General features: G+C 54.9%; 112 protein-coding genes, 3 tRNA genes and 3 rRNA genes (2 of these 118 running past the window's edge). 37 read left to right on the forward strand and 81 right to left on the reverse strand.

Annotated elements, in window-relative coordinates:
- A protein-coding gene (locus NeNHUV3_RS06145) for a COQ9 family protein (RefSeq protein WP_341246064.1) crosses the window boundary here: on the reverse strand, nucleotides 1-616 show its 5' portion. 89 nt of this gene lie to the left of the window's left edge; only the first 616 of its 705 coding nucleotides appear in the window; it begins with the start codon at nucleotides 614-616; its stop codon lies beyond the left edge, outside the window.
- Nucleotides 617-727: 111 nt separating this feature from the next.
- On the opposite strand from NeNHUV3_RS06145, the gene rpsU reads away from it, so the two are divergent.
- A complete protein-coding gene (gene rpsU / locus NeNHUV3_RS06150; protein WP_048598879.1) occupies nucleotides 728-934 on the forward strand; it encodes a 30S ribosomal protein S21 in 207 nt (68 codons plus the stop codon).
- A gap of 135 nt (nucleotides 935-1,069) precedes the next feature.
- Here the strand turns inward: rpsU and NeNHUV3_RS06155 are convergent, their stop codons facing one another.
- A complete protein-coding gene (locus NeNHUV3_RS06155; RefSeq protein WP_334067322.1) occupies nucleotides 1,070-1,531 on the reverse strand; it encodes an Lrp/AsnC family transcriptional regulator in 462 nt (153 codons plus the stop codon).
- A gap of 136 nt (nucleotides 1,532-1,667) precedes the next feature.
- Here NeNHUV3_RS06155 and ald point away from each other — a divergent pair, with 136 nt between their 5' ends.
- Nucleotides 1,668-2,783 carry an alanine dehydrogenase gene (gene ald / locus NeNHUV3_RS06160; RefSeq protein WP_391480397.1) on the forward strand — a complete coding sequence of 372 codons (1,116 nt, stop codon included), beginning with the start codon at nucleotides 1,668-1,670 and terminating at the stop codon, nucleotides 2,781-2,783.
- A gap of 62 nt (nucleotides 2,784-2,845) precedes the next feature.
- On the opposite strand, the gene mscL is transcribed toward ald, so the two are convergent.
- Complete coding sequence (mscL, locus tag NeNHUV3_RS06165) at nucleotides 2,846-3,259, reverse strand: large conductance mechanosensitive channel protein MscL (RefSeq protein WP_048598877.1); 414 nt, start codon at nucleotides 3,257-3,259, stop codon at nucleotides 2,846-2,848.
- A 154-nt stretch (nucleotides 3,260-3,413) separates the two neighbouring features.
- Here mscL and NeNHUV3_RS06170 point away from each other — a divergent pair, with 154 nt between their 5' ends.
- Nucleotides 3,414-4,115 carry a glutathione S-transferase family protein gene (locus NeNHUV3_RS06170; protein ID WP_391480399.1) on the forward strand — a complete coding sequence of 234 codons (702 nt, stop codon included), beginning with the start codon at nucleotides 3,414-3,416 and terminating at the stop codon, nucleotides 4,113-4,115.
- Between the two features lie 76 nt (nucleotides 4,116-4,191).
- Here NeNHUV3_RS06170 and pheT read toward each other — a convergent pair whose 3' ends face one another.
- The 6 genes from pheT to pyk all read right to left on the reverse strand — a co-directional run bounded on the left by pheT (nucleotide 4,192) and on the right by pyk (nucleotide 10,273).
- Nucleotides 4,192-6,585, reverse strand: coding sequence for a phenylalanine--tRNA ligase subunit beta (gene pheT, locus NeNHUV3_RS06175; protein ID WP_391480401.1), 2,394 nt, complete (start codon nucleotides 6,583-6,585; stop codon nucleotides 4,192-4,194).
- A complete protein-coding gene (gene pheS, locus NeNHUV3_RS06180; protein ID WP_391480403.1) occupies nucleotides 6,582-7,655 on the reverse strand; it encodes a phenylalanine--tRNA ligase subunit alpha in 1,074 nt (357 codons plus the stop codon). The genes pheT and pheS overlap by 4 nt, the downstream gene beginning before the upstream one ends.
- A 215-nt stretch (nucleotides 7,656-7,870) precedes the next feature.
- On the reverse strand, nucleotides 7,871-8,233 hold the full coding sequence (rplT, locus tag NeNHUV3_RS06185) for a 50S ribosomal protein L20 (protein ID WP_048598874.1): 363 nt from the start codon (nucleotides 8,231-8,233) through the stop codon (nucleotides 7,871-7,873).
- Between the two features lie 14 nt (nucleotides 8,234-8,247).
- Nucleotides 8,248-8,448, reverse strand: coding sequence for a 50S ribosomal protein L35 (rpmI, locus tag NeNHUV3_RS06190; RefSeq protein ID WP_048598873.1), 201 nt, complete (start codon nucleotides 8,446-8,448; stop codon nucleotides 8,248-8,250).
- Nucleotides 8,449-8,569: 121 nt separating this feature from the next.
- On the reverse strand, nucleotides 8,570-8,794 hold the full coding sequence (locus tag NeNHUV3_RS06195; RefSeq protein WP_391480405.1) for a hypothetical protein: 225 nt from the start codon (nucleotides 8,792-8,794) through the stop codon (nucleotides 8,570-8,572).
- A 30-nt stretch (nucleotides 8,795-8,824) separates the two neighbouring features.
- The gene (pyk, locus tag NeNHUV3_RS06200; protein ID WP_048598871.1) at nucleotides 8,825-10,273 is read right to left on the reverse strand and encodes a pyruvate kinase; all 1,449 of its coding nucleotides are present in this window, start codon (nucleotides 10,271-10,273) and stop codon (nucleotides 8,825-8,827) included.
- A gap of 127 nt (nucleotides 10,274-10,400) precedes the next feature.
- Between pyk and NeNHUV3_RS06205 the strand changes: the two genes are divergently transcribed.
- Together NeNHUV3_RS06205 and NeNHUV3_RS06210 are read left to right on the forward strand one after the other, a co-directional pair.
- On the forward strand, nucleotides 10,401-11,141 hold the full coding sequence (locus NeNHUV3_RS06205) for an N-formylglutamate amidohydrolase (protein WP_391480406.1): 741 nt from the start codon (nucleotides 10,401-10,403) through the stop codon (nucleotides 11,139-11,141).
- A gap of 46 nt (nucleotides 11,142-11,187) precedes the next feature.
- On the forward strand, nucleotides 11,188-11,481 hold the full coding sequence (locus NeNHUV3_RS06210; protein WP_391483186.1) for a DUF1244 domain-containing protein: 294 nt from the start codon (nucleotides 11,188-11,190) through the stop codon (nucleotides 11,479-11,481).
- A gap of 76 nt (nucleotides 11,482-11,557) precedes the next feature.
- Here the strand turns inward: NeNHUV3_RS06210 and NeNHUV3_RS06215 are convergent, their stop codons facing one another.
- From NeNHUV3_RS06215 to dgcN, 3 genes are read right to left on the reverse strand one after another with little or no spacing between them, the layout of a single operon-like run.
- Nucleotides 11,558-12,412, reverse strand: a complete 855-nt coding sequence (locus NeNHUV3_RS06215; protein WP_391480408.1) for a D-amino-acid transaminase — start codon at nucleotides 12,410-12,412, stop codon at nucleotides 11,558-11,560.
- 20 nt (nucleotides 12,413-12,432) lie between these two features.
- On the reverse strand, nucleotides 12,433-13,395 hold the full coding sequence (gene dgcA / locus NeNHUV3_RS06220; RefSeq protein WP_391480409.1) for an N-acetyl-D-Glu racemase DgcA: 963 nt from the start codon (nucleotides 13,393-13,395) through the stop codon (nucleotides 12,433-12,435).
- Nucleotides 13,392-14,393: an N-acetyltransferase DgcN gene (dgcN, locus tag NeNHUV3_RS06225; RefSeq protein ID WP_391480411.1), complete on the reverse strand. Its 1,002-nt coding sequence runs from the start codon at nucleotides 14,391-14,393 to the stop codon at nucleotides 13,392-13,394. Before dgcN ends, dgcA begins: the two co-directional genes overlap by 4 nt.
- Nucleotides 14,394-14,605: 212 nt before the next feature.
- Between dgcN and NeNHUV3_RS06230 the strand changes: the two genes are divergently transcribed.
- Nucleotides 14,606-15,565 carry an L-malyl-CoA/beta-methylmalyl-CoA lyase gene (locus NeNHUV3_RS06230; RefSeq protein ID WP_341246073.1) on the forward strand — a complete coding sequence of 320 codons (960 nt, stop codon included), beginning with the start codon at nucleotides 14,606-14,608 and terminating at the stop codon, nucleotides 15,563-15,565.
- A 140-nt stretch (nucleotides 15,566-15,705) separates the two neighbouring features.
- The gene (locus NeNHUV3_RS06235) at nucleotides 15,706-16,671 is read left to right on the forward strand and encodes an acetyl-CoA carboxylase carboxyltransferase subunit alpha (protein WP_391480412.1); all 966 of its coding nucleotides are present in this window, start codon (nucleotides 15,706-15,708) and stop codon (nucleotides 16,669-16,671) included.
- Nucleotides 16,672-16,735: 64 nt separating this feature from the next.
- On the opposite strand, the gene NeNHUV3_RS06240 is transcribed toward NeNHUV3_RS06235, so the two are convergent.
- From NeNHUV3_RS06240 to NeNHUV3_RS06250, 3 genes are read right to left on the reverse strand one after another with little or no spacing between them, the layout of a single operon-like run.
- On the reverse strand, nucleotides 16,736-17,458 hold the full coding sequence (locus tag NeNHUV3_RS06240) for a lysophospholipid acyltransferase family protein (RefSeq protein ID WP_391480413.1): 723 nt from the start codon (nucleotides 17,456-17,458) through the stop codon (nucleotides 16,736-16,738).
- Complete coding sequence (locus tag NeNHUV3_RS06245) at nucleotides 17,459-18,355, reverse strand: cell division protein FtsX (protein ID WP_391480415.1); 897 nt, start codon at nucleotides 18,353-18,355, stop codon at nucleotides 17,459-17,461. It lies immediately after the preceding gene.
- Nucleotides 18,352-19,023 (reverse strand): cell division ATP-binding protein FtsE, encoded by a 672-nt coding sequence (locus tag NeNHUV3_RS06250; protein ID WP_391483187.1) that lies wholly within the window; start codon nucleotides 19,021-19,023, stop codon nucleotides 18,352-18,354. Before NeNHUV3_RS06250 ends, NeNHUV3_RS06245 begins: the two co-directional genes overlap by 4 nt.
- Nucleotides 19,024-19,084: 61 nt before the next feature.
- On the opposite strand from NeNHUV3_RS06250, the gene NeNHUV3_RS06255 reads away from it, so the two are divergent.
- On the forward strand, nucleotides 19,085-20,086 hold the full coding sequence (locus tag NeNHUV3_RS06255) for a zinc-ribbon domain-containing protein (protein WP_391480417.1): 1,002 nt from the start codon (nucleotides 19,085-19,087) through the stop codon (nucleotides 20,084-20,086).
- A gap of 1 nt (nucleotide 20,087) precedes the next feature.
- Here the strand turns inward: NeNHUV3_RS06255 and NeNHUV3_RS06260 are convergent, their stop codons facing one another.
- Genes NeNHUV3_RS06260 through argH form a run of 5 tightly spaced genes read right to left on the reverse strand, consistent with a single transcriptional unit; the run spans nucleotide 20,088 to nucleotide 25,913 of the window.
- Nucleotides 20,088-22,697 carry a TIGR02302 family protein gene (locus tag NeNHUV3_RS06260; protein ID WP_391480418.1) on the reverse strand — a complete coding sequence of 870 codons (2,610 nt, stop codon included), beginning with the start codon at nucleotides 22,695-22,697 and terminating at the stop codon, nucleotides 20,088-20,090.
- Nucleotides 22,698-22,733: 36 nt separating this feature from the next.
- Nucleotides 22,734-23,999 (reverse strand): diaminopimelate decarboxylase, encoded by a 1,266-nt coding sequence (gene lysA / locus NeNHUV3_RS06265; RefSeq protein ID WP_391480420.1) that lies wholly within the window; start codon nucleotides 23,997-23,999, stop codon nucleotides 22,734-22,736.
- 17 nt (nucleotides 24,000-24,016) lie between these two features.
- Complete coding sequence (locus NeNHUV3_RS06270; RefSeq protein ID WP_391483190.1) at nucleotides 24,017-24,352, reverse strand: DUF2834 domain-containing protein; 336 nt, start codon at nucleotides 24,350-24,352, stop codon at nucleotides 24,017-24,019.
- Nucleotides 24,353-24,354: 2 nt separating this feature from the next.
- Nucleotides 24,355-24,504 carry a hypothetical protein gene (locus NeNHUV3_RS06275; protein ID WP_391480421.1) on the reverse strand — a complete coding sequence of 50 codons (150 nt, stop codon included), beginning with the start codon at nucleotides 24,502-24,504 and terminating at the stop codon, nucleotides 24,355-24,357.
- A gap of 20 nt (nucleotides 24,505-24,524) precedes the next feature.
- Entirely contained in the window at nucleotides 24,525-25,913 is a 1,389-nt protein-coding gene (gene argH / locus NeNHUV3_RS06280; protein ID WP_391480423.1) for an argininosuccinate lyase, read from the reverse strand.
- A gap of 32 nt (nucleotides 25,914-25,945) precedes the next feature.
- Here argH and NeNHUV3_RS06285 point away from each other — a divergent pair, with 32 nt between their 5' ends.
- The gene (locus NeNHUV3_RS06285) at nucleotides 25,946-26,491 is read left to right on the forward strand and encodes a TlpA family protein disulfide reductase (protein WP_391480424.1); all 546 of its coding nucleotides are present in this window, start codon (nucleotides 25,946-25,948) and stop codon (nucleotides 26,489-26,491) included.
- Here NeNHUV3_RS06285 and NeNHUV3_RS06290 read toward each other — a convergent pair.
- The gene (locus NeNHUV3_RS06290; protein WP_391480426.1) at nucleotides 26,469-27,059 is read right to left on the reverse strand and encodes a DNA-3-methyladenine glycosylase I; all 591 of its coding nucleotides are present in this window, start codon (nucleotides 27,057-27,059) and stop codon (nucleotides 26,469-26,471) included. The two genes, NeNHUV3_RS06285 and NeNHUV3_RS06290, sit on opposite strands and share 23 nt — an antisense overlap.
- Before the next feature lie 259 nt (nucleotides 27,060-27,318).
- Here NeNHUV3_RS06290 and NeNHUV3_RS06295 point away from each other — a divergent pair, with 259 nt between their 5' ends.
- Together NeNHUV3_RS06295 and phbB are read left to right on the forward strand one after the other, a co-directional pair.
- Complete coding sequence (locus NeNHUV3_RS06295; protein ID WP_391480427.1) at nucleotides 27,319-28,494, forward strand: acetyl-CoA C-acetyltransferase; 1,176 nt, start codon at nucleotides 27,319-27,321, stop codon at nucleotides 28,492-28,494.
- Between the two features lie 95 nt (nucleotides 28,495-28,589).
- Nucleotides 28,590-29,315 carry an acetoacetyl-CoA reductase gene (gene phbB, locus NeNHUV3_RS06300; protein ID WP_048598854.1) on the forward strand — a complete coding sequence of 242 codons (726 nt, stop codon included), beginning with the start codon at nucleotides 28,590-28,592 and terminating at the stop codon, nucleotides 29,313-29,315.
- A 97-nt stretch (nucleotides 29,316-29,412) separates the two neighbouring features.
- On the opposite strand, the gene NeNHUV3_RS06305 is transcribed toward phbB, so the two are convergent.
- Entirely contained in the window at nucleotides 29,413-29,562 is a 150-nt protein-coding gene (locus tag NeNHUV3_RS06305; RefSeq protein WP_158441650.1) for a hypothetical protein, read from the reverse strand.
- 111 nt (nucleotides 29,563-29,673) lie between these two features.
- Between NeNHUV3_RS06305 and NeNHUV3_RS06310 the strand changes: the two genes are divergently transcribed.
- A complete protein-coding gene (locus NeNHUV3_RS06310; RefSeq protein ID WP_391480429.1) occupies nucleotides 29,674-30,615 on the forward strand; it encodes a transcriptional regulator GcvA in 942 nt (313 codons plus the stop codon).
- Between the two features lie 42 nt (nucleotides 30,616-30,657).
- Here NeNHUV3_RS06310 and NeNHUV3_RS06315 read toward each other — a convergent pair whose 3' ends face one another.
- The 3 genes from NeNHUV3_RS06315 to NeNHUV3_RS06325 form a co-directional block, all read right to left on the reverse strand.
- The gene (locus NeNHUV3_RS06315) at nucleotides 30,658-30,825 is read right to left on the reverse strand and encodes a DUF465 domain-containing protein (RefSeq protein ID WP_074842094.1); all 168 of its coding nucleotides are present in this window, start codon (nucleotides 30,823-30,825) and stop codon (nucleotides 30,658-30,660) included.
- A gap of 123 nt (nucleotides 30,826-30,948) precedes the next feature.
- Complete coding sequence (locus NeNHUV3_RS06320) at nucleotides 30,949-31,677, reverse strand: tRNA1(Val) (adenine(37)-N6)-methyltransferase (RefSeq protein ID WP_391480430.1); 729 nt, start codon at nucleotides 31,675-31,677, stop codon at nucleotides 30,949-30,951.
- Nucleotides 31,674-31,889 (reverse strand): DUF2007 domain-containing protein, encoded by a 216-nt coding sequence (locus NeNHUV3_RS06325; protein WP_048598851.1) that lies wholly within the window; start codon nucleotides 31,887-31,889, stop codon nucleotides 31,674-31,676. The genes NeNHUV3_RS06320 and NeNHUV3_RS06325 overlap by 4 nt, the downstream gene beginning before the upstream one ends.
- A gap of 51 nt (nucleotides 31,890-31,940) precedes the next feature.
- Here NeNHUV3_RS06325 and NeNHUV3_RS06330 point away from each other — a divergent pair, with 51 nt between their 5' ends.
- Entirely contained in the window at nucleotides 31,941-32,942 is a 1,002-nt protein-coding gene (locus tag NeNHUV3_RS06330; protein ID WP_391480432.1) for a polyprenyl synthetase family protein, read from the forward strand.
- 3 nt (nucleotides 32,943-32,945) lie between these two features.
- Here NeNHUV3_RS06330 and NeNHUV3_RS06335 read toward each other — a convergent pair whose 3' ends face one another.
- The 3 genes from NeNHUV3_RS06335 to NeNHUV3_RS06345 form a co-directional block, all read right to left on the reverse strand.
- On the reverse strand, nucleotides 32,946-33,755 hold the full coding sequence (locus NeNHUV3_RS06335) for a 4-(cytidine 5'-diphospho)-2-C-methyl-D-erythritol kinase (RefSeq protein WP_391480433.1): 810 nt from the start codon (nucleotides 33,753-33,755) through the stop codon (nucleotides 32,946-32,948).
- A 38-nt stretch (nucleotides 33,756-33,793) separates the two neighbouring features.
- A complete protein-coding gene (locus NeNHUV3_RS06340; RefSeq protein WP_391480435.1) occupies nucleotides 33,794-35,488 on the reverse strand; it encodes a tetratricopeptide repeat protein in 1,695 nt (564 codons plus the stop codon).
- 126 nt (nucleotides 35,489-35,614) lie between these two features.
- Nucleotides 35,615-37,267, reverse strand: a complete 1,653-nt coding sequence (locus NeNHUV3_RS06345; RefSeq protein ID WP_391480436.1) for an electron transfer flavoprotein-ubiquinone oxidoreductase — start codon at nucleotides 37,265-37,267, stop codon at nucleotides 35,615-35,617.
- 207 nt (nucleotides 37,268-37,474) lie between these two features.
- On the opposite strand from NeNHUV3_RS06345, the gene greA reads away from it, so the two are divergent.
- Nucleotides 37,475-37,945 carry a transcription elongation factor GreA gene (gene greA, locus NeNHUV3_RS06350; RefSeq protein ID WP_048598847.1) on the forward strand — a complete coding sequence of 157 codons (471 nt, stop codon included), beginning with the start codon at nucleotides 37,475-37,477 and terminating at the stop codon, nucleotides 37,943-37,945.
- A gap of 6 nt (nucleotides 37,946-37,951) precedes the next feature.
- Entirely contained in the window at nucleotides 37,952-38,974 is a 1,023-nt protein-coding gene (locus NeNHUV3_RS06355) for a hypothetical protein (protein ID WP_391480438.1), read from the forward strand.
- A gap of 2 nt (nucleotides 38,975-38,976) precedes the next feature.
- On the opposite strand, the gene glp is transcribed toward NeNHUV3_RS06355, so the two are convergent.
- From glp to NeNHUV3_RS06375, 4 genes are read right to left on the reverse strand one after another with little or no spacing between them, the layout of a single operon-like run.
- On the reverse strand, nucleotides 38,977-41,139 hold the full coding sequence (gene glp, locus NeNHUV3_RS06360) for a gephyrin-like molybdotransferase Glp (RefSeq protein ID WP_391480439.1): 2,163 nt from the start codon (nucleotides 41,137-41,139) through the stop codon (nucleotides 38,977-38,979).
- Nucleotides 41,136-41,630: a molybdopterin-guanine dinucleotide biosynthesis protein B gene (mobB, locus tag NeNHUV3_RS06365; RefSeq protein ID WP_391480441.1), complete on the reverse strand. Its 495-nt coding sequence runs from the start codon at nucleotides 41,628-41,630 to the stop codon at nucleotides 41,136-41,138. The genes glp and mobB overlap by 4 nt, the downstream gene beginning before the upstream one ends.
- Entirely contained in the window at nucleotides 41,627-42,217 is a 591-nt protein-coding gene (gene mobA, locus NeNHUV3_RS06370) for a molybdenum cofactor guanylyltransferase MobA (RefSeq protein WP_391480443.1), read from the reverse strand. Before mobA ends, mobB begins: the two co-directional genes overlap by 4 nt.
- Nucleotides 42,214-43,107, reverse strand: a complete 894-nt coding sequence (locus NeNHUV3_RS06375; RefSeq protein WP_391480444.1) for a formate dehydrogenase accessory sulfurtransferase FdhD — start codon at nucleotides 43,105-43,107, stop codon at nucleotides 42,214-42,216. The genes mobA and NeNHUV3_RS06375 overlap by 4 nt, the downstream gene beginning before the upstream one ends.
- Before the next feature lie 49 nt (nucleotides 43,108-43,156).
- On the opposite strand from NeNHUV3_RS06375, the gene NeNHUV3_RS06380 reads away from it, so the two are divergent.
- Together NeNHUV3_RS06380 and NeNHUV3_RS06385 are read left to right on the forward strand one after the other, a co-directional pair.
- The gene (locus NeNHUV3_RS06380; protein ID WP_391480446.1) at nucleotides 43,157-43,870 is read left to right on the forward strand and encodes an AzlC family ABC transporter permease; all 714 of its coding nucleotides are present in this window, start codon (nucleotides 43,157-43,159) and stop codon (nucleotides 43,868-43,870) included.
- A complete protein-coding gene (locus NeNHUV3_RS06385) occupies nucleotides 43,867-44,205 on the forward strand; it encodes an AzlD domain-containing protein (RefSeq protein WP_341246099.1) in 339 nt (112 codons plus the stop codon). The genes NeNHUV3_RS06380 and NeNHUV3_RS06385 overlap by 4 nt, the downstream gene beginning before the upstream one ends.
- 12 nt (nucleotides 44,206-44,217) lie before the next feature.
- Here NeNHUV3_RS06385 and NeNHUV3_RS06390 read toward each other — a convergent pair whose 3' ends face one another.
- The 4 genes from NeNHUV3_RS06390 to NeNHUV3_RS06405 all read right to left on the reverse strand — a co-directional run bounded on the left by NeNHUV3_RS06390 (nucleotide 44,218) and on the right by NeNHUV3_RS06405 (nucleotide 46,036).
- A complete protein-coding gene (locus tag NeNHUV3_RS06390; RefSeq protein ID WP_391480448.1) occupies nucleotides 44,218-44,841 on the reverse strand; it encodes a hypothetical protein in 624 nt (207 codons plus the stop codon).
- A 4-nt stretch (nucleotides 44,842-44,845) separates the two neighbouring features.
- The gene (locus NeNHUV3_RS06395; RefSeq protein ID WP_048598839.1) at nucleotides 44,846-44,986 is read right to left on the reverse strand and encodes an aa3-type cytochrome c oxidase subunit IV; all 141 of its coding nucleotides are present in this window, start codon (nucleotides 44,984-44,986) and stop codon (nucleotides 44,846-44,848) included.
- A gap of 102 nt (nucleotides 44,987-45,088) precedes the next feature.
- Nucleotides 45,089-45,538: a DUF6173 family protein gene (locus tag NeNHUV3_RS06400; RefSeq protein WP_341246101.1), complete on the reverse strand. Its 450-nt coding sequence runs from the start codon at nucleotides 45,536-45,538 to the stop codon at nucleotides 45,089-45,091.
- A 39-nt stretch (nucleotides 45,539-45,577) separates the two neighbouring features.
- Nucleotides 45,578-46,036, reverse strand: coding sequence for an Lrp/AsnC family transcriptional regulator (locus NeNHUV3_RS06405; protein ID WP_391480449.1), 459 nt, complete (start codon nucleotides 46,034-46,036; stop codon nucleotides 45,578-45,580).
- 114 nt (nucleotides 46,037-46,150) lie between these two features.
- On the opposite strand from NeNHUV3_RS06405, the gene NeNHUV3_RS06410 reads away from it, so the two are divergent.
- Entirely contained in the window at nucleotides 46,151-46,360 is a 210-nt protein-coding gene (locus NeNHUV3_RS06410) for a DUF6356 family protein (RefSeq protein ID WP_048598836.1), read from the forward strand.
- Here the strand turns inward: NeNHUV3_RS06410 and NeNHUV3_RS06415 are convergent.
- Complete coding sequence (locus tag NeNHUV3_RS06415; protein WP_391480451.1) at nucleotides 46,357-47,397, reverse strand: MBL fold metallo-hydrolase; 1,041 nt, start codon at nucleotides 47,395-47,397, stop codon at nucleotides 46,357-46,359. The two genes, NeNHUV3_RS06410 and NeNHUV3_RS06415, sit on opposite strands and share 4 nt — an antisense overlap.
- A gap of 9 nt (nucleotides 47,398-47,406) precedes the next feature.
- Entirely contained in the window at nucleotides 47,407-49,134 is a 1,728-nt protein-coding gene (locus tag NeNHUV3_RS06420; RefSeq protein ID WP_391480452.1) for an acyl-CoA dehydrogenase, read from the reverse strand.
- A gap of 117 nt (nucleotides 49,135-49,251) precedes the next feature.
- Here NeNHUV3_RS06420 and NeNHUV3_RS06425 point away from each other — a divergent pair, with 117 nt between their 5' ends.
- Complete coding sequence (locus NeNHUV3_RS06425; RefSeq protein ID WP_391480453.1) at nucleotides 49,252-50,175, forward strand: L-threonylcarbamoyladenylate synthase; 924 nt, start codon at nucleotides 49,252-49,254, stop codon at nucleotides 50,173-50,175.
- A 6-nt stretch (nucleotides 50,176-50,181) separates the two neighbouring features.
- On the opposite strand, the gene NeNHUV3_RS06430 is transcribed toward NeNHUV3_RS06425, so the two are convergent.
- Entirely contained in the window at nucleotides 50,182-50,760 is a 579-nt protein-coding gene (locus tag NeNHUV3_RS06430; RefSeq protein WP_391480455.1) for a YqgE/AlgH family protein, read from the reverse strand.
- 145 nt (nucleotides 50,761-50,905) lie between these two features.
- On the opposite strand from NeNHUV3_RS06430, the gene NeNHUV3_RS06435 reads away from it, so the two are divergent.
- Entirely contained in the window at nucleotides 50,906-51,682 is a 777-nt protein-coding gene (locus tag NeNHUV3_RS06435; RefSeq protein ID WP_391480456.1) for a protein-disulfide reductase DsbD domain-containing protein, read from the forward strand.
- Here the strand turns inward: NeNHUV3_RS06435 and NeNHUV3_RS06440 are convergent.
- The 4 genes from NeNHUV3_RS06440 to NeNHUV3_RS06455 all read right to left on the reverse strand — a co-directional run bounded on the left by NeNHUV3_RS06440 (nucleotide 51,679) and on the right by NeNHUV3_RS06455 (nucleotide 57,948).
- Nucleotides 51,679-55,077, reverse strand: coding sequence for an efflux RND transporter permease subunit (locus tag NeNHUV3_RS06440; protein ID WP_391480458.1), 3,399 nt, complete (start codon nucleotides 55,075-55,077; stop codon nucleotides 51,679-51,681). The genes NeNHUV3_RS06435 and NeNHUV3_RS06440 overlap by 4 nt on opposite strands.
- Nucleotides 55,077-56,528: an efflux RND transporter periplasmic adaptor subunit gene (locus NeNHUV3_RS06445; RefSeq protein WP_391480460.1), complete on the reverse strand. Its 1,452-nt coding sequence runs from the start codon at nucleotides 56,526-56,528 to the stop codon at nucleotides 55,077-55,079. Before NeNHUV3_RS06445 ends, NeNHUV3_RS06440 begins: the two co-directional genes overlap by 1 nt.
- A gap of 104 nt (nucleotides 56,529-56,632) precedes the next feature.
- On the reverse strand, nucleotides 56,633-57,184 hold the full coding sequence (moaB, locus tag NeNHUV3_RS06450) for a molybdenum cofactor biosynthesis protein B (protein WP_391480461.1): 552 nt from the start codon (nucleotides 57,182-57,184) through the stop codon (nucleotides 56,633-56,635).
- Nucleotides 57,181-57,948, reverse strand: a complete 768-nt coding sequence (locus NeNHUV3_RS06455) for a uracil-DNA glycosylase family protein (RefSeq protein ID WP_391480462.1) — start codon at nucleotides 57,946-57,948, stop codon at nucleotides 57,181-57,183. The genes moaB and NeNHUV3_RS06455 overlap by 4 nt, the downstream gene beginning before the upstream one ends.
- A 101-nt stretch (nucleotides 57,949-58,049) precedes the next feature.
- Between NeNHUV3_RS06455 and NeNHUV3_RS06460 the strand changes: the two genes are divergently transcribed.
- Genes NeNHUV3_RS06460 through plsY form a run of 4 tightly spaced genes read left to right on the forward strand, consistent with a single transcriptional unit; the run spans nucleotide 58,050 to nucleotide 61,409 of the window.
- Nucleotides 58,050-59,000, forward strand: a complete 951-nt coding sequence (locus NeNHUV3_RS06460) for an aspartate carbamoyltransferase catalytic subunit (RefSeq protein ID WP_048598827.1) — start codon at nucleotides 58,050-58,052, stop codon at nucleotides 58,998-59,000.
- Nucleotides 58,997-59,548 (forward strand): hypothetical protein, encoded by a 552-nt coding sequence (locus NeNHUV3_RS06465; RefSeq protein WP_391480464.1) that lies wholly within the window; start codon nucleotides 58,997-58,999, stop codon nucleotides 59,546-59,548. The genes NeNHUV3_RS06460 and NeNHUV3_RS06465 overlap by 4 nt, the downstream gene beginning before the upstream one ends.
- An 8-nt stretch (nucleotides 59,549-59,556) precedes the next feature.
- Entirely contained in the window at nucleotides 59,557-60,822 is a 1,266-nt protein-coding gene (gene pyrC / locus NeNHUV3_RS06470) for a dihydroorotase (RefSeq protein WP_391480465.1), read from the forward strand.
- A complete protein-coding gene (plsY, locus tag NeNHUV3_RS06475) occupies nucleotides 60,819-61,409 on the forward strand; it encodes a glycerol-3-phosphate 1-O-acyltransferase PlsY (RefSeq protein WP_391480466.1) in 591 nt (196 codons plus the stop codon). The genes pyrC and plsY overlap by 4 nt, the downstream gene beginning before the upstream one ends.
- On the opposite strand, the gene NeNHUV3_RS06480 is transcribed toward plsY, so the two are convergent.
- The 3 genes from NeNHUV3_RS06480 to NeNHUV3_RS06490 form a co-directional block, all read right to left on the reverse strand.
- Nucleotides 61,410-62,780, reverse strand: a complete 1,371-nt coding sequence (locus NeNHUV3_RS06480) for a glutamate--cysteine ligase (RefSeq protein ID WP_391480468.1) — start codon at nucleotides 62,778-62,780, stop codon at nucleotides 61,410-61,412. It abuts the gene before it with no gap.
- Nucleotides 62,781-62,852: 72 nt separating this feature from the next.
- Nucleotides 62,853-63,374, reverse strand: a complete 522-nt coding sequence (locus NeNHUV3_RS06485; protein WP_391480469.1) for a hypothetical protein — start codon at nucleotides 63,372-63,374, stop codon at nucleotides 62,853-62,855.
- Nucleotides 63,371-64,093 carry a 16S rRNA (uracil(1498)-N(3))-methyltransferase gene (locus tag NeNHUV3_RS06490; protein WP_391480471.1) on the reverse strand — a complete coding sequence of 241 codons (723 nt, stop codon included), beginning with the start codon at nucleotides 64,091-64,093 and terminating at the stop codon, nucleotides 63,371-63,373. Before NeNHUV3_RS06490 ends, NeNHUV3_RS06485 begins: the two co-directional genes overlap by 4 nt.
- A gap of 12 nt (nucleotides 64,094-64,105) precedes the next feature.
- On the opposite strand from NeNHUV3_RS06490, the gene ubiA reads away from it, so the two are divergent.
- From ubiA to NeNHUV3_RS06505, 3 genes are all read left to right on the forward strand, one after another.
- Nucleotides 64,106-65,059: a 4-hydroxybenzoate octaprenyltransferase gene (gene ubiA / locus NeNHUV3_RS06495; RefSeq protein WP_391480473.1), complete on the forward strand. Its 954-nt coding sequence runs from the start codon at nucleotides 64,106-64,108 to the stop codon at nucleotides 65,057-65,059.
- 61 nt (nucleotides 65,060-65,120) lie between these two features.
- The gene (locus NeNHUV3_RS06500) at nucleotides 65,121-66,995 is read left to right on the forward strand and encodes an OmpA family protein (RefSeq protein WP_391480474.1); all 1,875 of its coding nucleotides are present in this window, start codon (nucleotides 65,121-65,123) and stop codon (nucleotides 66,993-66,995) included.
- Nucleotides 66,995-67,324, forward strand: a complete 330-nt coding sequence (locus NeNHUV3_RS06505; RefSeq protein WP_048598819.1) for a hypothetical protein — start codon at nucleotides 66,995-66,997, stop codon at nucleotides 67,322-67,324. The genes NeNHUV3_RS06500 and NeNHUV3_RS06505 overlap by 1 nt, the downstream gene beginning before the upstream one ends.
- Nucleotides 67,325-67,328: 4 nt before the next feature.
- Here the strand turns inward: NeNHUV3_RS06505 and NeNHUV3_RS06510 are convergent, their stop codons facing one another.
- Genes NeNHUV3_RS06510 through pgsA form a run of 3 tightly spaced genes read right to left on the reverse strand, consistent with a single transcriptional unit; the run spans nucleotide 67,329 to nucleotide 68,676 of the window.
- Nucleotides 67,329-67,763, reverse strand: a complete 435-nt coding sequence (locus NeNHUV3_RS06510) for a molybdenum cofactor biosynthesis protein MoaE (RefSeq protein WP_391480476.1) — start codon at nucleotides 67,761-67,763, stop codon at nucleotides 67,329-67,331.
- Between the two features lie 5 nt (nucleotides 67,764-67,768).
- Nucleotides 67,769-68,014: a molybdopterin converting factor subunit 1 gene (moaD, locus tag NeNHUV3_RS06515; RefSeq protein ID WP_048598817.1), complete on the reverse strand. Its 246-nt coding sequence runs from the start codon at nucleotides 68,012-68,014 to the stop codon at nucleotides 67,769-67,771.
- Complete coding sequence (pgsA, locus tag NeNHUV3_RS06520; RefSeq protein WP_391480478.1) at nucleotides 68,011-68,676, reverse strand: CDP-diacylglycerol--glycerol-3-phosphate 3-phosphatidyltransferase; 666 nt, start codon at nucleotides 68,674-68,676, stop codon at nucleotides 68,011-68,013. The genes moaD and pgsA overlap by 4 nt, the downstream gene beginning before the upstream one ends.
- Nucleotides 68,677-69,159: 483 nt before the next feature.
- Here pgsA and NeNHUV3_RS06525 point away from each other — a divergent pair, with 483 nt between their 5' ends.
- Nucleotides 69,160-69,453: a hypothetical protein gene (locus NeNHUV3_RS06525; protein ID WP_391480479.1), complete on the forward strand. Its 294-nt coding sequence runs from the start codon at nucleotides 69,160-69,162 to the stop codon at nucleotides 69,451-69,453.
- Nucleotides 69,454-69,606: 153 nt separating this feature from the next.
- On the opposite strand, the gene NeNHUV3_RS06530 is transcribed toward NeNHUV3_RS06525, so the two are convergent.
- The gene (locus NeNHUV3_RS06530; protein ID WP_391483192.1) at nucleotides 69,607-70,845 is read right to left on the reverse strand and encodes a urate hydroxylase PuuD; all 1,239 of its coding nucleotides are present in this window, start codon (nucleotides 70,843-70,845) and stop codon (nucleotides 69,607-69,609) included.
- 100 nt (nucleotides 70,846-70,945) lie between these two features.
- On the opposite strand from NeNHUV3_RS06530, the gene NeNHUV3_RS06535 reads away from it, so the two are divergent.
- On the forward strand, nucleotides 70,946-71,878 hold the full coding sequence (locus NeNHUV3_RS06535) for a LysR family transcriptional regulator (RefSeq protein ID WP_391480481.1): 933 nt from the start codon (nucleotides 70,946-70,948) through the stop codon (nucleotides 71,876-71,878).
- Here the strand turns inward: NeNHUV3_RS06535 and uraH are convergent.
- A complete protein-coding gene (gene uraH, locus NeNHUV3_RS06540) occupies nucleotides 71,863-72,216 on the reverse strand; it encodes a hydroxyisourate hydrolase (RefSeq protein WP_391480483.1) in 354 nt (117 codons plus the stop codon). The two genes, NeNHUV3_RS06535 and uraH, sit on opposite strands and share 16 nt — an antisense overlap.
- A 146-nt stretch (nucleotides 72,217-72,362) precedes the next feature.
- On the opposite strand from uraH, the gene puuE reads away from it, so the two are divergent.
- From puuE to NeNHUV3_RS06555, 3 genes are read left to right on the forward strand one after another with little or no spacing between them, the layout of a single operon-like run.
- Nucleotides 72,363-73,775, forward strand: a complete 1,413-nt coding sequence (puuE, locus tag NeNHUV3_RS06545) for an allantoinase PuuE (protein ID WP_391480484.1) — start codon at nucleotides 72,363-72,365, stop codon at nucleotides 73,773-73,775.
- Nucleotides 73,772-74,296 carry an ureidoglycolate lyase gene (locus NeNHUV3_RS06550; protein ID WP_391480486.1) on the forward strand — a complete coding sequence of 175 codons (525 nt, stop codon included), beginning with the start codon at nucleotides 73,772-73,774 and terminating at the stop codon, nucleotides 74,294-74,296. The genes puuE and NeNHUV3_RS06550 overlap by 4 nt, the downstream gene beginning before the upstream one ends.
- A gap of 15 nt (nucleotides 74,297-74,311) precedes the next feature.
- Complete coding sequence (locus NeNHUV3_RS06555; protein WP_341247548.1) at nucleotides 74,312-75,736, forward strand: nucleobase:cation symporter-2 family protein; 1,425 nt, start codon at nucleotides 74,312-74,314, stop codon at nucleotides 75,734-75,736.
- Nucleotides 75,737-75,836: 100 nt separating this feature from the next.
- Here the strand turns inward: NeNHUV3_RS06555 and NeNHUV3_RS06560 are convergent, their stop codons facing one another.
- From NeNHUV3_RS06560 to clpB, 11 genes are all read right to left on the reverse strand, one after another.
- Nucleotides 75,837-76,670, reverse strand: a complete 834-nt coding sequence (locus tag NeNHUV3_RS06560) for a bifunctional allantoicase/(S)-ureidoglycine aminohydrolase (RefSeq protein WP_391480488.1) — start codon at nucleotides 76,668-76,670, stop codon at nucleotides 75,837-75,839.
- 637 nt (nucleotides 76,671-77,307) lie between these two features.
- A tRNA-Met gene (locus NeNHUV3_RS06565) sits at nucleotides 77,308-77,384 on the reverse strand.
- 334 nt (nucleotides 77,385-77,718) lie between these two features.
- A 5S ribosomal RNA gene (gene rrf, locus NeNHUV3_RS06570) occupies nucleotides 77,719-77,833 on the reverse strand.
- A gap of 103 nt (nucleotides 77,834-77,936) precedes the next feature.
- Nucleotides 77,937-80,769: ribosomal RNA gene (locus NeNHUV3_RS06575) — 23S ribosomal RNA — on the reverse strand.
- Between the two features lie 353 nt (nucleotides 80,770-81,122).
- A tRNA-Ala gene (locus NeNHUV3_RS06580) sits at nucleotides 81,123-81,198 on the reverse strand.
- Between the two features lie 49 nt (nucleotides 81,199-81,247).
- A tRNA-Ile gene (locus tag NeNHUV3_RS06585) sits at nucleotides 81,248-81,324 on the reverse strand.
- Nucleotides 81,325-81,464: 140 nt separating this feature from the next.
- Nucleotides 81,465-82,926: ribosomal RNA gene (locus NeNHUV3_RS06590) — 16S ribosomal RNA — on the reverse strand.
- The 16S, 23S and 5S rRNA genes sit together here with 3 tRNA genes alongside, the layout of an rRNA operon.
- 637 nt (nucleotides 82,927-83,563) lie before the next feature.
- On the reverse strand, nucleotides 83,564-84,175 hold the full coding sequence (gene msrQ, locus NeNHUV3_RS06595) for a protein-methionine-sulfoxide reductase heme-binding subunit MsrQ (protein WP_391480490.1): 612 nt from the start codon (nucleotides 84,173-84,175) through the stop codon (nucleotides 83,564-83,566).
- A 6-nt stretch (nucleotides 84,176-84,181) separates the two neighbouring features.
- The gene (msrP, locus tag NeNHUV3_RS06600; RefSeq protein ID WP_391480491.1) at nucleotides 84,182-85,090 is read right to left on the reverse strand and encodes a protein-methionine-sulfoxide reductase catalytic subunit MsrP; all 909 of its coding nucleotides are present in this window, start codon (nucleotides 85,088-85,090) and stop codon (nucleotides 84,182-84,184) included.
- A 189-nt stretch (nucleotides 85,091-85,279) separates the two neighbouring features.
- Nucleotides 85,280-86,794 carry an FMN-binding glutamate synthase family protein gene (locus NeNHUV3_RS06605; protein ID WP_233488174.1) on the reverse strand — a complete coding sequence of 505 codons (1,515 nt, stop codon included), beginning with the start codon at nucleotides 86,792-86,794 and terminating at the stop codon, nucleotides 85,280-85,282.
- A gap of 426 nt (nucleotides 86,795-87,220) precedes the next feature.
- The gene (gene clpB, locus NeNHUV3_RS06610) at nucleotides 87,221-89,836 is read right to left on the reverse strand and encodes an ATP-dependent chaperone ClpB (RefSeq protein WP_391480493.1); all 2,616 of its coding nucleotides are present in this window, start codon (nucleotides 89,834-89,836) and stop codon (nucleotides 87,221-87,223) included.
- A 254-nt stretch (nucleotides 89,837-90,090) separates the two neighbouring features.
- Here clpB and pyrF point away from each other — a divergent pair, with 254 nt between their 5' ends.
- Nucleotides 90,091-90,786 carry an orotidine-5'-phosphate decarboxylase gene (gene pyrF / locus NeNHUV3_RS06615; protein WP_341247062.1) on the forward strand — a complete coding sequence of 232 codons (696 nt, stop codon included), beginning with the start codon at nucleotides 90,091-90,093 and terminating at the stop codon, nucleotides 90,784-90,786.
- Nucleotides 90,787-90,824: 38 nt separating this feature from the next.
- On the opposite strand, the gene NeNHUV3_RS06620 is transcribed toward pyrF, so the two are convergent.
- A complete protein-coding gene (locus NeNHUV3_RS06620; RefSeq protein ID WP_391480495.1) occupies nucleotides 90,825-91,643 on the reverse strand; it encodes a DUF6473 family protein in 819 nt (272 codons plus the stop codon).
- Nucleotides 91,644-91,800: 157 nt separating this feature from the next.
- Here NeNHUV3_RS06620 and NeNHUV3_RS06625 point away from each other — a divergent pair, with 157 nt between their 5' ends.
- Entirely contained in the window at nucleotides 91,801-92,676 is an 876-nt protein-coding gene (locus tag NeNHUV3_RS06625; protein ID WP_391480496.1) for a 3-hydroxybutyryl-CoA dehydrogenase, read from the forward strand.
- Here the strand turns inward: NeNHUV3_RS06625 and NeNHUV3_RS06630 are convergent, their stop codons facing one another.
- From NeNHUV3_RS06630 to NeNHUV3_RS06660, 7 genes are read right to left on the reverse strand one after another with little or no spacing between them, the layout of a single operon-like run.
- A complete protein-coding gene (locus NeNHUV3_RS06630; protein ID WP_341247065.1) occupies nucleotides 92,677-93,552 on the reverse strand; it encodes a lysophospholipid acyltransferase family protein in 876 nt (291 codons plus the stop codon). It lies immediately after the preceding gene.
- A gap of 33 nt (nucleotides 93,553-93,585) precedes the next feature.
- A complete protein-coding gene (locus NeNHUV3_RS06635) occupies nucleotides 93,586-93,864 on the reverse strand; it encodes an HPr family phosphocarrier protein (RefSeq protein WP_391480499.1) in 279 nt (92 codons plus the stop codon).
- Complete coding sequence (locus NeNHUV3_RS06640) at nucleotides 93,861-94,265, reverse strand: PTS sugar transporter subunit IIA (RefSeq protein WP_048598354.1); 405 nt, start codon at nucleotides 94,263-94,265, stop codon at nucleotides 93,861-93,863. Before NeNHUV3_RS06640 ends, NeNHUV3_RS06635 begins: the two co-directional genes overlap by 4 nt.
- Nucleotides 94,262-95,188: an RNase adapter RapZ gene (rapZ, locus tag NeNHUV3_RS06645; protein ID WP_391483194.1), complete on the reverse strand. Its 927-nt coding sequence runs from the start codon at nucleotides 95,186-95,188 to the stop codon at nucleotides 94,262-94,264. The genes NeNHUV3_RS06640 and rapZ overlap by 4 nt, the downstream gene beginning before the upstream one ends.
- Nucleotides 95,181-95,618, reverse strand: coding sequence for an HPr kinase/phosphorylase (locus NeNHUV3_RS06650; protein WP_391480501.1), 438 nt, complete (start codon nucleotides 95,616-95,618; stop codon nucleotides 95,181-95,183). The genes rapZ and NeNHUV3_RS06650 overlap by 8 nt, the downstream gene beginning before the upstream one ends.
- A gap of 48 nt (nucleotides 95,619-95,666) precedes the next feature.
- Nucleotides 95,667-97,382 carry a sensor N-terminal transmembrane domain-containing protein gene (locus NeNHUV3_RS06655; protein ID WP_391480502.1) on the reverse strand — a complete coding sequence of 572 codons (1,716 nt, stop codon included), beginning with the start codon at nucleotides 97,380-97,382 and terminating at the stop codon, nucleotides 95,667-95,669.
- Nucleotides 97,383-97,392: 10 nt separating this feature from the next.
- Nucleotides 97,393-98,094, reverse strand: a complete 702-nt coding sequence (locus NeNHUV3_RS06660) for a response regulator transcription factor (protein ID WP_391480504.1) — start codon at nucleotides 98,092-98,094, stop codon at nucleotides 97,393-97,395.
- A 288-nt stretch (nucleotides 98,095-98,382) separates the two neighbouring features.
- Here NeNHUV3_RS06660 and NeNHUV3_RS06665 point away from each other — a divergent pair, with 288 nt between their 5' ends.
- A complete protein-coding gene (locus NeNHUV3_RS06665; RefSeq protein ID WP_391480505.1) occupies nucleotides 98,383-99,981 on the forward strand; it encodes a phosphoenolpyruvate carboxykinase in 1,599 nt (532 codons plus the stop codon).
- Nucleotides 99,982-100,033: 52 nt separating this feature from the next.
- Here NeNHUV3_RS06665 and NeNHUV3_RS06670 read toward each other — a convergent pair whose 3' ends face one another.
- Nucleotides 100,034-100,801 (reverse strand): sulfite exporter TauE/SafE family protein, encoded by a 768-nt coding sequence (locus tag NeNHUV3_RS06670; protein WP_391480506.1) that lies wholly within the window; start codon nucleotides 100,799-100,801, stop codon nucleotides 100,034-100,036.
- Nucleotides 100,802-100,983: 182 nt separating this feature from the next.
- Between NeNHUV3_RS06670 and NeNHUV3_RS06675 the strand changes: the two genes are divergently transcribed.
- A complete protein-coding gene (locus NeNHUV3_RS06675) occupies nucleotides 100,984-102,672 on the forward strand; it encodes an acyl-CoA dehydrogenase family protein (protein WP_391480507.1) in 1,689 nt (562 codons plus the stop codon).
- 129 nt (nucleotides 102,673-102,801) lie between these two features.
- Entirely contained in the window at nucleotides 102,802-103,203 is a 402-nt protein-coding gene (locus NeNHUV3_RS06680) for an META domain-containing protein (RefSeq protein WP_391480508.1), read from the forward strand.
- Here the strand turns inward: NeNHUV3_RS06680 and recO are convergent.
- The 10 genes from recO to rpoZ all read right to left on the reverse strand — a co-directional run.
- Nucleotides 103,200-103,943: a DNA repair protein RecO gene (gene recO / locus NeNHUV3_RS06685; protein WP_391483196.1), complete on the reverse strand. Its 744-nt coding sequence runs from the start codon at nucleotides 103,941-103,943 to the stop codon at nucleotides 103,200-103,202. The two genes, NeNHUV3_RS06680 and recO, sit on opposite strands and share 4 nt — an antisense overlap.
- Complete coding sequence (locus NeNHUV3_RS06690; protein WP_048598362.1) at nucleotides 103,943-104,281, reverse strand: DUF1491 family protein; 339 nt, start codon at nucleotides 104,279-104,281, stop codon at nucleotides 103,943-103,945. Before NeNHUV3_RS06690 ends, recO begins: the two co-directional genes overlap by 1 nt.
- Complete coding sequence (gene era, locus NeNHUV3_RS06695) at nucleotides 104,278-105,186, reverse strand: GTPase Era (RefSeq protein WP_391480510.1); 909 nt, start codon at nucleotides 105,184-105,186, stop codon at nucleotides 104,278-104,280. Before era ends, NeNHUV3_RS06690 begins: the two co-directional genes overlap by 4 nt.
- Nucleotides 105,183-105,863: a ribonuclease III gene (rnc, locus tag NeNHUV3_RS06700; RefSeq protein WP_048598364.1), complete on the reverse strand. Its 681-nt coding sequence runs from the start codon at nucleotides 105,861-105,863 to the stop codon at nucleotides 105,183-105,185. The genes era and rnc overlap by 4 nt, the downstream gene beginning before the upstream one ends.
- Nucleotides 105,860-106,642 carry a signal peptidase I gene (gene lepB, locus NeNHUV3_RS06705; RefSeq protein WP_391480512.1) on the reverse strand — a complete coding sequence of 261 codons (783 nt, stop codon included), beginning with the start codon at nucleotides 106,640-106,642 and terminating at the stop codon, nucleotides 105,860-105,862. Before lepB ends, rnc begins: the two co-directional genes overlap by 4 nt.
- Before the next feature lie 73 nt (nucleotides 106,643-106,715).
- Complete coding sequence (gene acpS / locus NeNHUV3_RS06710) at nucleotides 106,716-107,126, reverse strand: holo-ACP synthase (protein ID WP_341247077.1); 411 nt, start codon at nucleotides 107,124-107,126, stop codon at nucleotides 106,716-106,718.
- A 40-nt stretch (nucleotides 107,127-107,166) separates the two neighbouring features.
- Nucleotides 107,167-107,913 (reverse strand): pyridoxine 5'-phosphate synthase, encoded by a 747-nt coding sequence (locus tag NeNHUV3_RS06715; protein WP_341247078.1) that lies wholly within the window; start codon nucleotides 107,911-107,913, stop codon nucleotides 107,167-107,169.
- A 78-nt stretch (nucleotides 107,914-107,991) separates the two neighbouring features.
- The gene (locus NeNHUV3_RS06720; protein ID WP_048598368.1) at nucleotides 107,992-108,663 is read right to left on the reverse strand and encodes a DUF2062 domain-containing protein; all 672 of its coding nucleotides are present in this window, start codon (nucleotides 108,661-108,663) and stop codon (nucleotides 107,992-107,994) included.
- 104 nt (nucleotides 108,664-108,767) lie between these two features.
- A complete protein-coding gene (locus tag NeNHUV3_RS06725; protein ID WP_391480514.1) occupies nucleotides 108,768-110,930 on the reverse strand; it encodes a RelA/SpoT family protein in 2,163 nt (720 codons plus the stop codon).
- A 15-nt stretch (nucleotides 110,931-110,945) separates the two neighbouring features.
- On the reverse strand, nucleotides 110,946-111,009 hold the end of the coding sequence (gene rpoZ / locus NeNHUV3_RS06730) for a DNA-directed RNA polymerase subunit omega (protein WP_048598370.1). 293 nt of this gene lie beyond the right edge of the window; 64 of the gene's 357 nt are visible here — the last part of the coding sequence; its start codon lies beyond the right edge, outside the window — the gene reads right to left on this strand; it ends in the stop codon at nucleotides 110,946-110,948.

A 111,009-nucleotide genomic window follows, 5' to 3' on the forward strand; every position in this document is an offset into this window, starting at 1 on the left:
GTCCCGCCATAAGCTTGGACAGAGCAGGGTTTGAGTTCACCTGCGCTTTGACTTTTTCGAACTGCATCACGTTTTCAATGCGACGATCGATGAAATCCCACGTGGCCTGCGTGTCGGTGCTGTCATCACCCAGCCAATACAAAACCGTCGAGGCATAAACACCGGACAAGGTCGCCCGCTTTGTATACCAATTTACGTCCTCAGAGGTATCACCCAACACAGTCCAAATCGCATCTGCAGTACCCCAAATCAACTTGGCACCATCAGCGGCCAGATGTGGCAATGCAAAAAGGGTCGTGCCCCGCTGTACCGCCTCTTTATCCATAATCAATTCAAAGCGGGTGCGCAGCGCAAACGCGACTTTCTGGCGGAACTTCATCTCAGTCAGATCTGCTGCTTTGACGGCTGCGATCATCGCCTCGTCACCGCGTTTGTGAAACGCAATCGCCAGATCAATCGCACCGCGTGGACACACAGATTTGGCCAAACCAATGTCCATGCCCGAATCGCGCACAGCCGCTTTGAAAGTGGCATCGGACCACCCATCAAAAGCAACATGCATCAATGCAGCTTCAAGAAGTTCTTGCTTTGCAATGTCATAAGGGGCGGCAGGCATCAGGCTTCTCCTTCTCAATAGGGGTATACTAGACACATAGGGCGCCGGTTGCTATACGGCCACTTCCTGCAATTCCATGCAACTTCAAACTAGAAAGGTGGTGAAAACCACATGCAGGTTAGTGTTCGCGACAACAATGTTGAACAAGCCCTCCGAGCTTTGAAAAAGAAGCTCCAGCGTGAAGGTGTTTTTCGTGAAATGAAGCTAAAGCAACATTTCGAAAAACCTTCCGTGAAAAAAGCGCGCGAGAATGATGAAGCTATCCGTCGTGCCCGTAAATTGGCGCGTAAGAAAGCACAGCGCGAAGGTATGCTCTAAGAGCTGCTCAACACGCAACGCAAAAGAATTAAGCCCTCGCAAAGCAGTTTGCGGGGGTTTTATTTTAGGTGATTTCCATAGCGTGCGTGCGATGACACAGCCCAAAAGGACCACGGCCCTCATTCCGCAAACAAATTAAACGGGAAGCGCAGTTGTTTTGAAGACTGTGCGTAGCGCAAAACTTGATTGCATGGTTTGCACACCCGGCAAACGCGCAAGGTAGCGACGGTGAATGGCTGCAAAATCATCCGTATCAGACGCCACGACCTTAAGCAGGTAATCCGCACTACCGGCCATCAAATGACACTCAAGAACATTGGGAATACGCGCCACAGCCTTTTCGAAGGCGTCAAGCACCTCATCTGCTTGGGTCGACAGAGTAATCTCGACGAAAACAGTCGTCGGCAAACCGATTTTTCGGGGATCAACCATCGCTACATAATTGCGAATAAAGCCGTCATTCTCTAAGCGTTGCACACGCCTATGGCACGCAGATGCTGACAGGTTCACCGCATCAGACAATTCAGCATTGGACATGCGCCCAGACTTCTGTAGCACCTTAAGAATACGGCAATCGGTGTCATCAAGTGGCGTCAATTCGAATATCCTCCGCAGTAATTTGAGATAAGTAGAATATTCTTGCTTTAAGCGCTATATAAACCAGTCAATTAAGTGAGAAAATGCGCGTATTCTAGGCGAACGTCCCTTCAGATCGTTAACAGGAGGGAACATCATGAAACTAGGGTGTCCAAAAGAAATTAAGCCACAAGAGTTCCGCGTTGGGATGACCCCCAATGCCGCCGCCGAAGCGGTCTTGCGCGGTCATAGCGTTGTCATCGAAAAAGGCGCAGGCCTTGGCGCTGGCTTTGCCGACAGCGATTACGAAACAGCGGGTGCTACCATGCTGGACACCGCCGCAGAGGTTTTTGCCACTGCCGACATGATCGTCAAAGTGAAAGAGCCCCAAGCCGCAGAGCGCAAAATGCTGCGTGAAGGACAGTTGCTGTTCACCTACTTGCACCTTGCGCCCGACCCCGAGCAGACCAAAGATTTGCTGGCGTCCGGCGCGACCTGCATCGCGTACGAAACGGTAACAGATGACCGTGGCGGCCTCCCTTTGCTGGCCCCAATGTCCGAAGTCGCAGGCCGCTTGGCCCCGCAAGTAGGTGCATGGACACTGCAAAAAGCAAACGGCGGGCGCGGTGTGCTTATGGGCGGCGTACCTGGCGTTGGCCCTGCAAAAGTAGTTGTCATTGGCGGCGGTGTCGTTGGCACACATGCGGCAAAAATTGCCGCTGGAATGGGCGCAGATGTGACCGTTCTGGACCGTTCTCTACCTCGTTTGCGTTATTTGGATGACGTCTTTGGCGGCAGCTTCAAAAACGGCTATGCCAGTGCGGGCAACACGGCAGAATTAGTACAACAAGCGGACATGGTCATTGGTGCAGTCCTAATTCCCGGTGCGGCTGCTCCCAAACTGGTCAGCCGTGCGCAGCTTTCTGAGATGAAGCCAGGGGCGGCCCTTGTGGATGTGGCCATTGACCAAGGTGGATGTTTTGAAACGTCCAAAGCCACCACACACCAAGACCCGATCTATGATGTGGATGGGATCATGCACTATTGCGTTGCGAACATGCCGGGCGCTGTTGCGCGCACGTCGACCATTGCCCTTGGTAACGCGACAATGCCCTTCATGTTGGCCCTTGCGGACAAGGGGTGGAAGCAGGCCTGCATTGATGATCCGCACCTTGCAAACGGGCTAAATGTACATGACGGCAAGCTAACCTATTTTGCTGTGGGCAAGGCCCTTGGCATTGATGTCACGTCAACATCTGTCATCCTGAAGTAAGCGAAAGGCCCGCCAATAAGCCGGCGGGCCCTCCCCACGCTACATGATAGCGCGTAATCAACTCACTTTTTCAACGCGTCACGAATTTCCATCAGCAGCTCTTCTTGGGTCGGCCCTTTGGGCGCAGGAGGAGCTGCTGGTGCTTCTTTCTTTTTCATCGAGTTTACAGATTTAACCAGCATGAACACGACAAAAGCGATGATTAGAAAATTGATGATCGCCATGATGAAACGACCATAAGCGAAGACCGCCGCACCTGCCTCTTCCGCCTCAGCCATGGACGCGTACTCGCCTTCACCGAGCAACGCGTACATGCCGCTGAAATCAACGCCGCCCATAAACAAGCTGATAATTGGATTGATCAAATCTGACACAAGACTGCCAACAATGGCCGTAAAGGCCGCACCAATGATGATGCCAACAGCCATATCCATGACGTTGCCCTTGGCGATGAAGTCTTTGAATTCTTTTAACATATTTTGGTTCCCTCGTTACTTATACACACGCCGCAATCACTACTTGGCGCGCCTACGCACAGTGTTAACGCGTGATGAACACAATACTATTCCTTTTTTCCGCAGAGTTAGCGCCTATGTTCAAAATAGGTTAATGCGATGAAAGGATCACGCCATGACGTTTCCAGATGATTTCAAGATTAATGAGAAATGGCCCGCCAAAGACCCAAGTGTGTTGCAGCTTTATTCGTTTCCAACACCAAACGGCGTTAAAGTGTCGATCGCGCTGGAAGAAATGGGCATCCCATACGAGGCGCACACAGTGACTTTGGCCGATGCAGATGTGCGCAGTCCCGAGTTTTTGTCTTTAAATCCTAACAACAAAATTCCAGCCATTATCGACCCAACCGCCCCTGATGGCCCGATTGGAATGTTCGAAAGCGGCGCAATCTTAGTGTATCTTGCGGATAAGACGGGACAGTTTATCGGAACGAACGCCGCTGAGCGCGCAGAAGTGATGACGTGGCTTATGTGGCAAATGGGTGGCCTTGGCCCGATGTTTGGGCAGATGGGTTTTTTCCACAAATTCGCGGGCTCTGAGATTGAAGACCCACGCCCCAAGCAACGCTATCTAGATGAAAGTAAGCGTTTGTTAACTGTCTTGGACGGGCACCTTGAGGGACGCGATTGGGTAGCTGGTGATTACTCAATTGCCGATATGGCGATTGCGCCTTGGCTTCGGGCACTTGATTTTTACGGCACCAAAGAACTGCTAGGTTTTGATGGCTTCAAGAATGTTTCAGCATATCTAGATCGGTTTCTAGCCCGTGACTCGGTTCAGCGCGGCCTTATCGTTCCGCCACGCGAACCTGCGTAAACGCGAGCTCTTACAAACAAAAAAGGCCGCTCTGAAATCATTCAGGGCGGCCTTTCAATGTCTTGGGAAAGCAGTTTTAACCGCGCAGCTCACCACCTGTTGCTTTGTTAACTTTTTCGATAATCTTGGCGCCCACGGCTTCAATATCTTTTTCAGTTAACGTGGCATCGCTCGGCTGTAAGCGGACAGTGATCGCAAGGCTTTTGCGCCCATCACCAAGGCTGCCGCCGATAAACTCGTCAAAGACGCGCACATCGGAAATCAGTGCTTTGTCAGCACCCGCTGCCGCGTTTACCAAGGTCAACGCCTCAACATCCGCATCCACGACAAACGCGAAATCGCGTTCAACAGCCTGCAAATCTGTCGCCTTCAAAGCAGGACGCGTGGCAGATGATTTACGCGGAAGCGGGATTTCAGCGGGGAAAATCGTGAAGGCCATCGCCGGACCCTTAATGCCCATCGCCGCTAGAATTTTGGGGTGTAGCTCACCAAAAACGCCAAGCACTTTCTTTGGACCAAGACAGATTTGGCCATGCCGCCCAGGGTGCCACCAATCAGAGCCACCGCGCATGATTTGCACTTTGGCCGGAGCCCCCATAGAGGCCAGAACCGCCTCAATATCCGCTTTTACGTCATAAACATCGACAGGGCGCATTTCACCGTGGACATCCTTTGGACCTGTTCGCCCAATAAGAATACCGGCCACCTGATCGTGCTGCTCGCCCGGCTCACCGCCATGCCACGCAGGTCCCGCCTCAAAAAGGCTTACGTCCATAAACCCACGTGCTTGGTTGCGCGCTGCAGCCTGCAGAAGACCAGGTAGCAAGTTAGGACGCATGTGGCTCATTTCAGAACTGATCGGGTTAGCAAGCATTGTCGCATCCGTACCACCACCAAAAAGCTCAGCCGCCTTTTGGTCGATGAAGCTATAGGTAACGGCCTCGTTGTACCCCAAAGCGGCGGTCGTGCGGCGCGCTGTAGTCAGACGCTTTTGCATAGGTGTCAGTACAGGCTTTGCAATGCCAGCCATACGCGGAAGTGGCTTGCCGACAAGCTTTGTCAGCGACGCAATCCGCGCAACTTCCTCAACCAGATCCGCCTCACCCTGAACGTCAGGACGCCATGACGGCACATTGGCTTGATCGCCGTCCAACACAAATCCCAGATCAGTTAGGGTTTGACGCTGTGTCTGCGCTGGAATTTCCATCCCAACAAGAGACACCACACGATCAGTGTCCAGCTTATAGGCACGCGCCGTGTCAGGCACAGCACCCGCGGTTACAACTTCGCTCGCCTCACCGCCTGCATGATCAACGATCATGCGTACAGCGTGCTCAAGACCTTCGGGGGTAAAGGCAGGATCAATGCCGCGCTCGAACCGGTAGCGCGCATCAGAATTGATTTTAAGCGCACGGCCCGCGTAGGCGATTTGTACGGGGTTCCAGTAAGCGCTTTCGACAAAGACGTTAACGGTTTCATCCGTACAGCCTGTCTCAAGCCCGCCCATGATACCGGCGATGCTTTGCACACCGTTGTCATCGGAAATTGCCATTTGACCAGCAGAAAGCGTGTAGCTCTTATCATCAAGGGCAACGATTTCTTCACCGCCTATAGCGCGGTGAACCCGCAAATTTCCCGCGACTTTATCAGCATCAAAAACGTGCAGCGGGCGGTTCAGATCGTACGTAAACCAGTTTGTCACATCGACCAAGAAACTGATCGGGCGCAGGCCAATCGCACGCAGCTGATCTTGTAGCCATTGCGGGGAAGGACCGTTTTTGACGCCTTTAATCAAGCGACCACAAAACACGGGGCACCCATCTAGCGTATCATCATCGATACTCACACCAATCGCGCTTGCACCATTTTCTGGAACGGCAGTGACATCGCGGGCCTTCAACGTGCCAAGACCGCGCGCCGCCAAATCACGCGCAATACCGCGTACGCCCAATGCGTCCGGACGGTTTGGTGTGATCGCAATTTCGATGACCGGATCCACTTTGGCTGGATCATGCTCAGCAAGATAATCCGCAAAACTCTGGCCAATTTCACCGGATGGCAATTCAATGATACCATCGTGCTCGTCTGACAGTTCCATCTCACGCTCGGACGCCATCATACCGAAGCTTTCGATGCCACGGATTTTGCCAACGCCGATAGTGGTATCAATGCCAGGCACGTAGACGCCGGGTTTAGCCACGACTACGGTAATGCCTTCGCGCGCATTTGGCGCACCACAAATGATCTGCTTTTCACCCTCATCGGTTTGCACCTGACACACACGCAGTTTGTCTGCATCCGGGTGCTTCACCGCAGAGTTAACGTAGCCAATGGTAAAGGGGCGTAGCTTTTCGATCGGGTTCTCAATACCCTCAACCTCAAGACCAAGATCGGTCAGCGCATCTGCAATCTCATCAACAGACGCGTCAGTTTGAAGGTGCGATTTCAGCCATGACAGAGTGAACTTCATCGTGTCAGCCCTCCTGCAAGATTTGGTTGATCGAGCGATGCAAATCCGTAGTGACGCAACCAGCGCAGATCACTGTCAAAGAACGCACGCAGATCTGGAATGCCGTATTTCAGCATCGCGATGCGGTCGATACCAACACCAAACGCAAAGCCTTGGTACACATCCGGATCGATGCCGCCCGCAGCGATTACCTTGGGGTGCACCATGCCTGAACCAAGGATTTCGAGCCAATCATCACCCTCACCCACTTTAAGCGTGCCACCCTCCCATGAGCAGCGAATGTCCACTTCTGCGGATGGCTCTGTGAACGGGAAGTGGGACGCGCGGAACCGAAGCTCAACGTCGTCGACCTCAAAGAATGCCTTCACGAACTCTTCAAGCACCCACTTTAGGTTGGCCATTGAGATGTTCTTATCAAGCGCCAAACCTTCGACTTGGTGGAACATGGGCGTATGGGTTTGGTCATAATCAGCGCGGTAAACACGACCCGGGCAAATTACGCGGATCGGCGCGCCATTGGCCTCCATGCTACGAATTTGCACAGGGCTGGTATGAGTACGCAACACATGCGGCAGGCGATCATCGCCCTCGGCACGGTGGGTATAAAAAGTGTCCATCTCGGCGCGCGCAGGGTGGTGGCCCGGGATATTGAGCGCATCAAAGTTGTACCAATCGCTCTCGATCTGGGGGCCTTCTGCAACGGAAAAGCCCATGTCGGCAAAGATGGCTGTGACTTCTTCCCAGACCTGACTGATCGGGTGCAACGTACCCGCAGGACGTCCACGCGACGGCAATGTCACGTCCAGCCACTCGGTACGCAAACGTTCATTCAGAACCGCGTCTTCAAGTGCTTCTTTTTTGGCAGCCAGCGCAGAATTGATTTCGTTTTTCAGTGCGTTCAGCATCGGACCAGCTTCTTGCCGCTGCTCCGGTGTCATTTTACCCAATTCACGCATCTGAAGGCTGATTTCGCCTTTTTTGCCAACGGCTTGCACACGCAGATCTTCGAGAACCGCAGCATCCTGCGCCTCCGCGATCAGGCTAAGGTATTTGGTACGTAGATCGGTCAAGAGATACTCCGTTTGCAATGCGTTGCGTCGTTTTCAATTCGTTAGCGGCGTAAGAGTTTCGTTTCAACCGCGTAGAGCAGATTAAGCCACCATGTCGCTTTTGCGCCTGTGAAGATAAAGGGGCGCAATCACGTCAGCCGTCCGCTTTAGAATGAGAAAAGCCGCACGCCCAAAAGGCGCACGGCTTTAAAATGCTCAATCCCAAAGGGAGTGATTTATGCGAGCGCCGCCTTCGCTTTTTCAACGATGGCTGTAAACGCTTGTGGTTCATTCACGGCCAGATCGGCCAGAACTTTACGATCCACTTCGATACCCGCAAGGGACAGACCGTTGATGAACTTGCTGTATGTCAGCGCTTCATCGTTCAAACGAACTGCAGCGTTAATCCGTTGGATCCAAAGCGCGCGGAATTGGCGCTTACGGTTCTTACGGTCGCGTGTTGCATATTGGTTAGCTTTGTCGACTGCTTGACGCGCTACCTTGAAGGTATTCTTGCGACGGCCATAGTAGCCTTTCGCTGCATCAGTGACTTTTTTGTGACGGGCGTGGGTTGTGGTCCCACCTTTAACGCGTGCCATTGATCAGGACCTCCTTAGCGCGAATAGGGCATCATCGACTTGATGATTTTCTCATCAGGTGCCGAGAGCGTTGTGGTCCCGCGAGCATCGCGGAGGAATTTGTTTGTACGTTTGATCATACCGTGGCGTTTGCCGGCCTGACCTGCTTTGACACGGCCTTTAGCCGTGACCTTGAACCGCTTTTTGCAGCTCGACTTGGTCTTCATCTTAGGCATTTTCATCTCCTAATCGTAGAGTTTTCAAAACGACTCAGGCATGCCAATGAGCCCGCTGTCGTCGGTGGAACCGCTGCATTAGGCTGCGGCGGCAAAAAGTGCAAGACAAAAGTCCTGCAAACTAGGGAAGAAGCTGACCAATCACCGCGATCACCACAGACGGAATTTCCGCCACTTCGTAGCCACCTGGCTTTGTGGTAACTGCATAGGCCAACAGACCGCCCGAAATCAGAACAAGAAGAGCAGAAAGGCGCGGGCTGCGCCCTTCTGCATAAGCGGAAAATATCGACGGAACTGCCAGAACCGCAAACACCAGTCCCAGCACAAAATAAAAGTCGGCTTGCACACCCTACCCCTTAAATAAATACACTTGGTATCATTCAGGGTCAGTGCGGAAAATCAACCTTTCTTCACATGGGGCGACGCGCAGGATGTTGGTTGTACCTGCTTGGTTGAAAGGCACGCCTGCGGTGACAACGATCTGGTCCGTTTCAGTTGCCATACCCAGTTTGCGCGCCGCGCGCGCAGCAGCAACCACCGCCATTTTGAAACGCTCAACATCCGGCGTCATTGTGCAGTTCGTCCCCCATGAAAGCGACAAACGCCGCGCTGTTTCACGCTGCGATGTCAATGCGATGATCGGCACGCGCGGGCGTTCACGGGCGGTCAAAAGCGCTGTGGTGCCGGATTGCGTAAAACAACAGATCGCCTTCACATCGGTCGTCTCTGCAATTTCACGGGCCGCCGCAACAATACCATCAGCCACAGTAGTGCGTTTAGCAGAGCGTGTGTTCTCAATAATGTCTGTGTAAGTCGGATCATTTTCGACCTCGACGGCCACGTTATTCATGGTGGTCACCGCTTCGATCGGGAAGTTACCCGCCGCAGATTCCGCTGACAGCATGATCGCATCAGTACCTTCATAAATTGCCGTTGCGACATCACTAACCTCGGCGCGCGTGGGCATCGGGCTTTCGATCATCGACTCAAGCATCTGAGTTGCAACAATAACCGGCTTGGCCGCTGCACGACATTTCCGCACCAACTGTTTTTGAATTGGCGGTACGTTTTGGACAGGCAGTTCAACACCCAAATCACCACGGGCCACCATGATGCCGTCACTGACGCGCAGAATTTCATCAAACGCCTGCACTGCCGCAGGTTTTTCAATCTTCGACAACACAGCTGCACGACCGTTGGCCAGCGCGCGCGCCTCGTACACATCCTCGGGGCGCTGAACGAAAGACAGCGCAAGCCAATCCACACCAAGCTGGCAAACAAACTCAAGATCAGCGCGGTCTTTTTCCGACAACGCCTTCAGCGGCAACACCACATCGGGTACGTTCACGCCTTTGCGGTTCGAAATCACGCCGCCCGCAAGCACGGTGCAGTCAGCAAAGTCTTTGCCACACGCATCAACGCGAAGCTTAATTTTACCGTCATTGACCAGCAAATGCGCACCAGCTTGCAGCGCTTCAAAAATCTCTGGGTGCGGCAGGCGGACGCGTTTTGCGTCACCCTCAGCCTCGTCAAGATCAAGACGGAACTGAGCGCCCTCGACAAGGTCTTCGCCTTCTGGATTAGCAAACGTTCCGACACGCAACTTTGGCCCCTGAAGATCAGCCAGAATCGCAATCGGGCTATCGAGGTCTTTTTCAACCTGACGAATGATCTCGTGGCGTGCGCGGATTTCATCATGATCGCCGTGGCTCATGTTCAAGCGGAACACATCTGCGCCCGCCTCGTGCAGCTTGCGGATCATTTCATAGTCATTCGATGCAGGCCCAAGGGTCGCTACAATTTTTACGTTTCGCATACGTCGCATATCGTTATCCTTCGTTCGGCGCGCGGTGGCCGTCTTGACCTGTTACCGCTATCAGTTGAGGTCTATATGACCCAATTCCCAAACTATCACAACTGCCGTATGAGGGTTGCCAAGGAGTTTCACACGCATGTCACAATCAACCCCCTACAGCCCCGTTCATTCCGAAGGTGCAACGCGCCCAGGACGCTGGCTTGTTACCTGCGATCACGCAACCAATCAAATCCCACCGTTCATTGAGGGCGGTACGTTAGGCTTGGCGCCCGCAGATATGGAACGCCACATCGCATATGATATCGGCGCACTTGGGGTCAGCCGCGCACTTGGGGAATATCTTGATAGCCCAGTGATATGGTCCGACTTTTCGCGGCTGGTAATTGATCCAAATCGTGGCGCAGATGATCCAACGTTGGTGATGAAACTTTATGACGGCACATTGATCCCAGCAAACCGCGATGCCAATACAGCCGAGCGGATGGAGCTGTGCTATACCCCCTACCACGCCAAATATGCAGAACTAGCAGCGCGGCGCGAGGATACGGTGATCTGCGCCATTCACAGTTTCACACCGCAACTTAACGGCAGGCCAAAACGCCCGTGGGAGGTTGGTGTACTCTATGCAAGCGACACGCGCCTGTCCGCACCCACGCTCACCCATTTGCGAAACGCTGGCCTGTGTGTTGGCGATAACGAGCCATACGCAGGACATTTACGCGGTGATGCAATTGATACTCATGCACTTCAGCACGGTCGCCCTAACGTGCTGATCGAAATTCGCAATGACTTGATTGAAACCGATGCACAGCAAAAAGAATGGGCGAAACGCTTAGCCCCAATTCTTGAAGCCGCTCTTTCAGATGCCCAAGTCTGAAACAAACCCTAGCTACGAAGCCCCCCTTCCGAAAAGGATCTCAATGATGGACGCACAGACACAAATCGAACTTGAAGCAGCCGCGTTTCGCCGCCTTCAGAAACACCTGATGGAAGATCACAAAGACGTTCAAAACATCGATATGATGAATTTGGCCGGTTTTTGCCGCAACTGCCTGAGCCGCTGGTACCAAGAAGCTGCTGCAGAGAAAGGCATTGAGCTCAGCAAGGACGAGGCGCGTGCAAGCTTCTACGGCATGCCCTTCTCGGAGTGGAAAGAAAAATACCAAACAGACGCTAGCGATGCCGCCAAAGAGGCATTCAAAGACAGCCACGGCTGAGCGCGACAATCAATTTGTAACTAAAAAAAGGCAGGCCACGCTGGGCCTGCCTTTTTCCAATATATTTAGAGGCGCATTAGATTGCGGCTTTGATGCTTTCTTCGAGGTAAATCTCACGAAGGCGCTTGGTCAATGGACCTGGCTGACCCGACCCGATTGGTGTGTCATCAATTTGCACCACGGGCATTACGAAAGTGGTCGCAGACGTAATGAACGCTTCGTCCGCAGCCTTGGCTTCTTCCATCGTAAATGAACGTTCCTCGACGGTGATTTGTGCAACGCGCGCGAACTCAAGCACCGCTTTGCGTGTAATCCCATGAAGAATTTCATTTCCCAAATGACGCGTAATCAGAACGTTGTCTTTGATAATATACGCGTTGTTTGATGTGCCTTCGGTTACGAAACCATCTTGGACCATCCATGCATCATCAGCACCCTGCGCTTTTGCAGCCATTTTACCCATTGAAGGATAAAGAAGCTGAACAGTCTTGATGTCACGACGGCCCCAGCGTTGATCCTCGATTGAGATCACTTTCATGCCTTTGTCAGCAACAGGGCTTTGCGCCAAGCCGGGCTTGTTTTGCGTGAACAAAACAATGGTTGGCTCTGCGTCTTTTGGATAGGCAAAATCGCGATCGGCCGCACCGCGTGTAATCTGAAGGTATACCAGACCATCTGTGATCTCGTTGCGCTCAACCAATTGGCGGTGAATTTCCAGCAGCTCGTCTTTGGTGACCGGATGCGCCATCTCAAGCTCGTTCAGTGACCGCTCAAGACGCACAGCGTGGCCGTCAAAATCAAGCAGCTTGCCGCCAATGACAGAAGTGACCTCATAGACCCCATCAGCAAACAAGAAGCCGCGATCAAAGATCGAAACAGTAGCTTCGTTTTCCGGCAGATATTGGCCGTTCACATATACAGTGCGTGTCATATCAGTCTCTCTCTTTTTCCTTAGCCCCAGAGGGGTGCTGCAGGAGCGTGCACGCCCGCCGCATCGAATAACAATGGTGTATCGCGGTCTTCCGCCAACAAAAGCGGCCCGTCAAGGTCTGTGAACTCTGCACCTTGGGCAACAATTGTCGCAGGAGCCATCGCAAGTGACGATCCAACCATGCAGCCAACCATCACTTGAAAGCCTGCCTCACGCGCTGCGGCGTTCAGGGCTAGCGCCTCGGTTAAACCACCGGTTTTATCCAGCTTGATGTTCACCATATCGTATTTGCCAACCAACTTTGGCAAGCTGGCACGGTCATGGCAGGCCTCATCCGCACACACCGGCAACGGGCGGTCAATCTCGCCCAACATGTCATCGGCACCTGCGGGAAGTGGCTGTTCAACCATCTTTACGCCCAGACGGATCAAATGCGGCGCAAGCTCTGAATACACCTCGGCAGACCAGCCCTCGTTAGCATCAATGATGATCGGCGTATCAGGCGCACCGGCGCGCACCGCTTCAAGACGCGGCATGTCATCAGGTGTCCCAAGTTTGATCTTCAAAAGCGGGCGCGTGGCATTTTTGGCAGCCTGTGCACGCATATTTTCCGGTGTATCAAGCGACAGCGTATAGGCCGTAATCTCGGGCTTAGGCGCGGCGACGCCGATCAAGTCCCAAACCCGCACGCCTTTTGTCTTTGCCTCAAGGTCCCATAACGCACAATCAACCGCGTTCCGCGCAGCACCGGCAGGTAGCGCTGACTGCAGCGCAGCACGGTCAATGTCTGCGGGAAGGCTGTTGATCTGATCAGTCACCGACTGCAGCGTTTCATCATAACGGGCATAGGGCACACATTCGCCCCAACCGGTAACACCATTGCGCGTCACCTTGACCGTAAGCACTTCGGCCGCGGTCCTTGAACCGCGGCTAATGGTAAAGACCTGCGCTAACTTGAACGTATCAGCGTGGACTTCGATCATAGCGCTTCCAGCGCATCGACCAGCTTTTCAGCACCAAAACGGTAAGGATCAGTGGCTGGCAAACCCATGCGGTTTTCAATGTCAGCAAGATAAGCTTTGGCTTCGTCTTCGCCCATGTGCTGGGTGTTCACAGACACGCCGATGACCTGACACGCAGGGTTGGCAACGCGGGCCAGTGGCAACGCCATGTCGCGTAGCTCCTCAAGGGTGGGCTGCTGATACTCGGGCAAGCCGCGCATGTGATCGCGTGTTGGTTCATGGGCCAACACAATCGCATCAGGCTGACCACCGTGGATCAAGGCCATCGTCACGCCAGAATAAGAAACGTGGAACAAGCTGCCCTGCCCTTCAATGTGATCCCAGTGATCTGCATCATTGTCAGGTGTCAGGTACTCAACAGAGCCGGCCATGAAATCAGCAACCACAGCATCAAGCGGCACGCCACCACCTGTAATCAGAATACCCGTCTGACCTGTGGGGCGGAACGTCGACTTCATGCCACGCTTGCGCATTTCCGCATCCATGCACAGACCAGTGTACATCTTGCCCACAGAGCAATCTGTGCCAACAGCCAGACAACGCTTACCTGTGCGCTTTTTGCCATTAGCAATCGGGTAAGCAACAGACGGGATACGTACGTCAAACAACGTGCGGCCATTCACGCGGGCGGCGGCCATCAACTCGTCTTCGTCACGCAGCAAATTATGCAAGCCAGACGCGATATCATAGCCAAGCTGCAGCGCTTTCACGAGGATCTCTTTCCACGCGTCAGAAATCACACCGCCACGGTTGGCCACACCAATCACGAGCGTTTTCGCACCAGCAGCCAAACCTTCTTCAAGTGTCATGTCAGGCAGGCCAACATCCGCACCGCAGCCTTCCATACGGAACTGACCAACCGAGTTTTCAGGGCGCCAATCAGCAATGCCGCGCGCCACTTTTGCTGCAAGTTGATCAGGGGCATCGCCGAGGAACAGAAGGTAAGGTGTCTGAATCATTTTAGAATCTCCATTTTCTTCACATATCCACGGTTTGGCGCAATATATTCTCCCTAAATCGACGAATTTCCGCATTAATGCGCAAGAATATTCGAAGAATTCCCAAAAATGTGAAAATGCTGCACATGCAAAACAGTCCTTGCGGGCCCGCAGGCAACAATGTATCGAATTGAGATAAGTATACGCAACTTCATTACGCACGAGGCCGACATATGTCTTTCACCCTGCAACCCAGCCCTGCCGCCCGCCCGAACCGCTGCCAATTGTTTGGACCCGGCTCAAACACCAAGCTGTTTGAAAAAATGGCGGCTTCTGCAGCAGACGTGATCAACCTTGATCTTGAGGACTCAGTCGCCCCAACGGACAAAGATGTTGCCCGCAAAAACGTTATCGAAGCGATCAATGACGTGGACTGGAACACAAAGACACTGAGCGTTCGAATTAACTCACTCGATACCCCGTATTGGTACCGCGATGTAGTTGATCTGCTTGAGCAAGCCGGCGACCGCCTTGATCAAATCATGATCCCAAAAGTTGGCTGCGCCGCTGATATCTACGCAGTTGATGCGCTTGTCACAGCAGTGGAGGCCGCTAAAGGCCGCAGTAAGCGGATCGCATTGGAAGTCATCATCGAAAGTGCGGCAGGCATTGCACATGTCGAAGAAATCGCTGCCGCCTCACCCCGTCTCGAAGCGATGAGCCTTGGCGCGGCTGATTTTGCGGCAAGCATGGGCATGCAAACAACTGGCATCGGCGGCACCCAAGAAAACTATTACATGTTGCGCGGCGAAACACAGCATTGGTCAGACCCTTGGCACTGGGCGCAGGCAGCAATTGTTGCGGCATGCCGCACGCACGGCGTTCTGCCCGTGGACGGCCCCTTTGGCGATTTCAGCGATGACGCGGGCTATGTTGCACAGGCCAAACGCAGCGCAACTTTGGGTATGGTTGGCAAATGGGCCATCCACCCCAAGCAAATCGCATTGGCCAATCAAGTATTCACCCCCTCAGACGAGGCAGTCGCAGAAGCACGCGAAATTCTGGCAGCGATGGAACAAGCCAAAGCCAACGGTGAAGGTGCCACAGTCTATAAAGGTCGGCTGGTCGATATCGCCTCGATCAAACAGGCCGAAGTCATCGTAAAGCAATCCGAAATGATCAGCGGCGCTTAAGCGCGCCTACGACATTGAGAAAACCTAAACGGCGGGCCGCGATGGCCCCCGTTTCTATTGTGCTGTTTTCTGATCCGCAGTTGCATCATGCGCGCCTTGACGCCATATAACCAAGCAATAGGCAGATAAAGCGGTAGACCATGACACATTACCTCGATTTTGAAAAACCCCTCGCCGAGATTGAGGGAAAAGCTGAAGAGCTTCGCGCGATGGCACGCGGCAATGAGGAAATGGATATCTCTAAAGAGGCCGCTGCGCTGGATAAAAAAGCAGCAGATATGCTGGTCGATCTTTACAAAAACAACCTGACGCCGTGGCGCAAATGCCAGATCGCGCGTCACCCAGAGCGGCCCCATTGCAAAGATTACATTGAGGCGCTGTTTACAGAATATACTCCGCTTGCTGGTGACCGTGCGTTTGGCGAAGACGATGCAGTTATGGGCGGCCTTGCACGTTTCAACGACGAGCCAGTTGTCGTGATCGGCCACGAAAAGGGCTATGATACCAAAACGCGGCTCGAGCGTAATTTCGGCATGGCGCGCCCTGAAGGCTACCGCAAAGCGGTTCGGTTGATGGATATGGCGGATCGATTTGGCCTGCCTGTTATCACGCTTGTGGACACCCCCGGCGCCTACCCTGGCAAAGGCGCTGAAGAACGCGGGCAAAGCGAGGCAATCGCGCGTTCAACTCAAAAATGCCTTCAGCTACGCGTGCCGCTGGTATCAGTTGTCATCGGTGAGGGTGGCTCGGGCGGAGCGGTTGCATTTGCCACGGCCAACCGCCTGATCATGCTGGAGCACTCCGTTTATTCGGTCATTTCACCCGAGGGCTGCGCATCGATCCTTTGGAAAGACGCGGAAAAAATGCGCGAAGCGGCAGAAGCACTGCGTTTGACCGCGCAAGATCTGACAAAGCTCGGAATTTGCGACAGCATCATCAAAGAAGCACTTGGCGGCGCCCACCGCAATATTGATGATACGATCGCCGATGTTGGCAAAGGCATCAGCGAGATGCTGGCAACACTTGGCAAGATGAGCCCTGATGAGCTGCTCAAAGAGCGCCGTCAAAAGTTCTTGGACTTGGGCAGCAAGGGCCTTGCGGCTTAACTGAGCAACCTATCATAGGCCGCATCTAGCGCCGCGCGGCTTTTACCGTGGAACGTGATTTAAATTACTGAGGCCGCTTGAAGCCGGCCTCATCCAAAAGCGCGTCTGATGCGCCTTCAATGTCTGACTGCAAACGCTTGCGGAAATCATCAAGCGTCAGGCCTGCAGGTATGACAGGCAAAAACTCAACAACCGCCGTACCTGGTTTGCGCATAATGCCCGTGCGCGGCCAGAACACACCAACATTGGTCGCTACAGGAACACAAGGCTGTTGCAATTGGTCATAGATCACGGCCGTGCCCACTTTATAGGGCTTCTCAACACCCGGTGCGACGCGCGTTCCTTGGGGGTAAATAATCAGCTGACCGGGGTGCTTCACACCTGCCTGTACGTCGGTCTTCATCTTCTCAATTGCTTGCATTTTCTTGCCACGATCAACAGCAATGCAATCCAGCCGCCACGCATAAAGCCCGATAACCGGCGTATAAAGAATTTCCTTTTTCATGATGAAACGCGCAGACGGACAAGCTGTAAAGATCATCATAATGTCGAGAAATGACTGGTGCTTGGCGGCGACAATCACCTCGCCAGAAGGGGGTGTGCCGCGCACTTCGACTTTCAGGCCCACCATCGGACGGGCAAGAAAGAACACGATCCGTGAGAAAGACTTGCACGCAGATAGCGCACCACGTCGATCAAAAATCGCCCACGGCATCCAAAGCAAACCAACGATCGGCATGAGAAAATAAATAAGGCCAACAAAAACAAGCGAGCGCAAATACTGCATTTAGCGAAGTCCTGACAAAGTACGAAGAGCCGCCGCGCGTGTTGCAGCAAATGCCACAATAGCCCCAAGCGGCGGAATAAGAACGGGCGACAGCCAACCAAAACCTTCAAAACCGAGACCGGTCAAAAAGCCGCCTTCGGCCCCGTTCGGAAGCAAGATAATCGCCACGATACCAGCGGCTGTGCCTGCCGCAGCGCCGATCAAACCGCGCAGCGTAAAGCGACGCACAAACGCCCCGGCAATGAATGTATCGCGGGCACCGACAAGCCGCAGCACACGAATTACCTGAGCGTTTGCGGCCAAAGCCGCATTAGCTGCCAGCGTAATCATCGCAGCAGTCGTGATCCCAATAAGCCCAAGCGCAATCCACCCCAGCATCCGCAAAGCCCGTGCAGCATCAACTAACGGCGCACGCCAACGGCTATGATCATCAAGCACGGCCCCAGGTGCATCGGCCGCTAAACGCAAGCGCAGACCCGCGGCATCAAGACCTTGTGGACCCTGAACAACATCAACCAAACGGGGCAGTGGTAACTCTTCAAGAGGCACATCAGGCCCAAACCACGGCGCGAGAAGTGCGCGCTGCTCATCAGGCTCAAGTGCGCGCGCCGAGGCCACACCTGCGGTTTGGTCCAGCACTTTCAATACGGCCAACGTTTGCGCCTCAACCTGATCGGCGGGCGCGGATATCCGGATGGTAACGCTGCTGTTCAGCTCAGCTTCCCAACGGTCCGCCAAGCGCCCTGTTGAAACAGATAAAACCAAAGCAAACACAGCCAAAAACGCCATTGCACCCGCGGCAAAAACCGTAAGACGTGCCGTAAACCCAGTGGGCGGCACAACCGTGTCCGAGGCTTTGTTGGGCGCAATAATAAGGCGCAATGTATCGGCTATCATAGCTCAGCCCCCGCAGATTGAAGGCGTTTGTTAGATATCCGCAAAATGCGCGTTGAGACTTGCGGTTTCGCGGCACGGATAAGCGCAATATCGTGGGTCGCCACCATGACCGTTTTGCCCATTTTGTTTAGCTCAACCAACAACTGCAAAACCCGTTGGGACATATCCCAATCAATATTGCCCGTAGGCTCATCAGCCAAAATCACGTCAGGTGACAAAAGAACTGCCCGCGCGAGTGCTGCGCGTTGTCTCTCCCCGCCTGATAGTTCGGGTGGAAACGCGTGCATCCGATCACTCAGGCCAACCCATGCAAGTAGATCATGCAGGTCAGAGCCTACAGGTTTCCCCTGCACCATCAACGGAAGGGCCACATTATCTGCGATGCTCAGATGATCCAAAAATTGACAGTCTTGATGGACCACACCTATGCGCGTGCGCACATCTGCAACCGCATTGCGGTCCATGACCCGTGGGTCTTGACCAAAAAGTGTTACTGCGCCACCCGTTGCTTGCAACTCCGCGTACATCAGCTTTAGCAACGTTGACTTACCAGCACCTGAAGGCCCCGTCAGAAAGTGAAAAGAGCCGGGCGCAACCTGCAAAGTCATGCCCTGCAACAACGGCTCACCACCGCGGTAGGAGTAGCTTGTATCGCGTAATTCAATCACTGCCTGTTCATCCTTCACGCGTATCCGTCGCATTGCACGCCTTCATGCAGCAACATTTGCAATGTTTCAATCACAGCGCCTGTGTTTTGATTGTCTGATTGATATTGTTGCTTATTTATGGACAATTAGCGATGAAGGACAGGCGATACGTCTGTTAAATGGTAAGGTAAGCAAGATGCGGCTGATTTGTCCGAACTGTGATGCGACATATGAGGTTCCCGACAACGTGATCCCTGATGAGGGCCGCGACGTGCAGTGCTCAAGCTGCAATGTGACGTGGTTTCAGGCGCCCGCCAAAACCGCCACAAACGGAACACTTGATGACACTCTGACCGCATCAATGGCCGAGACTGTTCTGGATGACATCGCCACCGAAAGCGCAAAAGACCCAACGCCGTGGGTCCGCGGCCAACAAGGAGACGGCGGCCCACGCAGCACCATGACCCCAGAGGTTGAGAATATTCTGCGCCAAGAAGCCGAGTTTGACAAAAAGCAACGGGCCGCACCCACGTCCCCACTTGAGACGCAAACAGAACTTGGGCTTGAGGACAGCGCAGCACAGATCACAACCCGCGAGAGGCAAGAAAGCAGCGCCGTAGATCGTCTGTCACGATTGCGCGGAATTGAGGCCGAGGAAATTGCGGCGGTAACAAATGCGCCCAAAGCGCCCTCGTCGGCACCGCGCCGTGAATTGCTGCCAGATATTGAAGAAATCAACTCAACGCTCAGCACGAACCAAGCGGCATCTGCGCAAGACACGACCCTTCAAGAGCGCGCAGATCGCAAGCAGTTCCGGACCGGCTTTTTCGGCATGCTCAGCATCACGGCGGCAGCACTTGCTCTTTATGTCTATGCGCCCCAAGCCAAAGACGCCCTGCCGCAAGTTGCGCAGCCTATAGATGGCTATGTCAACTTTGTGGATACGGCTCGCGGCAAGCTGGATGAGGGCCTAAGTGCGTTTTCCCAAACCGCCAACTCTTGGATGGAAAAGGCGACTGTTTCAGTGAACGGGGCGGCTGCTCGGGACACACCCACCTTACCTGCCGAGCCTGACGCAGGTTGACTCAAAACCGTTCAAGCAGACGCTTAAGGTACTCAAGCTCAAGTTCAGGTCGCTCTGCATCGCCCGAACGACGCCGGATTTCATCCAACAAATCCTGTGCGCGGCGGTTCGCATTATCGCCCTGCAAAAGGCCTTCGCCGTCACTTATTGCACGACCTTGTCCACGATCACGGCCCAATGGATCGCGGGATGCGCCCCCATTTTGACCTGAGGGCGTTCCCTGCCCCTCTTGCGGAGCGCCATCATTGGCTTGGGCCATAGCATCACCCAAATCACGCAACCCGTCGCGCAACGCCTGAATCGCGCGAGATTGCTGATGAATCGCCTCAGCCAGATCACCCTCGCCCAAAGCCTCATCCGCTTTCTCCATTGCGCCTTCGGCCCGCCCTAAAGCCTCGCGTGCATCACCACCAGCTTGGGTGCCCGCACCAGGTAGGTTGCGCCGCTGTGCGTCTAACTCTTGGCGAAGCGCTTGCTGGCGGTTTTGGAGTGACCCTTCAAGATCGCCCGAACCTTCGGCACCACCTTGCCCACCTGATTGCCCACCAGACTGTTCTCCCGGCTGCTGGCCCTGTTGCTGACCCGACTGGTTGCCCTGTTGACCGCCTTCACCCTGCTGGCCGTCTTGACCTTGTTGCTGGCCTTGCTGCCCCTGTTGCTCGCTTTGCTCAAACTGCTCTTGGAGTTGGCGGAAGGCTTCATCGCTTAGGTCTTGTTGATCCCGAAGTGTTTCGGCCAAGTCTTCCATGGCTTGCTGACCTTCGCCTTGGGTACCACCTTCGCCACTGCCTTGGGCGACGCGCATGTTCTCAAGCATCTGGTTCAGCTGCGCCATGCGCTCTTGCGCCTCGGCCATGCGCCCTTCCTCCATCAATTGCTGGATTTCATCCATCATCTGCTGAAGCTGATCTGGCGTGATTTCTTGACTATTGCCCGCTTGCTGTTGATCGCCCGCATCGCCATTGCGCTGTTGTTCCTGCGCAAGTTGGCGCAGGTAATCTTGTGACGCGTCGCGCAATTCCTGCATCAATTCAGCAATCTCTTCTTGAGAGGCACCGTTGCGCATCGCCTCGTTCAGCCGTTCTTGAGCGCGGGCCAAGCGTTGGCGCGCATCTTCAAGATCACCGTCTTCTAACTTAATTGCCAGTTCCCAAAGGGCTTGCGCAATTTCACCACGTTTATCGTCACTCATTTGCGGGCCTAAATTGGCCAAATCACGGATGATGAAACTCAGACTAAGGTACGTCCCCTCTCCGCGAAATATATCATCAGGTAGCCATGAAATGGCACGCAGCAGGCGCTCTACACGGGTGGTATTTTCGCGGGTCCACAGCAAATCGCGTCGCTGCTCTATGATCGCACTTGCAAGCGGATCAAAAAAGCGGCGGCCGGGCAACATCATCTTGATGGGGGCAGATTGACCGGTTTGACCAAGACTGTCTTCGACCTGCATTTGCAGCACAACTGGCAGGTTGGCAAACACATGTTCCGAGAAGTTCTCGGTCAAGGTTTCTTCAAATTGCGTGCGATCCCCCGTTATTGTCATTGGCAATTGTAGCGTGATCTGGGGATGGTTTTCGGGCTCTGCAGACAAGCCATGGGCACGGTCAACATTCAAAAGATCAAGCGAGATAACCCCACTTCCCCCGACTACGCCGTAATCATCTTGTGCCAAGAACTGCTGAAGCAAAGTCCCATCCGCCTCGGAACGTACCGGCGCAGACGCAATAATTGATGGGGCCTGATCCGGCTCCATAATCACAGACCATTGCTGCCGTGCGCCATCGGCCTTGGTTGCGTTTTGATCCGCCGTACCAATCGCCAAAGCACCGCTTTGCTCAACGACAAAGCGCTGCTCAGCAGCGTTAGGGTCAGCTTGCGGGCTTGTAACACTCTGCATCACACCTAATGAACCAAGTTCACCGTAAAGGCGCACCGTCACTTCGCTGCCTTCGGGCACGCGCAGCGGACCAGCGGGAACATCAGGCAAATAAATCGTAGGCCGCCCCGTATACACAGGCGGCGTTACCCAACCTTCCCAGCTGGGGCCCATCGCTAACTGATCAGTGGCTTCGATTATTTTGGTCACGCTGCTTAGCTGCCCAAACGAGCCGAACAATACCCCAACCGACAACACCAAAAGGGCAACGAACCGCAAACCAAACGGGTCAAGCCGCGAGACCCTAAGGTCCGGCTCAACGGCTTTGGCAGTCGCTGCTTGAGCGCGCATTCTGTTCTGGTGAATTTCCCAGACTGCCTGCGATGCAGGATCGCTTGTGCCAATGGCCTGTGCATCCAGAAATGAGCTTATCGGACGGCCTGATAGGGTTTTGTCTAAGCGCGTTTGCGCCTCGCCCCATTTCGGGCGCTCAAACTGACGTGCACCGCGTAAGATTGCGGCGAGAATACACAGAAAGAACCCAACACCAAAAACGGTGATGGTTGTTTCGGACAACGCCCCATGAACACCCAGAAGAGCCGCACCAATAGCCACAAAAACAACCGACCAAACCGGCCAAAAAGCACGGGTGATACGTTCAGCCCATAGCCCGAGCCACGTGAGCCGCAGTGCTTTTCGCGTCGCTTTTGGCAGAGCCAAATTGGCAGTCATCGCTCACCTCTCACTCACGTGAGCGCACGATAGCCCTCACAGCCACTCAGGAATGGTATCGCGATTTATCATTTCGTCAAAGGTGGGCCGCTGGCGGATAACTGCAAATTGATCACCCTGCACAAGAACTTCGGGGATCAAGGGACGTGAATTATATTCAGACGACATCACAGCGCCATATGCACCCGCGCTGCGGAACGCGATCAATTCGTCCGGTGCGACAGCAGCCATAGAGCGACCCTTAGCAAAAGTGTCACCACTTTCACAAATCGGCCCAACAATATCATAGGTGGCGCTTTGCGCACCCGCAGGGCGCTCATTAACAGGAATGATATCGTGGTATGCGCCGTACATCGCAGGGCGCACCAGATCATTCATCGCACCATCAATGATCAGGAACTGACGGTCAGCCCCTTCTTTGAGGTAGATTACTTTTGACACCATGATGCCTGCATTGCCCGAGATAAGGCGGCCTGGCTCGATCTCAATCTCAACGTCCAGATCGCCCAGAACGCGCTTTACCATCGAACCGTAATCCGTTGGCAAAGGCGGCGCTTCGTTCGAGCGCTCGTACGGAATGCCAAGACCGCCACCCAGATCAAGGCGGATGATTTCATGACCTTCCGCGCGCAACTGAATGGTCAGGTCTTTAACTTTCTCATAGGCCAATTCAAACGGCTCAAGCTGGGTCAGTTGGCTGCCGATGTGCACATCAATGCCCACAACCTTCAGACCGGGAAGTGATGCAGCTAGGGCGTAGACCTCAGACGCACGGTCAATCGGGATGCCAAATTTATCACCCTTTTTGCCTGTGCTGATTTTCTCGTGGGTTTTCGCATCCACATCAGGGTTCACGCGCACAGTAATCGGCGCGACCATGCCCAATGATGTGGCTACCTCGGACAGGCGGCGCATCTCTGGCTCGCTCTCCACATTGAACTGACGCACACCGCCAGTCAGCGCGAGGCGCATTTCATCAGCGGTTTTACCAACGCCCGAAAACACGATTTTATCACCAGACACGCCTGCAGCCTTGGCACGCAAATATTCTCCACCGGACACAACGTCCATGCCCGCACCCGCATCGCCCAACAATTTGAGAACAGCTTGGTTGCTGTTGGATTTCATCGCAAAACAAACAAGATGCTCCATGCCGTCCAGCGCCTCGTCAAAGAGACGGAAGTGCCGCAGAAGCGTCGCTGATGAATAGACATAAAACGGTGTGCCAACAGCAGCTGCGATTTCAGCGACGGGAACGTCTTCGGCATAGAGCGCGCCGTCACGATAAAGAAAGTGATCCATGGGTGATCCCTGTGGTCTTAGGTTGATGCGTGCGCGGGGCTGCGCGACAAGGCGATAAAAAAGTAAAGCGGTAGGCCACAACTGACGCCAATGCAAAAGGTTGCCGGGATCACCACCAGATAAACGAGGCTATCCGCAAAGGCGCGGTAGATCACCCACACGGACAGCGCAATGGCCGCGATGGTGAGGTCCCAAACAAGGCCGCTTGTGGCGTCATTGACGTACCAAGCATCGATCATCGGGCCCAGCGCCCACCCTTCAGACTGAAACCAGCTGACGAAATAATACATAGGGTGGATGGCGCCCCAAATGGCGAGCGCAAGAAAGATGAGACGGAGCACATTGCGCATCATGATCAAAGCCCAACGCTTACAGTAACAGGGCCAGAGCGCACGCCAACATTGCCACCAACGCTGACACCACCCGAACCAACAGACACGCCTACGCCACCTGTCGGGCGCACAGGCTGACCGTCAGCACCGCATCCGGCCAAAGTTGCTACCATTAAACACATACCGATTACTCTCATCCCAAATGTTCCTTCCAACGGGCAACTTGCTCGCGTACGCGAACGGGCGCTGTACCGCCAAATGATGTGCGTGAGGCAACTGAATTATGAACGCCCAATACGTCAAACACACTTACAGTAATGCCCTCATGCACCGTTTTCATCTGCTCAAGACTGAGGTCAGGCAAATCACAACCACCCTTCTCGGCCATGGCGACCAGCGCACCTGTCACATGGTGCGCCTCGCGGAAGGGTAGCCCAAGTTCACGCACAAGCCAGTCTGCCAAATCCGTGGCCGTGCTGAACCCTGTGGCAGCCGCCTTTTCAAGTTCAGCGACATTTGCAGTCATATCACTGACCATGCCTTCCATCGCAGCAATCGCCAGCATCAAATTATCGGCCGCATCAAAGACCTGTTCTTTGTCTTCTTGCATGTCTTTTGAATAGGCCAGCGGCAGGCCCTTCATCACAGTCATCAAAGCGACATTGGCGCCAAAAATCCGACCAATTTTTGCACGGATCAACTCGGCCGCATCGGGGTTTTTCTTTTGCGGCATGATCGACGAGCCTGTTGAAAAGCCGTCGGACAGGGTGACAAAGCGGAATTGCGCAGACGACCAGATAACAAGCTCTTCGGCGAAGCGGCTTAGGTGCATCGCACAAATTGACGCGGAGCTTAGAAACTCAAGCGCGAAATCACGATCGGATACCGCATCAAGCGAGTTGGACGCAGGCCGGTCAAAACCAAGCTCAGTCGCAGTCATGTCGCGGTCAATCGCAAAACCAGTGCCCGCCAACGCAGCGGCCCCCAAAGGCGATGTGTTCATCCGCTTGCGCGCATCCGCAAAGCGCGCCCGATCACGGTCCAGCATTTCGACATAAGCCAGCATGTGATGACCCCAAGTGACGGGCTGTGCCACTTGCAAATGCGTAAAGCCTGGCATCACCCACTCTGCGCCGGCCTCTGCCTGACCAACGAACGCTTTCATCAGTGCCGCCAATGCCGCGTCAACTGCGTCAAACTGGTCCCGCACCCAAAGCTTGAACCCCGTGGCCACCTGATCGTTGCGTGAACGCCCCGTATGCAGACGTCCTGCTGGCTCGCCAATGATCTCCTTCAGGCGCGCTTCGACATTCATGTGAATGTCTTCAAGTTGCTTTGAGAACGGAAAATCGCCTGCTTCGATTTCTGACAATACTGTGAGCAGCCCTTCCCGCATCGCGGTCGCATCGCTATCAGTGACAATGCCCATCGCACCCAACATCGCCGCATGGGCACGCGAGCCTGCAATGTCTTGTGCCGCCATCCGCTGGTCAAAATCGATGGACGCGTTAATTGCTTCCATGATGTCTGAATTACCGGCGGCAAAACGGCCACCCCACATTTGGTTCGATGTCTTTGTCATAACGGCCCTTTAACAGGAAGAAGTCTGCGAAAATGAAATATCTTGTGTCGCTTTATATGGCCTTCGCTCTTATCGCAACAAATGCTGCGGCCAATCCCGCGCTGGAAAATTTGCTGATGGGCAGCATGAAAAAGCTGAACTTCCATGCCGCCGCAAAAGATATGCCAGAGGCAGAGTTTCAAACCTTCGATGGCGCGCCAGCGACGCTTGCGGCCTATGCGGGCAAACATGTCGTGTTGAACTTCTGGGCAACCTGGTGCGCACCATGCCGCAAAGAGATGCCGATGCTTCAAGAATTACAGGCAGAGTTTGGTGGCGAGGACTTTGCGGTGGTGACCATTGCAACGGGGCGCAACAACCCTGCGGCCATGCGTAAATTCTTTGACGATATCGGTGTGGAAAATCTGCCGCTCTACCGCGACCCTAAGCAAATCCTGTCGCGTCAAATTGGCGTACTCGGCTTACCGGCAACTTTGATACTTGATCCACAGGGGCGCGAAATTGCACGTATGGTTGGTGATGCGGAATGGAACAGTCCGTCAGCTAAGGCGATGATCAGCGCGCTTTTGACCCAATAAGGCGGCACGGTTCAAACCTGTGGCAACCAAGCGAGTGGTCGTTGACCAGCCCACAAGCCTGCATCCATGCATAAACGATTGTGGGGCCGCAAAACTTGAAACCGCGCTTTTTCAGGTCTTTTGAGAGTGCTACCGAGATTACTGTTTGGGCGGGCCGGTCCTCGGGGCGCATGATATGCCCCTGAATGGGTGTGCCCCCAACAAATGACCAGCAATAGGAACTAAAGCTTTGCTCACTTTCTAGGCGAATAAAGGCATTCGCATTGCTGATCGCCGCTGTGATTTTACCGCGGTGGCGAACGATGCCAGGGTTTGCCAGCAGACGCTCAACATCCGCCTCAGCCCACGTAGCGATGCGGTGGGGGTCAAACCCTTCAAACGCCTCAATGAACGCCTCGCGCTTTTTCAAAATGGTGATCCACGACAGACCCGCCTGAAAGCCATCGAGGATTAGTTTCTCCCAAAGTGCGCGACTATCGTACTCCGGCACCCCCCATTCTGTGTCATGGTAGTGGCGATAAATCTCAGGCCCATCGAGCCAGTCGCACCGCGTTAATCCATCACCCAAAACATCTCTCCCATCTTGATTTCCGCCAGACACACATCAAAGTTGACCCTAAGTCACCCAACAGTGACGCCAATCCGAAACTTCTGCGTATTTTTGCGGGCAATCTACTGCTTATGCTAGCGTAAACATTAAATACTTCCGTGACTCATCAGACCATTCCCACTACGCAAGAGGCATTATCGGGGCCCTTTTGCGCGTAAACACATGCGCAAATTGCAGTTTGCGAGGGCCAGCCAACTAAGAATGGGACCTCAGGGATATGACCAACATCGTTATTGCATCCGCCGCACGCACAGCCGTCGGTAGCTTTATGGGCAGCTTTGCCAACACACCAGCACATGATTTGGGCGCAGCCGTTTTGAGCGAAGTCGTCGCACGTGCAGGCATCGATGCGGCTGAAGTCTCCGAGACAATCTTGGGCCAAGTTCTTACAGCTGCCCAAGGTCAAAACCCCGCGCGCCAAGCGCACATCAACGCGGGCCTCGCCAAAGAGTCCGCTGCATGGAGCATCAACCAAGTTTGTGGCTCTGGTTTGCGCGCAGTTGCATTGGCTGCACAACACATCCAGTTGGGTGATGCCTCAATCGTGGCCGCAGGCGGACAAGAAAACATGACCCTCAGCCCCCATGCCGCAACATTGCGCGCAGGCCAAAAGATGGGCGACATGCAGTACATCGACACGATGATCCGCGATGGGCTTTGGGATGCGTTCAATGGCTATCACATGGGCCAAACAGCTGAAAACGTTGCGGATCAATGGGGCATCACCCGTGAGATGCAAGACGAGTTTGCCGTTGCCTCGCAAAACAAGGCAGAGGCTGCACAATTGGCTGGCAAGTTCCAAGACGAGATCGTGCCATTCATCGTGAAAACACGCAAAGGCGAGATTACCGTCGACGCGGACGAATACATTCGCCACGGCGCGACAATGGATGCCATGGCAAAGCTACGCCCCGCATTTACACGCGAAGGGTCAGTCACCGCAGCAAACGCATCAGGCCTTAACGACGGTGCCGCAGCAACGCTTTTGATGTCCGCAGATGACGCCGAAAAGCGCGGCATTGAGCCGCTTGCACGGATTGTTTCCTACGCCACGGCAGGTCTGGACCCGTCGATCATGGGCGTTGGGCCAATTTACGCAAGCCGCAAGGCGCTTGATAAAGCGGGCTGGTCAGCAAGCGATCTTGATCTGGTTGAAGCCAACGAAGCGTTCGCCGCTCAGGCATGCGCAGTGAACAAAGACATGGGCTGGGATCCGGCCATCGTGAATGTAAACGGCGGCGCAATCGCCATTGGCCACCCGATCGGTGCATCAGGTTGCCGCGTCTTGAACACGCTGCTCTTTGAGATGAAGCGTCGCGGCGCGAAAAAAGGCCTCGCAACGCTGTGTATTGGCGGCGGTATGGGCGTTGCTATGTGCGTAGAACGTCCGTAACTCACCAAAAATATCAATCCTGTGCGCAATATAGTTGCGCGCAGGATTTTTAATTTGTAACTAGATTACCGAATAACCCTGACTGGAGAATCAACATGACACGCGTAGCCCTCGTCACAGGCGGAACCCGCGGCATTGGTGCCGCAATCGCTAAGGCATTGGCCGCAGAAGGCCACAAAGTTGCTGCTACATATGCAGGCAACGATGAAAAAGCCGCTGCCTTTACAGCCGAGACAGGCATCAAAACATACAAGTGGAATGTTGCCGACTATGCCGCGTGTACCGCTGGCATCGCCCAAATTGCCGAAGACCTCGGCCCTGTTGATATCTTGGTCAACAACGCTGGCATTACCCGCGACGCGCCATTTCATAAGATGACGCCCGAACAATGGCACGAATGCATCGACACAAACCTGAACGGCGTGTTCAACATGACCCACAACGTATGGGGCAGCATGCGCGAACGTAAATTTGGTCGCATCGTAACAATTTCATCGATCAATGGCCAAAAAGGTCAGTTCGCCCAAGCCAACTATGCCGCTACAAAAGCAGGCGACATCGGCTTTACGAAAGCCTTGGCCCAAGAAGGTGCCCGCGCAGGCATTACGGTAAACGTGGTGGCTCCGGGTTATATCAACACGGAAATGATGGCGACTATCCCAGAAAAAGTGATGAACGAAGTCATCCTGCCGCAAATCCCTGTTGGCCGCTTGGGTGAGCCAGAAGAGATGGCGCGGGCCGTTGTGTTCCTTGCCTCTGATGACGCTGGCTTTGTAACCGGCTCAACGATCTCCGCAAACGGCGGGCAATATATGAGCTAAGCTTCGCGCTTGCTTAAGCTTAATTGAAAAGGACCGCCCCATGAGGAGCGGCCCTTTTTTTCGACAAACTGCATCACGCATTCGGATGCGCGGCCACTTACGTAGCTGAGGCTTGCGTAGTGCGCAGTGCAGGTTCGTTGAAACGGTTCAGCATCCATGCCCAAAATTGACGAAACGCAATCGCACGTTCTTCATGGGCAATTTGCATTGCGTTGCGTGTAATTTCGCTTGTTGTACTCTCAAACATATTAAACTCCATTGATGAGATGTGTCTCTCCCTGCTGTTGTATATGCACCTCCTGCACGCACTCTACAAACGAGACTTCCCATACCGTCAGTTAAGCTGTATTAAACTGAAATGTCTGATCGCCTTCCTCCGCTCACCGCCCTGCGCGCCTTCGAAGCCGCCGCACGCCATATGTCATTCGCCAAAGCGGCGGATGAGTTAAACGTAACGCCTGCAGCACTGTCCTATCAGATCAAATCCCTTGAAGCGGATTTGGGCACACCAGTGTTCATTCGGCTTAATCGTGCGGTTGAGCTGACAGAAGCGGGTCGCGCCTTAACCCCCGGCGTACGTGACGGCTTTGCAGCAATCACATCAGCGTGGCGCAACACACGCCGCTTAAGCGACAACACGACCCTCACAGTCACTGCGGGCCCTGCGTTCACCTCTAAATGGCTGGCCCCAAGACTGTTCGACTTTGCCCAGGCACACCCCACGATTGAGTTGCGATTTTCGGCATCCCTACGATTGGTCGACTTTGACAGAGACGAAGTCGATGTAGCCATTCGGTTTGGATTAGGCGGCTACAGCGGCGTCTATTCTGAACCACTTGTAAGCGAATGGGTCACGCCGATGATGACCCCTGAAATGGCGGTAAATTTCGGCACCAAAGAAACAATAACTAATGCGCAGCTCATCCATGATGACAGCATGGACGCATTTAAAATTACATGTGATTGGGCCAAATGGGCGCGGGCCGCGAAGGTCGATATTGACCCGGATCACGGCGCAAGGTTCAGCCAAGCTGATCATGCATTGGACGCCGCAATTGCTGGCGCGGGCGTTGTGTTGGGTCGTGTATCGCTTGCTGCGCGCGCGCTCGCGTCAGGACGGCTTGTGGCACCTTTTGATCTTGGGCTGATTACGCCCGCACAATTTCGGTTTGTATGCCCACAAGGCAACGAGACCCGCCCCAAGGTGAAGGCGTTTCATGACTGGCTGCTGGACGAGATCAATACCTCAAAGTCCTTCGCGGAAGGCCGAACACTTCTTTATGCAGCAGATGTTGAATAACTGACGCGCCACCCAAACTGGTCTGCGCGCCAGCGTGATGCTTCAAGCAGAAGCGAGGCGCGAAATCTCTTCTTTGAGTTTCAGCTTCTCTTTCTTCATCGCCGCAATTTGCAAATCATCAACGGCAGGCATGCGCTGCAGGCGCGCGACCGTCTCCGATAAATTCTCATGCTTTTGTTTCAGTTGCTGGATATGCGTGCTTAATGCCATAGGCGCGTCCTTTTCTACTGATGTGTGATTTTAGTGGAGCACACGCAGCCCGCTTGTGTCACGCCGCAGCTGCAAAAGGATTCAAGTAATCAGCTGAATTTAGCCGAATTTCTTCACACGTGGTTAATTGCGGATGAATAATTGCGCGCCATGCCGCAAAATCTCACGTACCTCGGGTGTGTAAGTCTCTTCGTCCGCTTCGTGCCGCTCACCCTTATGCAGAATCAACGGCGCCAATAAAGAAAATGGCGCGCGCGAGGCTTTCTTTGCTTGTACAATCACAAGTCGCGCAGGCTGCCCTACCCGCGATGCGATCGGCAATACCGTCACCCGACCAAGCCGATCATCCAGTGAACTCAACACATCTTGCAGTCGTGAAATATCTTGGATGACAGTCAGCGTACCATTTGGCCGAAGCCGCTTTGTAGCAACATCCAGCCAAACAGAAAGCGGAGTTTGCTCACCACGTGCTGCCTCGCGCGCCGCATCATCCGATTTATTTCCCCGCCCGCGATCAAAATACGGCGGGTTACAGAATACATGGTGAAAGCTGCGCTCACGTATCTCCTGCGGAAGCGCCGCAAGATCAGCATGGACTACATCAAGACCGTTGCGCCCTGCTAATTCCGCCGCACGACTGTCCCGCTCCACACCCGTGACTGCCGCACCTGTTCGCGCGGCAAGGCACAAGCTAGCCACGCCAACGCCGCATCCCAACTCCAGCGCGGTCTCTTCAGGTTTTGCGGGTACACTAGCCGCCAATAACACCGCGTCCACACCTGCACGATACCCTTGCGCAGGTTGATAGGCCTTCACTTTACCGCCCAGAAAATCATCGCGTGTTTCGCTCATTCGCTAACCGTCAGCCCATTATCACGCAACGCAGCAGCTGCCATGAAATGGTCTGCCTGGCGGACCATCAACCGGCGCGGCAAAATGCCAATGCTGCCTTCAAGAATGCTGATATTTACGTCCATTTCAAAGCAGTCTATACCCTCGCCGGATAGCAAAGCTTTGGCGAAGGCAATGGCCGTCGGATCGTTGCTGCGCATAAGTTCTTTCATCCCCCGATCTAAGGCCAGTTGCCACGGGTTGTCGAGCAAGGAGACCTTTTCATGGGTTTGGATAACGCCGCAACAAAACCACACGAGCGCCTCGCCGCCGCACTTGATGCTGATATGACTGCAGTCAATGCATTGATCCGCGAACGCATGGCGTCAGAGCACGCCCCCCGCATTCCCGAAGTCAGCGCGCATCTGGTCGATGCTGGCGGCAAGCGCCTGCGTCCCATGTTGACGTTGGCCAGTGCGAAAATGTGCGGTTATGACGGGCCATTCCACATCCATTTGGCGGCAACGGTTGAATTTATTCACACGGCTACTTTGCTGCATGACGACGTTGTAGACGAAAGCGGCCAACGGCGGGGACGCCCCACGGCCAACTTGCTTTGGGACAATAAATCAAGCGTTTTAGTCGGCGATTACCTCTTTGCTCGCTCGTTCCAATTGATGGTTGAGACCGGTAATTTGCGCGTGCTGGACATCCTATCAAACGCGTCAGCGACCATCGCGGAAGGCGAAGTGCTGCAACTAACCGCAGCATCTGATTTGGGAACCGATGAGGAAATTTACCTCAAGGTTGTGCGCGGCAAAACGGCGGCCCTTTTCTCAGCAGCAATGGAAGTCGGCGGTGTCATCGCAGACCAAAGCGATGATGTGATACAGGCGCTTTTCGCGTATGGTGATGCGTTGGGTATTTCATTCCAGATTGTCGACGACCTGCTGGATTACCGCGGGAACACCCAAGCCACTGGCAAAAACGTTGGGGACGATTTCCGCGAGCGCAAACTAACGCTGCCCGTCATCAAAGCCGTTGCCAAAGCCGATACAACCGAGCGTGATTTTTGGCACCGCACCATCGCAAAAGGCGACCAGCGCGATGGTGATTTACAAGAAGCTCTCCGCCTGATGGATAGCCACGGCACACTTGATGCGACCAGCGCCGACGCAGTTGCTTGGGCAGATAAAGCCAAAGCATCACTAAGCGTGATTGAACAGAGTGAGTTGAAGGATATGCTTCTTGATCTTGCTGATTATGTGGTCGCGCGCGTCAGATAAGCCTCAGCTTAATGTGCAGGGCCTGATCCACCAATCTGTATGCATCGCACCCAGTTCATAGGCCGCAAAATGTGCAGCCTTCATGGTTGGATAAATTGCAAAGCACGTCGCACCCGACCCAGACATGCGCGCTAATAAACACTGCCGGGTCGACTGCAAATCAGACAACGCACGCTCGATTACTGGCTGGATTGAAATAGCCGCATCTTGCATATCATTGCGCATCGTTGCGAGCCAATTCGCCGCATCCGCAACGCCCTCGAACGTAGGGATTATCGGCATTTCAGCGTTGGTGCGCTTTGTCATAGCACTGAAAACTGCTGGTGTCGGCATGCTAACACGGGGGTTCACCAAAAGAGCAGGCAGTGGCGGCAGTGCAACTTTTTCCACCCGCTCGCCCACGCCGCGCATCCGCGCAGCAGTTGCAAGCATACAAACAGGCACGTCAGCACCAAGCGACATTTGCTGTTCAACCGTACTTCCACCGATCGCGCGCAAAACTGCGGCTGCATCAGACGAGCCACCACCAATGCCGGCTTCAGCAGGCAGACGTTTGACCAACCTCAAAGACGCCTCGGCCCCCATCACATCAAGTGCACGCCACATCAAATTTGTTGACCCCGTCGGCACACCGGCGGCCAAATCCCCCTCAACGCTCAAATGTGTGGGGCCATCCGATACATAAACGTCATCGCCGAAATCGGCGAAGGCCACCAAGCTATCAAGAAGATGATAGCCATCCTCTCGCTGCCCCGTGACATGCAGGGTCAAGTTCACTTTGGCAGGCGCCAGTTGGCGTGTCTCGGATGTCATGAGATCTTCTTTTGTTTATAAATATCCAAAGCCGGGGATCAGCCACCAGACTGTACTGGCGGCAGTGCGGGGGCGCCTTCTTCTTCGAGCACCACATCAAGTCCCACTTCCAGCTTGCGCCTAATCCGCGGCAAATCATCTTCCGCTGGATCGAAAGACAATGCACGTGACCACTGAAAACGTGCCTCAGTCCGTCGACCAACAGCCCACAGCACATCCCCCAGGTGGTCGTTCACCACAGGGTCAGTCGCAGCAAGTGAGGCAGCAACTTCCATCGGGGCCACGGCCTCGTCATAACGTCCGAGCCGGTACAAAACCCACCCAAGACTATCAAGGATAAAGCCGCTGTCAGGACGCGCAGCTGCGGCCTTCTCGATCATCTCTAATGCTTCGTCGAGCTTAATTTTTTTCTCAACGAGTGAATAACCAAGATAGTTCAGCACGTTCGGCTGATCGGGGTTGAGGGACAAGGCTTTGCGAAAATCAGCCTCTGCCTGTGGCCACAAATCGCGCCGCTCAAACGTGATCCCGCGCGCATAGTACAAAAACCATGCGTTTGGATCGCCCTGCTCCAAAAGCTTGATCGCGGTGGTATAGGCCGTGGTTGCTTTCTCAAACCGTTCAAGACGGCGCAACATATCTCCAAGGGTTGAGTGGACCACCTGCAGATCACCGTGACTGTCTTGTAACGCAGTCAATGCCTCAACTGCTTCATCTTTGCGGTCGCTTTCAAAAAGCGCCTCTGCACGACCGATCTCTGCGGCATGAAAGGAGGTGCTGTCCGGCGTGATCTGACCATAAGCATCCGCCGCCAAAACATGATTGCCCAACTCATCCAACAGACCCGCGATCAGCAAATTCGCTTCATCGAAATCAGCCCTTACATACGCCGCTGCACGTGCGTAAAGAAGCGCAAAATCTGGGCCAGCCTCGTCGCGGAGAACCGACGCTACAGTCCAGAAAACTTCAGCCAATCCCTGTTGCGCAGTCAAAACTGTGGTCAGAGGTACGGCCTTGCGCCCCTCAAGACCACTGCGCAGTTCTTGTAATTCAGGGTCTAGTGCCCCTTGAAAGTTATCATCAATGAGCGCGGCTGCATCCATGTTGCGACCCAGTTGGCTCAAGAATTCAGCGCGCACCATGATCGACCGCCGCGTATACCCAAGGGCGCCAACTTTATCGTCAGTCAATAGGCCCAGCGCGCCCTCAAAATCACCGAATGTGCCCTTGGCCAAAGCGTGGTGCAAATTCGCAAAGCCGCTCATACCGTTCATTGAGGCCATATCCTCAAAGTAATCGGTGGCAGCGCTTACATCGCCTAGGCCCAAGGTTGCCCAAGCCAAGACCAAGCCGTCAACAAGCGGGCTTATACGCCGACCTGCTCCGAACCCTTCTACGATTTCCGTGAATTGCTCATCTCTGGCCAACCCTGCAACGGCAATCAATCCCGCAATTTGGCTTTGGTTCATATCAAGATCAGAACCACGCAAAAGTGCGACAGCACCTGCTACGTCACCGGCATTTGCACGGCCCGCCAAGGCCGCCTCAAGTAAGGCTGGGTTGGTCGCGTCACTGCGTTGTGCTTGGGAATAATACTGGCCAACCGTTGCATAATCACCGTTAAACTGCGCATGACGCCCCGCAAGATAGGACCCCGCAATGCCTTGCGCGTTACCAACGGCGGGCAGAAGCAAGGTGGCACTCAAAACGATGGGGCGAATGTATCGGCGCATGGGGTCTCCTGTGTGTCAGGACAGCTTGCCCGAGTTGCGCCCCACCCACAAGCGAAGCGCACAAAAAAGGGCGCCCCGCAGAGCGCCCTGATCAATGAACTTTTCGTCAACTGGACCCAACAAGGATCACATGTTGGGATAATTCGGCCCATCGCCGCCTTGGGGCGTGGTCCAGTTGATATTCTGACTGGGGTCTTTGATATCGCAAGTTTTACAATGAACGCAGTTTTGAAAGTTAATCACAAACCGCGTATCCGCACCCGCTTCCTCAACAAACTCATAAACCCCAGCGGGGCAATACCGCGCTGACGGGCCTGCGTATTTTGGCAGGTTCACGGCCACAGGTATGCTCGGGTCTTTCAGCTTGAGGTGCGCAGGTTGGCTTTCCTCGTGGTTGGTCATTGCAAAGCTTACATTTGTAAGCCGGTCGAACGACAACACACCATCTGGTTTGGGATACTCGATTGACTTGTGATCTTTCGCCTCGCCCGTAGCAGCAGCGTCACTTTTGCCGTGCTTCATCGTGCCCAACAAAGAGACCCCAAAGAGGTTGTTGGTCCACATATCAAACCCACCAAGGGTCAGCGAAGCAGTCAGGCCGTATTTTGACCAAAGCGGCTTCACGTTGCGCACCTTCTTAAGGTCTTTTGCAATTGGGCCGCTGTGCACACGTTCGGCGTAGCCAGCAAGAACATCACCCGCGCGGTCAGCCTTGATTGCCTCAACCGCAGCTTCAGCCGCAGCAATCCCTGAAAGCATTGCGTTATGATTGCCCTTGATCCGTGGAACGTTGACCATACCCGCAGAACATCCAAGCAGCGCACCACCAGGAAACGCCAGTTCTGGCATCGCCTGATACCCGCCTTCAGTAATTGCACGCGCACCATACGCAACACGTTTGCCGCCCTTGAGTAGCTCCGCAACCATCGGATGGTGCTTAAAGCGCTGGAATTCCATGTAAGGGAACAAGTGCGGATTTTCGTAGTTCAGGTGCACAACGAAGCCGACATAAACTTGGTTATTGTCGAGGTGGTAGATGAAAGACCCGCCACCCGCATTGCCATTCAGCGGCCACCCCATTGTGTGAGTGACGCTGCCTTCTTTGTGCTTTTCGGGATCAATTTCCCAAATCTCTTTCATGCCCAGGCCGTATTTTTGCGGCCCTGAGTCTTTATCCAACTCATATTTGGCAATCACTTCCTTGGACAGCGATCCACGCACGCCCTCGGACAGGAAAACATATTTTCCGTGCAACTCCATTCCCGGCTCATAAGCATCACCGGGGGTGCCATCGGCATTCAAACCGAACTCACCAGCAACAACACCTTTGACTTCACCGTTGTCCCCGTAAACCAGTTCAGAACATGCCATGCCTGGGAAAATCTCAACGCCCAGCTCCTCGGCCTGCTCGGCCATCCAACGGCAGACATTACCCATTGAGACGATGTAATTACCGTGGTTATTCATCAGCGGCGGCATCGCAAAATTGGGCAGGCGCACCTGGCCAGCTTCGCCAAGCATATAGAAATTGTCGTCCTTCACAGGCACGTTAAGCGGCGCGCCCTTTTCTTTCCAGTCAGGGATCAGCGCGTTCAGGCCTGCAGGATCAAGTACCGCGCCAGACAGAATATGCGCGCCAACTTCTGAACCCTTTTCGAGCACAACAACATTCATGTCCGCATCAAGTTGCTTGAGCTTTATGGCGGCAGACAAGCCCGCTGGACCTGCGCCAACGATGACCACGTCATATTCCATTGCTTCACGTTCAATCTGGGACATTTTTCCGGCTCCAATAAATGTTGCAAAAATATATGGCGACAGGAATTAAAGGGGTCAATTGAAAAAAGGCGCTGGTTTTTCATTACGCTGCGCCTTGGCTGCAATTAGTCGCTCAATCCTGTGCCTGCTCCTTGCATTTCCCTTTGCTTTTGCGTTTTGTAGCGCAATAAATCGAGCAACAAAACCACGGCCTTAGAAAGACAGAAAATGGATAAAATTCCTCTCACAAAAGCTGGCGCAGATCGACTGGATGCGGAGTTAAAGGGACTGAAATCTAAGGATCGCCCCGAGATCATCGCAGCGATCGCAGAAGCGCGTGAATTGGGCGATCTTAAAGAGAACGCCGAGTACCACTCTGCCCGTGAAAAACAGAGCTTCATCGAAGGCCGCATCGCAGAGCTGGAGGCTATCCTCAGCCGTGCAGATATCATCGACACCTCAAAGATGTCGGGCACCGTCAAGTTCGGCGCGCATGTTGAGTTGGTTGATGAAGACACCGATGAGGAAAAAACCTATCAGGTTGTGGGTGAGCCAGAAGCCGACATTGAGCGCGGCCTTCTAAACATTGCCTCGCCGTTGGCGCGCGCGTTAATCGGCAAAGAAGAGGGCGACAGCATCGAGGTCCGCACCCCCGGTGGCACGCGGTCTTACGAAATTCTGTCCGTTAAATTTTCGTAACTCGTGATGGCCACAAGCTCACCGCATTCACAGCCTCAATCCAAGTCAAAGCCGAAAAATGACTTGCTTGCCCCGCCCGAACGTAGCGCGATTTCCTCGACCGAGATCATTGCAGCAGCGCTGACGCTTGTGTGGTTAATCGGATCAACAGTATTCTTTTTGATGCTGCCGACAGAAGGATCATTCAACAGCCTTCAGTTCGTTATGGTCCTACTCGCGGTGTTTATGCCCGTGGCGTTGATCTGGGTCGCTGCAACGGCAGCGCGCTCGATACGTGTGATGCGCGAAGAAAGCAGCAGGTTGCATTCGGCCATCGACGGGATGCGCAAAACATACCTTGAGCAACAGAAAGCCGTCACTGAAACGACGCGCCCAGACGTTGAGAAAAAGCTCGAAGAAATAGCAGCCACAGCGCGCGAAACATCTTCGGCGCTGGCAACATTCACTTCAAGCCGTTCCGACGCCCCGCGCATCAGCATCGACACAATCAAAGCAACCACCAGCGCGGACGGGCAAACTGCCCTCCCCCTCGGCACACCGATGGAGGCGCTGCAGCCCGCACTTGAAAACGAAGATTTCATCCGCGCACTCAATTTCCCCGAAACCGCAGAAGACACTGTTGGTTTCGCCGCTCTTCGCAAGGCCCTAAAAGATCACCGCGCCAGCCAACTGATCACTGCCGCACAAGACATGCTGACCCTGCTGAGCCAAGAGGGCATCTACATGGACGACCTGCGCCATGATCGCGCCAAACCAGAGCTGTGGCGGCGCTTTGCGCAAGGTGAGCGCGGCCCCGCGATTGCAGCCCTTGGCGGTGTGCGCGACAGATCATCCCTCGCCCTAACTGCAGGGCGTATGAAAGAAGACGTCATCTTTCGGGACGCAGCGCACCACTTTTTGCGTCGATTTGACAAAGTCATGATGGAATTTGAACCACACGCATCCGATGCGGAATTGGCAAAACTGTCCACAACACGCACCGCATTGGCATTCATGCTTTTGGGTCGTGTGGCTGGAATGTTCAGCTAAACCTACAGACCAAGACCTGAAAACGGAATATAGCGGACGGGTGTCCCAGGGGTGATCTCTTGCGCCTCGTCTGGCAACTCCACCAGTCCTTCGGCCCACGACAGCCCACCAATCCGGCCAGACCCTTCTGAGGCAAAAACCTCAGCAACACCGTTACGCAGACGGGCCCGCAGAAACTCGCGGCGGCCCTCTTTTTTACGTTTTGAAAAACCCGCGGGCACGGTCACTGCTTGCGGTGCTGCGAAATCTCCACCAGCCAAACACATCATCGCGGGACGTGCAAAAATAGCCGTGCAGACAAAGGCCGCAACGGGATTTCCAGGCAGGCCGAACACCGGCACACCGCCCCACATCGCCAATGCCAGCGGTCGTCCCGGTTTGACCGCAATCCGCCACCACGCAAGAGAGCCCGAACTTTGCAACAACTTTGAAACGTGGTCTTCATCACCCGCGGATGCGCCACCTGATGTCAGGATCACATCCGCAGACTTAGCCGCTTCATCAAGTGCTGCCTTCAATGCATCCGGATCGTCGGGGATGATCCCCATATCAACAGGCTCAAACCCCCAAGCCGCGATCATTGACAAAAGCATGGGGCGATTTGCATCAAAAATTTGACCCGCTTTGGCCTTGCTACCCGCCTTTACCAACTCATCACCAGTTGAAATGACTGCAACACGAAGCGGTGCGCGAACGTCGATATCACTGATCCCACCAGCCGTCAGAAACGCTGCATCCGCAGGGGTGATTTTACGCGCGCCGCGCAGCATTACATCACCCTTCATAACATCTTCACCAGCCTTGCGTGTGTTGGCACCTTTACGCAGGCCTCCGTGGAAAGCAATGCGAATGGACTGCCCCTGCTCATCCGCCTCAACAGTGCAATCCTCTTCAAGCACAACCGTATCAACACCGACCGGGACAACCGCGCCCGTCAAAATACGGATTGCATGACCTTTTGGAACAGCACCCGAAAACGGCGCGCCAGCGGCGGCGCGACCCATAACTACCGGTAATTCGTTGGGCCCGTCCAAGATCGCATCTGCCGAAAACCCATACCCATCGACCGCACAATTTGCGTGCGGTGGGTTTGCGCGCTGTGCGAAAACATCACTCGCAAGGTAGCTCCCCACCGCGTCTTTCACCGCAATGGTTTCTGTAGCTGTTACGGCGCGAACCCGCTTTTTTAACTGATCCAACGCCTCATCCACAGGAGTCCAACTGACGCCTTGCGGCATCGCAAAACAGTCGTTCCCAAGAGGCGGAGGCGTCAAGCAGCCGCTATCTTTTTTTTGCTTTCGCACACCCAATATCCACCCTTCCTCCGAGGCAATCTGCACAGCTTTCGCATCCGTCGTCTGATCAAAACCTGCGCCAAAAAGCGCGTCCAAATCAGCGTTCTCAAACGCTTCGCAAACCGCGCGGACCTGACGCGCGTCGAGCACATCAAATATCGTTCCATCATCGCCCATGCGATGCCTTGCATCAAACAATGACGGATAAATTTCGGCCAGTACAATATTTGTTGCGGGCTCGGCAAAACCTGTCTCAAACGGCCAAACTGTAATGCCGCCGCCGTAGCGCGCCCGCAGCTTGGCCAACATCGGCAACCCCACAAGAGACTGCCCACCAACAGAGCCCGGAGTATAGAGCTTCCACATGGGTTGCGCGCTTGAGGTCAGCGCCTCGACCGTGCGGCGCTCAGGGAACTTCCGGGGATCCCGCTCGGACCCGCGTTGGCGCAACGCATCGGTTTCAGCACCCCTCGGGCACCCCCAAAAAGGTCCGATACTATCCAAAGCGCGGTTGATCTGATCCGCCACCTCAAAGCGATTATTTTTGTTGTCTGGCCCATCTTTGATGCGTTCGGCCAACCAATCCCAAACGCCAAGCGCAGAGGATTGCCCCGTCAGAGCCTGTGCAAACCCCCGTGGGTAGCCGAAACCAAAATCGAACCCGACGAGAACCCGCGAGCCGGCATCTTGCGCCCTATCAAGCATCGCGCAAATAGCATTCATCGCCGACAGCCGCGTTCGAAAATACTGCACGTCTACTGGCTGTCCACGCACCTTTGAACCAACATAAATGGCGTTCGCAACGGGCTTGGCCGAAGAGGGTGTCGAGGAAGATGACCAATCGACCGCGATGATCTGATCGAAACTCAAAGCCCCGCCTTTGCGCAGATGAAATCCGCAATCGCGACGGTATCATCCAAATCAAATTGCGGTTTTGGCGTATCAAGCACCGTGTCCGTCGCATAGGCCAATACCGATGCGTCCTCGATCATGGATTGGGATGTTTGCTGCCGGTAAGCGCACACTTTGGGGTGCGTATCCCGTTTGAAGCCTTCGACCAAAACCAAGTCAACGGGCGCCAGCTGTGCCAGCAATTTCTCAAGCGGTGGCTCGGGCTCTCCGCGCAATTCAGTCATCAAAGCCCATCTGTTTGCACTGGCCAAAAGCACTTGTTGTGCGCCTGCATCGCGGTGGCGGTAGCTGTCTTTGCCCTGCTGGTCGATGTCGAAATTATGATGCGCATGCTTCAACGTGCTAACTGAAAAACCGCGCGCGGTAATTTCAGCCACAAGCCGCTCCATCAGGCCCGTCTTTCCTGCGTTTTTCCAGCCAATGACACCAAAAACCTTTTGCTCCGTCATAAGTACCGCTCCGCCTGCGCCAAATCTTCAGGCGTATTGATATTAAAGAACGGATCAAACGAACCAACTTCAAAGGAAGCAGTTGCCGCATGATGCTGATCGGTCCACGTGACGACTTTGCGCAGGCCCCCATGCAAGGCCGCGCGCAGATCGTCGCGCAAGGCGATTGGCCAAATCCCAAACGTGGGGTGACGGCCATCCGTTGCTGCCAAAGCCAGCGGATGGGTCATCTCATCAGCGGCCATCATCAAACGGGGCGTCAAATCACATGGGAAAAACGGCGTGTCCGCAGCAACGCTTACCACCGTTTCCGCCCCCTGCTCAGCCGCCCAATCAAGACCTGCAAGAATACCCGCAAGAGGACCTACAAACCCACCGATACTGTCCGCAACCACGTCATGACCAATTTGGCCAAACCGCGCAGGATCACCATTGGCGTTAAGGCACAGCCCCGCCACTTGCGGTTCAAGACGCTCAATCACCCGCTCAAGCAACGTTGTGCCGCCAAGCTGCAAAAGCGCCTTGTCCCCGCCGCCCATCCGGCGTGCTTGGCCGCCCGCCAGAATAACACCGAAGGGTTGCTTCATTGCTTCGCCCCCTTACGGCCAGATTTCGATGGCTCATCGCGGACTGAGGCAAGATCAGCATCGCGTACCAAACGGTCATTCCCAGCCAAACAGACAAACCGCTGCCCACGCATCCGGCCAATCAACGTCAAACCTACTTGCTGGGCAATCTCCACGCCCCATGCCGTAAACCCAGAACGCGACACCAAGGCCGGAATACCCATCATCGCTGTTTTGATAACCATCTCAGATGTAAGGCGGCCTGTGGTGTACAAAATCTTGTCCGACGGGCTGACGCCCTCTGACAACATCCAGCCAGCTACTTTATCAACTGCGTTATGGCGACCAACGTCCTCCATATAAACGAGGGGGCGATCTTGCTGGCAGAGAACCGTGCCGTGAATAGCACCCGAGGTCAGATAAAGGCTGGGTGTCGTGTTAATCCGATGCGCTAATGCATAAAGCCATGACGTTTTCACAGGCACTTGGGGCAACGTCACGCCCTCAAGGCCCTCCATCATATCCCCAAAAACTGTCCCAACAGCACAGCCACTGGTGCGGGTCTTTTTCTTGAGTTTATCCTCAAACACCGTCTGACTGGCCGTGCGCACGATCACAGTTTCAAGCTCTTCATCGTAGTCGACGCCAGTGACGTCAGAAGCATCATCAAGCATCCCTTGGTTGCGCAAAAACCCAAGCGCGAGGTACTGAGGGAAGTCACCAATTGTCATCGCCGTGACAATTTCCTGACTGTTCAAAAAGATGGTCAAAGGACGTTCTTCGACCACGGGCGTCTCGATCTGAGCGCCGGTATGATCCACTCCCGCAACCGAACGCGTCAGGCGCAAACCACCGCGCGCACCCAGTGGATCTGGCGCGATAATGTAATCTGCCTCATCAGCCATTTGCATCCCCCTGACACTCGTCTAAGTCATGTCTCAAATAACCTAGAGAGTCACAATGTCATCTACCACCGCGAAATCGACATATCTGCAGGGCTTCCGCGACGGCCTGCCGTTTCTTTTGGTCATCGCACCATTTGGACTGTTGTTTGGGGTCGTGGGCACTGAAGCCGGATTAAACATTGCAGAAGTCATGGGCTTTGGCGTTTTGGTCATCGCGGGGGCCGCACAATTCACAGCAGTGCAGCTTATGGTCGAGGACGCACCTACGCTTATTGTGCTGGCAACATCGCTTGCTGTGAACCTGCGCATGGCCATGTATTCCGCTGCAATGGTGCCTCATCTGGGCAAAGCCCGCCTTTGGCAACGTGCGCTTGTGAGCTACTCGATGGTGGACCAAACATACGCACTTGCGGATCAAAAATTCCAAGACGAAACCGCTTGGACCCTCCCCCAAAAGCTACGCTATTTTGCAGGCACCGTCACACCCATTTGCTCAACGTGGTATGCGATGACCTACGTTGGGGCAAAACTGGGAAGCTCTATTCCGCCGGAATATGCGCTCGACTTTGCGATCCCAATTACGTTTCTCGCACTTATCGCACCGGCTTTGCGCACACTGCCACACGTTATTGCAGCGGCAACTTCTGTTGTGGTGGCCCTGTTGTGCATGAATGTGCCCTATAGCCTTGGAATTATCATCGCAGGCATCGCGGCTATGATCGCGGGCGCGCAGGCCGAGTTGGTGCTGAAAAAGGAGCGCACGTCATGATTTCGGATGATGTAAACGTTTGGCTAATTATCGGTGTTTTAGCGCTTGGGACCTTCATTAGCCGCTTTTCATTTTTGGGCCTGATCGGTGACCGTGAATTGCCAGAATGGATTTTGCGACACCTTCGCTACACAGCCGTTGCTGTTTTGCCCGCACTAATTGCACCGGTTGTGCTGTTTCCGCCCGCGACAAACGGTGAAGTGGACCCCGCACGCCTGTCAGCCGCGATTGTCACGTTGGCCGTTGGTGTTTGGACACGCAACGTCCTTTGGGCAATCATTTTGGGTGCAGCGACACTTTACGGGATGCTCTACCTCACAGGTGGTTTTGGCTAAAGTGCCAGCGCGTTAGTCCAGATCAACATCAATATACTGCGAAAGCGCCACGGCTTTATTGCCGTCATCCGTCTCATAATATTCTTGTTCCGCTACACCGGGCAGTGCGCCAAACCGCTCGCGCGCTTTGTTGGGAAAGTATGTCGTTCCGATGCTTTCAAAGCCGTCAAGCTGGCTCAAGATGCTCGTGATGCTGCGGGTGCACCCCGCCGCAGGGACAGCGCCGTTGTTGATCACCAACTGAAGGGCTTGCTCGGCCACACCTGCGGGCACTTCGATCGTTTGCTCAACCACACGGTGGGTAATGCGGGCATGGGCACCAATATAAAATCGCTTATAAAGTGGTGTAATACCGTAAAGAACATCACCACGCTCGGGGATTGATCTGGCCTCAAAACTTCCAGCGGGGTCGAACAAAACACGCTGCGATCCGTTGACCAGCAGGGCACTGTGGGCGCCGGAATTGGTCCCGTTACTTACAACAGTAATCAAAGAAAGGGCGGGAGGGCCGTCGTGACGATAAACGCTCTCGCGGATTTCACTATCTGTCGCGGTTGGCAGGTCCTGAGGGGGTGTCAGGCACCCCGCCAGCAGCATCGCCGCTGTGAAAAGTGCAGCAATGCTCCGCGTTTTCATCTGCTTAACCGCCGATAATGGCGAGCAAGATCAACGTCGCAATGATGATCACCACGCTCCACGTTGTGAATTTTACGAAGCCCGCAAAAGTTTTCTCTTGGACTTCGATGTCCATTTTACCGTGCTCGTGCTTGTCATCAGCCATGTCTAATTTCCCGTTTAGCTAAGTATTCTTGAGGCGCGCATAAAGCATATTTGCACGCATTTCTAGTGATTTCACTGCCCCTGCGACACTGCTCACACCGGCTTAGGCAACAGGCTTTTCAAGCTGTTCGGCAAGACGGAAGCCAATCCGGTTAGGCTCAGGCGCGTCGACCTCTTTGGGAATTGCGCGCAACATCACATTAAGCTGGGTGACGTGCTGTACCAACTGCGTCTTGGCGCCTGCTGCGTCCGTGCCGTAGAACGTAACAATATCAGGGTCAAAATATCCCATGCCTTCAATCCGCAGTACGCCTGCCTCGCCACCCGCGAAACCCATGGCTGCCTCATGCTCGGCGTCAAGCGTTTCTTCAAACTTCTTAAGGTACAAAACCACCCGTTCATAAGCCCATTGAGCGGGGCTTTTCTTACTGACCGCTTGGGTCATTGCGGATGGCAGTTCCTCATCTTGGGTGCCTGCCGCGCTTGCGGCGCGCATCTTTGGCAACACATCATCTTCCAATGCGTCCGCGCTTGTTTTGATCACGTTATCCATCGTTACTTCCTCCGCCAATTACACGCCCACACCGCACCATCATAACGGCAGCGCAGTGGTATCCTTGATGTCTTCCATAACAAAGCTTGCAGAGATATCGGAAACCGCAACCTGCGCGATAAACTTTTTGTAAAACCGATCATACGCCGCAACATCCGCGACACGCACGCGCAGGACATAATCAAGATCACCGGTCATTCGGTGCGCACCAACAATTTCAGGAAACAAGCTGACAGCACGGTTGAACAAACGCATCCATTCCGCATCGTGATTATTCGTCCGCACCATTACAAAAACCAAAAGCGGGCAGCCTGCCTGTTCTGGATCAAGCAACGTCACACGCTTGCGTATCAACCCCGTCGCCTCCATCGCCTTTATTCGCCGCCAGCACGCATTACGGGACAGGTTTGCATGTTCGGCCAACTGATCAAGACTAACGGTAGCGTCATCCTGCAAAGCAGATAGCAAAGCGTTATCAATAGAATCTAAATCAGCCATAAGTGGGATTTTATCCCAACTCTATCCGCTTTGACAGTATATTTTGGGACACAGCCTCACAACCGCGCAGCCATAGTAAAGGCACAACCACCCCAACGCCTGTCGGAGCCTAATATGACCCGTGTCCTCACTGCCCTTTTCTCTGATCATCCTGCCTCAGTGAACGAGACCTATTTTGAGCATATGCGCTTCGCAGCGACTTTTGCATTTTGGCTGATGGCGGCCGCTTTTTGCGCTGCAGTGCACGCAATCATTCCTGCCCTATTTGAAAAGACCGCTGGCAACATTATCCGCCGCCTAAATGACAAAATCACCAATCGCTAAGCGGTGTCTGTCACCCGCTGAAACAGCCACTGACCATCCTTAGACATCGTCCGCGTTGCCCGCCCGTGATGCCAAAGATGTAAGCAGTGCGAGAGGGCCTCAACAAGCGCCAACCCGTATTCGCTGCCTACAATCTGCCGTTTAAACAATGGCATAAAGCACTGCGCCGCAGTTTGCGGCTCTGACAAATGGGCCTCTAGGCGGCGCAGTGCGCCGTGGTGATTTTCAATCAACTGCCGCATCCGCACGGGCAAGCCTGTAAATGGCAACTTGTGACCCCCTAAAACAAAATGATCGTCACGCGCCAATGCGCCCAAACGCTCGCACGCCTCAAGCCAATCAGCAACAGGGTCAGCTTCCGGCTCGGTCGCGTAGACACCAATGTTTGAGCTGATTGAAGCAATGATCTGATCGCCAGAAATTACCAAATTGTCGTCACGGCTCCAGAATGTTGCATGCTCGGGGGAATGCCCGTTGCCGATGTGAATATCCCAACTGCGCCCGCCCATAATGATAGAGCCACCCTGTTGAATGCGCGTGTAGCCAAGGGGCATCGGCGCGACACAATCAGCATAGTTGAAGGGCCGCTCATTGCGGCGTTGTTCAAGAATATCAGACGCCATCCCAGCACGGTGCCAAAAATCAACAGTTTGCTCAGTCGGCCTGTCCTGTGCATCCAGTTGCAACATGCGCGAAAAAAGCCATGTTGTCCGGGTACAAATAAGTTCTGCACCAAATTCTGACTGAAACCAGCCCGTCAGACCCACATGATCGGGATGGTGATGGGTGACGATAACACGTTTAACCGGCTTGCCGGCCAAAGGGCCATCCATCAACGCGCGCCAAATACTCCGGCTCCGCTTAGACGCAAACCCCGTATCGATGATCGTCCAACCGTCGCCATCATCAAGGGCGTAAACATTCACATGATCAAGCGCCATGGGTAGCGGCAAACGCATCCACAGCACACCTTCAGCGACTTCGATTGCTTCACCCTCGGCGGGCGCTTGCGCGAATGGATAGGCCAGTTTTGTCATGGCACAGGTCTAGGCGAGCAGGTCCTCGGTGGAAAGCGCATAAAGATCATCGGCGCCCTCGCGCGCATGGGAAAGAAGGCCTGCGTGCTCTGGCAACAACCGCTTGATGTAGAACCTCGCAAGTCGTGCGCGGCCACTATCAGGTCCCGCAGCAAGAGCCGCCTTAAGGTGATAATGCCCCCCAAGAACCCGTGCAAACCCGCGCAAATAAGGCACGGCACCGGCAAAGCGGTGGTTGCTATCTGATTGTGAAACCATCCATTCGGTTGTCTCGCGCAAAGTCTCAGACGCCTCCCAAAGCGGGCAAGCAAGGCTTTCATGCGTACCGCGGCAGCCTTCCGCTTGGGTTTGCGCTTCCTCGATCAGCGCAAAAGCGGCATCTCCGCCGTCGGCCAGTTTTCTGGCCACAAGGTCCATCGCCTGAATGCCGTTTGTGCCCTCGTAAATCGCGGTGACGCGCGCATCGCGGCTGTATTGAGCGGCACCTGTTTCCTCAATGAAGCCCATTCCGCCGTGCACCTGAATGCCCTCAGCCGCCACGGCCATGCCAACGTCGGTCCCGAATGCTTTGGCGATTGGCGTCAGAAAAGCGGCCCGTGCATGCCAAAAGGCATCGCTGGTGGCCGTTCCCATATCAATCGCCGCAGCGCAGGACAGAGCGATCGCGCGCGCCGCAAATAGATCAGCTTTCATCGCAACCAACATCCGACGCACATCTGCATGATCAACGATAGCGCCAGTAGCGACAGCATCATTTGATACGTTCGTGCGTCCTTGCTTGCGATCCCGCGCATAGCTTAACGCGTGTTGAAGCGCCCCTTCTGCAACTCCTGTGCCTTGAATTGCCACACCGACGCGGGCGTTGTTCATCATGGTGAACATTGCCGCCATGCCCGCATGCTCCGCCCCGACAAGCCAACCAGTCGCACCATCATACTGCATCACCGCAGTGGGCGACGCGTGCAAACCCATTTTATGCTCAAGGCTAACCACATGCAGCGCGTTGGCTTGGCCTGCATCGCCATTATCATCGGGTAAATACTTCGGGACCATGAAAAGGCTAATGCCCTTGGTGCCAGCAGGTGCATTTGGCAAGCGCGCCAAAACAAGATGGCAAATATTTTCCGCCATGTCGTGATCACCGTAGCTGATGTAAATCTTTTGCCCCGTAATCTCGAACGTTCCATCCCCGCGCGGCACCGCTCTGGTGGTCAGCGCGCCAACATCACTGCCTGCTTGTGGCTCGGTCAGGTTCATCGTGCCGGACCATTCACCACTGATCAGCTTGGGCAAATATGTCTGCTTAATCTTGTCATCCGCGTGGGCTTCAAGCGCCTCAATCTGGCCTTGGGTCATCAACGGATTCAATTGAAGCGACAGGCACGCGCTCGCCATCATCTCGTTCACCGCTGAGGTCAGCGTTAGCGGCAGGCCCATCCCGCCGCCATCAGGGTGCGCCGAAATTCCCATCCAACCGCCATTCGCCAAGGCGCGATACGCCTCTTTGAAGCCATCGGGCATAACAACAACGCCGTCTTTCAACACCGCATGCTGAATATCGCCTACCCGCTGCAGCGGGGCCAAAACTTCTTCGCAGACTTTGCCAGCCTCAGACAAAAGCGCGCCGGTGATGTCGCTACTCACGTCCTCAAAACGGGCCGTTGCACAGATGTCTGAAAACCCAACAACGTGGTCGAACAAAAATTTATACTCAGCAAGAGGCGCGACGTATGGCATGAAAACTCCGGTAATTTACGCAGGCTTGGCAATCCAACCCCATAAGCGTAAGTCAGTTTGCACGGCCACAGCATCGCGCGGCCACCGACCTCAATCAATGGGAACGCGGCGTCATAGATGGAAACGAAACTGCTCAAGACCGCCCAAGACGCAGGCACACTTTTGGCCCAAGGCGGGTTGGTGGGGTTTGCAACCGAGACCGTCTATGGGCTTGGCGCCGATGCAACGAACGCAACTGCCGTCGCGCGCATTTATCAAGCAAAAGGACGGCCTAGCTTCAATCCGCTGATCATCCATGTGCCAAGTCTTGCCGATGCCGAACCCTACGTGGAAATGAACGATATCGCACGACGCCTTGCCGCCGCATTTTGGCCTGGCCCCTTAACACTTGTGCTGCCCCTGAAGCCCAATTCAGGCATTTGCGATCTGGTCACCGCAGGTCTCTCAACCGTGGCAATCCGCGTGCCTGATCACGAACAAGCCCGCGACGTTTTGCGCGCAGCAGGCACCCCGGTCGCAGCGCCCTCCGCAAATCCGTCAGGTCGCATCAGTGCCACAACAGCCCAGCACGTTATGCACGGCTTAGGCGGCAAAATTGATGCCGTGCTAGAAGGGGACCCTTGTAGCGTGGGCTTGGAATCCACAATCATTGCTGTGGCACCCACACCAACTGTTTTGCGGTTTGGCGGATTGGCCTTGCGTGACATCGAAGCAATCACTGGCCCACTTTCCCACGACACAACACCCGCCGCCATCGCCGCCCCCGGCCAGCTCAGCAGCCATTACGCGCCGCGCCACGCGCTGCGCATGGATGCCGCCAGAGCCGAGGCCGGCGAAGTGCTGTTGGGTTTCGGAGAAGTGCAATGTGATCTTAACCTATCGCCACGCGCAGACCTGCGAGAAGCGGCGGCCAATTTGTTCACCCATCTGCACAGTCTCGATCGCCTTGACCAGCCGATCGCCGTATCACCTATTCCAGATCACGGACTTGGCCGCGCTATCAACGACCGCTTGCGACGGGCCGCTGCACCGCGCGATTAAGGTGAACTAGGCCTGTCCGCCAACCACCGACAAAAGCCGCGGATCAATCCCCAACATATCAAGCGCGACCGATCTTTTGTCATCGCTTGGCGTATCGAAAACAAGCGCGCTATCTGCCTCAACCGTAAGCCATCCGTTCATCGATATCTCAGCTTCCAGTTGGCCAGGGCTCCACCCCGCGTAGCCCATCGCCATAACCATGCTGCGCGGCCCAACGCCTAAGGCAATATCCTCCAGAATATCCCGCGTTGCAGTCATTCCAACGCTATCTGATACCTGCAAGGTGCTGTCGTTGCCTGCATAATCACCACTGTGCAACACAAAGCCGCGCCCCTGTTCAACCGGCCCACCGTAATACATGGGTACGCTCTCAACAGGCTTAAGCGGCTCAATTTCAAGATGCTCTAGCAGCCCTTTGAATGTCACCTTCTTGGTCGGCTTATTCAGGATCAGCCCCATCGCCCCTTCAGACGTATGATCGCAAATATAGACCACGCTGCCGGCAAATCTTGGATCATCCATGCCGGGCATTGCGATCAATACGTGACCTACCAAGGTGGTTTGAGGAAAATTTGAGTCGCTCATGTCATTACCATGAGACACCAAAGAACCATCGGCAAGCGCGCATCACTGACATATCCTTGTCGTGAACGTGATTTCCAAAACGCGGCAAGCTGCGTATGTAGTGGATGCTATGACGAAGGCCCTAACAAAATACGCAGCCACATTCGTGGCTACCCTTTTTGGGTGCACAGCCGCGATGGCCTCAGATGCTGCAAGCGATGCGGCCTCTATTGACGTGCTCGGAGGGTGGCGTGAGGCTGACGGCACGCATATGGCGGCGCTGCGGATCACCCTGGCGGATGGATGGCACACATATTGGCGCAGTCCGGGCGACGCAGGTGTACCGCCTGCGTTTCATTGGGCCGGCACGCGCAACGTTGATACTGTGAAATTTCACTGGCCCGTCCCTGATGTGCATGTTCAAAACGGGATGCGCACTTTGGGCTACACTGATCAAGTGGTTATCCCGATTACTGTAAGTCCGAAAAACGATGGCAGCATGCGGATCAAGGGCAAGGCAGAAATCGGTGTGTGCAAAGACATCTGTATCCCCACAACACTGCGGTTTGATGGGCGGCTACCAGAGGTTGGCGCGCTTGATGGGCAGATCGCCGCCGCACTTGTTGAGCAACCCCTAAGCGCGCGTGAGGCGGGCGCCAAACGGCCCGTCTGTACCATCACGCCCGCAGACGACGGCGTTGTTTTGACGGCATCTGTTACATTGCCCAAACAAGGCCCCGGCGAAATAAGTGTGCTTGAGGTGGCCAACCCAAATGTGTGGGTATCGGAGGCCGAAACTATTCGGACTGGCAGCACAATTTCGGCGACTGCAACGCTGCTTGAGGCGAACGGCAAACCCTTCAGCATAGACCGAAGCGGCGTCATTATGACTGTTTTAGCCGGTGGTCAGGCTGTGGAAATCAAAGGCTGCACGGGCGGTTAAGCGCCGCTGATCTTTTTGCTTGGGCGCATAGTGAACATGATCGCCGTTGCCACAAATACCAGCACACCAGCACCCAAAACGATTCCCGCAAACCAACCGAGCGCGGCCAATGCGCTTGCCGCACTACCCCACGCTAAATTTCCAGTCGCCATGACCGAACCAAGTGTTGCCGCAAAGCCCAACGCAACCATCAGACCAAGCGTCAAAACTGGTAGCACAACACCGCGCGCACGCGCCCCAAAACGCCCCCGCGCACTGACGGCGCGTCTTGCTGCTTCTGACAAACGGCGCACGTCCATTTGCATCGCGATTAATGACGGCACGATCAACAGAACAAGTGCCATCCCAACGCCTAGACCGTAGACGAGTGTGATCACGGTTGGCTTCAAGAACTGTGCTTGGCTTGAAGTTTCGTAAAGCAGCGGCATCAGGCCCAACACGGTTGTCAACGTGGTCAACAATACGGGCCGTAAGCGGTCGCACACCCCGTCAATGATGGCGGGTCCAAGGCCGCGATCTTTGGCATAGTCATCGATGGTTGTGACAAGAACGATTGAATCGTTGATCACAATCCCGATCATCCCGATCAACCCAACAACTGTGAACATCGACAACGGAACCCCCCACTGCCAATGGCCATAGATTGTTCCGATCAAGCCAAACGGAATGATGGCCATAACAACAACGGGCCGCGTCCAGCTGCCAAAGACCCACGCCAGAGCCAAAAAGATGCCAAGCAGTGACAGCATCAACCCTAGGCGCGCATCGTTCAAAAACGTGTCTTCGTCCTCAGAGGCACCGGAAAACTCGTAAGACACGCGCAGGTCCGCTTCAATTTTGGGAAGGATTACTTCGCGAATAGTATCAAGAATTTCATTGGCGCGGGCAGCATCATCTTGGTTCAGCTCACCGGTAACCGACACCAATGCCACACCGTTTTCACGGTTTACGGTGCGGAAACCTGTGCGTCGTTCGACCTCAACGATATCAGCAAGCGGTACGTATTGCCCCTTAGCCGAGCGAACCAACATCTGGCTCAGAAAGTCTTGGGTCAAAGCTGCTTCGGGCAACTCCACACGGATCGTCGCACTGCGCGCACCAACCGGATAGGTAGCCGCCTCAATGCCGTTTAGACGAGCGCGCAGATCACGGCCAAGCCCGTCGATGGTAAAGCCCAAAGCCTGCCCTTTTGCCGTCAACTCAAGGATCAGCTCTTCTTTGTCGTAGGGCAGATCATCTTCCACAGCGCTTACTTCAGGGAACTGAACAAGCTGTTCTTTGAGGGCGTCGCTTGCGTCTTTCAGTGTCTGCGCATCAGCGCCATAAAACTGAACGTCAATCGCATCGCCACCACCCGGGCCGCTGCCCCAACTGCGAAAACTAATCGCCTCAAGCTGTGGGTGGCGCGCAACGCGGTCCTGCAAATCAGACACAAAATCGCGGCTTGAATAGCCAACCCGCAGATCGGCATCGATAAGCTCAATACTCACGCCACCTAATTGATCTTTCTCTTTTGTCTCAGAACCCGAAATGGCCCGCCCGGCATTTCCGCCAATTTCGCCCAAAACGTAATCAACAGGGTTTGCCCCGATACGGGCTTCAACTTCGGCACCCAACTCATCAATCGCCTGTTGCATCAACCGCATTTGCGCCAGCGTATCGGCCCGCACAGCGCTATCCACCATCGCGAAATTACCCGTGACCGATCCACGTTCAGGCGCGTTGAAGAAACGCCACTGCACATCGCCCTTGATGAACAATACAGAGGACAACGCCAGCATCACAAGTGCGCCTGCAAAAACTGGGTAACGTGCTTTGATCACACCCGCAATGAACGGGCGGAACAGGGTCTCGCGTAACCAATCAAACCCACGGTTCACAGTCCGGCTTGGCAAATCGTACCAACGCAATTTGTCCCCATGCGCCAACGCGCTCGCCATGTGGTGCGGCAAAATCAAGAAGCACTCAACCAAAGAAGCGATCAAAACAGCAATCACTGTAAAGGGAATATCGCTGATCAAATCACCAAATCGGCCGCCAATCGCCACAAGGCCAAAGAATGCGATGACAGTCGTCACAGTGGCGCTGAACACAGGAGACGCCATCCGGCGCGCTGCATTTTCGGCCGCAACGATCGGGGTTTCACCAAGTCGTCGCGCTCTGAAATCAGCGTGCTCACCCACAACGATCGCATCATCAACGACGATCCCAAGCGTAATGATAAGCGCGAAAAGGCTGATCATATTAATCGTCAAACCAGCCGCATACATGATGGCAATCGCCGAAAGCATGGCCACTGGAATGCCGGCAGCAACCCAAAACGCAGTACGGGCGTTCAGGAACAAAAATAGCAACAACACCACAAGGCCCAAGCCCGTCAGGCCATTTTCAATCAGGATATTAAGGCGGCCACTGATGGCCTCGGCGCGGGTGCGGATCAACTCAACGCTAACCCCCGCAGGTAGATTGAGCGACATCTCATCGGCCACGCTTTGGACCTGTTCTTGGATGTTAATCGCATCCCCTTGATCCGAGCGATCCACACGAATGGAAAGCGCAGGTGCATCGCTCACGAAGTAGGCACGCTCGCGGTCAATGCCCTCAACACGAACCTGCGCTACATCACCGATCGTTAGTGCAGTGCCCCCCACGTCGGAACGCAAAACAATCGCCGCAATCGCGCGCGCATCACGTTTAGCGACACCCGTTCGCACACGCGCCGTAGCGCCCACATCACCTGCAGGGTCAGCCGTGACCTCAGCATCAATGGCTTGGGCGATGTCGGCCATGGTCACGTCGAAACGGATCAAATCCGTTTGGTTCACCTCAACAACCGTGTTGGGAGCCGCAACACCGCGAATGGTGGCGCGCGTCACCCCTTTAGCAAAAAGGCGGTTCACGAATTCATCAGCCAACAGCCCAAGCTGCTCAACACCAATTGGTCCAGTGATTACAACATCCGTAACGCGGTCGCGCCACGTACCGCGCCGCACACGCGGATCATCAGCGTCTTCGGGCAACGTGCTAATCGCATCAACAACACCCTGCACATCATCCGCTGCACGCGACATGTCCCAGCCGGGCTCAAAATCCAATGTGACGGACGCACTACCTTCGCGAGAGATCGCGCGTGAACTTTGCACCCCCTCAACGCCCAACAACGCAGGCTCAACCACCTGCACGATTGCCGCATCGACGTCTTCGGCGCCGGCACCTTGCCAGCCGACCGAAACCGTAACGTTGTCGACAACAACATCAGGGAAAAACTGCGCACGCATTTTGGGCAGCGATGCCGCCCCCAACACAAGCATAACGACCAACAACAAATTAGCCGCTGTTTTATGCCGCGTAAAATAAGACAGGATCCCGCCTGTGGATGCACCAATATCGCGCATCAGCTGCCCATCCGTGCTTCAATACGCTCAACCACGCGGGCAGGAACCACGTCCTGATTGAGTTGGGCCAAAACTCTGTCTTTTGCGGCCTTGGGCATGCGTGTATTGGCATTGATAAATGCAATAAGCTTGGCGCGCCGTTCCGGCGTCAGCGCAACAGTTTGCGGCTCTTCCACAACCGCATCGGCGCGCAGCGGGCGGACTTTGATACCCGCACCCAGAACCGGAGAGCGCGCAGTAACGACCTCGCGGCCTTCCATATTACGTGCGCGGACCAATACGAAATCGCCCTGACGGCGAAGCACCTGAGCCTGCACTACTTCCAAGCGCTCATCCTCACCCAGCACAAGCAACTCACCATTGGCATTCACCGCCGCAGCGGGCAGGCTGACAACCCAGTTCAACGCGGGCTCTGCGATACTAACGCTGACGAAATCACCCGGGCGCATCCCCCTTGGGTCATTGAGGCGGGCAAATACCAATCGGCCCGTTTGCCCCTCACCAACGCTTGCACCTTCGCGGGCAATCACGCCGCTGCTTTTCATATCAGTGCCCAAAACATCAAGCGTGACGGTGACCGGCGCTTGTGTCAAAGCGCCAGCATCATCCAAAAGCCGTGCATATTGGGTCGTGGACAGCCGAAAGGCCACCTCCAGTTGTGCAGGATCAACAAGCTGCGCAAGCGCTGCCCCCTGTGCGGCACGCGTACCTTCCACCACAGCCACGTCCGCCAAGGTGCCATCAAATTTTGCGCGGATCTGCGTGTCTGCCAGACGACGCTCTGCCTCCATGCGCGAAATATCCAGTCGCTCAATTTGCGCATCGGCACGGTCCACACGTGCCTGCGCCTGCTGCACTGCTTGTCTGCGGGTCAAAATAGCTTGATCAGCCGCAGCTACAGCTAATTCAGCGGCCTCAACAGCAGCATCTGTGCCGACACCACGATCCTTTAGGTCCTGCTGCCGTACCAGCGCGCGGCTGCGCAAATCGCGCTGTGCAGTCAGGCCAGCCAGATCATCTTTTGCCAAGACCAAAGCCGCTGTTGCCTCGCGTTGTTCGGCAAGCGCATCAGACACGTCCGCTTTAACACGCGCCAACGCAGTTTGCGCTTCAAACGGGTCGATGCGTACCAACAACTCACCCTCAGAAACACGACCGCCTTCCGTAAAGTTAGGTGAAACTTCAATAACGGGACCTGCGACGGCGGCGCGCAAATCAAGGGTGCGGCGGCTTTCGATCTGACCAAACACAGTCATTTCTGGCACAACTGTAGTCGGCTCAAAGGGAACAACATTTACTGTAAATGTCCGCTCGCGTGCTGGTCTGGCAAACGGTGTTTGTGCCGCTTTTTCGCGCACAGCGCTCACCACCGAGTAGCCAGCAAAGCTTATCAAGCCCGCCGTCAACGCCAACATCACCACGCCCATGAGGCTACGCATCAAGAATCGCATCGCATTATCCTAATTGTCTACGAGTTGACTTAGGCCCTTTTGGCGCTTTACCAAATCTTTAACGAACCAGAGCCGCGTTTCCGTCGGTCATCTGCACAAAAACTTCACTTCCGGCGTTTGTGTTCATCAAGGCGCGGCATGATTTCTACAAAATTACACGGCCGGTGGCGGTAATCGAGTTGTTTGACCAAAATCTCGTCCCACGCGTCTTTGCACGCGCCGGTGCTGCCCGGAAGTGCGAACAAATACGTCCCGTTCGCAACGCCGCCGGTCGCCCGGGATTGCACCGCGCTGGTGCCGATCTTTGCGATGCTCACGTGGGTGAAAACTGTGCCGAACGCATCGATCTCTTTTTCATAGACGTCCCTGTGTGCCTCAACGGTGACATCCCGCCCAGTCAAGCCCGTGCCCCCCGTTGATATTATCACGTCAACGGCCTCATCATCACACCAAGCGCGCAGGATATTCGCGATCTCCGTCCGATCATCTTTCACGATGCTACGTGCGGCCAATTGGTGACCTGCCGCTTCAAGACGCGCGACAAGCGTATCGCCGGAGCGGTCATCGTCAGACGTGCGCGTATCACTGACCGTGAGCACGGCAATGCGCACCGCTATGAATTCGCGCGTTTCATCAATTCGGCTGGCTGAACTCATGGGCCATTTCCCTTCAGGCGTGCGCGCACATCAAGCAGGTCAGCCCACGCCTCGCGCTTTACGGCGGGATTGCGAAGCAAATATGCTGGATGGAACATCGGCATCACCGGCAATCCTGCTGCCTCGGCCCATGTGCCGCGCAGACGGGTCACGCCTTTGCGATCAAGCAGGGCCTGACAACTGATGTTGCCCATCGCGATCAAAGCTTTTGGAGCCGCCAGCGCGATATGACGCATAAGGAAGGGCTGCATCATCGCAATCTCAAGTGACTTTGGATCACGGTTAGACGGAGGCCGCCACGGGATAACGTTTGTGATGTAGACGTCTTTTGTGCGCGAAACGTCAATCGCGCCCAACATCCGGTCAAGCATGGCACCAGCAGCACCAATGAAAGGCTTGCCTGCAATGTCCTCTTCGCGGCCCGGTGCTTCGCCCACAACCATCAACGGTGCGCCCACAATGCCGTCACTGAACACCAAATTCTGCGCGCCTTTTTTCAAATCACAATGCTCAAAGCCCGCCATTGCGGCTTTCAACTCATCCAGATTAGACGCGGCCTGTGCGGCTTTTTGCGCCTCGGCGGCGACGTCTAATTTCGGGGTAATGACAGGTGCTGCGGGCTCAACCACTTTCGCAGCTACTTTGGGCGCTTCGGCAGGCACGTCATAGCGGTTGATCGGCGCGTCGCTGATGCATTCATCAGCACCCAACTCCACCTGCCACTCCAGCGCGGCAAGGCCGCTGTGCCAATCCAATGATTCCATGCGGCTAAACTTATGCGCAGCCCCTGAGATGGTAAACACCTTGCCGCGCTTTGGATGGGCTCATATAAGGCTCTGAACATCATGTTGAGGGGACTTAAGACATGGGATGGCGCGCCAAACATCTGCTTGGAATCGAACAACTCGCCCCTGATGAGATTACGACCCTTCTTGATCTGGCGGACCAATATGTTGCGCTGAACCGCCAGCCTCACAAGCATTCCGATGTGTTGGCGGGTCTGACGCAGATCAACATGTTCTTTGAGAATTCGACACGGACACAAGCCAGCTTTGAGTTGGCAGGCAAACGTCTCGGCGCGGATGTGATGAACATGGCGATGCAGGCCAGCTCGATCAAAAAGGGTGAAACCCTGATTGATACGGCGATGACCCTGAACGCAATGCATCCCGATTTGCTAGTGGTGCGCCACCCTCATTCGGGCGCGGTTGATCTGTTGTCGCAAAAAGTAAATTGCGCAGTTCTAAACGCGGGCGATGGACGCCATGAACACCCCACGCAGGCGCTTTTGGATGCCTTGACCATTCGGCGGCGCAAGGGGCGGCTTCATCGTCTCAACATCGCGATTTGTGGCGATATCGCTCACAGCCGCGTTGCGCGCTCAAACATTATGTTGTTGGGCAAGATGGAAAACCGCATTCGCCTGATTGCACCGCCCACGTTGATGCCCGCAGAGATTGACCACTTCGGCGTCGAGGTGTTCGACAACATGGAAGAAGGCCTTAAAGACGTTGATGTTGTGATGATGCTGCGCCTTCAGCGCGAGCGGATGGACGGTGGTTTTATCCCGTCGGAACGTGAGTATTATCACCGCTATGGTCTGGATCAGGCAAAACTAGACAACGCGGCAAGCGACGCAATTGTCATGCACCCGGGCCCAATGAACCGAGGTGTTGAGATCGACGGTGAACTTGCCGATGACATCAACCGTTCGGTCATCCAGGAGCAAGTCGAAATGGGCGTCGCTGTGCGGATGGCCGCGATGGAATTACTTGTCCAAGCCAGCCGCGAAACAGCCCAAGGGGTTGCAACATGAGCTGGCTAAAACACGTTGACGCCGACGAAGCCGGCATCGTGCGGCTTTATGAGGTCGCTCTCCCTGCGCCTGAAGCGAAAGCCCTAACGGCATATGACGTGCAGCAGGCCCTTAACGCACCTGAACTAGATACAGACTTTGTCGAAATCTTTAGCGTCAATGACCTCGAAGACATCGGCCTGCGCGGCTACATGGAAACCGGCCTTGGCATCGCATCGCGTGATATCGACCCCTACGCGGAACGGATTGTGGATGTAGACGGCTATGTCGTCGTGGTGCTGTCCAAGGCATTCGCAGGGCAGATGACATCACTCGCCCACAAACACCCGCTGCGACCAATTGGTGCCTTCAAAGAAGCAGGCGCGCAAACGCCCACCATCACCTTAGAAAGCGATGCGGCCGTCACCCCGCCAGAGGTGGAGGACACCAGCCTCGAGGGTAAGCCGAAAAAGAAGAAAAGTGACGCGGCGATGAGCGGCATGATCGCCACCTATGCGTTACTGACGATGTTCGCCCTTGTTGGCCTTATGATCTGGATCGCAGGATAAAAGACGAAATGACCACGACCTATATCAACGCCCGCCTGATCAACCCCACAACGCGCACCGATGCTCTCGGCAGTCTCACGGTAGCCAACGGACAGATCACAGCGATCGATGGGCCACAGGTTGGGACTATTGTCGATCTGAACGGGGCGTGCCTTGCACCAGGTATCGTAGATATTGGCGTGAAAATTTGTGAGCCAGGAGAGCGCCACAAAGAGAGTTATGCTTCTGCGGGGGCTGCGGCAGCCGCAGGTGGGGTCACCACAATTGTAACGCGCCCAGACACAGACCCCGCCATTGATACACCCGAAGTGTTAGAGTTCATCGCAAAGCGCGCAGAAAAAGACAGCCCTGTCAAAGTGCACCCGATGGCAGCCCTAACAAAGGGACGCGCGGGCAGCGAAATGGTTGAGATCGGTTTTCTGCAAGACGCAGGTGCAGTAGCGTTCACAGATTGTGATCACGTCATCACCAACACCAAAGTCTATCAACGCGCATTGACCTACGCGCGATCACTTGGGGCACTAGTAATAGGCCACGTGCAAGAGCCAACCCTCAGCAAAAGCGCCTGTGCGACAAGCGGCAAATTCGCCTCGTTGCGGGGGCTGCCAGCCGTGTCACCTATGGCCGAGCGTATGGGCCTTGATCGTGATATCGCGCTGGTCGAAATGACCGGTGCGAAATACCACGCCGATCAGATTACCACAGCCCGTGCGATCCCACCGCTAAAACGCGCCAAGGCGAATGGTCTGGATGTGACGGCAGGTGTCAGCATCCATCACTTAACGCTGAACGAACTGGACGTGGCCAACTACCGCACGTTCTTTAAGATCAAGCCTCCTCTGCGTTGCGAAGATGACCGCATTGCGATGATTGAGGCGCTTGCGGATGGAACTATCGACATCATCCATTCCATGCACACCCCCCAAGATGAGGAAAGCAAGCGCCTGCCATTTGAGGAAGCCGCAAGCGGTGCAGTTGCTCTTGAGACCCTGTTTCCTGCAGCGCTTAGAGTCGTTAATTCTGGGATGATCGATCTACCGACGCTCTGGGCTGCCCTATCGCTAAACCCCGCAAACCGGTTAAGCCTTGCGCAAGGCCGCCTTGAGGTTGGTGCCCCTGCCGATCTGGTGGTGTTTGATCCCAGCGCACCGTTTATTATGGATCGCTTCAAACTGAAATCGAAATCCAAGAACACGCCGTTCGACGGACAACGCATGGAAGGTCGGATCATCGCAACACTTGTTGACGGTGAGCTGGTCCACGGCACCCTATGACAATTATCACCCTCATTTTTGCCGCACTTGCAGGCTATCTCTTTGGCGCAATTCCGTTTGGCATTGTGATGGCCAAAGTGTTCGGGCTGGGTGATTTACGGGCAATCGGGTCCGGCAACATTGGTGCGACGAATGTTTTGCGCACCGGAAACAAACTTGCTGCCTTTCTGACCCTGATCCTTGATGCAGGCAAAGCGGGCATTGCTGTCTTACTTGCCGGTGCTCTTTTCGGAGAACTCGCAGGGCTGGTGGCGGGGCTGGCCGCATTTGTCGGTCATTGCTATCCAGTATGGCTGGGCTTCAAAGGCGGTAAAGGCGTCGCCACTTTCTTTGGCCTAATTTTCGCCGCTTGCTGGCCTGTTGGAGTGGCCGCTGGCGCTACTTGGCTCGTCGTTGCCGCACTCAGCAGATATTCGTCTCTGTCTGCACTGATCGCCAGCGTGCTTGCGCCGGTCTATGCGGCAGCACTTGGTGGGACACTCATGGTGCCCTTCCTGATCATCTTGGCTCTACTTATCGTTTGGCGGCACACCGAAAACATTCAACGCCTGTTGAAAGGCACCGAAGGTAAAATCGGTAGCAAGTAATCAGTAGCTGTATTCGCCGTAGATGCGAGACAGATCACCACCCCAGTCACCGTTATAGTGCGCAAGCAATTCATCCGCTGGCGTCATGCCTGTTTCCAGCGTCTCATGCAGTGCGTTCAGGAAATGCGTCTCGTCAGGGACCATGCCACCTGCGCCCGCTTTGCCGCGCGCCTTCAGGCCAGCTTCGGCAATGGCAACCAGCTCACGCGCCAGATCAGCCATAACGATACCGTCAACCTTAGCCTGCAACCCGTCTACCGATGCGGCGACCCGAAGCGCTTCACGTTGTTCAGCGCTCCAACCTTTGCAAAGATCCCACGCCGCATCCAGCGCGTTTTGATCGTAACAAATACCAACCCAAAACGCAGGAAGCGCGCAAAGTCTGCGCCATGGGCCACCATCCGCTCCGCGCATTTCCAAGAACTGCTTGATCCGCGCCTCTGGGAAAATTGTTGTGAGGTGGTCGGCCCAGTCAGACAGCGTCGGCTTTTCACCAGGGAGCGCAGGCAGCTGCCCCTTAAGAAAATCACGGAACGACATTCCCAAGGCGTCCACGTACTTTCCGTCGCGGTAGACAAAATACATCGGCACATCGAGCGCATATTGCACCCAAGCCTCAAACCCGAACCCTTGCTCAAACACAAACGGAAGCGTGCCTGTGCGCGCATCATCCAGATTGCGCCAAATACGGCTTCGCCAAGATTTATGACCGTTTGGCTTACCCTCAAAGAACGGTGAATTTGCGAAAAGAGCCGTGGCAACAGGTTGAAGGGCCAAGGCGACGCGCAGCTTTTGCACCATGTCCGCCTCTGAACCAAAGTCGAGGTTTACCTGAACAGTGCAGGTCCGGTACATCATTTGTTTGCCGTGCGTCCCAACGCGGTCCATGTAATCCGTCATCAGCTTATAGCGGCCTTTGGGCATGACGGGCATTTGCGCGCCGCTCCATTCAGGGGCTGCACCGAGGCCAATAAATTTTACGCCAATTTCATCTGCAATCGCGCGCACTTCCGCGAGGTGCGTGTTCACTTCATCACAAGTTTGGTGAATATTTTCCAGCGGCGCACCAGACAACTCAAGCTGGCCACCCGGTTCAAGGCTGACGTTTGCACCGTCTTTTTCAAGGCCAATGATGTTGCCCGCCTCAACAACCGGAGACCACCCAAAGCGTCCTTGAAGCCCTTCTAGGACTACCTTGATCGACCGCTCACCCTCATAGGGCAAAGGCAGATGGCTGTCCTGGCAATATCCAAATTTCTCGTGCTCGGTCCCAATGCGCCAAGCATCCTTCGGCTTGCAGCCTTTCTCCAAAAGCGCCGCAAGATCATCGTGGTGTTCGATTGGGCCGCCGCCGCTTTGTGGAATAGACATACGCGAAGTCTCCGCTGGAGTGGATCAATGTATAGTGTGCGTGGCCTCGCCAGACGCGCTTGTCAATGGGCGTTACTGCACAGCCGTGTGCGCACGAGCATCTTTGGACTGCCAGATCAAAACCATCGGCACATCCTCGGCTATAGCGCGGCGCGCCGCATCAAGATCAACCCCGTCGAGGGACGCAAGCGCATCATATAAAGTCTCTGCTTTCGCGGCACTGTTGGGCACGGTCAATGACGGCGCGGCGCGCGCATCGAATTGCCAATACAAAACGCCGCGGTGCTTGTGGATCATAACGCGGATCAACTCATTGATAGAAACGACGCCGCCCCCATCGGGTCCAAAATATGCGATCTGCCTTTCGGTGACCTCGACAACGCCTGCGCCACCACGCCCAAACGGAAAACGCGCACGCTGCACGCCCTGCACAGCCACCGCAGCACCAACAATCATCAGAAGGCCGCCCGCCCAAGGCGTTAAACCGAAAGAAGTCACCGCTACGTAAAGCCCAAACAACACAAGACCTAAGCCCACGAGCACTTCACGCCATTTCACCAGAACAGCTACAACCTCGGGGCGGATAAAATTCATGTCCAATCCCCTTTGCTTTGCTGCCACAGCGTCAGCGCCGCAACAGCAGCCGTATCTGCGCGCAACACCCGAGGCCCAAGCGATAAAGTCTGCACGAAAGGTAGCCCAAGCAAGCGGGTTCGTTCTTGGGGTGAAAAGCCCCCCTCCGGCCCGATCAAGATAGCAGCGGGTGCAGAAGCAAGACTTGATAGGCCAGCCGTTGCGCGCCCTACCAGTGTTTCATCACAAAAGATCAGCTGTCGCGCCGGATCCCATGCGTCCAGAACCGCGCTTAACTTTTGCAAAGGGGCTACGGTGGGCACATACGTTCCGCCGCATTGCTCGGCCGCTTCAACAGCATGCGCTTGCAACCGGTCTTGGCGAATCCGCTCTGCGTTGGTGAACTGGGTTTGAACGGGCAGAATTTGTGCGGCGCCCATCTCGGCTGCTTTTTCGACGATGAAATCCGTGCGCGCCTTTTTGATCGGGGCAAACATCAGCCAAAGGTCAGGCGGCACGCTTTGTTCTTGGGTCTGCGCCACGCAGGTCAAAACGCCACCACGCTTGGCGGCTTGCGTGATTTCTGCATCCCATTCACCGTTCACACCGTCAAAAACAGAAATCACCTGCCCCACGGCCAATCGCATCACACCAAATAAATAGTGCGCTTGTGATTGTTCCAAAGGAACCGTTTGATCCTGCCCCAACGGGTGATCTACATATAAACGAACTTTCGCCATGGAGCGTACACTATGACCGACACCCCCCAAGGCCAAGTGGCAGATGCCGTAAAAGATAATTGGGTCGACAGATTTGCACCGCGCGCGACACGCCCGTTTTTGCGGCTGGCCCGTGCGGACCGCCCGATCGGAACGTGGCTGTTGCTGTTGCCGTGCTGGTGGGGGTTGGCCTTGGCGATATTGTCTACGGGTAGCGCGTCACTGGCTGACCTGTGGATTGCGGCGGGATGCAGTGCGGGTGCGTGGTTGATGCGCGGCGCAGGTTGCACATGGAATGACATCACAGACCGTCATATCGACGCCTCCGTTGCGCGCACACGGTCACGGCCACTTCCGTCAGGACAGGTGACAGTGAAGGCCGCGCTGATCTGGCTGGTCGTCCAGTGCCTTGTTGCTTTTGCCATTTTGCTCAGTTTCAACACCGCAGCGATTATATTAGGCATAGCGGCCCTGCTGCCCGTGGCGATCTACCCCTTCGCCAAACGGTTCACTTGGTGGCCGCAGGTATTCTTGGGACTTGCCTTCAACTGGGGCGCCCTGCTGGCTTGGACGGCACACACAGGCAGCTTGGGCTGGCCCGCGGTTCTACTTTATGTCGGCGGGATTTTTTGGACGCTGTTCTACGACACAATCTATGCCCACCAAGACGCCGAAGACGACGCGTTGATCGGCGTGAAGTCAACCGCACGATTGTTCGGAGACAATAGCCCCAAATGGCTACGTGCCTTTTTGGTGTTAACCGTCGTCATTATTGGCGCAGCCTCCATGATGGTCACCGTACCATCCGGTAACGTTTTGGCCGTAGTTGTGGCGTTGGGCGGCGCATGGGCGCTTGGCTGGCATCTGGCCTGGCAACTTACGCGCTTTATACCAGATGACAGTGACCGCTTGATCATGCTGTTTCGCTCAAACCGGAACGCAGGCTTGCTCCCTGTGCTGTTTTTTGCCGTTGCTGCTTTGCTCTGATTGCGCCTGCTGACGGGGCATCGTAAAGGTTGGCATTCTCTAATACGGAACATGACGCACAATGGCTGTGAACGCCCTGATTTCTACGATTGGCGCCCTTACTTTGGGTGCTGCAGGGGCAGTCCTTGCCTCGAATGCTGTGGTCCGATTGGTGGAAGACCGCTCTGCGCTTGCGGTTGATCAAGTGTTTTTGGAAGAAAGCGTACCTTGGGCCAGTATCGAAACAGATGGGCTCAGCGTGATCTTATCAGGCGAAGCCCCCGATGAGGCCGCACGTTTCAGAGCGCTTTCAGTTGCCAGCACAGCAGTGGATGCATCGCGGCTGATTGATAATTTTGTGATTGCGCAAGTTGATCAGACCCGCGCGCCAGATTTTTCTATTGAACTACTCAAGAATGACGGTGGCCTATCGTTGATCGGGTTGATCCCCGCTGAAGTTGACCGTGATGATTTAGTCCGTGACATTGCGCGCACCGCACGCGGCGCAGAAGTCTCAGACCTGCTAGAGGTTGCTGACTATCCCGTGCCCAACGGCTGGGAAGACGCCACGCGCTTTGGCTTGGCGGCGATGCAGAACCTTGATCGCTCAAAGGTGTCGATCACCGCAGAGCGTGTCACGATTATCGCTGCAACCGACAGCCAAGAAGAAAAAGCCCGCGTTGAGGAAATTCTGGAGGGGGAGTTGCCCGCAGGGCTTGAACTGAACCTCAGCATAACCGCACCGCGCCCCGTCATTTCGCCTTATACCCTGCGTTTCATTATTGACGCGCAAGGCACCGCGCAATTTGACGCCTGCGCTGCAGGAACCGAACAAGTGCGCGGACAATTGGTTGGTGCAGCCCGTAGTGCAGGGCTAACTGGTGATGTAGATTGCGTCTTGGGCCTTGGCATGCCGAGCCCGCGTTGGGGCCGTGCTGGTGCATCGGCAATCGCGGCAGTGTCCGAGATGGGCGGCGGCGGCATCACGATCTCCGACACAGACGTCACGCTCGAAAGCCCTGCCGGTTTTGATGAAGAAAAGTTCAACTCAATTGCATCTGATCTAGAAAACGAGCTGCCCGAAGTGTTCGCGCTTCAAGCCATCTACGTGCCGGACCCCACCGCAAACGACGCCGCTGAGCAGCTAGAATTTCTGGCAACACTGTCGCCTGAAGGCCAAGTGCAACTGCGCGGAGCGGTTAGCAGCGAGTTCCTGAAATCATCTGTGGAAAGCCTCGCGCTTGCAAAGTTTGGTGCCGACCGCGTTTACAACGCAACCAAGGTTGAAGCAGGTCTGCCCGATGGCTGGCCCTTGCGCGTTCTTACCGCAGTTGAAGCCTTGTCAGAGGTGAACAACGGCGCCGTGATTGTTCAGGGGGACGTTATCCAAGTACGCGGCAACACTGGTGATACGCGCAGCCGGTCCATCATCAGCCGCATTCTGGCCGATAAGCTTGATGGCGAAGGCACTTTCAAGATCGACGTGGACTATAAAGAAGAACTGGACCCGATCGCGTCTATCCCCACCCCCGAAGAATGCGTCGCGCAAATTGATACGATCCTTGCGCAAACCAAAATTACGTTCGAGCCTGGTTCCAGCACAGTTGATGACGCGGGCCGCACCACGATTGATCGAATTGCCGATGTGCTAAAGGCCTGTGTGAATGTTTCGGTTGAAATTGCAGGGCACACCGATAGCCAAGGTAGTGAAGAGTTGAATGCGCGCATCTCGCAAAGCCGCGCCGATGCTGTGCGCACCTCTCTTGTGACCCGCCGCATTCCGCCGGAAAGATTGACAGCGGTTGGCTATGGCGAAGCAACACCGATTGCTGATAATGGCACCGAAGAAGGCCGTGAAGCAAACCGCCGCATTGAATTCACCCTTTCAGCAAACACCACCGATGAGGCCGAAGCGACTGAAGCTGAGCCCGCAACCGACGAAACAGGACAAGAGTAATGAACAGAACTGAGTTTATCGTGGCAATTGCAGCCATCCTGTTTGTTGCATTCATTCTGGGATGGTTCGCCCATTGGTTGATCAGCCGTTTCACCCGCGTGTCACAATCTGACGTAGGCGAGCTGGATAAGCTTGCGCAGTCTTTGCATGAAGCCGAAGAAACCCGCGACCAAGCAATTGCATATTTGCAGCAGCGCGAAGCCGAAATGAGCAACCAGATGGCCCAAACCGAAGCTGAACTGCGGGCCGCGATGGATGGTTTGCGCGATGCACGGCACGAGGCTGAAGAATTGCGCGCCTATATCGAACGCGCCAACAAAGCCAAGTAGCGCCCTACCAGCGTTTCAGCGCCTCTTCGTCTTTTACGGTACTCTCTACCCAATTCTCACCAGCGGCCGTTGTTTCTTTTTTCCAAAACGGCGCGCGAGACTTCAGATAATCCATCAAAAACGTAGCAGCTTCAAAGGCTGCATCCCTATGACGACTGGCCGTGGCCACCATCATAATCGGCTCATCAGGCTGCAGCAATCCAAAGCGGTGGATCACAAGGACATTGCTTAATTGCCAGCGCGCCTTCGCCTCAGCTGCAATTTCGCGCAACGCTCTTTCGGTCATCGCCGGATAATGCTCGATCAGCATTTGCTCAAGCCCGCCCGCCACATCGCGGACCAAACCCGTGAATGTGACAACAGCGCCTGCGCCATTCGGATCAAAACCATTCAGCTCAGCACCCGCATCAAAACGTTCCTGCTGCACACGAATGTCCATCGCCCTTAGCCGCCCGTCATGGGGGGGAAGAAAGCAACCTCGCGCACATCTTTCAGCGACGCGTCAAAATCAGACAACTCTTGATCAACCGCAACACGCAGAGCACTGATATCTGCGAACGCCGCCTCATAACGGGCTTCACGTGCGCGCAACTCATCAACCAACTCAGCTACTGTTGCAGCATCCGTCGTGATCTGCTCGTGAGGCAGCCCAATACGTTCACGAACCCATGCGAAATAAACAACATTCATTGTGGATCTCTCAGAAATGGTAGCGATTTACGGAAATAATCCCAGCCTGTGATCAACGTCAACAACGCCGCAACCCAAAGAAGGACCAAACCTACGGACCAGCTCAGGTGCCAGCCCATTTCTTTCCAGCGCAGCCCAACAACATCTTCAATGTTCCCCGCCAAAATACCGTCAACCATCTCAGACGTCATGCCCACAGTCTGTTCAATGAAGTAATGTTCAAACGCACCCTTCGAAAACAGAACAGCAATAGCCAGCATCTGCGCGGTCGTTTTCCATTTCGCGAGCTTGGTAACCGCCAGGGTTTTGGCGTCATCGCCCAAGAACTCACGCAGGCCACTTACGAACACTTCACGGAATATGATGACGCTTGCAGGTAAGAGCAGCCACGGGTCCATCCCAGAAAAGCCAACAATAATGAGAAGCGCAATCACCACCATCGCTTTGTCGGCAATCGGATCAAGCATCGCACCAAAGCGGCTCGTTTGGTTCCACAGCCGCGCGAGGTAGCCATCAAAAAAATCTGTCAGCGCGGCAAGGCCAAACAAAACCAGCGCAAACCAATCCGCCCAAGGCCGATTGAAATACAAGAACATTATAACGACGCCAAAGGCCGCAAAAAGGCGCAAGACGGTCAGGATATTTGGCAAAGTCCATTTCATATCTTTGATCTAGCCTAGGATTCTCCGCGCCGCCACAGGTTCTTTTGCGACATATCAAACAATTCCCGTCTGAATTATTACAAACCCATCCATCGCGCTGAAACATATCGCAGCGGTGTAACATTTCTTGTGAGCGCCGTTTTCATAGGCATAACGCCCGCAGGGTCTGCGCACACAAGAGGCGATCACGGTAGCGTGATGTTCGTTTCCGCACAGATCACCTGCTCGTGACAGGCCTATCATAACCCCAAAACAACCCTCATATACAACTCATCCGAGACAGGCACTGACGCCTCACTCGACACTCACAGGGCAATATAGCCCAAACAAACCAACGCCTTAGACAAGGCACCGAAAGGAATTATTAGGAAACTCGCAACTGTATTCACAGCTATCGCAATCGCCGCTTCCGCAACTGCAGCAGCTGCTGACCAACTCGCCAAATCCGCAGGCGTCAGCGCCGGTGTTTACGCAGACACAACATTGGTTAACATCATTAACGCCCGCCAAAACCAAGACGTGGCACAGCTGAACTTCTTCTTGGGCCAAACTCTCGATAGCGCCCGTGTCTCAAGCCGCGGCACATCGATTGATTTCGCATCGCTGATCGAAAATGCAGAGCAGGACAACGACACAGCACAAGTCGCATCGCTGAAATCACTCGAAAACGGTGACAACGCGCAGGGCGGCGTGGACTACGCGTTCTTGATCGAAAATGCAGAGCAAGACAACGACACAGCGCGCGTCGCATCACTGAAGTCACTCGCTAACTTCTAAGCCCCGCGCAACCTCTAGGATACCTCCCGGTCCCCAAGAAGGGCGTCTCGCGAAAGCGGGGCGCTCTTTTTTGGTGAGGGGGGGGTAACCCGAAGCCGACAACAATAGGCAAGGCCTTCTCAAACTCCCGCCACTTGGCAGGGGAACAGTCAGTTACTGTGCGATGGCACGCGCTTCACGGACCCACGCAATGATCGTCTCACGCGCTTCTTCGTCCATTTGAACGGCGTTGGGTGGTGGCATGGCGTGGCTCACGCCCGCTTGCAGATAAATCTGGCTGGCGTGGCGGGCTACATCGCCGGGCGTTTCGAGGTGCACACCCTTCGGTGCCCAGCGCATGTTACCCCAGACAGGCTCACGCGCGTGGCACATCGAACAGTGCCCCAACACCGTGTCATACGCATCGTCAAAACCAGCGGCTGACACGAAGCGTTGCTCATAAGGGGTCAAGGGGCGTGCTTCGGCGTCTTCCCACGTCTCGCTTGGGCGCACCGACGACAGCCATGCAATGACAAACATCAACAAAACTGTAACGCCCCACGTCCAGTGTGGCCCCGACCCAGTCCGGTGCATCGTGTTGAAATAATGACGGATCGTGACGCCGGTCAGAAAGATAAGGCTCGCGATAATCCAAGCGTATTCTGTCCCAAACGCCAGCGGATAGTGATTGGAAAGCATTAGAAAAACGACCGGCAAGGTCAGGTAGTTGTTATGCATCGAGCGCAGCTTGGCGATCTGACCGTATTTGGCGTCAGGAGTGCGCCCTGCCTTCAAATCAGCGACAACAATGCGCTGGTTCGGCATGATGATGAAAAACACGTTGGCTGTCATGATTGTCGCCGTGAACGCACCAAGGTGCAAAAGTGCCGCGCGACCAGTGAAAATTTGATTGTAGCCCCATGACATCACAACAAGCAGGGCAAACAACAACAGCATCAAAATCGTCGGGTGGTTCTTTAGCCCACGCTTGCACATCTGATCATACACCAACCAGCCAATGGTAAGCGACGCTCCTGAAATCAAAATACCCTGCACCAACGTCAGATCTGCTTTGGTCGGATCAAGCAGATACAGTTCTCCGCCAACCCAGTAAACAATCATCAACAGGGCAGCACCCGACAGCCACGTGGTGTAGCTTTGCCATTTATGCCAAGTCAGATGCTCGGGCAGCCGATCCGGTGCGACTAGGTATTTAGTGGTGTGATAAAAACCACCGCCATGCACTTCCCACTCTTCGCCATACGCGCCTTCAGGCATTCCGGGTGCTGGCTTCAACATAAGATCAAGCGCGATAAAGTAGAACGATGCGCCAATCCACGCCATGGCGGTCACCACGTGCAACCAGCGAACTGAAAACGCCACCCAGTCCCACATCACAGCTAGATCATACATCATCAGTCCCTCACGTTCTTTGTCTCAAAGAAAACTATGCGATTGGCCATTGTTCTGGTATTGCTTCAAAAAGTCAAAGAGCATCAAAAAAAGCCGAACAATGTCATATCTTGAAAACGTCCGCACCTTTGTTCGTGTTTATGAGTTGGGCAGCATGTCTGCAGCCGGCCGTGATTTACGTATTTCACCTGCGGTTACATCCTCACGCATCTCACAGCTTGAGGAACATCTTAGCGTGAGGCTTTTTCAACGCACAACCCGCAGCCTTGCCCCCACGGAACAGGGAAAGGCCTTTTATGACGGGGCATGCAAAGTGCTCGAGTCCGTTGAGGCCGCTGAAGCAAATGTGGTCAACATTACCGATAACCCGAAAGGCTCGCTCTTTATCGCAGCACCCTTGGGCGTTGGCCGCCGCCTTATTGCCCCCCAAGTGCCCGAGTTTTTGGAGCAATACCCACAAGTCAGCATTCGGTTGCGCCTTACAGATAGAAAGGTGGACCTGACAACCGAAGGCCTTGATCTGGCGTTCTTTCTTGGCCAGCCCGAGGATAGCAATTTGCGCATTCGTAAAATCGCGGATGTGTCACGGGTTCTATGTGCCTCGCCCGAATATATTGAAGCTAAAGGAATGCCCGAAGACGGAGAGGCATTAATTACCGATCAACACGAATGCCTTAACCTGCGGTTCCCCGGCGCGACAGAGTTTCAATGGCCCCTCGTCACCCCCGAAGGAACGAAAAAGTTTCGTGTCAAAGGCCGATATGAGTGTGATGATGGTGATGTTCTTACGGACTGGGCGCTTGCAGGGCATGGCATCGTGATCAAACCGGCGTTTGAAGTGGCAGAGCACATCAACAACGGCGCTTTGGTTCCCGTCGCAACACAAACGCCACCTGAAGATATTCAGATGGCGTGCTTATTTACGCACAGACGACGGCAAGATCCCAAAACCCGACTGTTCATGGAATTCATGATCGAGCGGATTGGGCGCGCTGTCCGGAACAGCTCAATTCAGGCTCAGCTACCGCGGTAGGTTGAATACCCGAATGGTGAAAGCAGAAGTGGCACATGATAGTGAGCCGCCTCTGACATACCAAATCGCAAAGGTACTACATCCAAAAAGCGCGGCTCTTCTAGCGCGATGCCGATTGCATCCAAATAATCGCCTGCGTGAAAGACAAGCTCGTATGTGCCAAGCGCAAACTCAGACGCGGGCAAAATCTGCTCGTCTGTCCGGCCATCACTGTTGGTGAACACAGACTTCAGAATAACCCGCTCCTCACCATCGATACGGTAGAGATCAATTTTAAGCTCGCTTGCAGGACAGCCCCGTGCAGTGTCCAGAACATGCGTTGTCAGATAACCAGCCATTGTCGTCTCCTTAGGTGAAAGCTGCATATAGCCACGCACACTGATGTGCAGCAAAGTGCATATGTTTGATGGTCTTTCGCGTTTTTCTTGAAAATTCGCGGTATTGTTTTGCATTAATACAATACTAACGACGAAGGGAGACGTCCGTGAATAGATATCCACGTGACCTTACCGGCTACGGAGCAACGCCTCCAAACGCCAATTGGCCAAATGCAGCAAAGATCGCTGTGCAAATTGTCCTCAACTACGAAGAGGGCGGTGAGAACAATATCCTTCACGGTGACGCCGCATCCGAGGCATTCTTGTCAGAGATCACAGGCGCACAACCTTGGCCAGGCCAGCGCCATTGGAACATGGAATCGCTTTATGAATACGGCGCCCGCGCAGGGTTCTGGCGTGTGCACCGCTTGCTGCGCGATCTACCGATTACGGTCTACGGTGTTGCCAGCGCGCTTGCCCGTGCCCCCGAGCAAGTTGCCGCCATGAAAGCGTCGGGCTGGGAAATTGCCAGTCACGGGCTGAAGTGGGTTGAACATAAGGACATGCCCGAGGCAGAGGAACGCGCCCAAATTGCCGAGGCCATTCGTCTGCACACCGAAGTGACCGGCACGCCACCGCGCGGCTGGTATACTGGACGTTGCTCGAACAACACCGTCCGCCTTGCCGCACAAACAGGCCAGTTCGATTACGTGGCCGACAGCTACGCGGATGATTTGCCCTATTGGACCCACGTCGAGGATCGCGACCAATTAATCGTGCCCTACACGATGGATTGCAATGATATGCGCTTTGGCATTCAGGCAGGTTTCACAAATGGGGATCAATTCGAGAGCTACCTCAAGGATACCTTTGATATCCTTTATGAGGAGGGACGTGCGGGCGCACCAAAGATGATGTCAATCGGGCTGCACTGCCGTTTAATCGGTCGTCCTGGCCGGTTGGCCGCCCTGCGCCGTGTCATAGAACACATGCAGTCTCATGAGGGCGTGTGGTTCGCGACCCGTCTGCAAATTGCGGAACACTGGGCCATGCAGCATCCACCGCACGCCAAACCTGCGCCATCCCAGATGGACCGCGCCACCTTTGTCGAAAATTTCGGTGGTATCTTTGAACACAGCCCATGGATTGCAGAAGCTGCGTTTGATCTGGAACTCGGCCCTACCCATGATACGGCACTTGGCGTTCATAGCGCCTTGGCGCGCGTATTTCGAAGCGCGTCAGAAGATCAACGCTTGGCCGTGTTAAATGCGCACCCTGATTTGGCCGGAAAGCTCGCGGCCGCAGGCAAATTGACCGCTGAAAGCACCTCCGAGCAAGCGGGCGCAGGGCTAGATCTGCTCACAGACGAAGAACGCAGTACATTTCAGGCGTTGAACGCTGAATACGTCGCGCGCCATGGTTTTCCGTTCATCATCGCAGTGCGCGACAACACCAAGGCCACAATCATGGCCGCCTTCAAGCGCCGTATTAGTAATGACCGCGATGCAGAGTTTGCCGAGGCTTGTAAGCAAGTTGAGCGTATCGCTGAATTGCGCCTGATCGAAAAGTTCAGCGCATGAGCCGTTCTCTCAAAATTCAGCCCATCACACGGGCGGCTTTTGCACCGTTTGGCGAAGTTATCGACACATCTGGCGCACCAGATAAGATCATCAACCAAGGGCTGTGTGGCCGCTACCACGACCGCGCAACGCTGGACTGCAGTTCGGGTCGCGTTGGGGTAAGCCTGTTCAAGGCCGAGGCGCGTACCCTGCCCTTGGCCCTTCACATGGTTGAACGTCATCCAGATGGCTCACAGCTTTTCATTCCAATGTCCGAGCACGGTTTTCTGGTCATCGTCGCACCAGATCAGAACGGCACACCGGCTGAGCCGCTGGCGTTCATCACAACCCCAGGACAAGCAATAAATTTTCACCGCGGGACATGGCACGGCGTGCTGACGCCCCTGAGTGAACCCGGTTTGTTTGCCGTCGTCGACAGGATCGGCACCGGCGCAAACCTTGAAGAACACTGGTTCGATACCCCGTACACGGTCGAGCTGGAAAAAAAGACTACTGGAGCGGGGCCAGCAACGGCAACATAGGGAAGGAAAACCACAATGGCCGAGAACTCAATCGGGACGCCGGAACAGCTCCGCGATCCCAACTTCACACCGGCGCTTCACCGCGCCATTCCACTGGGGATACAGCACGTATTGGCGATGTTCGTCTCAAACGTGACCCCGGCTATTATTATTGCAGGTGCAGCGGGTTTCGGTTTTGGTTCAGACGCAGGGGCGCAAGGTTTCCCTGACATGACCTATCTGATCCAGATGTCGATGCTGTTTGCAGGCATTGCGACTTTGTTCCAAACAATCGGCATGGGCCCTGTTGGGGCGCGCTTGCCAATCGTTCAGGGGACAAGCTTTGCCTTCATTCCGATCATGATCCCACTGGTGGCTGGTAAGGGCGTCGATGCGCTACCTATCCTGTTCGGTGGCGTTTTGGTGGGTGGTCTTTTCCACGCACTACTGGGAACTGTAATCGGTAAAATTCGTTTTGCCCTGCCCCCACTGGTCACTGGCCTTGTTGTTACGATGATCGGCTTGGCGTTGGTCAAAGTCGGCATCCAGTATGCGGCGGGCGGCGTGCCTGCCATCAACAGCCCTGAGTACGGCTCACTGCTGAACTGGTCTGTCGCATTGGTTGTTGTCTTTGTCACACTCGGTTTGAAGTTCTTCGCAAAAGGCATGCTTTCCGTATCAGCAGTCTTTATCGGCATCATTGCAGGCTATCTGGTCGCGCTGTTCTTCACCGATATGGTTTCATTTGAAAGCATCGCAACAAGCATGAGCCGCGCAGCAGCGTTCCAAGTGCCGTCACCGTTTGCATATGGCTTCGAGTTTAGCCTTGCTGCAGTCATCGGCTTTTGTCTGATGGCATTCGTTTCTGCCGTAGAAACCGTGGGCGACGTATCAGGGATCACCAAAGGTGGGGCTGGCCGCGAAGCAACCGAAAAAGAAATCCAAGGCGCAACATATGCTGATGGTTTCGGCACTGCGTTGTCTGGTATTTTTGGTGGCTTGCCAAACACATCATTCAGCCAAAACGTTGGGCTAATCGCGATGACTGGCGTCATGAGCCGTCACGTTGTGACCATCGGGGCGATCTTCTTGATCATCTGCGGTCTGGTTCCAAAAGTAGGCGCATTGATCCGTACTATCCCAATCGAAGTGCTGGGTGGTGGTGTCATCGTCATGTTCGGCATGGTGGTTGCGGCGGGTATCTCAATGCTGTCCGACGTCAAATGGAACCGTCGCAACATGGTTATCTTCGCAATTGCGTTGTCTGTCGGCCTCGGCCTTCAGTTGGACCCGAAAGCAGTACAATATCTGCCAGACACACTGCGCATCTTGATGACATCCGGTCTGCTTCCTGCGGCTCTGATCGCAATCGTACTGAACCTTGTGTTGCCTGAAGAGCTAACAGACGAGGCTACCGAGGAAGTATCCGGCGGCATGTCCGGTCACGGTAAAGGTCGCTAAACACCATTGACCATACTGTAAAAAACCAAAGGCCCGATCGTTATGATCGGGCCTTTTTCGTGTAACATTGTAAAAACACATGAGGCACAACAGGCCTCTGTTATTTTGCGCCAGACAACCGCAGGTTCATATGGCGGTTCACATCTTTATAGAGCAAATAGCGAAACTTGCCCGGTCCACCTGCATAACAAGCCTGCGGGCAAAAAGCGCGCAGCCACATGTAATCGCCAGCTTCAACTTCAACCCAATCATTGTTCAAACGGTAAACAGCTTTGCCTTCCAGCACGTAAAGCCCGTGCTCCATAACGTGCGTTTCAAGAAACGGGATCACAGCACCAGGCTCGAACGTGACGATCGTGACATGCATATCGTGGCGCAAATCTGTAGGGTCAACGAAACGCGTGGTGGCCCACTTTCCGTCTGTTTCAGGCATAACCGTTGGTGCGATTTCATTCTCATTGGCAATAATAACCTCGGGATGATCAAGCCCCGGTACAGCCTCGTACGCCTTGCGCACCCAGTGAAAACGCAACATCTCATCACTTGTGTTATGAAGCGTCCAAGGTGTGCCCGCGGGCAGGTAGGCGTAGCCACCCTCAACCAGAGTGTGCTCCGCGCCATTGACGTTCAGCGTGGCTTTGCCCTCGACCACAAACAGAACGCCCTGTGCACCCTCATCCGTTTCGGGCTGATCCGATCCACCACCAGGTGAGACTTCCATGATGTACTGCGAAAACGTTTCAGCAAATCCACTCAACGGCCTAGAGATGACCCACAGCCGCGTTCTGTCCCAGAACGGCAGAAAACTTGTCACAATATCGCGCATCGTTCCTTTCGGAATAACCGCGTAGGCATCAGTGAAGATCGCACGGTCTGTCAAAAGTTGCTCTTGCGGCGGATGCCCCCCTGTTGGGGCATAATAGTTAGCAGACATTTGGCCTCCAGCTCGTTGATTTCAAATTATTATCTAAGCAGTCTGGGGGATCACACCACACGGGAACGCCAAAACAGACTTGCTCAAAACATTTGATAGTGAGCCGAGACAGGCCAGTTCAAGAGACGCATTCGCGCCTCCCAACCAGCCCGTCAGATCGAGGTGAAAAACGCCTTAATTATCAGGCACAGCTTTAGGTGTTAGCAACTGACATCGTTTCCATGTCAAGTTTAACCAAAAATATTTCAATTCCTATTCGGCAACGCACAGTAAAAAATAATTCGCTCTTACAAAGCATGAACACGAGGCGAATACCAAATGTTGATAGACGAGGCTATCGCTAATCAGATTAAAAATAATCTACAGCTGCGCTCGGAATGACGTAAGGCCCTTGGGGCTGACGTGTTACATGGGCGTGATGCAAGCCGTATTCGGTTCGATACGCGGGGAGCCGATCCCTAACGACCACTTTGTTGCTCGAGGCCCTTTCGTTCCCCGCGCGCGCCTACGTCTTGCAGTATCGACCTTATTCTTGGAGGCGCTTTCTGGGGGCTTTTGCCGCTTGTGGTGGGTGGCAAGTCCGCCAAAGGCCTGACGGTTGAGGGTCAGGCCTTTAATAGCATTGTCGGATTAGCGTTGGTTGCGGGAGTAGGATTTGAACCTACGACCTTCAGGTTATGAGCCTGACGAGCTACCGGGCTGCTCCATCCCGCGCCAACTTGGTTTGTTTAGTTTGGGGTTGTGTTGTCTGCAAGGGCGGATTTGGGGTTTGGTTGATTTTGTTTATGGGAGGGAGGTGAGGTCTGCTGCGTTGTGGTCCATGGCGTCAATTGGGACGGGCAGATTTCAGGGGGGTGCGATCATGATGCGGCTCTCAGGATAGCCGGTTTCAGAGGGGGGCTATCTGTAGCTGCGGCCCAGCAGACCCCACGCCCAGCACCGCGCATTAAGATTTCAGGTGGTATAAGACACAAAAAAGCCGCCACGAGCTGAACTCGTAGCGGCCTAATGTATGATAATCGAATATAGAGTATTGGTTCTTTGTTAGGTTTGGCGATGACCTACTCTCCCACGCCTTAAGACGCAGTACCATCGGCGCAACAGTGCTTAACTGCCAGGTTCGGGATGGGGCTGGGTGTTTCACTTGCGCTATGATCACCAAACCAAAGAAAGAACCATTACAAACATTTTTAATCCAGATTTTCGTAACTTGTGTAGTTGTGTATGCTTTTGATTGTGTCCGTAGAAGACTGTCTTCTACTGGATCAAATCAAGCCTATCGAGCAATTAGTACCGGTCAACTGAGTGCGTTACCGCACTTACATCTCCGGCCTATCGACGTGGTGGTCTTCCACGGCTCTCAGGGATACCTTGTTTTGAGGGGGGCTTCCCGCTTAGATGCCTTCAGCGGTTATCCTGTCCGATCATAGCTACCCAGCACTGCTCCTGGCGGAACAACTGGTACACCAGTGGATCGTTCACCCCGGTCCTCTCGTACTAGGGGCAACTCCTCTCAAGTATCCTACACCCACGGCAGATAGGGACCGAACTGTCTCACGACGTTCTAAACCCAGCTCACGTACCTCTTTAAACGGCGAACAGCCGTACCCTTGGGACCTGCTCCAGCCCCAGGATGAGATGAGCCGACATCGAGGTGCCAAACGGTGCCGTCGATATGGACTCTTGGGCACCATCAGCCTGTTATCCCCGGCGTACCTTTTATCCGTTGAGCGATGGCCCTTCCACTCGGGACCACCGGATCACTATGGCCGTCTTTCGACTCTGCTCGACTTGTCAGTCTCGCAGTCAGGCTGGCTTCTGCCATTGCACTCAACGAGCGATTTCCGACCGCTCTGAGCCAACCTTCGCGCGCCTCCGTTACGCTTTAGGAGGCGACCGCCCCAGTCAAACTACCCGCCACACAGGGTCCCGGATCCGGATAACGGACCGCGGTTAGACATCAAGCAGAACAAGGGTGGTATCTCAAGGATGGCTCCACGCAGACTGGCGTCTGCGCTTCAAAGCCTACCACCTATCCTGCACATGTTGTGCCTGATGCCAATGTGAAGCTGTAGTAAAGGTGCACGGGGTCTTTCCGTCTAACCGCGGGAAGCCTGCATCTTGACAGGCAATTCAATTTCGCTGAGTCGATGTTGGAGACAGCGGGGAAGTCGTTACGCCATTCGTGCAGGTCGGAACTTACCCGACAAGGAATTTCGCTACCTTAGGACCGTTATAGTTACGGCCGCCGTTTACCTGGGCTTCAATTCAAGGCTCTCACCTCTCCTTTTAACCTTCAGGCACCGGGCAGGCGTCAGACCCTATACGTCGTCTTGCGACTTCGCAGAGCCCTGTGTTTTTAGTAAACAGTCGCCACCCCCTGGTTTGTGCCCCCAGTCAATACTTGCGTAGAAACTGGGCCTCCTTCTCGCGAACTTACGGAGGTATTTTGCCGAGTTCCTTCAACATCGTTCTCTCAAGCGCCTTGGTATTCTCTACCAGTCCACCTGTGTTGGTTTAGGGTACGATCTAATGATGGAGCTATTTCCAGGAACCTCTAAGCGGCCCTTCCAATCCGATAAGGAAGAACAACCCTCGAGATCCGTCACTACCATCTGGCTCAGGAATATTAACCTGATTCCCATCGACTACGCCTTTCGGCCTCGCCTTAGGGGTCGGCTTACCCTGCTCAGATTAACTTTAAGCAGGAACCCTTGGACTTTCGGCGACAGTGTCTCTCACACTGTTTGTCGCTACTCATGTCATCATTCTCACTAGTGATCTCTCCACCGGATCCCTCACAGGCCGGCTTCATCGAAAGTTTCACTCCTCCAACACTCCCAAAGGAAGATAAGGAGGAAAGAAACTATATCACACTACGCTCTGCTACCATGCACTATGTGCATCCTAAGCTTCGGCTCATGGCTTGAGCCCCGTTACATCTTCGCCGCAGGACAACTTAATTAGACCAGTGAGCTGTTACGCTATCTTTAAAGGATGGCTGCTTCTAAGCCAACCTCCTGGTTGTTTTGGTCGTCCCACCTGCTTTCCCACTTAGCCATGAATTAGGGGCCTTAGCTGTAGGTCAGGGTTGTTTCCCTCTCCACTACGGACGTTAGCATCCGCAGTGTGTCTGCCGACTAGTACTCCTCGGTATTCGGAGTTTGGTTAGGATCAGTAAGCCTGTGGGGCCCCATTACCCATCCAGTGCTCTACCCCCGAGGGTATTCGGTCGACGCTCTACCTAAATAGATTTCGCAGAGAACCAGCTATCTCCGAGTTTGATTGGCCTTTCACCCCTAGGCACAATTCATCCCGACCTTTTTCAACAGGTGTGGGTTCGGCCCTCCAATAAGTGTTACCTTATCTTCAGCCTGATCATGCCTAGATCACTCGGTTTCGGGTCTGATCCCACGAACTCATTCGCCCTATTAAGACTCGCTTTCGCTGCGCCTACACCTAACGGCTTAAGCTTGCTCGTGAGACCAAGTCGATGACCCATTATACAAAAGGTACGCCGTCAGCCCTCAAGGAGCCTCCGACTGATTGTAGGCGTTCGGTTTCAGGTACTGTTTCACTCCCCTCGTCGGGGTGCTTTTCACCTTTCCCTCACGGTACTGGTTCACTATCGGTCAGTAAGGAGTACTTAGCCTTCGAAGGTGGTCCTCCGATGTTCAGACAGAATTTCACGTGTTCCGCCCTACTTAATACGTCCAATCATGCTTCCTATACGGGGCTATCACCCGCTATGGCCGTGCTTCCCAACACGTTCTAGTCACAATCTCAGCTCGGCTGGTCCCCGTTCGCTCGCCGCTACTAGGGGAGTATCTATTGATTTCCTTTCCTCCGGGTACTTAGATGTTTCAGTTCCCCGGGTTTGCTCTTAAAACCCTATGTATTCAGGTAATAAGTACTTGGTTTACCATGCTATTGAGCACCCCGAAGGGTAACAATAACATAATATCAAGTGGGTTCCCCCATTCGGACATCCATGGATCAAAGCTTATTCTCAGCTCCTCATGGCTTAACGCAGAGTATCACGTCCTTCATCGCCTCTTACTGCCAAGGCATTCACCAAACGCCCTTTTCGCGCTTGATTTGATCCAGAAGAAGAAAGACTTGTATGGATCTTTCTACTGTGTGCTCGAAGCACATCTGAACCAAAAGCATACATTTTCCCGCCTATCCTACTGGTTCATAGGATAGACAATTGAGCGATCAATAAGATCACTCAGGTTAGTGTACTTGACTTGGATTAGTTATTTGAACCTTTAGGACCGAAGTCCATGATCTGACCTACTTGCCAGATCAGTTCAAAAACTGATGTTTGTAATCTCTATATACGATATCAAATCGTCCGATTGGACGCTTAAACACTCACATAAGTCAGTGCTTAACGGTCAAATCATGACGCTGTTATAAAATCTGGTATCAACAACCCCCGAAGGGCAATGGTGGAGCGTATCGGGATCGAACCGATGACCCCCTGCTTGCAAAGCAGGTGCTCTCCCAGCTGAGCTAACGCCCCGTAATTGCTCGCGCAAAACGGCAACTTCTCACGCAATCGCAAGAATATATGGTGGGTCGAGGAGGACTTGAACCTCCGACCTCACGCTTATCAGGCGTGCGCTCTAACCACCTGAGCTACCGACCCAAACGGGCGGTAGCCCGTGTTATTGTTTGAAGAGATATGAGGACGGCTCGGTCCAAAATATGTTCCGAAGAACTATGCCACTAAGTGGCTGCTAAGTGTTTCACGAGTGATGCAAGCATCGCTTCTAGAAACATCCTTAGAAAGGAGGTGATCCAGCCGCAGGTTCCCCTACGGCTACCTTGTTACGACTTCACCCCAGTCGCTGATCCTACCGTGGTCCGCTGCCTCCAAAAGGTTAGCGCACGGCCGTCGGGTAGAACCAACTCCCATGGTGTGACGGGCGGTGTGTACAAGGCCCGGGAACGTATTCACCGCGGCATGCTGTTCCGCGATTACTAGCGATTCCGACTTCATGGGGTCGAGTTGCAGACCCCAATCCGAACTGAGACAAGTTTTGGGGATTAACCCACTGTACTTGCCATTGTAGCACGTGTGTAGCCCAACCCGTAAGGGCCATGAAGACTTGACGTCATCCACACCTTCCTCCCGCTTATCACGGGCAGTTCCCATAGAGTGCCCAGCCGAACTGCTGGCAACTAGGGGTGTGGGTTGCGCTCGTTGCCGGACTTAACCGAACATCTCACGACACGAGCTGACGACAGCCATGCAGCACCTGTCACTGCGTCCCCGAAGGGAACCACGGATCTCTCCGTGTAGCACAGGATGTCAAGGGTTGGTAAGGTTCTGCGCGTTGCTTCGAATTAAACCACATGCTCCACCGCTTGTGCGGGCCCCCGTCAATTCCTTTGAGTTTTAATCTTGCGACCGTACTCCCCAGGCGGAATGCTTACTCCGTTAGGTGTGTCACCGAATAGTATACTACCCGACGACTGGCATTCATCGTTTACGGTGTGGACTACCAGGGTATCTAATCCTGTTTGCTCCCCACACTTTCGTACCTCAGCGTCAGTATCGAGCCAGTGAGCCGCCTTCGCCACTGGTGTTCCTCCAAATATCTACGAATTTCACCTCTACACTTGGAATTCCACTCACCTCTCTCGAACTCTAGACTAGCAGTATTAAAGGCAGTTCCAGGGTTGAGCCCTGGGATTTCACCTCTAACTTACTAATCCGCCTACGTACGCTTTACGCCCAGTAATTCCGAACAACGCTAACCCCCTCCGTATTACCGCGGCTGCTGGCACGGAGTTAGCCGGGGTTTCTTTACCAGATACTGTCATTATCATCTCTGGCGAAAGTGCTTTACGACCCTAAGGCCTTCGTCACACACGCGGCATCGCTAGATCAGGGTTTCCCCCATTGTCTAAGATTCCCCACTGCTGCCTCCCGTAGGAGTCTGGGCCGTGTCTCAGTCCCAGTGTTGCTGATCATCCTCTCAAACCAGCTATAGATCGTAGACTTGGTAGGCCGTTACCCCACCAACTATCTAATCTAACGCGGGCCAATCCTTTACCGATAAATCTTTCCCCCGTAGGGCGTATACGGTATTACTCTTCGTTTCCAAAGGCTATTCCGTAGTAAAGGGTATGTTCCCACGCGTTACTAACCCGTCCGCCGCTCCCACCGAAGTGAGCGCTCGACTTGCATGTGTTAGGCGTGCCGCCAGCGTTCGTTCTGAGCCAGGATCAAACTCTCAAGTTGAAACGCATTACTGCGTATCCTTGACGTCGAACCTCTGCACATCGTCCCATTGTTCAAATGGGACAGTCATCTGTTTCATGTGCTTAAGTTACAAAAGTAACAAAAGACCACATCAAACAGTGAAGCTGACACTAAATCATCGGCCGAAGCCTATTAGCGCGATATACAGACGTTGATCCATCGAATGAACCAAACCGCCCACATATCTCTTCAAATACCAGCAATTTCAAACAACGTGAGGAACAAAAGAGACCAGATGCGCCCTAAATCATACGGCGCGCCCCGCCTCAAATACCTCTAATTTCTTCTCCAACCTCAGAACTAAGTCAGCCTCTCAGCGTCTCCCTAGCCCCTCTGGCGACCCGCGCTGCATCTCTGCGCCGCCGGTGAAGTGGGGTTTAGGTCTAACAAACAAAACACGCAACCCCCTTTTTGAAAGCATATACGTTTTTTGTGCATTTTTCTGTTTTTTCGTCTGTTTACAGATGCTTGCTTAAGAATGTTGCTAGTTTACCTAGGGGTTTGGGTAATCAAATTACCCTCCCGTTAGCGCCAATACTTTGGACGACTGAGTTATCCACAGACCTAAGCCGGTCAAACGCGAATAATCGGTCCCAAAAGCCGTGAATCGCGTGAATCAGGCGGCCACTGATTTGCGATTCTGCCGTTTAGGAATCAATCGCAGCCCCAAAAGCAACAAAATCACCGCCATATAGGCCAGTGGTTCGATCTGAATCCCTTTTACGAGCCAAATAAAATGCGCCCCGCCCAGAATCGCGGCCCCATAGGTCAATTTATGAAGCGTCCGCCAGTTTGGCCCCAACCGCCGCACAGCCCAATTGTTAGATGTAAGCGCAAGTGGCAGCATCAACACGAACGCTGCCATACCAACAGTAATATACGTGCGCTTTAGAATATCCGCCCAGATCTGACTCAGGATCTGAACATCAAGCACCAGCCATACCAGCAGGTGCGCCAATACATATGCAAACGTCACAAGACCAATGGCGCGACGAAACTTGATAAGGTTGATACCTGTGAAACGGCGCAGCGGTGTAATCGCCAATCCGATGATGACCAACTGCAACGCTATCTCACCGTATTCATGTTCAAGCGCCTTAATCGGTTCGGCACCCAAACCGCCCGTCAGACCAAGATAGAAGAAGTACGGCATTGGCAGCAGGTACACAGTATACACACACCACACAGGCAGCTTGCGCGCCCAGCCATTCAGACGGTCAACAATCATGCTAGGCTAGAAGTCCTTACGAAGGTCCATGCCCGCATAAAGCGACGCAACTTCTTCTTCGTAGCCATTGAACATCAAAGTAGGCTCACGCTTTTGAAACAGACCGCCGCCAATGACACGGTGCGATGCTTGCGACCAACGCGGGTGATCTACGTCCGGGTTCACGTTACTGTAAAAGCCGTACTCCCGTGCGTTGATCGTGTTCCAGCTTGTGGGCGGCTCACGGTCCGTCAGGGTGATCTTCACGATCGACTTGATAGATTTGAACCCGTACTTCCACGGCACCACCAAACGGATCGGCGCACCATTCTGGTTGGGCATTGGCTTGCCATAGATACCCGTCGCCATCAATGTCAGCGGATGCATCGCCTCATCAAGGCGCAACCCTTCGACATACGGCCATGGAATAGACGGCAGGCGCTGACCGGGCATTTCCTCGGGCCGGTACAATGTTTCAAAAGCTACGTACTTGGCATCTGACTGCACGCCTGCCTTTTGCAGAATATCGCGCAGCTCAACACCGTTCCACGGCACAACCATCGCCCATGTTTCAACACAGCGGAAACGGTAGATACGTTCCTCTATATCCAGACCATCCAGCAACTCGGCCACAGAATATGTACCGGGGTTATCGACCAGCCCATCAATCGTGATTTCCCACGGGTCGGTGGTCAGGCTACCTGCGTTGGCGGCGGGGTCGCCCTTGCCGGTGCCGAATTCGTAAAAGTTGTTGTAGCTGGTGATGTCTTCAAAGCTGTTGGGCACCAACGCGTCCTGTGCAGCGAAGGCGGACCCTGCGATACTGCCCGCCACACCGGCGGCGGCCATGCCAGCCATTATCTGACGCCGGTTCCAGAACGCCGCTTCCGGTGTCACATCAGCCGCCGTTAACTTGTTCTTCCAACCATAGGCCATGAGCCGCGTCCTTCATCTGTTTGAGCCACGCGCATCATGCGCCCGCCAACTCTTTATACTTACGAGGCGCGCCACACTGCGCAAAGCCCCCCTCACGCATTGGTGAGACCCTGTCACAAAGCCGCCCGCGTCATGTGCGCTTTCTATATAGAATAGAGCACCGCGCCTTCGCGCCCAGGGATCTTGTGCCTAGGGATGCGGCGCGGTTTGCCCTTCATCGCGGGCGGGGTAAATCGTGCTTAGCCGCTTGCTGCTGCCATCTGGTTGTACGATCCGCACATGTGACCGCCGCATTAGGCGTGGCTCGGCCACACCAACAGAATGGGCAATGGTTTCCACTTCATGAACGATGGACCGCGCATAGGCCGCGACTTTCTCGAACTTTTGCTCAACCACTAGCCCCTTTTGAAAACGCGGATCATGGGTGGTGATGCCAGTGGGACATGTGTTCTTGTTGCACTTCAGCGACTGGATGCAGCCAAGGCTAAACATGAAGCCGCGCGCAGACGTCACAAAGTCCGCCCCTGCCGCCAAAGCCCACGCCACATCACCGGGGTTCACCAACTTGCCGCTGGCCACCAAGCGGATGCGTTCCTTAAGGCCCATGCGATCACGTAGCGCACTAATTAGGGGCAACGCCTCACGAATTGGCATCCCCACCAAATCCATCAACGGCATCGGAGAGGCTCCCGTGCCCCCCTCGCCCCCATCAAGGGTGATGAAATCCGGTGCGCTATCCATCCCGCGCTCAAGAATAGCCACAAAGAATTCCTCAAGCGCGTCGGGCGAGCCGACCACAGTCTTAATCCCGACGGGCTTGCCGGTCACCGCGCGCACATGGGCAATCATGTCCAGCAAATCGTACCAGTCATCTACTTCTTCATGGCGGTTCGGGCTGATGCTGTCTTGATGCGGTTCAATCCCGCGAATGTGGGCAATCTCGTCGTTCACTTTGGCAGCGGGAAGTATCCCGCCCTTACCGGGTTTTGCCCCTTGGGCCAGCTTGATCTCGAACATCCGTACAGTCTGATGAGCAGCGACTGCGCGTAGCCGATCATCGCTTAGCTTGCCGTCCTTGGTGCGCACGCCGTATTTGGCCGTGCCAATCTGAAACACAATATCCGCACCACCCGCCAGATGTTCAGGGGCCAGCGCCCCTTCGCCAGTGTTCATCCAGATGCCCGCCTTAGCCGCCCCTTTTGACAGCGCCAAAACCGCCGGCTTGGAAATGGCGCCGTAGCTCATGCCAGATAGATTAAAGATGGAGCGCGCCACAAAAGGCGTTGCCGCTCCTTGGCCAATGATCATCGGTTCCGAGCTGGCGAATTGGTCATCAACGGGCGGGAACGCAGCGTTCACAAAGATGGGCGTGCCGACTTCTGAAATGTTGCGGGTTGAGCCAAAAGCGACCGTGTTACTTTTGCCCTCAGAGGAATGCTTGATCCAGTCGCGCTGCGCACGGTTAAAGGGCAGCTCCTCGCGGTCCATCGCAAAGAAATACTGCCGGAAGAACTCACCCAATGTGCTGAAAAGCGCACGAAACCGCCCGATCACCGGATAGTTGCGCCGCACCGCATCCTCGGTCTGCCAACGATCGCGCACGAACAACACAAGGGCCAGCGCAACAACAAAGCCAATCACCGTCACAAACAACAGCGCCAAGAATTGCAGCGCGTACCCCGCCGCCCCCATAAAGCTGAACATCTCCGCACCCCTTTAAGCAAATCACCTTGCGCCCACTAAACCGCAAAGCCCGCCCAAAAGGAAACCGCATAACGCGGGCGTGAGCGGGCCTTGGCGTTGCGTCCCGCTCATCAGGCCCGTCCGCTGCGGTAAGATCGCGTTAGCCGGTTTGCGCGACACTCCCCAAGCGCGCAATTTGAGAATGCATTTGGTTCAAAGCCCCAGTCGAAATCTGTTCGACACCGCGAAAAGGGCGCCGAACCGATCCACCGCACCGGATTTCGGGGGCTTGGCACGCCCTTCTTGCACCCTCATCTTTGGCGGCCGCCAATTTCTTTCACTCGTTGTTGATACGCTCACATCCAAACAAAAACCGTCCCAGCGTTTCGGCTGAGGCGGCTCTTTGTGCTGTTGCGCTGTCAAACCCACGCGGCCCTGAACAGCGGGTTAATGAACCACCGCATCCTCGGGCGCTTCGCGGGTAGAGGCACTGATCCGGTCGCCCACCAAAAGGCCACTCGGCCCCGCGCTAATGTGAACGGTGCTGCCGTCTACGACATCCCCAGACAACAGCATCTCAGCCAGTTGGTCTTGCAACGCACGCTGGATCACACGCTTCAAAGGCCGCGCGCCAAACACGGGGTCATACCCCTCGTCGGCAAGCCATTGTTTGGCCGCCGCGTCCAACTCAAGATTAATCTTACGCGTCGCCAAGCGTTTCAGCAGCCGCGCCATCTGAATATCGACGATCCCGTCCATGTCTTCGCGGGCCAGACGGTCAAAGATCACAGTCTCATCCAAACGGTTCAAAAACTCAGGGCGGAAATGGCCGCGCACCGCCGCCATCACATCACGTTTGGCCGTAGATGCGTCAGCGCCTTCCGGCAATTCGCTTAGCACCTGAGAACCAAGGTTGCTGGTCAGAATAATCAGCGTTTGCTTGAAATCGACTGTGCGCCCCTGTCCGTCGGTCAACTGACCATCGTCAAGAACCTGCAACAACACGTTGAACACGTCAGGATGCGCTTTCTCAACCTCGTCAAACAGCACGACCTGATAGGGTTTGCGCCGCACGGCCTCGGTCAACACACCGCCTTCGTCATAGCCAACGTACCCAGGAGGCGCGCCAATCAAACGGGCAACCGCGTGCTTTTCCATGAACTCAGACATGTCGATGCGGACCATGGCGCTGTCATCGTCAAACAAGAACTCCGCAACTGCTTTGGTTAATTCGGTCTTCCCCACGCCGGTTGGCCCCAAAAAGAGGAACGAACCAAGGGGGCGGTTTTCATCATTTAGCCCCGCGCGCGCACGGCGCACCGCATTGGACAAAGCCTTAACCGCCGCGTGCTGACCGATGACCCTATTGCCCAGCGCAGCTTCCATCCGAAGCAGTTTTTCGCGGTCACCCTCAAGCATTTTTGAGGTGGGGATACCAGTCCAACGCTCAACCACTTGGGCGATCTGTTCGGGGCGCACGGCCTCTTCGACCACCACATCATCCCCTGCGGTTTCCGCCTCGGCCAAGTCTTTCTCAAGCTGCGGGATTACGCCGTAGGACAATTCACCTGCCTTGGCCAAATTGCCCTCACGCTTGGCGATATCCAACTCGGCGCGCGCACGGTCAAGCTTTTCTTTAAGCACCCGCGCGCCTTCCAACTTGTCACGCTCCGCCTGCCATGCGGTCGTCATTTGTGTGGCGCGTTCCTGCACCTCGGCCAAGTCGCGCTCTAGTGTGGCAAGACGATCCTTGGACGCCTGATCGTCTTCCAAGCGCAACGCCTCGGCCTCGATCTGCATCTGCAAAATTTGACGGTCCAGCACGTCAAGCTCCTCGGGCTTGCTGTCAACTTCCATGCGCAGCCTGCTGGCCGCCTCGTCCATCAGATCAATCGCTTTGTCGGGCAAAAAGCGGTCCGTAATGTAGCGGTGCGACAAAGTAGAGGCCGCAACAAGGGCGCTGTCTGAAATGCGCACACCGTGGTGCAACTCATACTTCTCTTTGATACCGCGCAGGATGCTGATGGTGTCCTCAACCGTGGGCTCGTTCACCAACACCGGCTGGAAACGCCGCGCAAGAGCTGCGTCTTTTTCAACGTGTTTGCGGTACTCATCAAGGGTCGTGGCGCCCACACAGTGCAATTCACCACGCGCCAACGCGGGCTTAAGCAAGTTCGACGCATCCATCGCACCGTCCGCTTTGCCCGCCCCCACAAGGGTGTGCATTTCATCGATGAACAAAACCACCTCACCAGCCGCGGCCGTCACCTCAGACAGGATTGATTTCAGACGTTCTTCAAATTCACCACGGTATTTTGCACCCGCAATCAGCGCCCCCATATCCAGCGACAAAAGTCGTTTGTTGCGCAGGCTTTCAGGCACATCACCGTTGATGATACGCAGGGCCAGCCCTTCGGCGATGGCGGTTTTACCCACGCCAGGTTCACCGATCAGAACGGGGTTATTCTTTGTGCGGCGTGACAATACCTGCATCGCGCGGCGGATCTCATCATCACGTCCAATGATCGGGTCAATGCGCCCCTGACGGGCGGCCTCTGTCAAATCAGAGGTGTATTTGCGCAGCGCCTCATAGGCGTCCTCGGCGCTTGCGGTATCCGCCGTGCGCCCTTTGCGTACGTCATTGATCGCACTGTTAAGCTTTTGCGCAGTGACCTTACCGGCCTCCATCGCGGTTTTCGCGCCAGAGCGTACCATGGCCAACGCCATCAAAACGCGCTCAACGGGCACAAAACTGTCTTTGGCTTTCTTGGCGAGGTTCTCTGCCTCAGCCAGCACGCGGGTTGTGGCGCTATCGAGGTACACAGCGCTCGCGTCGCCTGTCACTTTGGGCAGCTTTGACACAGCCAGATCAGCCGCACGTGCAACCGCAGGCGCATCGCCGCCAGAGGCGCTGATCAGATTGGCGGCAAAGCCCTGATCATCATCCATCATCGCCTTCAGCAAATGTTCGGGGGTCAGCCGTTGGTGGCTCTCACGCGCAGCAATTGTTTGTGCCGCTTGCACGAAACCGCGCGCGCGTTCAGTGAACTTTTCTAAGTCCATGGGTCTCTCCTTTTGCAGCATCCCACATAAATTTCGCACCCGCCTTTGCGGCATACATCGGTGTGGGACCTTATGTAGCTTAGATGGGGCGAATGATGCCCGCGTTCAAGTGACGGAATGCCTAAAATCCACGCAAAGCCCCACCGCGAGGCAAGGCCAACCACCGCTTTCGGCACACCCGCTCGCTTGCATCGCGCCCCCAAAGCAACTACCCCCGCCACAACAAAACATACGTACCAAAAGGAGCCGCACCGATGGCCGACGATAGATTGATTGTTGCGATGGATGTGCCGAACGCTTTGGCAGGCCTGAAACTGGCCGATGAGCTGGGTGACGCGGTATCTTTCTATAAAATCGGGTTGGGCATGTTGACTGGTGGCGGGCTTGGCCTTGCCAATGAGTTGAAGGCAGAACGCGGCAAACGCATCTTTCTGGACATGAAACTGTTCGATATCGGCGCAACTGTTGAGGCAGCCGTTCGCGGCTTGGCGCAGTTTGATCTGGATTTTCTGACCGTTCACGGTGACCCGCAAGTGGTGAACGCTGCAAAACAAGGCGCTGCTGGTTCGAACACAAAAATCCTCGCGGTTACCATTTTGACCTCGCTTGATCGTGGTGACTTGGACGACTGTTTGATCAAAGACGGTCTGATCCCTGATCTGGTGACTGAACGTGCGGGCCGTGCGCTTGAAGCTGGCGCAGACGGTGTGATCGCATCCCCCCAAGAAGCGGCATTGATCCGCGCGCTGCCAATTGCGGACGACAAACTGATCGTTACCCCCGGCGTGCGCCCAACCGGCGCGGCCCTTGGGGATCAAAAGCGCGTTGCGACACCGGCATCAGCCATTCGCGACGGCGCAAACCACATCGTAGTGGGCCGTCCCATCTGGCAAGCCGAAAACCCACGCGCGGCAGCGCAAGCCATCACAGATGAGTTAGCCGCGCTCTAAACGCGACTTGCACACGTCCACCGCACAAAAGACCCGCCTTACACCATTTTGGTCAGCGCCTTTGTGACCTCAGCCGCCACAAGTTGATGCGCCGGCGCGCCCCACAACTCGGTTGCGGCGGGCTGGTCCATCTCGGTGTAGCTCATCCCTTCCAGGCGAAGTGCTGCATCATGGGATGGCAAGTCCACCTCAACGATGCCTGTCACGCTTTGGCCGATTTGCTCCATCATCGTGCGGTCCACAAAAAGCGGGTCCCCACCCAGCGGGCCAAACTGTGCCGTCATTGGTGGCTTGACCCAAAGCAGAATGACTTTTCCGTCAATTTTGGCCAAAAGCGAGCGCATCCGTGCAAGCCACGCTTGGCGCAACTCATCCACAACAATCTCGTATTTCTCAGGTGCCTCGGACTGCAGCGTCGACAAAAGGTGCCGCGTGAAAGTGAACTCCGTAAAATCCGTACCGCGAAAAATGGTCTGCATTAGCATCGATGGCTTCAAAAAGCGGTCGTTGCGCCGTGGGTGCACAGAATAGAACCGGTTCGACAGGTTCGCAGCGCCCATCACCTCAAGCACCGTCACACGGGCCTTGGAACAGGCGCCTGGTACGAAGGGATCACCCAAAAACACATCAGGTCCCGCATTCACACAGCCAAAATTCACGCATTGAACATCAAGGCCTTGCTCGACCAAATCCGGAAACGGTTGGGGCATGAATTTGCCGTATGTTTCTGTGCCACCCAGAAACGCCACATAATCTGTCTCAAGCCGCTTGCGTGGTCCGCGAAACACCAGTTTCGAGCGGCCATACCTGCACGGCATGTACTCAAGGGCGGTCTGCCCCGTTGATTGAATGGTCATTACGCCACCTCTCACAATTTCACCCAAGGACACGATTCTCACAAAGGTCTTTCCAAACCGCTAACCCGCTAATTTGTTGAAAACTGTCTCAATCACGGGGTTGCGCGCGCAGGCTGCTCACGACACAGTTAACGCAAACAGCATCAGAGGATCCGTCATGGATATTGAGCAGGTTGGCGTTATCGGCGCGGGGCAAATGGGCAATGGTATCGCCCATGTTTTTGCAAGCGCCGGGTATCATGTGCGGCTGAATGATGTGAGCGCAGATGCCCTTGCGGCGGCGCAGGCGTTGATTGCCAAAAACATGGACCGCCAAGTTGCCAAAGGCACGATGACCGCCGAGGACCGCGACGCAGCTTTGGCGCGCATTGCCACGACGCTTGATCTGGCCGAGCTTGGGCAGAGCGATCTGATCATTGAAGCCGCCACTGAGAAAGAAGACGTGAAGAACGAGATCTTCAAGGCGCTGCAACCGCACCTAAAACCTGAGACAATTCTGACCTCAAACACGTCGTCTATTTCGATCACGCGCCTTGCAAGCCGCACGGACCGGCCAGAAAAGTTCATGGGTTTCCACTTCATGAACCCTGTGCCCGTGATGCAGCTGGTTGAGCTGATCCGCGGCATCGCCACTGACGAAGAGACATTTAAAACCTGCCACACCGTTGTTGAGCGTCTTGGAAAAACATCCGCTACCGCAGAAGATTTTCCCGCGTTCATCGTCAACCGCATCCTGATGCCGATGATCAATGAGGCGATCTATACACTGTACGAGGGCGTCGGTTCGGTCACGTCTATCGACACGTCCCTAAAGCTGGGCGCAAATCACCCGATGGGCCCGCTTGAATTGGCCGATTTCATTGGCCTTGATACCTGCCTGTCCATCATGAACGTTCTGCACGACGGGCTGGCAGATACGAAATACCGGCCCTGCCCGCTGCTGACAAAATATGTGGAAGCTGGATGGTTGGGCCGCAAAACGAAACGCGGGTTTTATGATTACCGCGGCGAAACACCCGTTCCGACCCGCTGATTAGTCTGCCTTAAGGGCCAGTGTTTTTTCACGAAGCCACGCCATAAAGCCGCGCGGATTGGCAGACCATTTCTGAATTTCTGCCGGATCAAACGGTGCGCCCACCACAGGGCTTTGCGGTTTATTAAGCGCGTGAACCACCTCGTGGATCAACAGGCCCTGCCGCAAAGTGGGCGAGATTTTATTGGCAATTTGATACATCCGGCTGTTTTGCCCGGGAAAGTAAATCGGCACCACAGCGGCTTTTGAGCGTTGGATCATCTTGGCCGTAAAGGGGTTCCACTCTGCCTCAACGGCGGGGCCAAAGAACGTTTCTGAACATGACACAACGCCGGACGGGAACAGCACAATCACACCACCACCAGACAAATGCGCCATTGCTTGCTTGCGCATATCAAGGCTTTTTTGCAGGCTGTCTTCCTCATGCGGAAAGGGCACGGGGATCATGAATTCTTCGATCTCATCAACGCCCGTCAACAGCGACCGCGTCAGGATTTTGTAATCTGTCCGCACGCGGCCGATCAATTCCGCCAAAATCATCCCGTCGACCAAACCGTGCGGATGGTTGGCCACCACAACAACGGGCCCAGTGGCAGGAATATTGGCAATTTGCTCGGCGGGCGTTTCAAGGGTGATGCCCATGTGGCGCAGCGCTTGTTTCCAAAACGCCTGACCATAAGCTGCGCCCTCACGCTCGAACCGGCGGATAAGATAAAGCAGTGGAATTTTGCCCGTCATCCACTCCATCACACGGATTACATTGGCTTTGAACGGATTGGTAAATGTGTTGGCATAAGACAAGCGACGCTTGTCATAGGGCACCACGTCTGCGGGCGCGCCTTGGGCTGGGGGTCTTTGTTCAAGGCGATCAACCACTGAAACGATCCTTTTTGGCAGCCCCCGCAAACACTAGAATTCTTCGCCGAACTTATCAGCGATCAGTGCTTCCAAGGCTTGCGCCGCCGCATCTGCATCAGCGCCCGAAATTTCAACATTGATAAAACTTCCTTTCGATGCTGCCAACATCAAAAGCCCCATTATGCTGTCACCTGTGGCACTAAGCCCATCTTTACTGACCTCAACGTTCGCGGCGTGTTGCTCGACCACCTCGACAAATTTCGCAGAGGCGCGGGCATGAAGGCCCTTTTGATTGATGATCTCGAGGGTTTTGGAAATGGTTTGGGTCATAACTCGTATCCGGTTTGGCCCACGGTTCGGGCGTCCATATATTTGCGGCCAGCATCACGGGCGCCCAAAACGGCGGCCTTCAGCGGTAAGCTGCGGGTTTTCGCGAGCTTGATCAAAAGCGGCAAATTGGCGCCATAAAGGATCATGCGGTTTGCAGGGTTGCACGCGGCCAAACTAAGGTTGGAAGGCGAGCCGCCGAACATGTCAGTGACAACAACGACGCCGTCGCCTGTATCCACTGTGTTGGCGGCGGTGCAAATCTCGGCCTCTTTGGCGATGCGGTCGTGCTCGTAACTGATCTCAACAGTGACAATTCCCGCTTGCTGACCGACCACGTGTTCAACCGCGCGCAGATATTCGCGAGCCAATCCACCATGTGCAACGATCACAATGCCAATCAAGTGGATGTTCCTTTGAGGGGCAGCGAGGCGCTGCGGTGTCGGTCTAATTCGCGATGCCTAACTGACATTTCCCAGCCTTGTTGCGCAAGGGCTTTGGCCAGCATTTGTGCAACTGTGACGGAACGGTGCTGTCCGCCCGTGCAGCCAAGCGCCACCGTAAGGTGTGTCTTGCCCGACGCCTTGAACGCAGGGAACAGCGTGCGCAACATGCCAGTCAGGTGATCAAAGAACGGATCAAAAAGCGGATCGGCCATGACGTAATCTTGCACCGGCACATCAAGGCCAGTGTTTTCACGCAAAGCGGGCTCCCAATGGGGGTTGCGCAAAAAGCGGCAATCAAACACCAGATCAACCCCTTGGGGCAGCCCCCGTTTGTAGGCAAAGGATTGCACTGTGATCGCCAAATTTGCGGCACCACCTGTGGCGAAAGAGCCGCCAAGCGTTGTGATCAATTCTTGGGCAGTTAACGTCGAGGTATCAAAGATATAATCAGCGCGCTCGCGAATTGGGGCAAGCAACGCGACCTCGGCGCGGATGCCAAGCAACGGCGCGTCTTGCGGCGCAAGCGGGTGGCGGCGACGGGTCTCGGAATACCGTTGGACCAGCACATCTTCGCGGGCATCCAGATAGACCACCTCACACTGAACCCGCTTCATCAGCGCAAAAACCGCATCAACGGAAAAGTCACGGTTGCGCACATCAAGACCCAAAGCCATGCGCCGCGAGACAGGCGGTCCATCCAAAAGGCGCGGGATCAACGACAGCGGCATGTTGTCGATTGCCTCAAAACCTAAATCTTCTAATGCCGCGATTGCGGTCGCGCGCCCCGCCCCTGACGGACCCATCACCAAGACTACCGGCGCGGTGTCATCAGCGTTTTGCGCAATTGGCGTTTGGGTAGGCGTTGCACTCGGCTCAGACATCATCAGCAATCCCGCATTTGAGAAATTGCAGATAAGCCGCCGGTGCATAATCTGCAGCCACCGCAGGAACGACGCGGCACTTTAGCCCCAGAAATTCAGTATAGCTTGGTGCAGGCAACCGCGTGGGCGCTTTAGCATCTGATGGTGGCACCTGATCCAGATCGACCACAGCCATGACCTGCGCTTGCGCCGCAGGATTTGCGCGCAACACACCGATGCCGCGCGCCTCAATCAGGCCAGAAATATTGGGGGCGGCAGTCGCCATCAGGGCGCCATCAACATTGTGCAGAGCCGTTTGATCATCAGCCACCAATTGGGCCCCAAGCGCCATCATTTGCAGCCCAAGGGCCGACTTACCACGCCCCGAGGCACCCATAATCATGAGCGCGCGTCCATCAACAGCAACAGTGGTGGCGTGGATAAGGTCCATACCCAGCCCATAGCACGCCATCTGTTCAAATTGAAGAAAAACGCGCGGCTAAACCGGCAAGCCCACCACAAAGCGCGCACCCAGAGGATCAGAGGTGACATCCGCATCAGTCGGGCGGATGTTTTCGGCCCAGATGACGCCGCCGTGGGCCTCAACGATTTGCTTGGAGATTGCCAAGCCCAGACCCGAGTTATTGCCAAACTGCTGTTCCGGGCGCTCAGAATAGAAGCGTTTGAACACTTTGCTCAGCGCCTGATCGGGAATGCCGGGGCCTGTGTCTTCGACAACGATCAACACGCGATTGTCACGGCGGCGAACCCAAACGCGGATAGCGTCGCCCTCCTCACAAAAGGACACGGCGTTGGTGATAAGATTGACGAACACCTGCGCCAAGCGCCCCTCAAGACCGTCGATCATGATGGGTCCCGGTGGCAGGTCCGAGACCAGTTCCACCCCTTTGTCAGACGCACTTTGGCCCAGATAATCAGACAGGTTTGAAAGCATGTTCAAAAGGTCGAACGGCTCTTCTGTTTCTTTGACCAACTCACTGTCCAAGCGGGATGCGTTGGAAATGTCACTGACCAAACGATCAAGGCGCTGCACGTCATGTTCAATCACCTCAAGCAGGCGCTCGCGTTGATCATCGCGCTTGGCCACGCGCATTGTGCCCACCGCAGAGCGCAAAGAGGCCAGCGGGTTTTTGATTTCATGGGCAACATCAGCGGCGAACTGTTCATTCGCCTCAATCCGGTCATAAAGCGCGCCGACCATGCCGCGCAGCGCGCCAGACAAGCGGCCAATTTCATCCGGGCGGGCGGTTAAATCGGGGATGCGCACCCGCGACGGGGCGCGTTTAGAAGAACTTTTATCGCGCCCAATTTCAGCAGCCGCAGCCAGATCAGACAGCGGATTCGCGATTGCCGAGGCCAACACAAAACTAAGGCCAACACTGACAAAAATGGCGATCAAAAACATCTGCAACAGATTTTCACGCTCGCTTTTTACAAGCTGGTCAATCTCGCCTGCCGCACTTGCCATGCCGATTGCGCCGATGACCGCGCCATTGTGCAGGATCGGCGTGGCTACGGTGAAAATGGTTTGCCCGCTTGCATCAATGGCGGGCACGACCACGGTTTGCCCCGCCAGCGTTTGGCCCAACAATTGCCGCACAAGGTCTTGGGAGGTCACAGTGTCCGCACCAGCAGGCGCGCCGCCAATCACCCGCGCGATACCGCGCCATGCACCCGCCAGCATATCCGTGATGAACGTCCCGCCATCTGCGGGTTTGCCAAGAGCCGCGCTGTTGCCACGTTCCGCGCCCAGCGACTGCGCCACAAGAACCGCTGATGGGTCAAAAACGAAAACGTCTGACTGACCGCGCAGATCAAGCTCGGCCAATGTTTTGGGCGCGTCTACCCCGTCAGCAGTTGCCAAGTTTACAGGCGTACCTGCGGGCACCTGCGCCTCAAACACGTCTGCGATCAATTCAACTTCTGTCAACAAAGAGGCAGCGCGTTGAAAGGCCAAGCTGTCACGCGAGGTATTGAGGTAAAGCAGCCCCGCCACCAAAATCATCAAGCCCAACAAGTTGAAGGTGATGATCTTGCGCACCAAAGGCGAGCTTGTCAGCGCAGACAAACCCCGCCTGTCACGGCGCGCCCGCAGCTCTGTGTCGACCCCCTCTTTGGGGGCCACAAAGTCTTCACCCAAGGCGATGCTGGCCTCGCGCACTGACTTCAAGGAATGAATGTCAACGTTGCTCAACGCGGGCGCTCTATTCTTCGTTGTAGCGGTAACCGATGCCGTAAAGCGTTTCGATCGCGGCGAAATCACTATCGGCGGTGCGCATCTTTTTGCGCAGGCGTTTGATGTGACTGTCGATGGTGCGGTCGTCCACGTAGACTTGCTCGTCGTAGGCTACGTCCATCAACTGATCGCGCGATTTCACAAAGCCAGGGCGTTGCGCCAAGGCTTGCAGCAACAAAAACTCGGTCACAGTGAGCGAGACATCATTGCCCTTCCACGAAACCGCATGGCGGAGCGGGTCCATGATAAGTTCACCGCGAACCATGATTTTGGTTTCTTCGGTTTCGGCAATCTCAATCCCGTCAAGCGCGTCCTGCCGGCGCAATAGGGCGCGAATACGCTCTACCAAAAGGCGCTGGCTGAAGGGCTTTTTGACGTAATCATCCGCCCCCATCCGAAGGCCCAGAACCTCATCAATCTCGTCATCCTTGGACGTCAGGAAAATGACGGGCATCGCGCTTTTCTGGCGCAAGCGCTGCAACAAATCCATCCCGTCCATGCGCGGCATTTTAATGTCGAGCACAGCCATATCGGGCATCTGTTTGTTGAACGCGTCTAGGGCGGCTTGCCCGTCGTTATATGTTTGAACGTCAAAGCCTTCAGCTTCGAGCGTCATGGAGACAGACGTCAGAATATTCCGATCGTCGTCGACCAAAGCGATCTTGGACATACTACTCATCCTCAATTTTAATCGTTATTGCCTACTTTTTATAGGCAACATCACCGTTTTTGCCCTGCGAATCAACTGATATCTCGCAAACGGGGCTGACAGGTGCGGGCTGAGTAAGCGCATCACTTCCTTAAATGATGATAAACGTCGCAGATGAGAAACAGTGTTTGCGCTAAACCCAAATTGGTGGCGCTAACAGGGCAAATGCGTCCTGTTCAACTCTGGAAACGTCATGTTAAGCGCCTTGTATCCCGCGCAAATACCAGCGCCAACTCTTGGAGACTTCAAATGACACTTGGACGGGTCAACCCAAACCACACCCTCGACGCACAAGGCATCACGGGGCTTGGGCAAGTCTATTACAATTTGTTGGAACCAGCGTTAATCGAAACAGCCCTCAAGAATAACGAGGGTACTTTGGGCAAAGGTGGCGCCTTTTTGGTAAGCACCGGCAAGTTCACGGGCCGCTCACCCAAGGACAAGCACGTTGTGCGCACAGCCTCTGTTGCCGATAGTATCTGGTGGGAAAATAACGCCGAAATGTCCGAAGTGGGCTTTGACGCGCTTTATGAAGATATGCTGGCCCACATGAAGGGCCGCGATTACCACGTGCAGGATTTGTTTGGTGGATCGGACCCCGCGCAACGCCTTGATGTGCGCATGGTGACCGAGCTTGCTTGGCACGGATTGTTCATCCGCCACATGCTGCGCCGCCCCGAGCGCGCCGAGTTGGACAGCTTTGTGCCCGACTTCACCGTAATCAACTGCCCCTCATTCAAAGCGGACCCTGCCAAGCACGATTGCCGCAGCGAGACCGTGATTGCGATGAACTTCGACCGTAAAATCATCTTGATTGGCGGCACGGAATACGCGGGCGAGAACAAGAAATCTGTGTTCACATTACTGAACTACTTGCTGCCCGAAAAAGGCATTATGCCGATGCACTGCTCGGCCAACCACGCCAAAGGCAACCCTGTCGACACGGCTGTGTTCTTTGGCTTGTCAGGCACAGGCAAAACCACATTGTCTGCCGATCCCAACCGCGTGTTGATCGGCGATGATGAGCATGGCTGGTCCGACCGCGGGACGTTCAACTTTGAGGGCGGCTGCTACGCCAAGACCATCAATTTGTCCGCCGAGGCAGAGCCAGAGATTTACGCGACCACCTCCAAGTTTGGCACAGTCATTGAAAACATGGTGTTTGATCCCGAAACCAAAGAACTGGATTTCGACGACGACAGCCTGACCGCCAACATGCGCTGCGCGTACCCGCTTGAGTATATCTCGAACGCGTCCGAAACGGCTCTTGGTGGACACCCCAAAAACATCATCATGCTGACCTGTGACGCATTTGGTGTGCTGCCTCCAATTGCGCGCCTGACACCGGCCCAAGCGATGTACCACTTCTTGTCCGGCTTCACGTCAAAAGTAGCCGGCACAGAGCGCGGCGTGACCGAGCCCGAGCCCACGTTCTCAACGTGCTTTGGCGCACCCTTCATGCCCCGCCGCCCAGAAGCCTACGGCAATTTGCTGCGCGAAAAGATTGCAAGCCACGGCGCGACGTGCTGGCTGGTAAACACCGGCTGGACCGGTGGCGCGTATGGCACAGGGTCGCGGATGCCCATCAAAGCAACCCGCGCACTGTTGACAGCGGCGCTTGATGGCTCGCTCAACGAAGGGACTTTCCGCAAGGATCCGAACTTTGGCTTTGACGTGCCCGTTACTGTGGCTGGCGTGGACGCGAGCCTGTTGAATCCGCGCAGCACATGGGCCGACAAAGCGGCCTATGACGCCCAAGCGCAAAAGCTGGTGGATATGTTTGCCACCAACTTTGAGCAGTACGTGCCGTTCATTGATGAAGACGTAAAAGCAGCCGCAATCGGCTAACTCATAGCGCTGTGGCCCTGCCCCAAGCGGGCGGGGCCGCATGCAATCAGGGCTAACCCAGAACCCCGCGACGGATCAGGTTAAGCCCCGCCACAATCAAAACAACCAGGGTAATTTTGCGGAACTTGGCTTGGTCCAGCTTTGATTGCACCGCCATGCCCGACAGCAACCCAATGCCCGCAGGCACCAACATCAGTGCCGAAAGCGACCATGTTTGCGCATTGAAAATACCGGACTTCAGGTGGGCCGATAAAAGCACCACAGAACCCGCGCCGTAAATCACGCCCTGCACGCGCAAGTTCTCACGCTTGGCGATATCAAGTGCGGTCAGATAAAGCACCGTAGGCGGCCCCCATGTGCCCGATAGCCCCCCCAGCGAGCCTGCAAAAAGCGCTACGCCAATCTCAACCGGGCGGCGGTTGCCCGGATTGATCGACGGGCGCCAGCCGATCAGTTGCAACGTGGCAAAGAACGTCACAGGAATGCCCAAAATCAGATAAAGCACCCACCGTTCAAGTGATGTCACAAGCTGTGCAGTCACAAGGATCATCGACAAGCAGATCAACAAATAAAGCCGGTGCTTCTTGGCCGATTCGTAGGCCGCGCGAATACCAGTGCGAAAAGCCTGTAACAAATTGGAGGCGACTGTGGGCAGGATCAGCGTGGCAATTGCCAATTCGGGCGACAACAGCGTGCCAAGGCCCGAAACCATAATCATCGGCATCGCAAACCCCACGGCACCTTTGACAAATCCTGCAAGCAGGCCGATCATCACAAAAGCGAAGATAATAAGCGCGGGTTGTTCGAATAGAATTGTCATAGGAGCAGCTTTATCGGAATGCGCGGCAAACAACAGCAGGCAAATTCACTGCCGACACCGCCCTGCAAGACGCCAGTCCACTTCGACACATTTGTGCGTAAGGTGTAATTTTTGCGAATTATTATTGCGCTGCGAGTGCAAAGTGCGTATGCAGAAACTCAGTTTTGAAAAGGATGCTTCTCATGGCCCATGACGGACAAGATATGACCCTCACGCAAGCTACTGTTCTGCCTGATCTTTTGGCACTGACGGCGGATGCTATCGCGCCCTGCGAAAAAGTGCTGGAGACTGCGAAGGACTGCCTTCGCGCAACAGTCACGGACGGCGATCGCATCAGCGGGGCATTGATTGAACAAAACCAGACGGCGGCGCATGGGCTGGCGTGGTTGGCCACATATGTAGAGGCCCTGCGCCAAATGCAGAACTGGGCCGAGGGTTTGCAGGCATCCGGCACATTTGGTGAGACCGAACAGTTGCTGCATCAGATCGCCTTTGGTGAATACCTGTGGCAAATCTACGGTGGCATCCCGATGAACCAAGGCGAAATCCTGCGCCTGCAAGACATCGGCATGACCCAAGAGCAAATGGGCGCGCTGATGACGCCTGCGGTGATGAAGCTAACCCAAAGCGGCAACACCCAAGCCGCACGCAGCCGCCTTGTGGAACTGATGCAGGAGCAATCCGCCAACATCACCGTTGGTGCCTCTGGGCTGGATGAAGAGCTGGAGATGATCCGTGAGCAATTCCGCCGCTATGCGGTTGAGAAGGTTGAGCCCTTTGCCCACGAATGGCACCTCAAAGACGAATTGATCCCCATGGAGATCATCGAAGAGCTGGCCGAGATGGGTGTATTCGGCCTGACCATTCCCGAAGAATACGGCGGGTTTGGCCTGTCCAAAGCATCTATGTGCGTGGTCTCCGAGGAGCTTTCGCGCGGCTACATCGGTGTTGGCAGCCTTGGCACCCGTTCTGAAATTGCAGCCGAATTGATCATTTGCGGCGGCACAGAAGAGCAAAAGCAAAAGTGGCTGCCTCGTTTGGCAAGCGCTGAGACGTTGCCCACAGCCGTTTTCACCGAGCCAAACACAGGCTCTGACCTTGGTGCGCTGCGCACCCGTGCGGTCAAAGATGATAACGGCGATTATGCGGTGACCGGCAACAAAACGTGGATCACCCACGCCACCCGCACACAGATCATGACCCTGCTTGCGCGCACGGACCCCGAGACAACCAACTATAAAGGGTTGTCCATGTTCATCGCCGAGAAAACCCCCGGCACCGAGGAAAACCCTTTCCCGACCGAGGGCATGACCGGCGGCGAGATCGAAGTGCTGGGCTACCGCGGCATGAAAGAATACGAACTGGCGTTCGATAACTTCCACGTCAAAGGCGAGAACCTTTTGGGCGGCGCCGAAGGTATGGGCTTCAAGCACTTGATGGAGACATTCGAAAGTGCGCGCATCCAGACCGCAGCGCGGGCCGTTGGTGTGGCTGCATCTGCGCTGGACGTCGGGATGCAATACGCGCTGGACCGTAAACAGTTCGGCAAGGCGTTGATCAACTTCCCACGCGTTTCCAGCAAATTGGCCATGATGGCCGTTGAAACCATGGTCGCTCGCCAGCTGACGTACTTCTCAGCCAATGAGAAAGACGAAGGCCGCCGTTGTGATCTTGAGGCGGGGATGGCGAAACTTTTGGGCGCGCGGGTTGCGTGGGCTGCGGCCGACAACGCGTTGCAGGTCCACGGTGGCAACGGTTTTGCGCTTGAGTACAAAATCAGCCGAATCCTATGTGATGCACGCATCCTCAACATCTTTGAGGGCGCAGCAGAAATTCAGGCACAGGTTATTGCGCGCCGCCTTTTGGGATAGGCCGTGCAGCCAAACACATCTGACATGCAAAGCCCCTGCCACTGTGTGGGGGCTTTTGCGTTTGCGGCGCACACAAGGATATGAACTGCCGGCACTTGCCGCCCAATGTGTCAGCAGTAAGGTGCCTGCATGAAAACCGTTTTGCCCTTCGTTCTTTGCGCATCACTCGCGGCCTGTGCTGCAGATGAAACCATTACGGCTTATGGTGCCGGTGACCGCGTTTGGCGTGTTAGCGAAATAAACGGCGCAGCTTTTGACGCAACCGCAACAATCAGCTTTGCCACAGCGGGAACCGTGACAGGTACGGCGCCGTGCAACGCATTCACCGCACGTCAGATGGCGCCTTACCCGTGGATTGAACTTGGCCCCATCGCGGCGACAAAGCGCGCCTGCCCTGACTTGGCGCAGGAAGCTACGTTCTTTGAGACCTTGAGCGCGGTAAATACTGCGGATGTTCTGGGGGACATGATGATTTTAACGGCTGTCACTGACGGTGAAACCACAGCGCAGATGGTACTGGAAGCACGCTAAGACGGGGCCTCTGTTTGGGCTAAACGGCGCAGTGCATCCATCAGGCGGGTCCGTGCAGCAGGGACAGGCTTGCCCCCTAGGTTTTTCGCCAATTGGGTTTCCAGAAAATGCCCCGTTACTTTTAGTGCTTCGCAAATTTCGGTTGTGCTGGCGTCGCCTTCACCCAACAGAACAGGTGGCAGTGGCAACAATTTAGAGGCGTATTCGCCCGCTCCTTTTGCTGTCACAGCCCGCCCAGTTTTGGGGCTGACAAAGGCCAAGCCTTCTTGCGCACCGGTCACAGCGCAAGCGCTGAGATCAAGCCCGTAGCCCGCTGTTTCAAGCAGCATCATTTCCCACTGAAGATAAGCCAGCGGCCACACATCGTCTTGCCCAAGCAAATCAAGAAGAGCCGTGGAGCGCGCGTAAAACTCGGCATCCCCTTCCCCTTCAGCCAGTGAAAACGCCAGCAAAGACGTGACCGCCGTGAGCCCCGCCAACGCAAAGCGGTTGTTCATGGCAATTGCCGCGCGGCTGCGCTGTGGCTCAACGGTAAAAGCCCCAAGGTGTTCGGCCAAACGTGCTTTCCAAGTGACGTCAAGTTGTGCGCCAGCTTGCAACACCGGCGTCATTTTCCGGCTAGATGCGCCGCGCACCACCCCTGAGGCCAGACCGTGTTCGGCCGTGAACACTTCAATGATCGCAGCACTTTCTGCGTGGCGGCGCACCGATAGCAAAACGCCCTCGTCACGCCACGTGATCATTCGCTTAGACCCGGCTCATCCAGCAAATGGCGGCCTTGCCGGTCTTCGACCTCAATCACCCAAAGGTCAGGATCAAAGCCACGCTGTTTGCTTAGTGAAGCATCCACATCACGTTCGTCGCCCTCGGCCAGAATGACCCAATTGCGGTCACCCGTCATAATGTCAAAGCTGCGTTGGTAGGCCGTGGCCTTACCATCAAGGGTATTCATCTTGATCAAAATCGCCCCTGCAGTCAGATCACCTTTGGCCACCACAAACGCAGGAATATCCATCAGGCGCAGTCGCGTCAGATACGCCCCCACCCACACATCTGCGGTGAGACGGGCCAAACTCATGGGGCGCCGTCTTTGAAATCAAGCCCCATTTCGGAATAGCGCTCGGATTCTTCAAGCCAGTTTGGACGTACTTTGACCTGCAAAAAAAGGTGCACTTTGCGGCCAACGAATTCTGTCAGCTCTTCACGTGCCGCTTTACCAAGCGCCTTGATCGTCTCACCGCGGTTGCCAAGCACGATTCCTTTGTGACCGTCGCGCATCACATAGATCAACTGATCGATGCGTACCGAACCGTCTTCGCGTTCTTCCCATTTTTCCGTCTCTACGGTCATTTGGTAAGGCAGCTCTTGGTGCAAGCGAAGGGTCAGTTTTTCGCGGGTCACTTCGGCTGCAATCATACGCATGGGCAGGTCAGCGATTTGATCTTCGGGATACAAGTACGGCCCCTCCGGCACGACACCCGCAAGCCATGATTTCAACGTGTCCGTCCCGTGGCCTTTTTCGGCGCTGATGAGGAAAGTTTCTTCAAAGGCAAACAATGCGTTCAACTCTTTGGTCAGCCCCAGCAAAACATCCGCTTGGACGCGGTCAATCTTGTTGATGGCAAGGGCAACGCGTTGTGTCCCCTCACGTTCAGACAGGCTTTCAATGATCTGGCGGACCCCGTCCGTGATGCCGCGGTGAGCTTCGATCATAAGAACAACAATGTCCGCATCCGCAGCCCCGCCCCACGCGGCAGTGACCATCGCGCGGTCAAGGCGGCGCCGCGGGCGGAAAATACCGGGTGTGTCCACGAAGACAATTTGGCTTTCGCCTGACATGGCAACACCGCGAATACGGGCGCGGGTCGTTTGTACTTTATGCGTCACGATGGACACTTTCGCGCCAACCATGCGGTTGAGAAGCGTGGATTTCCCTGCGTTGGGCTCTCCGATGAGGGCCACAAATCCGGCGCGTGTTGTCATGGTTTTACCTTTTCCAAAAGCGCCTTCGCGGCGGCTTGTTCGGCGTTGCGTTTGTTGCCTGCGGTGGCCGTTGCGGCCTCGCCGCTGGCCAGCTGTACTTCGATTGTGAAGACCGGCGCGTGATCAGGACCACTACGTGATACTTCACGGTAACTGGGTGGGTTCTGCTTAAGGCTTTGCGCGTGTTCTTGCAGCGTTGTCTTGGCATCGCGGGCATCGGCCTCAACGGTTTCGACCCGCTTACCCCAAAGGCGCAAAATAGTGCTGCGCGCGGCTTCGAAACCGCCATCACGGTAAATTGCGGCAATTACCGCTTCCATTGCATCACCCAGAAGGGCCTCTTTACGGCGTCCACCAGACAGCATTTCGGAGCGGCCCAATTTCAGCACGGCACCCACATCAATGTCACGGGCCACGGCGGCACAGGTTTCTTTGCGCACAAGCGCGTTGAAGCGCGGCGCAAGTTTGCCTTCAGCAGCGGCGCGATCTGCATCAAGAAGGGCTTCGGCCATCACAAGGCCCAAAACACGGTCGCCCAGAAACTCGAGCCGCTGGTTGTCATCGCGGTTTGGCGTGGACATGGACGAATGGGTAACGGCCCGCACCAAAAGGTCGGGCCGTTCAAAGGCGTATCCCAAACGGGTTTGGAATGCTTTCAGGTCTGCGCTTAGCTTCATTGCAACTTCTTAAAGAAACGGTCCGCGCGCCATGTCCAAAAGAACAACATAGAGCGACCTTGTGAGCTGAAGATAACGCGGTCGGCGCGACCGATGAGATACTTGGCGGGGACAAAACCAACGCCCCCAAGTGACTGCGGAAAGCGGCTGTCAGATGAGTTATCGCGGTTGTCGCCCATGAAGAAATAGTTGCCTTCGGGTACCGTGTAGACGGGTGTGTTATCGGCGCTGCTGACGCGCACATCCAAGATTGAATGGGACGAACCATCAGGCAGAGTTTCGATGTATTTGTCTTTGATGCAATCCGCGCCAAGGCCAACCGACCCTTTGCAAGCGGGCAATCTTTTTTGCGGACCTTGGGCTTCGAACACCTCAACGAACTCACCAGCGGTTTCAATGCCCACGGGGGTGTCGTTGATATGCAGAACCGCGTTTTTCATTTGAATGCGGTCGCCCGGCATCCCCACAACGCGCTTGATAAAATCAGAGTTGTTCACAGGGTGGCGGAACACCACAATATCACCGCGCTCGGGTTCAGAACTAAAAATGCGATCCGGAATAGGACAGGCAGAAAACGGACAGGAATACTGTGAATACCCATAGGCCATCTTGTTCACAAACAGAAAATCACCGACCAGCAGCGTGTCTTTCATAGAGCCTGACGGGATCCAGAACGGCTGAAAGAACAGGGTGCGAAAGACGCCCGCAATCAGCAAAGCATAGACAACGGTCTTGATGGTCTCGCCGATGCTATCTTTGGCTGTGTCTTTTTTGGCCATAAAAGAGGTCCGATCTGTAAAAATGAGTTGGGGCTAGATGGGCCGCGAGGGCACGACTGTCAAGGTTTGCAGCTTATCCGCGGGCGGAAACGGGCCGTGCCTCAATCACAACGAAAGCCTGTGCCCATGGATGGTCATCAGTTAAGGTTACATGAACAATCGCCTCATGCCCGTCGGGCGTCATGGCGGCGAGGCGATCTTTGGCCCACCCCGTCACATGCATCACGGGCTGGCCTGTGCGCAGATTGCTCACGGACATGTCTTTCCACGCAATCCCCATGGCCAATCCCGTACCAAGCGCCTTGGAACACGCCTCTTTGGCAGCCCACCGTTTGGCGTAGGTGCCAGCAACATCTTTGCGGCTTTCGGATTTGCGTTTTTCTTCATCCGTAAAGACGCGGTTTTTGAACCTGTCGCCAAACCGATCAAGCGTGCCTTGAATGCGCTCTATGTTCGCCAAATCCGTGCCAATCCCAAGGATCATGCGCCGCACTCCCAATGGGCGAAATATGTGTCGACGGTCTTCACAGTGTGCGCGCGGCATCCATCAGGCGGCGCATTTCAGCCATCGCATCGGGCAAGCCGCGGAAGATTGCCTCGCCAATAAGGAAGTGACCGATGTTAAGTTCTTTGACCTCGGGCAATGCGGCGATGGGGCCGACGCAGCCATAGGTCAGACCGTGGCCTGCGTGGACTTCAAGCCCGAGGCTATGCGCGTAACTGGCCATGTCGGTCAGCTTGGCCAGTTCCGCATCACGGGTCAGCAAATCACCTTCGGCGAAAGCGTCACAATAGGCACCCGTGTGCAGCTCAATCACCTCTGCACCAATCCGGTGCGCCGCATCAATTTGGCGCGGATCAGCGGCAATAAAGATTGAAACGCGCGAGCCAGCTTCGCGCAGCGGCGCGATATAATGGGCAAGGCGGTTTTCCTCGCGGGCTACTTCAAGGCCACCTTCGGTTGTACGTTCTTCACGCTTTTCGGGCACAATACACACCGCATGGGGTTTATGGCGCAGCGCGATTTGCTGCATCTCATCAGTGGCCGCCATCTCAAAGTTAAGCGGTACCGTAAGCGCCTCCATCAACGCTTCGATATCCGCGTCACCGATATGGCGGCGATCTTCGCGCAGGTGTGCGGTAATGCCGTCGGCGCCTGCCTCTTGGGCGACAATCGCCGCACGCACAGGATCAGGCACAGCACCACCACGGGCATTGCGAACAGTCGCAACGTGATCAATGTTCACCCCAAGGCGTAGTTCCTGTGTCATCTCGCTGATCCCTTCGCACATCGTGTGATGTGGACATTAGGAGAAACCCGTGACGGTGCAAGGGGCGAAGCGAAAGAGTCACGGATCGTGAGGCTGACCTTCGACTTTTTTGGCCGCAGCCTTCTGTGCTGCTTTCTCGCGAATTTCGGCAAGTTTCTTTTTCAGCATACCCTTGCGGCGGTTCTTATAAGCCCGAATGACCGGCACGCTAAGGAAATAACAGGCGTAGGCACAGATCACGCCAGGAAAGATACCGCCCACAAGATAGGGATAAAACACTTCTGCAAAAAAGACGTGAAGCCCATGCCAATCCGCTACGCGGTCCGAAAACAGAGCCGTAAAATTATGCGCAAGATCAAGAAACGCATCAGCAAATTTACCGCCCAGTGAGCGTTCAACATCAATGACGGTACCTGTACCGAGCAAGAAATGCCCTGTCCCTAAGGACGCAGCCCCAATGGGAATATAGGTAAGCGGGTTGCCAAAAAACGTACCCAGCAAAGCCGCCAAAATGTTGCCGCGCATGGCCTTGGCAAGACCTGCCGCGATCAAGAAGTGCAACCCGTAAAACGGTGTGAAGGCCGTGAACACGCCCGCCCAAATACCACGGGCAATTGTTTCCGGCTCATCGGGCAAACGGCGCAAACGGTGTTTTACATAATGAAACGCGCGCGCCCAACCGCCGCGAGGCCACAAGAACTCGCGCGCAGTGCTCAGCCAAGACCGTTTATCGCGGCGTTTGAAAATCAAAATATGTCCTTCGTTGCTGGCCGATGTTCAGCACATATGTTTGGTGCGACTTTACTCAACCCACCTGCTAATAACAGACCCCAGTTCGCGTTATGGGATTTGCCTTAATGGACCGTGTTGCTGGCCCCTGCCTCTTTGCCGCCCTTACGCGGCACGTTATCACCGCGCATCCGTGCGATGTGCGCAACGCTGGTGTCAGCCTCAAGTGCGGTGCAAACTGCGTGCATGTGACTGACGTCTCTTAGCTCAACATCAATGATCAAACGGTAAAAATCAGGGGTGCGTTCTTCAAATGTGATGTTTGAAATATTTGCGCCGCGCTCACCGATAAGTGTGCATAGACGGCCCAAAACACCCGCATCATTGGCGATGGTCAGCTCAATCGTTGCACCGTAAATCGCAGCATGCGGCCCCTCGTGCCAATGCAGATCAACCCAGCGATCACTGTCATCATCAGTCAGTTGGATAAGCGTGTTGCAGTCAATCGCGTGGATCGTAACACCCTCACCAAGGGTGGTAATGCCCACGATCCGCTCACCCGGAAGCGGTGCACAGCAACCGGCACGCCGGAACGTTTGATCCGCACGCAAGCCAACAACAGCACGGTTGCCTTCGACAATTTCGCCCGTTTTCGTGGCCAATTCAGGGAACAAGACCTGAATGACATCGCGCGCGGTGATCTGCGCGGCACCAAGCTGCGCAAGCAATGTATCGCGTCCGCCAAGCCCCATGGTTTTCGCGGCTGTGGTCAACGCTTTATCCGTTGCTTGCTTGCCGATGTGTTCAAACCCGACGCGCGCAAGTTCCTGGCCGAGCTTGATGTAGCGCTCTGTGTCTTCTTCGCGCAACGCACGGCGAATGGCAGAGCGCGCCTTGCCGGTTTGCGCAATTTCCATCCATGTGGCTTCAGGTTTTTGGCCCTCGGCCGTGATGATCTCAACCGATTGACCGTTTTTGAGGCGGGTCCACAGCGGCACGCGCAGCCCGTCAATTTTGGCGCCGACACAGGCGCTGCCAATCCTCGTGTGGATTGCATAGGCAAAATCAATCGGGGTCGCACCGCGCGGCAATTTGAACACGTCGCCCTTTGGAGTGAAGCAAAACACCTGATCGGAGTACATTTCCAGCTTAACGGCCTCAAGGAACTCATCGTGATCCTCGGCCTGCTCAAAACGTTCTTTCAGACCCGCAACCCATTTCGCCGGATCAACGGCGAAGGGGTTATTTGAGCGCACACCGTCGCGGTAGGACCAGTGAGCGGCCACGCCATCTTCGGCCACATCGTGCATTTGGTGGGTGCGGATTTGCACCTCAACGCGTTTACCGTCACGCCCAGAAACAGTGGTGTGCAAGCTGCGGTAACCGTTAGATTTGGGCTGGCTGATGTAGTCTTTGAAACGCCCGGGAATAGAGCGCCAGCGACGGTGGATGATGCCCAGAATTTGATAGCACTCAGCCTCAGACGCACAGACAATTCGAAAACCATAGATGTCAGACAGGCGGCTAAACCCTTGGTCTTTTTCCTGCATCTTGCGCCAGATCGAGAACGGCTTTTTCGCGCGTCCAAAGACATCGGCCTCAATGCCCTCTTTCTCCAACTCGATGCGCATATCACCGGTGATCTGATGGATCACATCGCCAGTTTCTTTTTGCAGGCGAATAAAGCGGCGGATAATGCTAGCGCGCCCTTCGGGGTTCAGCACTTTGAAGGCCAGATCTTCAAGCTCTTCGCGCATCCATTGCATACCCATACGGCCCGCAAGAGGCGCATAAATGTCCATGGTTTCGCGGGCTTTTTGGGCCTGCTTTTCGGGGCGCATGGATTTGATCGTGCGCATATTATGGAGACGGTCAGCAAGCTTCACGAGGATCACGCGGAAGTCTTTGGACATCGCCATGAACAATTTGCGGAAATTCTCTGCCTGCTTTGTCTCGGTGCTGGTCAGCTGAATATTGGTCAGCTTGGTGACACCGTCCACCAAATCCGCCACCTCGCCAGAGAACAGCTTGCTGACCTCGGCATAAGAGGCGTCCGTGTCTTCGATTGTGTCATGCAAAAGCGCCGTGACGAGCGTGGCGTCATCAAGACGCTGCTCAGTCAGAATGGCAGCAACAGATACGGGGTGCGAAAAATAGGGTTCACCGGAATGGCGGAACTGACCTTCGTGCATGCGCAGGCCGTAATCGTAAGCCCTGCGCAGCACATCTTCGTTCGTCTGTGGATTATAGCTGCGGACCAGCGCGATCAGGTCATCGACTGGGATCATCTAGCAGCTAAGCCCTTACTTTTGATCTTGAGCTTCCATCAACATGGCGCGCAGAAGGTCTTCTTCCGCCATATCGTTT

The sequence above is a fragment of the Nereida sp. NH-UV-3 genome (assembly GCF_042939535.1).
In the GTDB taxonomy this organism is placed as follows: Bacteria; Pseudomonadota; Alphaproteobacteria; order Rhodobacterales; family Rhodobacteraceae; genus Nereida; species Nereida ignava.

What these genes read in the sequence shown, in the direction of transcription:
- NeNHUV3_RS06465 (WP_391480464.1), top strand. Translation starts at nt 58,997, where the DNA reads ATGAGCTGGCTAAAACACGTTGACGCCGACGAAGCCGGCATCGTGCGG.
- rnc (WP_048598364.1), bottom strand. Translation starts at nt 105,863, where the DNA reads ATGAAGCTAAGCGCAGACCTGAAAGCATTCCAAACCCGTTTGGGATAC.
- NeNHUV3_RS06330 (WP_391480432.1), top strand. Translation starts at nt 31,941, where the DNA reads ATGGGTTTGGATAACGCCGCAACAAAACCACACGAGCGCCTCGCCGCC.
- rpsU (WP_048598879.1), top strand. Translation starts at nt 728, where the DNA reads ATGCAGGTTAGTGTTCGCGACAACAATGTTGAACAAGCCCTCCGAGCT.
- phbB (WP_048598854.1), top strand. Translation starts at nt 28,590, where the DNA reads ATGACACGCGTAGCCCTCGTCACAGGCGGAACCCGCGGCATTGGTGCC.
- NeNHUV3_RS06560 (WP_391480488.1), bottom strand. Translation starts at nt 76,670, where the DNA reads ATGTCTGCTAACTATTATGCCCCAACAGGGGGGCATCCGCCGCAAGAG.
- lepB (WP_391480512.1), bottom strand. Translation starts at nt 106,642, where the DNA reads ATGGCCAAAAAAGACACAGCCAAAGATAGCATCGGCGAGACCATCAAG.
- dgcA (WP_391480409.1), bottom strand. Translation starts at nt 13,395, where the DNA reads ATGATCGAAGTCCACGCTGATACGTTCAAGTTAGCGCAGGTCTTTACC.
- dgcN (WP_391480411.1), bottom strand. Translation starts at nt 14,393, where the DNA reads ATGATTCAGACACCTTACCTTCTGTTCCTCGGCGATGCCCCTGATCAA.
- NeNHUV3_RS06405 (WP_391480449.1), bottom strand. Translation starts at nt 46,036, where the DNA reads ATGGCTGATTTAGATTCTATTGATAACGCTTTGCTATCTGCTTTGCAG.
- NeNHUV3_RS06530 (WP_391483192.1), bottom strand. Translation starts at nt 70,845, where the DNA reads ATGTATGATCTAGCTGTGATGTGGGACTGGGTGGCGTTTTCAGTTCGC.
- ald (WP_391480397.1), top strand. Translation starts at nt 1,668, where the DNA reads ATGAAACTAGGGTGTCCAAAAGAAATTAAGCCACAAGAGTTCCGCGTT.
- pheT (WP_391480401.1), bottom strand. Translation starts at nt 6,585, where the DNA reads ATGAAGTTCACTCTGTCATGGCTGAAATCGCACCTTCAAACTGACGCG.
- NeNHUV3_RS06305 (WP_158441650.1), bottom strand. Translation starts at nt 29,562, where the DNA reads ATGTTTGAGAGTACAACAAGCGAAATTACACGCAACGCAATGCAAATT.
- msrQ (WP_391480490.1), bottom strand. Translation starts at nt 84,175, where the DNA reads ATGATTGTTGACCGTCTGAATGGCTGGGCGCGCAAGCTGCCTGTGTGG.
- lysA (WP_391480420.1), bottom strand. Translation starts at nt 23,999, where the DNA reads ATGGATCACTTTCTTTATCGTGACGGCGCGCTCTATGCCGAAGACGTT.
- NeNHUV3_RS06650 (WP_391480501.1), bottom strand. Translation starts at nt 95,618, where the DNA reads ATGGACCTTATCCACGCCACCACTGTTGCTGTTGATGGACGCGCGCTC.
- NeNHUV3_RS06555 (WP_341247548.1), top strand. Translation starts at nt 74,312, where the DNA reads ATGGCCGAGAACTCAATCGGGACGCCGGAACAGCTCCGCGATCCCAAC.
- NeNHUV3_RS06670 (WP_391480506.1), bottom strand. Translation starts at nt 100,801, where the DNA reads ATGACAATTCTATTCGAACAACCCGCGCTTATTATCTTCGCTTTTGTG.
- NeNHUV3_RS06660 (WP_391480504.1), bottom strand. Translation starts at nt 98,094, where the DNA reads ATGTCCAAGATCGCTTTGGTCGACGACGATCGGAATATTCTGACGTCT.
- greA (WP_048598847.1), top strand. Translation starts at nt 37,475, where the DNA reads ATGGATAAAATTCCTCTCACAAAAGCTGGCGCAGATCGACTGGATGCG.
- mobA (WP_391480443.1), bottom strand. Translation starts at nt 42,217, where the DNA reads ATGAAGCAACCCTTCGGTGTTATTCTGGCGGGCGGCCAAGCACGCCGG.
- era (WP_391480510.1), bottom strand. Translation starts at nt 105,186, where the DNA reads ATGACAACACGCGCCGGATTTGTGGCCCTCATCGGAGAGCCCAACGCA.
- NeNHUV3_RS06320 (WP_391480430.1), bottom strand. Translation starts at nt 31,677, where the DNA reads ATGAGCGAAACACGCGATGATTTTCTGGGCGGTAAAGTGAAGGCCTAT.
- NeNHUV3_RS06230 (WP_341246073.1), top strand. Translation starts at nt 14,606, where the DNA reads ATGTCTTTCACCCTGCAACCCAGCCCTGCCGCCCGCCCGAACCGCTGC.
- NeNHUV3_RS06415 (WP_391480451.1), bottom strand. Translation starts at nt 47,397, where the DNA reads ATGACAAAACTGGCCTATCCATTCGCGCAAGCGCCCGCCGAGGGTGAA.
- NeNHUV3_RS06215 (WP_391480408.1), bottom strand. Translation starts at nt 12,412, where the DNA reads ATGACACGCACTGTATATGTGAACGGCCAATATCTGCCGGAAAACGAA.
- moaD (WP_048598817.1), bottom strand. Translation starts at nt 68,014, where the DNA reads ATGAATGTTGTTTATTTCGCATGGGTTCGTGAACGTATTGGGCTGCCT.
- NeNHUV3_RS06380 (WP_391480446.1), top strand. Translation starts at nt 43,157, where the DNA reads ATGTCATCTACCACCGCGAAATCGACATATCTGCAGGGCTTCCGCGAC.
- rpmI (WP_048598873.1), bottom strand. Translation starts at nt 8,448, where the DNA reads ATGCCTAAGATGAAGACCAAGTCGAGCTGCAAAAAGCGGTTCAAGGTC.
- NeNHUV3_RS06335 (WP_391480433.1), bottom strand. Translation starts at nt 33,755, where the DNA reads ATGACATCCGAGACACGCCAACTGGCGCCTGCCAAAGTGAACTTGACC.
- NeNHUV3_RS06665 (WP_391480505.1), top strand. Translation starts at nt 98,383, where the DNA reads ATGACACTTGGACGGGTCAACCCAAACCACACCCTCGACGCACAAGGC.
- NeNHUV3_RS06400 (WP_341246101.1), bottom strand. Translation starts at nt 45,538, where the DNA reads ATGGATAACGTGATCAAAACAAGCGCGGACGCATTGGAAGATGATGTG.
- NeNHUV3_RS06425 (WP_391480453.1), top strand. Translation starts at nt 49,252, where the DNA reads ATGGAAACGAAACTGCTCAAGACCGCCCAAGACGCAGGCACACTTTTG.
- rapZ (WP_391483194.1), bottom strand. Translation starts at nt 95,188, where the DNA reads ATGTCTGAGCCGAGTGCAACGCCTACCCAAACGCCAATTGCGCAAAAC.
- NeNHUV3_RS06500 (WP_391480474.1), top strand. Translation starts at nt 65,121, where the DNA reads ATGGCTGTGAACGCCCTGATTTCTACGATTGGCGCCCTTACTTTGGGT.
- NeNHUV3_RS06245 (WP_391480415.1), bottom strand. Translation starts at nt 18,355, where the DNA reads ATGATAGCCGATACATTGCGCCTTATTATTGCGCCCAACAAAGCCTCG.
- NeNHUV3_RS06505 (WP_048598819.1), top strand. Translation starts at nt 66,995, where the DNA reads ATGAACAGAACTGAGTTTATCGTGGCAATTGCAGCCATCCTGTTTGTT.
- NeNHUV3_RS06680 (WP_391480508.1), top strand. Translation starts at nt 102,802, where the DNA reads ATGAAAACCGTTTTGCCCTTCGTTCTTTGCGCATCACTCGCGGCCTGT.
- NeNHUV3_RS06675 (WP_391480507.1), top strand. Translation starts at nt 100,984, where the DNA reads ATGGCCCATGACGGACAAGATATGACCCTCACGCAAGCTACTGTTCTG.
- NeNHUV3_RS06275 (WP_391480421.1), bottom strand. Translation starts at nt 24,504, where the DNA reads ATGGTAGCAACTTTGGCCGGATGCGGTGCTGACGGTCAGCCTGTGCGC.
- NeNHUV3_RS06690 (WP_048598362.1), bottom strand. Translation starts at nt 104,281, where the DNA reads ATGAGTTTGGCCCGTCTCACCGCAGATGTGTGGGTGGGGGCGTATCTG.
- NeNHUV3_RS06445 (WP_391480460.1), bottom strand. Translation starts at nt 56,528, where the DNA reads ATGCGATTCTTGATGCGTAGCCTCATGGGCGTGGTGATGTTGGCGTTG.
- uraH (WP_391480483.1), bottom strand. Translation starts at nt 72,216, where the DNA reads ATGGCTGGTTATCTGACAACGCATGTTCTGGACACTGCACGGGGCTGT.
- NeNHUV3_RS06210 (WP_391483186.1), top strand. Translation starts at nt 11,188, where the DNA reads ATGGACGCACAGACACAAATCGAACTTGAAGCAGCCGCGTTTCGCCGC.
- NeNHUV3_RS06460 (WP_048598827.1), top strand. Translation starts at nt 58,050, where the DNA reads ATGGGATGGCGCGCCAAACATCTGCTTGGAATCGAACAACTCGCCCCT.
- NeNHUV3_RS06455 (WP_391480462.1), bottom strand. Translation starts at nt 57,948, where the DNA reads ATGGAATCATTGGATTGGCACAGCGGCCTTGCCGCGCTGGAGTGGCAG.
- NeNHUV3_RS06310 (WP_391480429.1), top strand. Translation starts at nt 29,674, where the DNA reads ATGTCTGATCGCCTTCCTCCGCTCACCGCCCTGCGCGCCTTCGAAGCC.
- NeNHUV3_RS06725 (WP_391480514.1), bottom strand. Translation starts at nt 110,930, where the DNA reads ATGATCCCAGTCGATGACCTGATCGCGCTGGTCCGCAGCTATAATCCA.
- NeNHUV3_RS06635 (WP_391480499.1), bottom strand. Translation starts at nt 93,864, where the DNA reads ATGACCCAAACCATTTCCAAAACCCTCGAGATCATCAATCAAAAGGGC.
- mscL (WP_048598877.1), bottom strand. Translation starts at nt 3,259, where the DNA reads ATGTTAAAAGAATTCAAAGACTTCATCGCCAAGGGCAACGTCATGGAT.
- NeNHUV3_RS06255 (WP_391480417.1), top strand. Translation starts at nt 19,085, where the DNA reads ATGTTTCAATCACAGCGCCTGTGTTTTGATTGTCTGATTGATATTGTT.
- NeNHUV3_RS06205 (WP_391480406.1), top strand. Translation starts at nt 10,401, where the DNA reads ATGTCACAATCAACCCCCTACAGCCCCGTTCATTCCGAAGGTGCAACG.
- NeNHUV3_RS06295 (WP_391480427.1), top strand. Translation starts at nt 27,319, where the DNA reads ATGACCAACATCGTTATTGCATCCGCCGCACGCACAGCCGTCGGTAGC.
- NeNHUV3_RS06535 (WP_391480481.1), top strand. Translation starts at nt 70,946, where the DNA reads ATGTCATATCTTGAAAACGTCCGCACCTTTGTTCGTGTTTATGAGTTG.
- NeNHUV3_RS06490 (WP_391480471.1), bottom strand. Translation starts at nt 64,093, where the DNA reads ATGGCGAAAGTTCGTTTATATGTAGATCACCCGTTGGGGCAGGATCAA.
- NeNHUV3_RS06375 (WP_391480444.1), bottom strand. Translation starts at nt 43,107, where the DNA reads ATGCAAATGGCTGATGAGGCAGATTACATTATCGCGCCAGATCCACTG.
- NeNHUV3_RS06390 (WP_391480448.1), bottom strand. Translation starts at nt 44,841, where the DNA reads ATGAAAACGCGGAGCATTGCTGCACTTTTCACAGCGGCGATGCTGCTG.
- NeNHUV3_RS06510 (WP_391480476.1), bottom strand. Translation starts at nt 67,763, where the DNA reads ATGGACATTCGTGTGCAGCAGGAACGTTTTGATGCGGGTGCTGAGCTG.
- ubiA (WP_391480473.1), top strand. Translation starts at nt 64,106, where the DNA reads ATGACCGACACCCCCCAAGGCCAAGTGGCAGATGCCGTAAAAGATAAT.
- NeNHUV3_RS06625 (WP_391480496.1), top strand. Translation starts at nt 91,801, where the DNA reads ATGGATATTGAGCAGGTTGGCGTTATCGGCGCGGGGCAAATGGGCAAT.
- NeNHUV3_RS06605 (WP_233488174.1), bottom strand. Translation starts at nt 86,794, where the DNA reads ATGTTCAGCTTTATGGGGGCGGCGGGGTACGCGCTGCAATTCTTGGCG.
- NeNHUV3_RS06170 (WP_391480399.1), top strand. Translation starts at nt 3,414, where the DNA reads ATGACGTTTCCAGATGATTTCAAGATTAATGAGAAATGGCCCGCCAAA.
- NeNHUV3_RS06620 (WP_391480495.1), bottom strand. Translation starts at nt 91,643, where the DNA reads ATGACCATTCAATCAACGGGGCAGACCGCCCTTGAGTACATGCCGTGC.
- NeNHUV3_RS06480 (WP_391480468.1), bottom strand. Translation starts at nt 62,780, where the DNA reads ATGTCTATTCCACAAAGCGGCGGCGGCCCAATCGAACACCACGATGAT.
- rplT (WP_048598874.1), bottom strand. Translation starts at nt 8,233, where the DNA reads ATGGCACGCGTTAAAGGTGGGACCACAACCCACGCCCGTCACAAAAAA.
- pyk (WP_048598871.1), bottom strand. Translation starts at nt 10,273, where the DNA reads ATGCGACGTATGCGAAACGTAAAAATTGTAGCGACCCTTGGGCCTGCA.
- NeNHUV3_RS06430 (WP_391480455.1), bottom strand. Translation starts at nt 50,760, where the DNA reads ATGAGCGACTCAAATTTTCCTCAAACCACCTTGGTAGGTCACGTATTG.
- moaB (WP_391480461.1), bottom strand. Translation starts at nt 57,184, where the DNA reads ATGAGTTCAGCCAGCCGAATTGATGAAACGCGCGAATTCATAGCGGTG.
- NeNHUV3_RS06345 (WP_391480436.1), bottom strand. Translation starts at nt 37,267, where the DNA reads ATGTCCCAGATTGAACGTGAAGCAATGGAATATGACGTGGTCATCGTT.
- NeNHUV3_RS06485 (WP_391480469.1), bottom strand. Translation starts at nt 63,374, where the DNA reads ATGAATTTTATCCGCCCCGAGGTTGTAGCTGTTCTGGTGAAATGGCGT.
- acpS (WP_341247077.1), bottom strand. Translation starts at nt 107,126, where the DNA reads ATGATCCTTGGGATTGGCACGGATTTGGCGAACATAGAGCGCATTCAA.
- NeNHUV3_RS06270 (WP_391483190.1), bottom strand. Translation starts at nt 24,352, where the DNA reads ATGATGCGCAATGTGCTCCGTCTCATCTTTCTTGCGCTCGCCATTTGG.
- mobB (WP_391480441.1), bottom strand. Translation starts at nt 41,630, where the DNA reads ATGACGGAGCAAAAGGTTTTTGGTGTCATTGGCTGGAAAAACGCAGGA.
- plsY (WP_391480466.1), top strand. Translation starts at nt 60,819, where the DNA reads ATGACAATTATCACCCTCATTTTTGCCGCACTTGCAGGCTATCTCTTT.
- msrP (WP_391480491.1), bottom strand. Translation starts at nt 85,090, where the DNA reads ATGGCCTATGGTTGGAAGAACAAGTTAACGGCGGCTGATGTGACACCG.
- NeNHUV3_RS06410 (WP_048598836.1), top strand. Translation starts at nt 46,151, where the DNA reads ATGACCCGTGTCCTCACTGCCCTTTTCTCTGATCATCCTGCCTCAGTG.
- NeNHUV3_RS06440 (WP_391480458.1), bottom strand. Translation starts at nt 55,077, where the DNA reads ATGCGCGATATTGGTGCATCCACAGGCGGGATCCTGTCTTATTTTACG.
- pyrC (WP_391480465.1), top strand. Translation starts at nt 59,557, where the DNA reads ATGACCACGACCTATATCAACGCCCGCCTGATCAACCCCACAACGCGC.
- NeNHUV3_RS06355 (WP_391480438.1), top strand. Translation starts at nt 37,952, where the DNA reads ATGGCCACAAGCTCACCGCATTCACAGCCTCAATCCAAGTCAAAGCCG.
- NeNHUV3_RS06260 (WP_391480418.1), bottom strand. Translation starts at nt 22,697, where the DNA reads ATGACTGCCAATTTGGCTCTGCCAAAAGCGACGCGAAAAGCACTGCGG.
- NeNHUV3_RS06325 (WP_048598851.1), bottom strand. Translation starts at nt 31,889, where the DNA reads ATGAAAGAACTTATGCGCAGCAACGATCCGACGGCCATTGCCTTCGCC.
- NeNHUV3_RS06235 (WP_391480412.1), top strand. Translation starts at nt 15,706, where the DNA reads ATGACACATTACCTCGATTTTGAAAAACCCCTCGCCGAGATTGAGGGA.
- NeNHUV3_RS06715 (WP_341247078.1), bottom strand. Translation starts at nt 107,913, where the DNA reads ATGACACAGGAACTACGCCTTGGGGTGAACATTGATCACGTTGCGACT.
- pyrF (WP_341247062.1), top strand. Translation starts at nt 90,091, where the DNA reads ATGGCCGACGATAGATTGATTGTTGCGATGGATGTGCCGAACGCTTTG.
- NeNHUV3_RS06420 (WP_391480452.1), bottom strand. Translation starts at nt 49,134, where the DNA reads ATGCCATACGTCGCGCCTCTTGCTGAGTATAAATTTTTGTTCGACCAC.
- NeNHUV3_RS06315 (WP_074842094.1), bottom strand. Translation starts at nt 30,825, where the DNA reads ATGGCATTAAGCACGCATATCCAGCAACTGAAACAAAAGCATGAGAAT.
- NeNHUV3_RS06395 (WP_048598839.1), bottom strand. Translation starts at nt 44,986, where the DNA reads ATGGCTGATGACAAGCACGAGCACGGTAAAATGGACATCGAAGTCCAA.
- NeNHUV3_RS06550 (WP_391480486.1), top strand. Translation starts at nt 73,772, where the DNA reads ATGAGCCGTTCTCTCAAAATTCAGCCCATCACACGGGCGGCTTTTGCA.
- pgsA (WP_391480478.1), bottom strand. Translation starts at nt 68,676, where the DNA reads ATGAAATGGACTTTGCCAAATATCCTGACCGTCTTGCGCCTTTTTGCG.
- NeNHUV3_RS06240 (WP_391480413.1), bottom strand. Translation starts at nt 17,458, where the DNA reads ATGCAGTATTTGCGCTCGCTTGTTTTTGTTGGCCTTATTTATTTTCTC.
- NeNHUV3_RS06340 (WP_391480435.1), bottom strand. Translation starts at nt 35,488, where the DNA reads ATGCGCCGATACATTCGCCCCATCGTTTTGAGTGCCACCTTGCTTCTG.
- NeNHUV3_RS06285 (WP_391480424.1), top strand. Translation starts at nt 25,946, where the DNA reads ATGAAATATCTTGTGTCGCTTTATATGGCCTTCGCTCTTATCGCAACA.
- clpB (WP_391480493.1), bottom strand. Translation starts at nt 89,836, where the DNA reads ATGGACTTAGAAAAGTTCACTGAACGCGCGCGCGGTTTCGTGCAAGCG.
- argH (WP_391480423.1), bottom strand. Translation starts at nt 25,913, where the DNA reads ATGACAAAGACATCGAACCAAATGTGGGGTGGCCGTTTTGCCGCCGGT.
- NeNHUV3_RS06385 (WP_341246099.1), top strand. Translation starts at nt 43,867, where the DNA reads ATGATTTCGGATGATGTAAACGTTTGGCTAATTATCGGTGTTTTAGCG.